Here is a 94,144-nt window from a genome sequence, read left to right on the forward strand (position 1 = left end):
AATGCAATAGCTTTGTTCGGCGCCTCGGCCAACACGCCCGCGCAATTGGTGCAATTGCGATAGGCCAAAGCGTTCGGCGCTTTCAATAATCATTACCGACGCGTTCGGCACGTTAACACCCACTTCAATAACCGTAGTGGCTATCATAATTTGGGTTTCTCCCTTTATGAAGCGTTGCATTTCGTAATCTTTATCAGCAGGTTTCATTTTTCCATGAACAATGGAAATTTGGTAGTCAGGCATTGGGAAATCCCTTGAAATACTTTCATAACCATCCATTAAATCTTTATAGTCCAAAGCCTCGCTTTCTTGAATCAACGGATAAACGATATAAACCTGTCGCCCTTTGGCTATTTCATCTTTAATGAATCGGAATACATTCAAACGGTTTTTGTCAAACCGGTGAACCGTTTTTACGGGTTTTCTTCCTACGGGTAATTCATCTATAATGGAAATATCCAAATCGCCATAAACCGACATAGCCAATGTGCGTGGAATAGGTGTTGCGGTCATCACTAAAATGTGTGGTGGATTCAAATTTTTATGCCACAATTTACTTCTTTGAGCTACACCAAAACGATGTTGTTCATCAATAATGGCGAGTCCTAAATTTTTAAATTTTACCTTGTCTTCAAGTAGGGCATGGGTGCCAATTAAGATCTGTAAATCGCCATTTTCCAAAGATTCATGAATTTCTTTTCGTTCTGAAGTTTTAGTTGAACCAGTTAATATTGAAATACTGATATTCAATTTATTACATAATTCAGATAAACCGTTATAGTGTTGGACTGACAAAATTTCAGTCGGAGCCATCAAACAAGCTTGGAAACCGTTGTCAAGTGCGATTAACATTGACATGAACGCCACTATGGTCTTTCCAGAACCCACATCGCCCTGCAAGAGTCGGTTCATTTGGGCATTGCTCCCTAAGTCGGCTCTAATTTCCTTTAAAACTCGTTTTTGTGCACTGGTCAATTCAAAGGATAAATGTTCGTTGAAGAAGGTATTAAAATAGTGTCCAACTTTTTCAAAAACAAACCCTTTGATTTTGGTTTTATGAATCAAGTTTTTGACAATCAGTTGCAATTGGATATAGAAGAATTCTTCAAATTTTAATCGAAATTGCGCTCTGGAAAGTAGCTCTTGGTTCTTGGGGAAATGCACATTAAAAAGAGCTTCACTTTTTGACAATAGTTTTAATTCCGAAAGTAAATTTGCGGAGAGTGATTCGCTAAACCTTCCTTTGGTTTCGATAAATAATTGCTCAACAATCTTACATAGCACACGATTCGTGATGCCTTTATTCGAAAGTTTTTCTGTGGAAGGGTAAATAGGTTGCATGGCCGAGCGCAAGTTTTTTTGATGCTCTTCCAACAATTCCAATTCAGGATGTGCCATTGAAAACTTGCCGTTAAACCAGTTGGTTTTGCCAAATGCCACATAAGGTTTGTTTATTTTCAGGCTTTCCCTAATCCACTTTTGCCCGCGAAACCAAACCAGTTCCATCGTTCCCGTTTCATCTTGAAAGGTGGCCACCAAACGTTTGCCTCGCTTTTGGGCTATTTCTTTGAACTCAATGATTTTGCCAATAACCTGCACATCTGCATTGTTTCGTTGCAAGGTGTTAATGGTGTAATAGTCCGTGCGGTCTATATATCTGTTGGGAAATAAATTGATTAAATCTTGGTAGGTGTGTATGCCCAATTCCTTACGAAGTAAATCGGCTCGGTTTGGGCCAACGCCTTTTAAGTAGTCTATGGGAGTTTGAAGGTTTACGGACATGAAGGCGAATTTAAGCAATTCAGTTAAAAAAATAATGACTTATTAAATTCATAAAAATGGGTTCGCTTTAAAAGCTTTTTTCTTGAATAGCTTATTTCATGTTGAAAATTATTGAAAACAATCATTTTTTAATTGAAAATTCTCCTCCAATGGTTAAATTTGGCACATTTAAAGGATAAAGCATTATTAGATTGATGAGAAAGCTGAACGATTTTATTTGGGAAACACACGGTATTCATGCAGGAACGGAACAAGATCATGTGAAGCATGGAATTGATAAGTTGGAGGACATTATTGATAAGGCCATTGAAGCCGGCAACCCTAGTATTACCTTCATCATTCATTCGCCGCGATTGACCAATTTTAGGTATATCGCCGAGCGCGATACGAATGTGAAATTTATTCGTGGCAACAGGTCCTATTTAAATTACCCAAAGCGTATTGCCAATCTTCGTGAAAAATATGAAGGACAAATCAATATAAAATACGGAGTTGAGTTGGAATGGATGGGGCCCGATTTAGGATTGCAATGGAGCCGTTCAAAGATTTTTCAAGCTGAAGATGCCGATTATGTGATTGGTTCTGTTCATTTTGCTCCTGAAGGATTACCTTATGATGGCTCTAAAGAAGAGGCCTTGGAACTATTGAAAATTCGAGGAAGTTTAGAAGCTTACTGGGATGGGTATTTCAACGAGATGATTCAAATGATTGAATGTTTTGGCGACATGATTCAAATTATAGGGCATATTGATTTGCCAAAGTTGAATGTTGATATGCCAGAGTCTTTGGTGAATTTTGAGACCAGTGCGCATCCTTTGGCCAATAAATTTAGAACGCTTTTAGAACTCATCGCCGACCGTAATTTGGCCTTGGATGTTAATATGGCTGGAAAATTTAAAGGCGTTGGCGTGTATCCAACACAAAACATATTGCGTCGTGCCAACGAGCTTCAAATCCCTGTTTGTGTGGGTACAGATACCCACCATGTGCGTTATTATGGTTTAAATTACAGGGAAAGCTTGGAATATATTCAGGAGGCAGGTTATGAAAGCTATGTCAGTTATTCAAAGCTAATTCCTGAAAACCGTACCATTTTTGATGACCATGAACTCAAGGTAAAATACACGGTCTTAAATAAAGGTATCGAATTGTTAAATCAACGATTGGATAGTGCCCACAGAAGAATAATTCCAGATTTTTCGTTTGGCGGTTCTTTTTTAGAGTTTGTTGATATTTACAAAAACTCCACGGGAATGGGCGATTATAACGCCATAAGAATCCGTAAATGGGGCAAATCCATCACTGTTACAAACGAAAACCCTAAACCATCTGGCAGAAAGGTCAACGGGTTGTTTTCAGAGCATTTGGATAAACCAGGGGTGATTTCTTCATTGTTTAACACTTTGGCTTCCGAGGGCATCAATGTGGAAACGGCTCGGCTAAAATCAAACAACGATGGTACTGCCGTTGCATTTTTGTCCATCGACAATAAAAATGGAAATGTGCAAAGCGCTATAGACTTTATCAATGGCACAGATACAGGTACGTTTACCAATTTAACTTATAAGGAAAATGCCGAACTGCCCAATTACACCCATGAAGGCGTGCATTTGCTTGAAATGGATGGTGTGCGCTTAAACTTGGGTTTAAGCGAAAAAGTGATTCTTACCAAACACAATAATGCGCCTGGGGTATTGTTGATTTTGTTGTCGGCTTTGGCCTCTAAACAAATCAACATCATAGATTTACGTCTTGGTAAATTAAACGAAGTCGGCTATTCAGCATTGGCTGTGGATGGCGATAGTAATGTGATTAGAAACTTGTTGACTAAATTAGGCGACCAATATTATGAAGCCAATTTAATTGAGTTCCATAGTTTCTAATTTATTGTTTTCGTTTTTGGACTAATCTTTGCTATCTTGAAACGCATGAAACGTTTCACATTTCTTCTATGCTTTTTTGTGGCCATTTCTTGGGGGCAACAAACTGATTATGTCGATTTTAAAACAGCTAAAATAATGGTTGCTTTTAAGCCAGATTCCTCATATGTTTTTGGTGTAGCCATCTATAAGTTTGATGTTTTAAAGCCTATAGATTCCTTGTATTTAGATGCCGTTTCGATGGAATTTGACAATGTGTTAATTAACGAGAAAGTTGTTGATTATAGAAATAGCCAAAAGAAAATTTGGGTTAAAAATCATTTTGAAGCCAATACAACTTATGAGCTCAGTTTTAATTTTAGTGCAAAGCCGAAAAAAGCACTTTATTTTATCGATTGGGATTACGAAGATGGCAATAAGCAAATCTGGACCCAAGGTCAAGGCAAATACACCAGCAATTGGTTGCCGTCTATTGACGATATGAACGATAAAATTGAATTCGATTTATCCATTACTTTTGATAAAGGCTACGAAGTCATTTCCAATGGAAAACTAAAAAAGAAGCTTGAGCCAGAATATTTCACAACTTGGATTTACGATATGATCCAGCCCATGAGCAGCTATTTAGTAGCTTTGGTGATTGGTAAATACCATAAAAAGGCTGAATATTCAAAAAGCGGCATTCCTCTGGAAATGTATTATTATCCCGAAGATTCGCTCAAAGTGGAGCCCACGTATCGTTACACCAAACAAATGTTCGATTTCCTTGAAGAAGAAATCGGCGTACCGTATCCTTGGCAAAACTACAAACAAGTTCCGGTAAAAGACTTTTTGTATGCCGGTATGGAAAATACCAGTTGCACCATTTTTTCTGATAGCTACATGATAGATTCCGTTGCATTTGTAGATAAAAATTATGTAAACGTCAATGCGCACGAACTGGCACACCAATGGTTTGGCAATTTGGTAACCGAAACTTCAGGAACGCACCATTGGCTTCAAGAAGGTTTTGCAACCTATTATGCGTTGTTGGCAGAAAAAGACATTTTTGGTGAAGATTATTACTATTGGCGCTTATACGAATACGCCCAAGAACTGTTGGAGCAGGACAAAGCAGGTGGAAGCACCTCGCTGTTAGACCCAAAATCGAGTAGTACGACATTCTATAAAAAAGGTGCTTGGGTATTGCATATATTACGTGAAAAAGTGGGCGATAAGGCTTTTAAATTGGCGGTAAAAAATTATTTGGAAAAGCATCAATTTAAGAATGCGGAAACGGATGATTTTATAATTGAGGTTGAGAAGGTTAGTGGTGGTGATTTAACGTATTTCAAAAATATTCTTAAGGATTCGAATGATGATATCTTTCAAGATATATGCTCACTTATGAAATTTGATATAACTCGTAAATATATTAATGTTGAAAACTTAGATTGCCCAGATGGGATTGAATATTATTTCGATGCATGTAAACAAAAGCGAGACAGGGTAAAACTTAGTAAATTTTCAGCAGAAATCAATAGTCGGACAAAAGTTGAGTTTTTGAATGATTTGTTGAATGACTCACTCATGAATATAGAAAAAATATATAAAAAAGCGTTTGAATCAAAAGACATTAAACTTCGTCAAACCATAGCCCAAAATTTAACCGAAACCCCTTCCGAATTAAAAACAGATTACGAAACCCTTTTGGATGATGGATCTTATATAACCGTTGAAGCAGCACTGTTCAATCTGTGGAAAAACTTTCCGCAAGAGCGACAAAGATATTTAAATAAAACAAAGGGCATCGTTGGGTTTAATGACAAAAATGTTAGGATGCTTTGGTTAACTCTGGCCTTGCTTACAGACGATTTTGAGCCTGAAAACAAATCGATTTACTACAACGAACTTGTGGATTACACAAGTCCCAAATATGGTTTTGAAATCAGGATGGGTGCTTTTCAGTACCTAACACAAATTCAAGCCTGCAATGATGCTTGCAAAGAAAATTTAAAACAGGCCACCAAGCACCATAATTGGCAAATGGTTAAGTTTGCTAAAAGTGCATTGAAAAATTTAGAAGAAAATTAAACTATTTTCTACGCTCCAACCTCGCCGGATTTCTACAGACCAAACAACCTGCTAAATAAGTTATAGATAGTTCGTAAACACCATCAGTTCTACCTATTTCGGTGGTATTGAGGTCGTATGAAAACCCAAAACGTAATTGCTCAAATTCCAGTCCAACAAAGGCATTAACTGATGTCAACAAATGACTGTTTTCATCGTTTTTGGCTGGATTTGTAACAGCCATAGCGCCCAACAATAATTTTTCCAGTTGCATTGTGGCGCCAAAATCGAATCGGTTGTATGGGCCTTGTTGCATATAGTTGGCAGAAAGTAGAATATCATTGTAATCATAGTAAGGAAACTTGTAGTTGGCATGAAATGAATAAAAAATATCCAATGGAACATTTCCATTTTCTACAAATGAGATGTTGGGTTTGTTTAAATGTTTTATGCTGGCGCCCAACCATATCTCGGTATCGTTATTGATGTTTTTTTTGTCGAATACAAATCCTGTTGAAAAATCTATAAAATTAACCTTTCGGTTTGCATTCATAGCATACGGGTCTGAAGTTGACCCACTAATGGTGCCCGAATTGATGTTAATTTGATCTGCCAAAACCAAATTACTGAAGTTAAATGATTTTGCCCCAAAACCAACTTCTATGGCGGGCCTAAAGTACCATTCGTTGGCCAGCTTTACGTGGTAGGCAAAATTCACATTTCCTTGCAGGTGGTTGTAGTTGGTATTGTTTTCGTGCTGGTTTAAGATGCTTACGCCAAGTCCACCAAGGTTTTCAACCCATGTATTGAAAAATGCATATTCTGTATCTACCCTTAAATCTAAGCTTGGCCATTGTGTGCGGTGAATTAAGCCAAAGTACGATGCTTCCTCAAATCCCGAAAAGCCCGGGTTTAGTGTTTCCGGCACCAAAAAATATTGCGAAAAAATAGGGTCTTGGGCCTTTGCCTTGATAAAAAAACAAAAAACTATAGCAAAAAGGGTCAGTTTAAATTTCATAGTTATTTGGGTTATTTAATGGCTACAAATGCCCCTTTTTGGGTAATGGTTTTTCCGTAAAATGTTTGTCCACTGAAGGTGAAATAATAATTTCCGTTTTCGGCTTCATTGTCGTTTATTTTGCCATCCCATCCTTTTATGCTGTCGCCCTTTTCAGAATAGATTAAACTTCCCCATGTATCATAAATATTGAATTCCATGTTGGATAAGGCGATGGATTCTGGTGCAAAATAAGCGTTAAAATTATCGTTATTCGGCGTAAAGGCATTGGGCATAATTAGGTTGTATCCTTTTTCAACAATAATGGTGCTTTGCTTTGTGTACAGACATCCAAAAGGATAGGTAACGGTTTGGATGATTACATAACTTCCTTCTTTTATGTAGGTGTGTGTGGCATTTTCGTCGCTTGAAAAAGTTCCGTCGCCAAAATCCCAAGTGACCGAAATATAATCTCCTTCAGCTAGATTGTTGAATTCAATCGGATCCTCAATAGAATAAAATCCGTATGTGCTCAACGCACTTGAGGTGATATTGAAATTGGCATCACCGAGTTCTGGAATGTCTACATTATATGAGAAATTGGAAGTACAGCCAATGCTGTCATCAACCGTAATAGATACTAAGCCGTTTATAGTGGTAGTCATAATTTCATTGTTTGGGCCACTAACAGTGCCGCTTGACCAGCCAATCGTATAAGGAGGAACGCCACCCGAAACTTGAGCGATAAAGGACTGGCTGACTTCGCGGGTTTCGCAGTTAAAATCGGTTTGTGTGTTTACATCCAAGGCCAATGGAGCAAAACGATTGATGGTATAGCTTTCAACGGACTGGCAATCGTTGGCGTCTATTACGGTAACCGTATAATCACCTGGCGGAATATTGTTCAAATCTTCGGTTGTAGCACCATTGCTCCAATAATAGGTGAGTGGTAGTGTGCCACCAGTAACAATTAAATTGATACTTCCGGAGTTGGCATCATCGCAATTTAAGGCATCAACAGTATTTGCTGAAAGCGACAATTCCGCTGGCTCCGTTATTGTAAATGTTTCAGAGATAATACAGGGTTTTGCGTCGGTTATCGTAACTGTGTAAGTTCCTGGACCAATATTGTTACGCTCAACGCCAGCAGAAGTGTCATCATCCCATGTTAAAGAAACCGGTTCAATTCCTCCTTCTAAATTTAGAATAATTCGTCCGTCGTTGGCACCAAAGCACGATACATTTTCAATGATTGGATTTATTCTAAAAACAGGGGCTTCATCAATGGTTATAATGGCTTGTTTTTCACAATTTGTATTATCGGTAACCGTAATAGTGTAAGTGCCTGCTGATAAATTGGTTTGAGACATGCCAGAACCAAGGTTGCTCCATGATACTTGGTAAGGTGGATTTCCACCAGAAATATTGTTTATGGTAATAGAAGCATTGTTGTCTCCATAGCATTCAATTTCAGTTGTGGTGTAATCAATAATAATTTCTGGTGTTTGATTTAAAATAACCTCCAACGTGGCTATACAACCAGATTTGTCGGTTACGGTCAAATTATAAGCTCCTGCAAACAGACCTGTTAAATTTTGAAGGTTGCTAATAAAACCATTTGGCCCTGTCCATGCATATGAATAGTCGAAATTACCGGGGCTGGTTTCAATTAATCTTCCGCCAGATGCGGTTATGTTGATTTCTCCAGTAGATTCTCCAAAACAAATGATATCCACTTGACTGCTTAAGCTAACATTTAATTCTGGTGGTTCAACAATGGAAAAACTTTCCGTAATAGGGGTACAGTTATTGGCGTCGGTTACTGTAATTTCATAGATTCCAGGTTCTAGATTTTGTAAGTCTTCGAAAGTTGAAAAGGCGCTACCGTTTCTCGTCCAATTGTAAGTATATGGTGTGGTTCCGCCTGAAACATCTATCCCTATTGAACCGTCATTAGCGCCAAAGCAAGAAATGGTTTCAGCATCAAAAATGATGTTGCTAAAAATAAGTTCATCGGGTTCGGTAATAGTGAAGGTTTCTCTGTACGGACAACCACCGTTATCAAAAATGTCTAATGTATAATTTCCAGGCGCCAAATTGAAAATATCTTCACTAGTACTTAAATAGCCGTTTGGCCCATTCCAATAAATTTGATACGGAATTCCTATAAAGGGAACTCCTCCAGTAATTTCGATTTCTAGGGAGCCCGTACTTGCTAAATAACAATCACTATTGGTTTGGGAAGACATTATGCTAATGGATGGGTTAACGGTTATCGTAACTTCAAAATCGTTGCCAACACAATTTCCTGTGGTTGGTGTAACGGTATAAACAACTGTTGAAGGACTTGTTGTGGTGTTTGCTAACGTTTGGCTGATATTATTTTGGGGTGAGCTCTGTGCCGAGGCACCATTTATTGTGCCTGCGGGTGAAACGATGGGGTTTGCCCATGTATAGGTTGTTCCAACAGGTGCCGTGTCTCCTCCAGTGCCATCAGGCGATATGGTGAAAGCGTTTCCACTGCAAATAGTTTCGGATTTTGCACTGATATTTGGCGTTTCGTTAATCGTTATGGCGGCAACGTTTGAGATAATTTCTGTACATCCTCCAGAAGAAAAAGTTACTACAGCATAATAGTAAACCGTGTCAACGGTGCCCGATAGCGGATTGAACGTTGAAGAAGTTTCTCCTGAAATGGCTGTGCCAGTGTTTGTGTCGTTTACCGTATTTGAAAACCATTGGATGTTTGGTATGCCAACACCATTAGCATAAGCAATTGATAGCGGATTTAACATATCACCAAGGCAATAAGTTTGGGAAATGGGCTGCGACGTAAAATTTGGCGCAGCATTAATATTCACTTCGGCTACGTTGCTGGTGACGCTACATCCAGCACTAGGTTGCGCAATTTCGACATAATAGTAAAAGCTTCCAATAGTATTTGTAGGTGGTGTAAATGTGTTGGTTGTTTCTCCAGAAATTAAGTTTCCGCCTGTATTGCTATTTGTCGTGTTGCTATACCACTGGTAGGTGTAGCTACTTCCAATTCCACCAGATACGTCAACTTCTAGATCTAGAGGTGCGGTGTTTTGACATAGCGTTTGACTTGGTAAGGGCTGACTGGTTATAATGGGGTCGTCTACTACTATGACTTCGGCCGTTTCACTAGTAATAGGGGCGCATCCACTACCATCTGATGAAATTTCCACATAGTAATAGTACGTTCCAGATGTTGTAAAGGTTGGAGGTATGTAAGTTATACTATTAGCACCTGAAATTGCTGTGCCACCTGAATTAGTATTCGTTGTATTGATAAACCATTGATAAGAAACGGTTCCTGTGCCTCCCGAATGAACAACAGATAATGGGTTTTCTAAATCGCCTCCAACACAAATGCTTTGCGATGGCGTTGGATTTGTATCTGTTTTGATGCCTTCAACAATTTCAATTTGTGCAACGCTCGATGTTATTTCATTGCAACCTGAACCGGCACTAAATGATACAACGCAATAATAATAGATTATACCAACAGGATTGTTTGGTGGCGTAAACGTTGCATTTGTCTCACCAGTTAGTAAAGTGCCACCAGTGGTGGAGTTTGTCGTGTTGCTGTACCATTGATAAGTTGGGGCTCCGGGGCCATTTACAGTAACCGAAAGGGGTGTTAATGGGCCATTTAGGCAGACGGTTTCAGATTGTGGTTGACTGGTGAATTCGGGTGCGGGGTCAACGGTAATTATAAAGTTTTCGGCAGTTCCATCACATCCATTTAATGTTGGGGTTACCGTAAAAACAACATCTTGTGAAACAGAGTTAGCGTTGAAAATCGTTTGAATGGGGATAACATCTGTAGTTCCAGATGCTATAAAACCTGTAACACCTACAGGAGCAGAGGCTGTCCAAGTAAATGTTGTTCCGGAAATATCTGCGCTTAAATTAATTTCGGCTGTACTCGTGCCCGAACAAATAGTTTGGGTTAAATCGGTATTGGTAATTGCAGGTATTGGAAAAATAGTAAAATCTCCTGTTTCGGTTGTTGTACCACAGCTTGTTGTAATACTTAGGGAAATTTGGTAATCTCCGGGAGTGGCATAAGTTATGGTTCCGGGATCCAAAGTGCTGGCTGAGGAAGGTACTCCTCCAGGAAAACTCCATAAATAAATAGGTATTTCACTGCTTGGCGCACAAATATTTACATTTGCGGAATGTGTTATGGTTGCATAACCACAACCATTTGAAATGCTGGCCAAAGAAATAGTTGGCGGCTGTTTTACCTCAATGGTTTCAGAAATACTGTTGCTTCCGCATGAATTGGAAACGGTTTGGGTGATGGTATACGTTCCTGCTGTAACAAAATTAAAACTTGGGTTGGCTGAATTTTCGTCAGTTCCATTGGTGAAGTTCCATTGTGCAGGCGCTGTTCCGCAAAACTCAGGGGTATAACTAACTTCCCAGAGATATTGTTCGTTTCCGCAGCTATTGCTTAAGTTAACCGTGTTCGTGGTTTCTACCGAAAGTGGAGAACAGTCATTATTGGTATTTGTGTTGAAGGCTGCCAATAAAGGGCTCTCAATGCATATGTCTTTCGTAATGGTGTCCGTAATGCCACATGAATTTTGAGCATATAATGAAATGGTATATGTGCCGGGTGATGTGTAACTGTGTACCGGATTTCTAATGGTTGAGGTGTTTCCGTCTCCAAAATCCCAAAAATAACCGTCGTTAATACTGCAGTTATTGCTGTAACCATCTAAAGAGGTGTTAACAAATGAAATGGCAGTATTAACGCAACTGGTTTCAGGGTCGTCAAAATCAACTTCAGGTTTTCTTAAAATAACAATTGGTCCAGCCGTTAAATTGGTTTGTCCGCAAGAGGTATAGATGTATAGAAAAACAGTATAACTAAAGGGGCAGCTGGTTTCTGTATAAGTGTGTGGTATTGGAAAATCTTGGGAATTTATGGGGTCGGCCGAGTTATAATAGGTTGAGGCTTCCAATTGGCCTTGGGTATAATTAATCAAAGTGCCATCTCCAAAGTCTACTGTGTATTGGGTGTCAGGCGGATTTGTAGCCCACGAGCCTATGGCAAATTCAATAGGGTTTACTGGAGTACATAAATTAACAGTATTTCCGGGGTTAACTATGGCGCCTGTAGGGTTGCTCGAGTTTTTTATCAAATAAGTAACAGTATTATCACAATTGGTTCCATTACCAGTTATAACCATGCTAAACGAGCCCAACTGTGTATAAGTATGGGTAGCCGGAAAGGATACATTGGTTTCTATTGGGCTTCCATCACCCCAGTTTACATTATAAGAGTTTATGCATGTTGCCGAAACATTGCCAAGGCCAACGTTAATAGTATAAGTAGGATCGGTTGTGTTGTTCCCACAGTTATTAAAGGCATTAAAAGGTTGATCTAAATCTGTAAACTCTAAACGGGGTTTCTGTTGCACTGAGACAGCTTTTGTAACCGAATTAGAGCATCCATTGGCATCAGTCACTGTTAGGGTAACATTTACATTTTGAAAACCGCAACCCAATGACGTAAAAGTGTGTGTTGGGCTAATGGCAGTACTCGTGCTGCCGTCATCAAAAAATGTCCAATTATACGTAAAGGGTGCGTCTCCACTAACATTCGGTGTGAAATTAACAGGTGTTCCAGAACATGCTCCGTCATTGTTAAAAGTGAAATCAACAGAAGGTTCGCTTACGGTAACCGTTGCGGAGCCGCTTGCATTAGATGTTTCAGAACTATCTTCAACGGAAATCAACTGATAGGTATAAGTTCCTGCATTATTTGTGCCGACACTAACCGTAACGCTATCATTATTTCCATTTGTACTGACGGTTAAATTTGCTCCTCCATTGATGGTGTATGTAAACGTGTAGGGTGCATTTCCTCCAGATCCTGTAAAGGTTATATTGGGTTCAGCATCGTTTCGGCAAACTTTTGTAGTTCCAGAAATTGTGGCGGTGGGTGGAAGTTTTCTGCTATTGAAATTGTTATTGAAATTGTTGTATGTTTCAATTTTGTTCCAGGCAAAAATAGAAACACTTAAAATGGAAAACAATAAAACTGTAAGAAAGGTAGGTTTTCCCATGCAAAAAATTAGGTGTTAATAGCTGACACTAAAATAAATATTCTTTTCAATGGTGCACTAAAATTCAATGTTTTATAGTTAAAAGTGCAAAAAAAATCCATGTATCGAGTATTCAATTTATCGACTGAAGGAAGTTGGGAGTAATTTCATTAATATTCGGCAGAAAATAATATATTTATATAACAATTAAACGAGCTTAACTAAATTTGAAAGCATTAGTGATATCTGGAGGGGGAAGTAAAGGCGCTTTTGCCGGTGGTGTTGCCCAGTATCTTACTCAGGATTTAAAACGGGAATATCAATTGTTTATTGGGACTTCCACAGGTAGTTTGCTTGTATCCCACCTTGCTCTGAATAAAATCGAGAAAATTAAATCGATTTACACTAGCGTTAATAACGACAGTATTTTTAATGTTTGTCCATTTATTGTTAAAAAAAGGCACGGCACCCAAAATATTGCTATCAATCATTTAAATGTAATCCGGAATTTTTTAAGAGGAAGCAAAACATTTGGCGAAAGTTTCAGTTTACGGCATCTAATTGAAAGCACTTTGCTTGAAGAAGAGTTTCTTAAGTTGAAAGCCTCACCATTGGATATTGTTGTAACAGTTTCGAACTTATCGCTCAACCATGTGGAATATAAATCCATTAAAGATTTTAGTTATCATGAATTTTGTGATTGGATCTGGGTATCTTGCAACTATACACCATTTATGACTTTGGTGAAAAAAGATGGGTGCGAATATGCAGATGGAGGTATGGGGAATATGGTGCCCATTGAAGAGGCCATTAATCGTGGAGCTAAGGAAGTTGACGCCATTATTTTGCAAACTGAAGTCACTCAATTAAATAGAATGCCCTCTAAAAATCCCTTTTCTTTAATTACCAATATGTTCGGTTTTATGTTGGATCGTATAGAATCACAAAACATAAAAATTGGGAAATTTGTTGCTTCCCATAATGATGCGATTATTAATTTCTATTACGCACCTACCATTTTAACAACAAATTCCCTGATATTTGATGAGCAGCAAATGACGGAATGGTGGCAGGATGGTTATAATTTTGCAAAATTTAAAAACAAAGGACTAAGTCAGTTAGAAAATTAATATGAGGGCATTGGTAATTTCCGGAGGGGGAAGCAAAGGGGCTTATGCAGGAGGTGTTGCCCAATATTTAATACAGGAAGAAGGTAGGGATTACGATTTGTTTTTGGGGACTTCAACAGGAAGCTTGCTTGTGCCGCATTTGGCTGCTGGAAAAATAGATAAAATCCACAGCGTTTTTACCAATGTCAACCAAAGCAATATTTTTAGTGTCAATCCTTTTATAGTACGAAAAAAAGGGAATAGGGAATTCGTTTCCATAGATTTTTTGAATTCACTTTGGCAATTTATCAAAATGAAACGAACCTTTGGCGAAAGTAGGGCTTTGAGACGCTACATCAGAAGGCATTTTACCTATGATGAATACCAATTCATCAAAGAAACAAAGGAAGATGTTGTGGTAACCGTTTCCAATTTATCCAAAAATGGAGTGGAATACAAATCCATCAAAGATTTTAGTTATGATGAGTTTTGCGATTGGATTTGGATTTCGTGCAATTATATTCCGTTTATGTCTTTGGTAAAGAGAGATGGTTATGAGTATGCCGATGGCGGTTTGGGTTGTGTGGTGCCCATACGAGAGGCTATTTTGCGTGGTGCCACAGAAGTTGACGCCATTGTTCTGGAATCTGAAAATATGGAATATAACAAAGTTTTAGGCAAAAACCCGTATTCTTTAATGATTAATCTGTTTGGACATTTATTGGATCAAGTGGAGCGTAGTGATATTATTATTGGTAAACTTGCCGCGAAGAACAACAATGTTAATTTAAATCTCTATTATACACCTTCCAAACTAACAGAGAACTCGCTTATTTTTAATAAAAAACTAATGACTTCTTGGTGGCAGCAAGGATATTTCAATGCGAAGAAAAAATGTCAAGAAGCGCGCTCCAATGAACTTCGTATGGAGTAAAACTACCACAATTCTGAAACCTCTTCCTTTATAAAAGACAATGCAGCATCACTAGGTGAACGGCGTTCCATCATTTCGGTTAAAACCACTTCCCTAAGTTTGTTGGCTGTATCTGTTTTTTCAAGCATGCTTGCTTTTCTTATGAGTTGGATTGTGGCGTTTTTAGCGGTAGTAACAATGTTCCAGCATTTATCGCTGATGTAAATTTGCTGCGATAAATTATGTTCAAATTCTTGTTCAATATTTTGTATAAGTAAGGATTCGTAATCTTCTTTATTTGAAGATACTGGTGTTATTCTCACTAATAACTTTGAAGGTGATATGCGTTCAAGAAAAAGAGCCATGCGTTCATAGGCTTGAAGGCGCAAAGGCATAGCATTTACTTGTAGGTCTTTCTTCAGTAAAAATCGTCTTCTGCCATCTTCATTTTTTGTATGTTCCCGAAAAAAATAGTAAGCAATTACGCCAACAATTATTGAAGGAACAGCGAATAAAAAAAGATCTAATATTCTATCAATTTCCATAAGCAAATATGTGTTTCAGTTAGGTTGTATTTGGTTTGCCCCCCAAATATACACATTCTTTTAAATTTTGCATGCCGTTAAATGGAACGGGCGTTTTCTCATATCTGTAGGTGCGGCTAAGTTCTTTTGAGAGGTTATGGTCGTCAACATTTATATCCACATCACTCATTTTAAATTGGCAAGGGTGTTCATAACCGGCTGCATGGGTTATCTCGATGAATTCTTTCCTGAATGTTTTGAAATATTGTGCCAATCGTGCAGATTTTAAGGTTGGGTCGATGCCGTTTTGGAGCCATTTGCTCTGTGTAGCTACACCACTGGGGCAGCGATTGGTATGACAAACCTGCGCCTGTATACAGCCAATGCTCATCATGGCTTCCCTTGCTACATTAATGCAATCTGCACCCATGGCAAAGGCCATGGCAGCTTTCGCTGGGAAACCTAGTTTTCCGCTACCTATGAAAACAATGCGCTCTGTCAGGCCATGGTCTTGGAAAAGTTTGTACAAATCACTGAATCCATAAACCCAAGGTAAGGAAACATGGTCTGCAAAGCTTGGAGGCGCTGCACCTGTTCCTCCTTCTCCACCATCAACCGTTATAAAATCTGGGCCTTTGCCTGATTTTTTCATAATCTCTGCTAATTCTTCCCACTGATCTAGTTTTCCAATAGCCGCTTTTATACCAACGGGCAATCCAGTGGCTTTGGCTATATCTTCAATAAAATCAACCATTTCAGCTACATTCGAAAAGGCCGAATGGTTTGGTGGTGATAACACATCTTTGCCAAGCTCTACATGTCTGATTTCGGCGATTTCTTTAGTTATTTTGGCTCCTGGGAGTACACCACCTTTACCAGGTTTGGCACCTTGTGATAATTTAACTTCAATGGCACGAACAAAAGGATTGTCTTCAACCAACTTTACCAATTTCTCCATAGAAAATTTTCCATTTTTATCGCGAACACCAAAATAACCTGTTCCAAAATGGAAGATGACATCACCGCCGTTACAATGGTATGGCGATAAGCCTCCTTCTCCGGTATTATGGTAAGCATTCGCCATTTTCACACCTTTATTTAAAGATTCGATGGCTTTTGCTGAAAGCGAGCCAAAGCTCATGGCCGAAACGTTAATCACAGATGCTGGGCGATATGGTTTCTTTCTTTTGTTGAATTCACCCATTATTTTCGCGCAGGGCAAAAAGGTTTTATCGAGGTGATTGGGATGGTTTTCAGGAATTTTGAAAGGCATCATGGCATTATTAATGAATATATGCTGATGGGCATAAATGTCCCTGTCCGTGCCGAATCCCTCATAATTGTTTTCCTTTTTTGCCGAAGCATAAATCCAGCTGCGTTCAATGCGATTAAAAGGTAGTTCCTCTCTGTTATTGGCCACAAAATATTGGCGCATTTCTGGGCCAATGCTTTCCAACCAATAGCGTAAATGACCAACAATAGGGTAGTTGTGACTTATGGTATGTGCCCTTTGGAAAAATATATCGCGAATGGCAACTAGAGCCAAGGCAATCAAAACCCAGCCCCACCAAGGAATATTTGAAAGGAAATTTAAAATTGTATCCATTTTAATTGTTTAAATAGTCAAAAGTTATTTGGGTGAAGGCTTTTACGCCCAAAAGCATCCCACTTTCATCAATTTTAAAATCTGGTGTGTGGTGTGGGAATGATTCTGTATTTCCTTTGGTCATTCCACCTAAATAAAAATAAAATCCAGGTACCAGTTCTTGAAAATATGAGAAGTCTTCCCCAATAGTTTCTGCCTTTATTTGTTTCACATGGTCATCGCCGGCTACTTTTTTAAGTGACGGCAACATTTTTGACACCAATTTATGGTCATTATATGTAATAGCTGTTTCGTTTGTGGATGAAAAGGTGGCACTTCCACCATAAGCTTTGGCTATGGTTTCCGTCATTTCGGCCATACGTTTTAAAATATGAGCTTTCATGTTAGGGTCTAAGGTTCTAATAGTGCCAATCATTTCGGCTGATTCAGGAATGATATTAAATCGCACACCACTGGTGATTTTGCCAACACTAATTACTGCCGCCTCATTGGTTAATTCACTTTCGCGACTAATGATAGTTTGCAAACCATCTATTATTTTCGCGGAAATCAAAATGGGGTCAACACCATTCCAAGGCTCTGAGCCATGGGTTTGCTTGCCCTTAACGTTAATAACAAAGCGTTCCACTGCGGCCATGGCACCGCCTGGCTTAAAGTGGATTTCACCAACAGGAACACCCGAACGTATGTGTAGCCCAAAAATGGCATCCACTTTAGGGTTTTCTAAAACACCTTCTTTAATCATTAATCGAGAGCCTCCTTCTTCTCCCGGTGGCGGACTTTCCTCGGCAGGTTGAAAGATAAATTTAACCGTTCCATTAATCTTATCCTTGTTTTTTGAGAGGATTTCTGCAACACCCATCAAAATAGCCGTATGTGCGTCATGTCCGCAGGCATGCATCACGCCGGTTTCCGTATTTAAAAATGTGGTTTTAACTTCACTTTTAAAAGGCAAATCGTTTCTTTCTGAAACAGGCAGGGCATCAATATCCGCTCGAAGCGCGATAACCTTACCGGGTCGGTTTCCTTTTAAAATTCCAACTACTCCTGTGTGTGCTACTCCCGTTTGCACTTCAAGCCCTAAAGATTCTAAATGTTTTGCAATTTTTTCAGCAGTTTTAAACTCTCTGTTGGACAGTTCGGGGTTTTGATGGAAATGGCGTCGCCATTCAATGATTTTAGGCTCAATGTCTTTAAATTGATTTTCTAAGCTGTTTTGTCCGTGAAAGTTAAATGTTCCTAGGAAAATTGAAAATATTAGTAGAAATCTCATGCTTGTATTTGAAATTGGATGTTTAAAGATATTCAAAAATTAACAAAGCCAAAGCCATCGGTTAATTGTTTATAATTATTAATAAATCTGCCAAGCTAAACGTGCAACAATGGTTATTTTTATGCTTTTAAAATTGCAAAGACCTTGGAAAAATATTTAAGCCAGTTAAATGATGCACAATTGGAGCCTACTACCCAAATTGATGGCCCAATGATTGTAATTGCAGGTGCTGGTTCGGGAAAAACGCGCGTGCTTACTTATAGAATTGCTTATATGATGAGCAAAGGCATAGACCCTTTTAACATTTTGGCGTTAACCTTTACCAACAAGGCTGCCCGAGAAATGAAAGAGCGTATTGCAACCATTGTAGGCGCTAGCGAAGCCAAAAATTTGTGGATGGGTACATTTCACTCCGTGTTCGCCAGAATTTTGCGTAGTGAAGCCGACAAGTTGGGCTATCCGAGTAATTTTACCATTTATGACACCCAAGATTCTGATAGATTGATTGCCTCAATCATTAAAGAAATGAATCTTGACAAGGATGTTTACAAATACAAGCAAATTCGTTCGAGAATTTCATCTTATAAAAACAGTTTAATAACTGTTCGTGCTTATTTTCAAAATCCGGAACTAATTGAAGCCGATGCCATGGCACGCCGACCCCGAATGGGTGATATTTACAAGGAATATGTAGAGCGTTGCTTTAAGGCTGGAGCCATGGATTTTGATGATTTATTATTGAAAACCAATGAACTGCTTACCCGTTTTCCTGATGTTTTAATGAAATACCAAAATCGATTTAAGTACATTTTGGTTGATGAGTACCAAGACACCAACCATTCACAATATTTAATCGTTAGGGCGCTTTCCGATAGGTTTCAAAACATATGTGTGGTAGGTGATGATGCCCAAAGTATCTATGCGTTTCGTGGGGCAAACATTAATAACATTTTGAATTTTCAAAAGGATTATGATGATGTGAAGGTATTTAGATTGGAACAGAATTACCGTTCCACCAAAAACATTGTAAATGCCGCAAATTCAATCATCGATAAAAACCAAACCAAACTTGAAAAAATAGTTTGGACCGCCAATGATGAAGGCTCGAAAATAAAGGTAAACCGTTCTTTAACCGATGCTGATGAAGGGCGCTACGTGGCCAGTACCATTTTTGATAATAAAATGAATCATCAGCTAAAAAATAGCGATTTTGCCATTTTATATCGAACCAATGCGCAGTCGCGTTCCATAGAAGATGCCTTGCGTAAACGTGATATTCCATATAGAATTTATGGTGGCTTATCATTTTACCAACGAAAAGAAATAAAAGATGTACTGTCGTATTTGCGATTGGTCATCAATCCTGCCGATGAGGAAGCTTTAAAGCGTGTCATTAATTTTCCACCACGTGGTATTGGTCAGACCACTGTTGACAAACTGATTGTTGCCGCAAATGGCTATAAAAAAACCATTTTTGAGGTGATGAAAAGCATTGACAAAACCGAAGTTAATGTTAATTCTGGTACAAAAACCAAGCTTCAGAATTTCGTCACGCTTATTGAAAGTTATCAGGTTTTAAACCAAACTGCCGATGTTTTTGAACTGGCTGAACACGTTGCACGAACCAGTGGTTTAATTCGGGAATTCAATAAAGATGGAACGCCAGAGGGCGTAACCCGAATGGAAAATATCGAGGAACTTTTAAATGGTATGAAGGATTTTGTTGAAGGACAAAAAGAAGTGGCCGATGCCACGGGTTCTTTGGCTGAATTTTTAGAGGATGTGGCGCTAGCAACCGATTTGGACAATGATAAAGACGATATTGATAGGGTAGCGTTAATGACCATTCATTTGGCAAAAGGGTTGGAATTTCCATATGTGTACATTGTTGGGTTGGAGGAAGATTTGTTCCCCAGTGCCATGAGTATGAACACGCGCAGTGAATTAGAGGAGGAGCGAAGGCTGTTTTATGTGGCTTTAACTCGCGCCGAAAAACAGGCCTATTTAACATATGCTTTGTCGCGTTACCGTTGGGGAAAATTGGTGGATTCTGAGCCTAGCCGTTTTATTGAAGAAATTGATGATGAATATTTAGACATTGTAACGCCCATTGAAGAACGTCGATTTAACCCAATGTTGGATGCCGATATTTTTGGTGATGTAGAGCCAAACAAGATTAGATACAAGCCAGCAAAACAACCGGTTTTTAATAAAGGCAAAACAAAAAGTGAGCCCGAAAAATTTCAGGTTTCTACCCCTAAAAAACTAAAACCTTTGACCCAAACCAACGGAAACACCAATTTGTTTGACAGTAAATTGGCCGTGGGCAATACCGTAAAGCACATTAGGTTTGGCACGGGCGAAGTCTTAAAAATAGAAGGCACTGGTGCCGACACGAAAGCCGAAATTAAATTTCAGCATGGTGGGGTTAAAAAACTGTTGTTGCGTTTTGCGAAGTTGGAAGTTGTTGGGTGATGAGTTGATAATTTAGAAGAAAATAAAATTAGCTGTAATTGTGGTTACATAATGTTGTTATAGTGTTTTATTCTTCTTTAAATTCCGATTTGTATAATTCCAAATACTTTGAAGTTAGAAGACTGATTTCCTTTTTCTTTTTTAATTTAAAGTCAGTATATGTAATTAGAAATGGTACAATGAAAAATGGAATAGGTAAAATCCAATTTTCATAAGCCAATGAAATAAGAGAGCAAACTATTCCAATTCCGATTGCAATTTTTATTAATATGTTCATTGGAAACTTAAAGTCAAAAAATAATTCAAATTTGTTGTCATTATTCAAAATTCCGATTATTCTATAATTTCCTCCTGAATTGAAGATGCCCCGCTTTCTATATAATTCAATTCTATTCGGACTGATATTCCCGTGGTAAAATCCGTTAAGAATTAATTTGTTTAGAATGTGAAATGATTTTTCGTTATTAGAAATGGTTTCAGTCATTTTTTAAATGATACAACAAAATCAGAGCGACCAAATACGCACTAACTTTGAGTTTTGCAATAAACTACAAATTATTTTTATGTGATGTAGCTATAGTTTTTTTAATGTTATTTTCGGTTTGAATATGATCCCCTTGCAAGCATTCAGACTTTCATTGAATTTACTATTTTCCTCAGCATTAAAATCGGTTTTATAGGTTTCGAATCCTTTTTTTGAAACCTCAAAATTTGCATAACAGTAAACAAATGGTAAATCAAGAGGTGTGAGAAACCAGTCAATTTTAGATTTTTCGGTAAGTTCGAAATTCCCATTTAAGTCAGTCATGACAGTTTGTGATTTATATTGGACATATTCATTATGTCCATATTCTTCGTTTTTTATCTCATTTTCTTCAATTCGAGAGACTGTCGCATTTTGAATCGGTTTTCCATTTTGGTCAACTACCTGTCCAGTTATTTTGGGTACATATATGACTTTTTCAGGACGAAAAAACATTCCAATCAAAAATAATAGAACGCAAATCAAAATAATATCTCCGATCTTTTTCATAAATTTTAGCTAACGGTTTAACTTTGGTTTCGTTACGTGAAAATCTGCAAGGATTTTCCGCTGTAAACCGAAGATAGCAAATTTGCGAGGACTTTCCGAAAGGAAAGTTAGAAGCAATAAGCTATAGCTGTTATTGACTGTAGTTGTTTTACTCAACTTATAGTTATAATTCCAATGGAACCAATAGATTCCCATTTTCCATTTTTAAATTCATAAACATCAATTCCGTCGTAAGCACATAGCAAACCACAATAAAAACTTGTGTCGAAAAAAGCATATTTTTTATTTCTCGAAAACAATGGAATTGTCAAATCATAAATTCCGTAATAGTCGTACTTTTTTTCATTTGTTCTAATGTCGCTTTGAAGATAGTCAGAGACATCTTTTATTATATTATCGGAAACATTGTCAAGTTTTAGTTTATTAAAATCTAAAATCAATTTTTTTTTCGTTGAATGTTGACTAAAAATATAATCTATATCAGATTTGGTTAAAATTTCAGACATCTTTTCGTCTGTACTTTGTTCAGTAAGAGGTGTTAGGATTTCTATCCAATAATCCGAATTATTTTTTAAATCTGGGTATTCTAATATTTTACTTTCGATAATTGTCTTGTCTTCTAAAACATCGTTCAAAAAATTGTAATAGTCAGATTCCGTTATTTCAATTATAGGTTCTTCTATTAATTTGTTCGTGGAAGTTAAATCCTTTTCTTTTTCAATTTCGCCTTTTTGCTTGCACGAAACTAAAATTAAAAGACAAAGTATTAAAGGAAGCAGATTTTTCATAATTACAGGCAACCGAAGGATAAGAATAATTCTAAGTTAACAATAAAATTTAATTATACTTTTATAGCAATCTACTTCACCATACAAACCGAATTGATATGCCCCTCACCATCATATTCCTTTACGCTATTGTTAGGATCTACCATCCATTCACCATCTACAATAAATTTGTAATGGTGTTTACCACCAGAAAGCGGGATGACATATTTCCAGCCGTAATCCATTTTGCGCATCACTAGCTCGTGTTCATCCCAATTGTTAAACGAGCCTGCAAGTACCACTTTTTGGGCATTTGTATAACCTCTTAACTTAAAGGTGGTGTATTCCTTGATGTTTATAACAGAGTTGAATTCATCAAACTCGTTTCTTGTTTTGTAGGGGTTGTCGGGGTCTTCCATCCATTGCCCATCAACAATATAGCGGTATTGGTAAATGTCGGGTTTCATTTGTAAGGTCAGTTCCCAGCCATATTCTGTTTTGTTCATTTTAAACAGGTTTTCATCCCATTTATTAAATGAACCGGCCAAGATTACCTTTTTGGCATTTTTAAAGCCCTTAAGTTTAAAACTGGCGTTACCATTTTCGCTAGGGTAGGCCGTGTACATTTTCAGGTTGTAAACCCCATGCATGCGCATGCCATTTTTGGTGGCCTTGGCAATATTAGGGTCTTTTTTTGAAGGCTCTGCCCAATAGGCATTGTTGATGACGTACTTGAATTCCCATGAGAATTCATCGGTGAAATCATGTATGCTTTTTCGTAGTTGATAGGTGTGGTTGCCTATCTTTTTCATTCTCCAATTGTCTCTAGACCATAAATTGAACTCACCCGAAACCACAACGTTTTCAATATCCAAATCATTAAAATCTACCACTTGCCCTGTGTATTCTTGGGTGAATTTTGAATATTCGAGAGCATCAAAAGTAAACACCACGGTATCGCCTTCAATTTTATAGCCTTTTAGCTCGTCGTTTTGCCCGAAAGCATAAAAACCAATAAAGGTGAGGATTATAGTGGCCGTATATAAAATAAGCTTTTTCACTGATGGTTTAACGGATAATCTATAAAGTACAATTTTTCTTTTTGATAATTTATGATGGTTCGTTTTTGGGCAAAAAATTCATAGCCTAAAATGCCGTCCAAATTGGTGCCGAAAGCTTCGTTCATTCTGTTTAAATTGGTCAAAACGGTTAGCATTGGGCCAAAATATATTTTTTTGTTTAGTTTTACTCGGTGCAATTTTCCTGCCAAAACTTCAACTTTTCTGTTGTTTATTCCAGAAAGCCGCATACGTTTTTTTGGAATAAAATACTTCAATACCGTTTTGGGCACACTTTTGTTTATTTGGTTAAACTCGGCTGCCGAGTCGATACCCAATCTAACGTTTTGGTTGTTGATTTGCCCGTTCACCACAATGGTATGGTTAACCAACTTAAAATCCACACTGTCAACTATCCGTTCCAAATATACATGATTATTGAATTTGTTGCCTGCTTTATCAACTTTGTTAAGCGTAATTTGGTTGAGGTGCATATCTATAAAGACTTCGTAATCTTTCAGGATGTTATAGCCAATAACACCTAAAAGTTTTATTTTTTTACTTTTTTCTATATGTGACAAATCAATGACATCCGAATTCTTATTTTCCAATTTGAAATTCTGTAAAACAAATTCCTTGATGTGTTTTTCATAGGAATCCTCAACGGAATGCATAATTCCAGATGATGAGGCATTCTTTTTTTGATGTTCGTATAAATTGGAAAAATGGACTTTGTTGAGTATCATGGTTTCCGAACCGGTATCGATGATAAAATTACCTTCTTGGTCAAAAATTTCAGCTTTTACAACAATCAGGTGGTCTACCAACTTAAACGGAATACGGGTGGTATAGGGATTTAAAACCTCAGCATTTGAAAAATGAATGGGTGGATTGACTCCATTAAAAGCCCAGGAACATTGAAATCCAAGGAAAAGAAAAAATATAAAGGTCAGTTGTCTTAGCATAAATTAAAGACTAGCTAGAAGACAAATTGTTACAGGTCAATTTGTTAAAATTGAGTTATAAAAAATGTATGCAGGGGATTGTTATAACTGGGAATTAAAACATTATTAATTAAAATGTATTTACTTTGTAAGCTGAAAAGAAGTTATGCTGTATGTCTGAATTTATCAGGATTTACGAAGAAAATCCAAACCCGAAGGAAATTGAAAAGGTAGTTCGTGTTTTAAAACGGGGTGGATTGGTCATATACCCAACCGACACGGTTTATGGTTTGGGTTGCGATATTACCAATATTAAAGCCTTGGAGCGTGTGGCCAGAATTAAGGGTGTTAAACTTGAGAAATCCAATTTTTCATTCGTATGCCACGATTTAAGCAATTTAAGTGATTATGTGAAGCAGATTGACACGTCAGTTTTTAAAATATTAAAACGGGCGCTTCCTGGTCCTTATACGTTTATTCTTCCGGGGTCTAATTCTCTGCCAAACCCATTTAAGAAAAAAAAGACTGTTGGTATTCGCATCCCGGCAAACAACATTGCTTTAGAAATTGTAAAGCAGTTGGGAAACCCCATAATATCTACTTCAATTTATGATGAGGATGAAGTTTTGGAATATACCACAGACCCAGAGTTGATTCTTGAAAAATGGGATAATTTGGTCGATTTGGTCATAGATGGTGGTTACGGGGGCAACGAGCCTTCAACAATTATTGATTTATCTGAAAATGAGCCCATTATTGTTAGAGAGGGTAAAGGTAGCTTGGAGATTTTCTAATTCTCTGAAGGCTGGTGTTCTAATTTTTAACTCCATTGGCTTTCAAAAATATATTATTATACTCTTAAATTTATTGGCAAAAACACGATATTTGCTTTTACACTAACCAAAAATAAAAGAGAATATGGCAATGAATAAAAACACAATATTGGCTTGGGCAACAGTCTTAATGATAATCATGGGTGTTGTATTGATTCTTATGGGGGCGTATAGATATGACGATGTTGCCGGATGGGGTTTTGCTACAGTTGGTATAGGTTTTTTCGCCATTGCATGGGTGTTTAATGCCCTAAAGGGAAGGGTTTAGCCATCTGAATTTAATCATGATAACTTACCCTTTTATTGCCTTAAAATCTCTGTTAATCTAAAAATCTAATTCGCTAATTATCTGATAAATGAGTGACGACAAGAAAATAATTTTCTCAATGTCTGGTGTTACCAAGACATTTCAAAGCGCCAATACACCAGTTTTAAAAAATATATATCTAAGCTTTTTCTATGGAGCCAAAATTGGTATTTTGGGGCTTAATGGTTCGGGTAAATCCACGCTATTAAAAATTATTGCTGGCGTTGATAAAAATTATCAAGGCGATGTGATTTTTCAACCAGGTTACAGTGTGGGGTATTTAGAGCAAGAACCGAAGTTGGACGATGAAAAAACCGTGATAGAAGTTGTTCGCGAAGGTGCTGCTGAAACAGTTACCATTCTTGACGAATACAACAAAATCAACGATATGTTTGGGTTGGAAGAAGTGTATTCCAATCCAGATAAAATGGAAAAGTTGATGAACCGTCAGGCAGAGCTTCAAGATCAAATTGATGCTGCCAACGCCTGGGAACTTGATACCAAATTGGAAATTGCCATGGATGCCTTGCGCACCCCTGAAGGTGATAAAAAAATTGGTGTGCTTTCTGGAGGAGAACGTCGTCGTGTGGCCTTGTGTAGATTATTGTTGCAAGAGCCAGATGTATTATTGTTGGATGAGCCGACCAACCATTTAGATGCCGAATCTGTACATTGGTTGGAACATCATTTGGCGCAGTACAAAGGAACAGTAATAGCCGTTACCCACGATAGGTATTTCTTGGACAATGTGGCAGGCTGGATTCTAGAATTGGATAGAGGTGAAGGCATTCCATGGAAAGGTAATTATTCATCTTGGTTGGACCAAAAATCCAAACGTATGGCTCAAGAAGGTAAAGCTGCTTCAAAACGTCAAAAAACATTGGAACGTGAGTTGGAATGGGTTCGCCAAGGTGCCAAAGGACGGCAAACTAAACAAAAAGCACGTTTGAAAAACTACGACAAACTATTGAGCCAAGACCAAAGGCAGCTTGATGAAAAATTGGAGATATACATTCCTAATGGCCCACGGTTGGGAACCAATGTGATTGAAGCCAAAGGTGTTAGCAAAGGTTATGGCGATAAGTTGTTGTATGAAGATTTAAACTTCAACTTACCGCAAGCTGGAATAGTTGGTGTTATTGGACCTAATGGTGCCGGTAAAACTACAATTTTCAGGATGATTATGGGTGAGGAAATACCTGATAAAGGTGAATTCATTGTTGGTGAGACAGCCAAAATTGCCTATGTGGACCAAAGCCATTCCAACATAGATTCAGAAAAAACCATTTGGCAAAACTTTAGCGATGGGCAAGAACTTATTTTGATGGGTGGTAAACAAGTGAATTCCAGAGCTTATTTAAGTCGTTTTAATTTCAGCGGAAGCGAACAAAACAAAAAAGTAAATTTACTTTCAGGCGGTGAGCGTAACCGACTCCATTTGGCCATGACGCTAAAAGAAGAAGGTAACGTGCTGCTCTTAGATGAGCCTACTAACGACCTTGATGTAAACACGTTACGTGCATTAGAGGAAGGTTTGGAAAACTTTGCGGGCTGTGCAGTGGTGATATCGCACGATAGGTGGTTTTTAGATAGAATTTGTACCCATATCTTGGCTTTTGAAGGCAATAGCCAAGTTTATTTCTTTGAAGGCAGTTTTTCTGATTATGAGGAGAATAAGAAAAAACGTTTGGGCGGCGATTTGATGCCAAAACGCATTAAGTATAAAAAATTGGTGCGTTAGTTAAAAAAAATAAAAAGCCTGCATTGCAGGCTTTTTTTATGATTTATTTGAAGGTATTATTTCTTGTTGTAAATATGCCCTGAGCCTATTTCAATTTCAGAACGTTCTAATTGGTTAATTCTTTCTATGTTGGAATTGAACTCTCTTAACAGCTTTTTTCTTTCTTTAATAGTACGAGCAATAAAAAATAGCAGTATAAAAATAGGAGCAATAATAAGTAGTAATGCGGTCATGGAGGTTAAGTTTTTTAGTTATCGCCATACATGTGGCCTTCAGTAAAATCTCGGTATGGCTTTTCCTTTTTTTCTTCTTCTTCAAATTTTTTGTTTAGGGCGTCTAATTTTTCATTTTCCTTTTTAAGCTTGTATGATTTTCTAACACCTAGTAGCAGCAAAACCGCAAAAAATACGACAACAACAACAAGCATTGTTAAAATGTTAGACTCATCCACTAAAGCTAGGCTTAATGAAAAAACAGAAAAGATTTGGTTGGCAAACATTGAGGTTTAAAGTTGATTAATTTACTTATCAAATATAGTATAATTTCTCAGCTATACATTTCTGTTGTGAGAAATGTTATTCACAGTGTTATCAAAAAAGTCAAACATCGATGTAACAATTAAATGTGAAAAGATACCAATATTTAGAGCGGTTAAAATTTTGATTTAAATATTTTTTAACGAAATTGCTTGTCCGTAAAATTGTTCAACTTTAAATACAAACCATAACATGTCAGACGATTTTGATTTATTAGAAACCTCTTCAAACGAAAAAAGCGAAAAAGTAGATGTTAACTGGGGAAAAGCCATTGACACTATGAAATCTAAATTGTCGCAAGAAGACGACCCTGAAGTTCGACAAAAAATACTAAATGCCACTTTAGATGATGTAGTGCATATGGCCGAAAAGGACCGTACAACGCTTTTGGATGCCATTAAAGACTTAACTGATTATCAAGACGAAGTTGGAATTATTTTCGAAAAATTCTCCTCGCTAAATGCTACCGAGCAAAAAGTAATCGACGATGCCCAAAAAGCTTTAGAGCGCGCCAGAATTGAGTTGGAAGATGCAGAAGCCAAACCAGATACTTGGTGGAACAACCTTTGGGGGCGTAAAAGCAAAATTAAAAAAGCACAAGAAGAACTTAAAGCTGCTGAAAAAACAAGAGCTGCTGCCGATAATAAAGCAAAAGCTATGTTTCAAGAACGTATAGAGAGCGCTGATGTTCAAACTTTGTTAAGTGAGCTTTCATACAAGTCTCAAGCTGCAGTTGGACGCTTAAAAAATCGTGAGGTTGAAATTAAAGAGGTAGAAGACAAGTTACAAGACGCCATTGTTGAAGCCACAAAAAACCATACCAAGGCTTTAGAAAAGAAAAAAGAAGTCGAAGCTAAACTTGAAGAGCAATATGCTTTGTTAAAGCAAGCTAGACAAGAGCTTGAGGATATTGTGGATAAACAATCGGCTGAATATGCCCAAGCAGTTGGTAAAGTTACTGAACTTGAACAAAAAGTTGAAGAGTTGGAAGGCCTTAAAAATGCGTACACAACACTTGCTGCAAGTAAAGATAGTTTTGTGCACAAGCACAACTTAACCATAAAGGTATTGACATCGCTTCGTAGCAATTTGCAAACGCATCGTGCTAAATTAAAGAGTGATACCGAAGAGCGTTTAAAATATTATGATGGTTACGTGGTGGCATTAAAGGCGAGAACTGACCAGGAATTCGCCGCTATTTTAGAGCATTTAGGTGTAAAAACCGATGAGCATATTGGAGAAACTTTAGCATCCATGCATACGGCCAGTGCCAAAGCCCGTCAAGATATGATGGATAACATCCCTGTTCATGAAAAAGTGATGCAAGGTGTTTACAGCAGTTACGCGGAGGCTTTACAGGAAATCCGTGCCAAAGATGGTGAAATACAAAAGAATTTTGCTGAACGCTATGGCATTGATATGAAAGAGATTTTTGAGGATTATTATAAAGCTGATGCCAACAAACCTTCAGGTGAAGATGGTGAGCCCGCCGGAAAACCAAAAGCTTCAGAAGACGATTTGTTATCTTAAAATTTTGTATCAAAAGCGCTTCTGGACAAGAAGCGCTTCTTTTCTAAATCAATTTCTAATTGAACTATTAGTTTAAAAAGACATGTCCATAAATCACATAGTAACACCCTTAGATTCTGCAATTCTTGATTCTAAAGAGCAATATGTGTTTTACCATCAAATGGTAGATTTTGCTTTAAAGGAATTGATTGTCGCAGTACAAAGGCAAAAGATTTGTAACGAACAAGAAGTGTTGCTTTTTAAACAATACTGCGATTTGTTGTTGTACTCCGTTGAAGCCATGCGAATAAAATATATGTATGACGAGGAGGATAATATGAAGGTGGATTTAACCGAGTCTGGTTTTCCAAACTATTTGGAATTTCGGTATTTGTTCAATGATTTAGAATTGCGCGACGAATATGTAAGCAAATTAACGCCTATTACTGCGCTAAAAGAAGAATTTTTAGATACGCTTTTACGAAAGAAAGAACCTATTAAGAAAAGTAAACTCTTTCAGGCGGCATCGATTGTTTATTATACCTCGGTTAATAAGCAGTACATTTTTAATCGGTTTGTTCAAGGGAAAATTTTGGAAGCTCCAAAGGATTCAAAAAGTGATTTAATGACTAGTTGGAGTTTTTATGATGTGTCACACAATCGGCCATTTATCTGCTTCATGTATTTCAATTATGATGGTAACCGAATTGAAGACCATAAAGAAGAAATTTATGATGTTTTAAAAACAGTTGCGGATAGGGATATGGCTTTAGATATGATGGCACATGCCATTGATAGAAAATTACCAAAAGTATTTCCAAAGCTTATAAAACGTATTGATTTAGGCCCGTTACATAATGTTTTTGCAAAAGATGAAAATATGGTCACCCACGCCATTTTAAAAAGCATAGCTAAGAAAGAAGTGCCTTTAGAGGCTTACGCCTTATCATTAAAAACCGAAGAAGTATTGTCAAAAAGTGAATTTAAGGAAGGAGGGTTTTTCAATAAGCAGATTTTACAGCATTGGGATGATGTTTTTAAACAGAACTATGTTTTAGCACCGCATCGGGTCATCCAATTGTTATACAACAAAACGCCTGAGATTATGAACAGTTTAGCAAAACCACCAATTGAAATTGCTGAATTAAAAATTAAAAAAATATGAGGTTAAATTTCTTTTTATTGTTATCGGTATTTGCTATGATATCTTGCGATGGTAATGTTGATGAGGAGCCTAAAACTTTTACACCAAAAGGAAGTACAGATATAAACCTCGTAACGGGCATGGAAGCCCAGGCGTCTGAGTATGACTCGCCAATTATTTTAGGGAACCCTAATGTTTTTAAAAGTCAAATGGTGTTTTTTCCAAATCCGGCAATTAATTTATTGTCAATTAAATCTAATTATGTAATAACCGATATTTGGTTTGTGAAGGCAAAGACAGATAAAAAATATAAGGGCACGGATTTTTCTAAAATATTATCAAGCGATTTATACACCGAATCTGATATATCCTCAAGTGCAGAATTAAAAATTTCTGATATATCTGGAAACAATACGAACATCAATATCGAAAACCTAAGTTTTGGATATTACAGGGTTTTTGTTAAAGCCGATGGAGCTTTATTTTGGAGTAACATCTATGTTGGAAACGATATTGACATTGATGGATTAATTAGTTTTTGGAACTGATAACTATTACAATAAAAGACTTTAAAAACAAACATGGAACACAACTCAACATTCCCAATAAAACTAACCGAGCTCGATATGCTTCGAGATGAGGCAACATCATACTTAAAAAGCGTACAATGGGAGCAGGGTGCTCGAGCAAAAAACAGGGATAAAGATGGCAAGGATGAGTCAATTTTATTGTATTTGTCACGTGCCAATAACGGTACTAACGCAGCCGAAATAACATCGGTTTCAAAAACTATTTTGGCTTTAAAAAAGCGTTTATTGCCAGATTCTGTTGCCATTCCCATTTATTTAAACCAAACCCTTTTTGCCGTTCAGGAAGGCATTACGTTGGGCATTTGGATTAAAGACAGTTACTACGATGCCTCTGGGTTATCCGGTTTAAACGAAAACAAATCTGCGTTAGATACCAATGGAAAAAGGGAATACGAAAGTAAAATGCATACTGCCACGGCGTTTATGTTATTTTCCTTGGCCTATAAAATTTTAAGTGATTTAAAACCGCATGCTTCAGATGATTTAAGCGTTATGAAGCAAAAGTTTGCTGGCATTCCTGAGGTATCCTTAATGTCGCCCATTAAAGGAATTTCATGTGCTTTATTTTATTACGACAAGTATTTGGGACATCCTGAAATTATTAAGTCCGATAAGGATGTTATTAATTTTACGGTGGTATATTTTGAATCATTGATTGATGAAATTCAACTTCGAAAAAGTTCTTTAGAATATACCGAAACCATTGAAGACAGAACGTATAAACTGGAAAATTCTGAGTTTGCTATTTCTGGATGGAACAATGTTTTTGAAGGAACAGCCAAAAGCGTGGAGTTCAATAAAGTGCAGTTCGAGCAAATTGTTGGTAATCGCGATGCGAAACATTTTGCCCGGCGATTGACCGAGCGTTTATTGAGTTACGATTTTATTGCGAAGAAAAATCCGTTTCAAGAATTGGGAGGTTTTATGCCCGTTTTCATGGGTTATGGTATTCCGGGAACCGGAAAAAGTATGCTTATTGCTGCTATTGCCACTCGTTTAAAAGAGCATTGCGATACTTTGGAGATACCGTTTTTGTTTCACCCTATGCCTGATACCCTGATTTCAACCTTTCAAGGTGGTTCTGCCGAAAAAATGGTGGAGTGGATGAAACCCATGCAAGACCCAACCAAACTTATTTTCGCGCCCATTGATGATGCTGAAAATAACTTGCAAGAGCGAACTGCACAGGGTGTTTCAGCAGGTGTAAAGGAAGTTATTGGGGTGTTTTTGCGTTATACCGAAGGTGCTTATGCGGTTAATTATGGCAACAGTTCCATAGGCTTATTCACCAATTTGCCTGAAATGTTGGATAAAGCAGTGATTTCGCGTGTGCAAGGTCGATTTAAAATTGATGGGGCCAGAACGGAACACGACTTTTTAGATCAAGACCATTTATGGTGGCGGAAACTGGAAGATACCATGCCCGATTTTGTAAACATGCAAGGTCCAGAAAACTACAGTTATCTGCAAGACCAAGGTTTGGCAAAAAATATGGGGGAAATTTTGAATACCGTTGAAAAGCCAACTGAAGAACGTGTTAATGAGATTTACGATAGGGTGGAAAAGCAATTTAAGGCGAATCAGCATTTGTTTTATGCTAATTTGTATAAGGACATGCAAAAGACATTTCCGTTTTTCTCGTCGCGAGATGTTCGTAATATTCAATCGGCGATTTCTTTGCGCTTAACCGATTTTGACTTGGAAGAAGACTGGTTTGAAAACCCTGAAATCTATTTCAAGAAAGATTACGATACCAAATTCAACATGCTTCAGGAACTGATGCGCGCCAATATGAAAGGATTGGATTTTTCAGAAATTCGTCGTCAAGAAGTGGTGCGTTATTTAGACAATGTGGCCACCATTGCCGATACCGATTTTAAACGAAAAGTAGATGCTCGGATGAATCAATTAAACATAGAGACTGAAGCCAGAAAGCAATTCGAAAATGAGCAGTAAACAAATTAAAAATATTAAGAAGAAGTTACTTTCGGATAATTACTATATTCTAAACCGGGTAACTTTCGATTATTTGATGCCCAATGGAAAATGGGTAAACCAAATGCGTGAGGTGTACGATAGGGGTGATGGCGCGGGTATTTTGCTCTATAACAAGAAAAAGAAAACGGTTATTTTAACAAAGCAATTTAGGATGCCAACCTTTATGAATGATAATAAAGATGGTGTATTGGTTGAAATTGCCGCAGGAATGCTAGACAAAGATAATCCTGAAGCCTGCATTATTCGTGAAACCGAAGAAGAAGTAGGCTACCGATTAAAAGAAGTTAGAAAGGTTTATGAAGCCTATTCGTCACCTGGAGTGATGACGGAAAAAATGCACTTTTTTGTTGGAGAATACACTGATGACATGAAAGTTAATGAGGGTGGCGGATTGGATAGCGAACATGAGGATATTGAAGTTTTAGAACTGCCATTTGAAAAAGCGATTGAAATGCTAAATGCCGGACAAATTGAAGATACCCGAACTATTGTGCTGTTGCAGTATGCACAAATTCATAAGTTGTTGTAATAATGGACAAACTTAAAACAGCCAATTTATATAGAAGTGAACTCATTCCCGTTAGTGGAAAACTTGTTGAGCGGTACAACAAATGCTTGACAAAACTTGGTTTTAGCGAAACAAAACTTGATAGTTTTCATATTGACGGTGTAGGTTGGAGTCCTGAAGTTGCTGATGAAAAAAAAAACAACCACTATTTAAACAATGGTGAGGCTAATCCATGTGGCATTCTTATCACGCCTTTGCAAAAAGGAAAACCGGTTTATATGCCTACGCATACTTTTGATAGAGATATCATGAAGTTTGTGTTTAAAGTCCATGGTGAAAAAATAAAAGATGTCACCAGAGATTGTGCCATTTGTTTGGATTTCGACCAAGGTATAGATGCCTTTTACGAACCTTTAGATGTTTTAAAGTACGACAAAGTTAACGTCCACTTTCATTTAATAAATGACTTGGATAAAATCCAAAAACAGCAATTGGAATTGGTTGATACTTTTAGTCAGGGTAATAACTTTATTGATGAAGCCATCCACGAACAATTGTTGGAATCCGCCAAACAATATGGTGATTTACGATACCGCGATTTAGAATTACATGAATTGCAATACACTACAGATTCTTTTTATACAGAGTCATTTGGAGGTGTTTATGTGTTGCGTGATTTTATTACGCCTATAGTAATTTTTGAGGATGAAAAATGGTATAAAGAAGCCATAAAAGACACCAATTATGAGGTATTGATTTACCATATAGAACAGCCCGAACTTATGGACAAATTACGTGATCACATTATTATTGAATGTGATTTGGAAAAGGTTGTGAAAACAGAACGCTACGAGCGAATCAAAAAGTTTGAACTGGCAAAGTGCTTAGAAAAAACACAGCATCCTATAAAAGACATTTTAACGGATCCTATGCTTTATAAAAGCTACTTGAACAAACTTGATATGGCATCCCGTAAAAAAGTGATGAGTGTAGAGCGGTATTTGGAAAAACTTGAAGTGAGCAACGAATTTAAAATTGCTGATATAGTTGATGAAGATTTGTTTAAAGCGTTGCATCAGCCACATTCCTCTTTAAGTGCACAGCATCAAGACTTAATTTGGAAACTGTTGGTTAATATTTCACCTAAAGACGTGTTGTTTTGGTATTGGTACGATAAAAAAGGGTTTTACAAAAGTTTTCAGACTTGGGATGAATCACTTAAAGACTGGGCCATTGAAACCATTAGTAACAATATTTAAAAATTATAGACTAATTTTATAAGAGACAACTTCAAACTCAAAAAACATGACACTAGAACTCATTATTTTCATCGGCTCAATTTTATTCGGAGCATTGTTGTATTGGAGAGAGTCCCACGGAAACAAACTATACCGTTTTTTCAATAAACTTATGTACTCCAAAGAATTGCAAATGAAAGCAACCGACAAAACAGGTTTTGTGTACCAGCAAAAATTCATTGTCCGTTTGGTTTTTATTGGATTCTTATTTTTAATAGGTATTGTAGTTACGCGCTTTTTGATTCCCATTGATTTGGCAACTATTTCAATTTTTGCCTCCATGATTGTGGGAACTTTATTGGGTACCTATTTAGCAAATGTCATATTTAAATCTAGCGAGGTTATTGAACAAAAAAGTCATTCGTTGGAAGATGTAGTTCACGACACCATTGAAAAGGGAAAAGATTTTATTGAAGATTTAAAAACAAAAGATGCAAAGGAAATTGAGGAAGTAAAGCCAGATAAGCCAAAAGCCGAAGAGAAAAGTGCTCGAGAGCGTTTAAAAGATAAAGGATTGTTATGATAAAAAACTATTGGAACAAAGGCAAGAAACAAAAAACAATAACCATTATTGTTTCCATAATTTTACTTATTGCATTGTTTGTACTGCGCGATGATTATCAGCCAGCATTGCTTTTTCTACGCAAGTATATTTTTGTTATCCTGTTAAGCGGTATCGTTTTATTTTTTGGTTTACGAAAGTTTAGACGTTCTGCGAGTACAGGTGGCAGACTTGGTATTTTGGCACTTTTGGTTGTTTTTTTCGGAATATTATATGTTGTCGGTTGGCATTTTAAAATGTATGATTACATGAAAACATACAACGTTTTCAACCATTTAAATAAAATTGAAATCAACGAATTGCCCTTAACCCAAAACGAGCGCATTCAACCACTTCGAAATATTTTCTCAATGGCCAATGAAAGTGTTGGAGAAACCAAAGACGTTTCATTGCCTCATTTGGTTAGAATTGACAATGAAAACAAATGGACCATGGCTATTCAACCCACCGAAAAATATGTTTGGCAGGGTATGACCGATAATACCGAAGAAGTTTTCGCCGTGTCTAGCACAACGCCTTTCCCGAGGTTTTCAAGTGAGAATAGAATTCCAGTAACGTTCTCCATCGGTGAATCTTTAAAATTTAGCAGAAACACCTACAATGCTGTGGTGCAACGTTTCAATTTTTTTCAGTTGTTTATGCTTGAACCGAGCGATACCTATTATATGAAAAATGATTCAGGTCAATGGGTAGAAGTCGTGAGTTTGATCAAATGGAAAGGCTTCTTGTTCCCTTATCCAACTTTTGGGGGCGTTATGGTTATTGACAATGGTGAACACGATTTTAAAGATTACATGGAGCGTATTTTAATAGGAAAAGGTACTTACATAAGTCCTGAAGAGATGAAAAACCATCCGTATTTAACACGCCAAAATACGCTTGCTGAAAAAGTATCTCAGCTACAGGCAGAATCATTAAAATTTTTGGGCGGATTTAATGACCCATTGCCATGGAATATGGAAACTGCAGTGAAAATTCCACAAATGCCAAAAGACCAAAACCAACAGCCGTATGTCACGGATTTTGATTTTTCAGATACCGATGTGGATGCCTACAGCGGACTTTACCATTGGTTTGGTTTAGAACCCGTAGGCGATGAGCGAACCAGTTTAAGTTTTAGCGTATTTATTCCTGCTGACGGTACTGACAAGTTATATTACTACAACCACGCTGCCAAAAAACAAGGATATGCTGGTGTTTCGGCCATGCCTTTAAAAGTGAAGGAATCACGAAAAGAATACGATTGGTCGGCTAACACGCCGGTGGAGTTTAGACCGTACATTAAAAATATTGCAGGTAAAAAACGCATGTTTTTTATGGGTACCGTATCGTCAATTAGCGATAGGAATGCGAAACAATTTGATGGTTCTGCAACACCAGATTTGGTATTGATTGACAGCGAATACCGCGATGTGGTTTGGATTGACGTAAAACACCCGAGCCAATGGGATAAAACGGTTTACGACCAATTAAACGAAGCATGGCGCGCCAGTGAGGGTATAGGTTATTATTTTGTTGAAGAAACTAAAAACATTGATTTAGCAGATTCGGCAAAGGACACAATAAATATCGTGCCTGTTGTTGATGAAAAAGCCCTAGCTATTGAAAAACTACAAAAGCAGATTGATTCTTTAAAGGCTGTTGGTAATTAAAACAGAATAGTGTTCAATTTTTATTCACTTTGTGCCCTCATAAAATCAGTAATTAGATAAGTAATAAGCTTTCCAACTTTGTTTGCTGTTTTTTTTGTTGGTGCCGCTTCACAAATGTGTAAATAAATGGCATTTTTATGTAGGCCGAAATGATGGACAAATGTCCGTGCTTGGCTAGCAGAAAAGCCACTTGGTGTCATGGCACTGCTAGGTGTATTTTCAATGGCATCACAGTCTATTTCAATACCAAAATAATTATCACAAACATGCTCCAATGCTACTTTTAATTCGTTCTTGAATTTCAATTCGTTTCTAATTTCAAGCGCTTCAAAGGTGTTATAGCTTGTATTCTTTGATTTATCTAGGATTTTAAAAATCTTGTCGGAAGTATAATTTTCGTGAAGACCAAAAATAAAATAATTTTCCAAAAAACCTTCCGCGAAAGCGTAACTGAATCCATTTCCGCTATGTCGACCTTCTTCAGCCCTAAAATCGGAATGTGCATCAAAATTCACAACATTTATCGGTGAATTAAGCGCTAAACTACTGCCTTTAATGTTTCCGTAGGCGTTGTTGTGCCCGCCACCAATAACAATGGGTTTTTTACCAGCCGCTACAATTTGGTAAATAATATGTGACACATAGGCATCAATATTTTCGACCAATTTTCTGGCCTTCAAAATATCTTTTTTTCTGGTTGGTTTTAATTTTGACATTTCAGATAGTTCTTCTGAAAAATCTAAGTGCCCTAATATCAGTACTTTTTCAGGATGGGTAAATTCATTACTTTGGATGTTTAACAACAATTTAATGGTGGCCTCCCAAGCTTTTGAGGTGCCAATATTTCCATGGTTTGCAAATACGCCAACATCTTCTGGCAAACCTAAAATTACATGTGTAACATCCAAATTATTAAGTTGTTCGTATATATGTGAAATGCTGGTTAATATTTGAACGTGTTGACCAAATTTGGATTCACCTGAGCGTTTGTTTAATAATTTGTTACGCGTATTATTGTTAAATAAAACTAGTTTATCCATTAGAAAGCAAATGAGTTTTGATAATTAAAAATACATCATTATTTGTTTGTAGCATTATAAAATAATAGATTAAACAAAAATTAAGAAATTTAACCTTAACACACATTAAAACAACAATTATGGAAAATAACAAAAGTAACACTGGGCTTAAAGTTGCATTGGGTATTGCACTGGTTTTATTTTTAGGTACTGGTTTTTATACCATGAATTTGTACAAAAAAAGTAATGAGACACAACAAGAGCTAACTGAAGAAAAGCAGTTGGTTATGAACGATTTGAACGCTATGGCAAAACAATATGATGAAGCTATAGGTGAAAATGAAATTGCTAACTCAAACTTGGTTGAGGCCAGAGCTAGAATACAAGGTCTTATAGATTCTTTAAAAATTTCTGAAACAAACGTGAAAAGTTTGTGGAGATACAAGAAAAAATACATGTCACTTCAAAAAGAAATGGACGTACTATTGGCTCAAAACGATTCTTTAAGAGTAGAAAACTCTTATTTGGCGACTTCTTTGGATAGTACTCGTGTACGTTTGGAAGAGCGCACCATTTTTACAGATTCATTATTGGTTCAAAACAATGCTTTGGCTGAAGTTGTTGAAAACGCTTCAATTTTAGGAGCAGTAGGCCTTAAAGGTTTTGGTGTAATTGAAAGAACTTCAGGTAAATTAATCCCAACTGAAAGAGCAAGCAGAACAGATAAAATTAGAGTTTGCTTTACTGTTGCTAAAAACCCATTGGTTCCAGCTGGCGATGAAGAACTTTATGTTCAAGTTATTGACCCTAAAAACAACACCTTAGGTTTAAATGAGCAAATTCAATTTGGTGAAAAAATGTTGAATTACAGTATCATTAGTAAATTCAATTACGAAAATGCTAGCCTTAACGTTTGCGAATTTGTTACTGGAAATGGTGAGTTTGAAAAAGGACGTTATGTAGTAAACGTATTTAATGAAAAAGATCTGGTGTCTACTTCAGAGTTTACTTTAAAATAAGAACAATTTTAAAAATAAGGGTTTTGCCCGGAAGCTCCAAACAGATGTTTGGAGCTTTTTTTTTGCATTAACTTTTATGTCGAAATAATTGTTGTATGTACAACTAAACTGTTTTTTATGCAAATTGCGGATAATTTGTAAAAGGAAAGAAAAAAGATATTATTTTCGATTGCCTAAAGTATTCCATTATTATTTTTATTGGAAAAGTTTGTTATGATCAACAATTCTATAATTTTGTGATGCTTTTATCAATCCATCCAATCCGATTTTGTGAATGAATAGTAATTTCAACTTTTTAAATTCCATTGGAGAAGTTTCTGAAGAACTTTTTAAAGAACTCCAAAACATCAGTGATTTTAAAAGAATTCCCTCAAATTCACAAATAGTTAAATTACACGAAGTACCCACTAAAGTATACCTCATTGTTTCTGGTGTTGTTCGGTGTTATATATGCACGGAATCAGGCAAGGAGTTCAACAAAAGTTTTTATATGCCTACTTCTTTTATGGGGTCGTTAACGGCTTTGGTGAAAAGAGCACCTTCGGCCTTTGTTTTTGAATCTATTACCGATGTTGAAGCGTTTGAGGTAGATTACTATAGACTCATGGAATTGCACAAAAGAAGCAATGCTCTAAAATCCTTGTATAGTAGAATTTTAGAAAAGGTTTATATGGAATATGAAAAGCGCTTGGTAGATTTGATTTCTCTGGATGCTACGGGGCGCTATTTAGAATTGAGGAAGCAAAATCCTGAGATTGATGATTTGATTTCGCAGTATCATATTGCTTCTTATCTTGGCATTACACCTGTGCAATTAAGTAGGATACGAAAAAAATTAGGAGTTCATTAACATTTGTTATTTAATTATAATAAGCTAAACTATATCTTTGACTTGATTTCCTTTAACACACTAAACACGTAGAAGGATTGATAGCTAACCAACCAAGAAAACAGATGAAAGTATTTTTCATCTGTTTTTTTTTATTGGTTTTCTTGGCCTTAAATGCCATCAGGTTTTTTCTGATTGCTTTGGAGCTAGGCTATTAACTGTCAATAGAGCCTAAAACCCGTGACATAAAGCTATTCAAAGCTTCCTTTTTTGGTGTACCATCTTTGGTCATTTTATTGACCTCTAATGCACCGTACATATTTGAAATCAGTTCGCCAATAATATCCAATTCTTCATCTTTTAGCGATGGTATTTCTGTAATAGCTTCTAAGGTTTCAATAGTTTCAATTAAGAAATCTTCATCATTATCTTCAATGAATTGGGTTAAGTGTTTAATTACTGGTAATTTCATCTACTAATTCCTTTAAAACGTCAAACTTGTTGGTCTGAACTTGGTTAACAAATGCACCATTTTTAAATGTTGCAAAGGTTGGCAAATTATCTACTGTAGCCAATTTTCTTGAGTTTGGAAATTTTTCAGCATCAGCCACAACAAAGGAAATGCCTTCATTTTCAGAAGCTAGTTTTTTGAACTTGGGTTTCATTATCCTGCAATTTCCACACCATGTGGCAGAATATTGTACCACAACATTACTGTTGTTGGCAATGATTTCTTCCAAGCTATCTTGTTCTAATTCTTGAACCATATTTTTGATTTTTGGGATACTGAACACAGCAAATAATTTAAGAATATTCTCTGCATTCAGAATATAATTTATAATTAGTGAGTAGCCAAATAAGCGGCAGTTTCCTTGGCATTGGCGTTCATCGCATCTTTGCCTTCTTCCCAGTTGGCTGGACAAACTTCACCTTTTTCTTGAACATGTGTTAAAGCGTCAACCAATCGAAGGTACTCGTTTACGTTTCTCCCCAAGGGCATGTTATTAATGCTTTCGTGTTGTACAATGCCTTTTTCGTCAATAATATAGGTAGCTCTGTACGTTACGTTATCTCCCTCTAATAATACGGTACCCGTTGCCTCATCAAAAGATTCATTTGTGATGTCTAAAATGCCAAGAATTTTAGAAAGGTTTCTGTTGCTATCCGCAAGAATTGGGTAGGTTACACCTTCAATGCCTCCATTTTGTTTTGAGGTGCTTAGCCATGCAAAATGCACTTCTGGAGTATCACAAGAAGCGCCAATTACAACAGTATTACGTCTTTCAAATTCTGGTAAAGCCGCTTGAAATGCGTGTAATTCGGTTGGACAAACAAAAGTGAAATCTTTTGGATACCAAAACAATACCACTTTTTTCTTGTTATCTATTGCTGTTTCTAGAACGTTTATTTTAAAGGTGTCACCCATTTCGTTCATTGCGTCAACATTTAAATCTGGAAATTTTTTTCCTACTAATGCCATATAATTCTGTTTTTAAAGTTTGATTATTAAATTAATTCTGAGACAAAACTATGACTATAAAAAACCTAGGAAAATAGAACGCAATTATAAAATCTTATGAAGCAATAGCGTTTAAATATCGGTTGAAAAAACTATGCTTTATTTTATGAATTGCTCAAAATATTGTGTCGGAAATTATCGACTTCACAACATTGTAAAGCAAATGGCAATAATCTTGTTTAAGAGATTTTATTTTTCATTGATTAAAAGCAGCGAATTTCAATCAAGCGTTGAGATCAAAGAGTTGTGTACATTTGTATTTCAAATTTTTATTCGTAAATGGATTCATTAACACAGATAGTTTTGGGTGCTGCCTGCGGTGAAGTGGCTTTGGGAAAAAAGATTGGCAATAAAGCTCTGCTTTTTGGCGCCATTGGTGGAACCATCCCTGATTTGGATGTTTTTGTTGGAAGATGGTTGTTTCAAAACGAAATAGATTCTATGGCGTTCCATAGAGGGTTTATGCATTCGTTGGTATTTGCGGTTTTGGCGGCCTTTGTTTTGGGATATTTGGTTTATTGGCTATACAATACCCGGAAACGAAAGGGAAGCACATCTAGGAAAGATTGGATTTGGCTGTTCTTTTTGTCCATTTTCACCCATCCACTTTTAGATAGCTTTACACCTTACGGCACACAATTGTTTCTGCCTTTTTCCAATTACCGTGTTGCCATTAATAATATTGCTGTTGTAGACCCTATTTACACTTTGCCTTTTTTGTTGTGTTTGGTAGTTGTTATGTTTTTTAGACGAACAAGTGCAAAGCGAAAATTTTGGAATAAAATGGGGATTGCCATAAGTTCGATTTACATGCTTTTAACCTTGGTTAATAAGGTTTATGTGAATCATGTTTTTAAAAAATCTTTGGAAGAAAATAAGATTTCCTTTAGTCGATTCCAGACCCAGCCATCCATTTTCAACAATATATTATGGTATGGCATAGCCGAAGGAGAAGATGCCTATCATGTTGCTTTTTACTCGTTATTGGATAAAAGCAATCAATTTTCAGATTGGCAGCAATTACCAAAAAATCATGAACTCGTACCGATGGAAAACAAGGATATAAAAACTTTGTCCTGGTTCAGCAATGGGTATTACAATATTATTCCTTTGGATACAGTTGGTCAATTTCGGTACAACGATTTGCGATATCCGTTGCTTAATGCTGAGGACCCTAATTCTTCGATATTTAGTTTTACCATCTACAAAGATGAAGACCGCTGGAATATCCTTCCATTTGAAGGAAAACCACCATCTAGTGAAGATTTGTCAGTCTTTTGGCGACGAATAAAAGGAAAACAAGATTAAGCCATTACTTTTTCGAAAATGTTTAGCTCAACCATGCATTCATGCATCATTTGGTAAGTACGTTCAATATCTGCGTCCAATCCAATAGAAAAACGAATCAGTCCATCGCTTAAACCCATTTCCTTTTGCTCTTCTTCTGGGATTTCAGAAGAGGTAGATGTTCCTGGAGCGCTGAACAGAGTTTTGTAAAACCCAAGGCTAACGGCCAAATAACCCAGATTTCTGTTTTGCATGAGTTCCATGAGTTCATTAGCCTTTTCCAAAGAGCCAACATCAATGGTTAGCATGCCACCAAAGCCGTATTCGGGGTTCATCATTTTTTTGAACAGATTGTGCGAAGGATGTGATTTTAACCCGGGGTAAACCGTTTTCAAACCATCGGCTTCAAACTTTTCAGCCAAAAACAGGGCATTTTTACTGTGCTGCTGCATTCTAACATGCAAGGTTCTCAGGTTTTTTAAAATGGATGCCGCTCTCAAGCTGTCCATTGTTGAGCCTAAAAGCATTGAAGCACCATCATTTACATTGCGTAACTCGTCAATAAAATCTTGGCTGCCACAAACCACACCGCCAACCGTGTCGCTAGAGCCATTTATGAATTTTGTTAGACTATGGATAACAATATCAGCCCCTAACACAGCTGGTGATATAGATAATGGTGAAAACGTGTTATCAACTACCAATTTTAATTGATGTTTTTTGGCAATCTTGGCCAAAGCTTTAATATCGGCAACTTCCAAAAGGGGATTGCTAACGGATTCACAATACAAAATTTTGGTCTTTTTTGTAATGGCGGCTTCAACTCGTTTTAAATCTGTGATATCGACAAACGTTGTTTTAATGTTGAAACGGGGCGTGAAATTCTTAAAGAAGGCATAAGTACCACCATAAATGGTTCGGCTAGAAATAATATGGTCGTTCGCACCGCACAATTGCAATATTACAGCTGTAATGGCACCCATACCAGAGGCTGAAACATTAGCTGTTTCGGTGCTTTCCATGGCCGCTAAGGCTTGTCCCAAATATAGGTTGGAAGGTGAGGAGTGACGGGAGTACAGGTAGCACCCGTCTGCATTGCCTTCAAAAGTGTCGAACATGGTTTTAGCAGACAAAAATGTGTATGTTGAAGAGTCTGAAATAGAAGGATTAACACCTCCAAATTCGCCAAAATATTGTAAATCTTGAATGTTGTTTGCAGGTTTAAAGGGCATAATTGTTTTATTTTAAGTTTTAGTAAATTTAATCACTTATAGAATTATTTGCAATCATTATTAAAAATTGTAGAATATAAAACTATATAAAATAATAAATTAAGAATATTTTTCTATATTTATAAAAATAAACAGTTTGGCAATGAAAATTTTTCATCTATGATATTTGATGCAACAGATAAAAAGTTACTAGATTATTTACAATCAGATAGTAAGCAAACGAACAAAGAATTGGCCAATAAATTGGACCTTTCTGTTACAGCGGTTTATGAAAGGATTAAAAAGCTTGAAAAGGAAGGCTATATTGATGGCTATACCGTTTTGTTGAACAAGGAAAAAATCGATAAAAACTTCATGGTTTTTTGCCATGTGAAACTATTGCAACACAGCCAAGAATATGTAGTTAGTTTTGAGAAAGAAGTAAAAAGCTTAAAGGAAGTGCTTGAATGTTATCATATTAGTGGCGATTACGATTACCTATTGAAAGTATTGGTTAAAGATATGGCTGCTTTTAGGGAATTTATGGTAAAAAAATTGACCACAATCAATCATATCGGGAGTACCCACAGCATGTTTGTAATCAATGCTGTTAAAAATACCACTGTTATTGATTTTTAAATGCAGTCAAACGGTTTTAAAATATTAGAGTTTCTGGTTGCCTTTATTTTAGTTCCGGTTAGCTTCGTTTTTGATTATCCACATTATTTGAAATTAGCTGTTGGGTTTTTAGGGTTTCTTTATGTTTTATTTGTTTTGCTGAAAGTTGAAAACGAGAAATTTGAAATTTCAAAAGCCATTGATTGGCCAGGATTTTGGAAAGAAACATGTTCAAAATTAATTTTAGTTGGAGTTGTTACGACATTATTTGTTTGGCTAACACATCCAAATGCTCTTTTTTCTGTCCTAGTTCACAAGCCTTTCTTATGGTTTTTGTTGCTATTTGTTTACAGCATCTTTTCAGTTTATCCTCAAGAATTGATTTACAGAACATTTTTCTTTAGACGGTACAGTCATTTTTTTAAAAACGAAAAGGTATTGGTTTTTATAAATGCCATAATGTTTTCTTTAGGACATCTGTTTTTTTGGAATGTTTTAGTGATTGTTTTAACATTTTTAGGGGGAGTGCTTTTCGCCTTTACGTTCTATAGAACAAAATCAACGCTTTTAGTATCAATTGAGCACACTTTATATGGATGTTGGTTGTTTACGGTTGGGATGGGTGCTATGTTGGGATTTCCAACATGATGTTTATATAAATCGTACAGTATGAAATCTTTTTATTATTTTAGACCAGCTATTATTAACCACTAAACTAACCAACATGAAAAAACTCAGTTACATTATTTTAGGATTTATTATCGGAGCAGTTTTGACCTATTATTTTTGTCCAAGAAATTGCGAATTGCCACCTCTTGAAACCAAAATTGTTAAACCCAAAGGAGTTATATCTGTCGCTGAGGCTAAATCACTAAATGATAATTGGACAAGATATAGAAAGGCTGCGGTTGATTCGGCTGCACAAAAGCAAGGCAGGGATAAAGACGATCGTTCAGTTTATTGGGACTTAAAAGATGTTGAAGATTATTTGGGCTACGCAAAGCATTATTCAGATAGCATAGGGTATGACATGACTGGAATAAGGGTTTATCTTGGAGTTTATGGTCAAAATGCTGGACAGAGTAAAAAAGATTTAACCACTATGTTTATAGTGCCTACAGGCAAGAAAAACAATTCAACAGCCAATAGCTTAAACTTTAACTTAGTGCAAGGCAATGGCAATATTCCAACACCACCACTAAACCAGGGAACAGGTGGAGAAAATGGTTATGATTAATAGTCTTCTGTGATAGAGTTTCTTTTAAAGCATTATTCATTTTCAACCTACACGTTAGAGTTTTTAGCTGCTATAACGGGTCTTTTGTGTTATAAAAAATATAGAAACTCTGTTGCAAAATATTTTATATGGTTTCTGTTGCTTGTTGCCATTTCAGACACACTATGTTTCTATACATTTTTCGTAAACCCTAATAGGGCGCTGTACTTTTTAATTGGCACCAAGGTTGAAAAAAATCACTGGTGGTCTACGTTGTATTGGGATGTTGGGGCAATTGTATTCCTTTGTTTTTTTTATTATAAAATTTTAAAAACTGTCTTATTCCAAAACATTGTAAAAGTAGCGGGTTACTCATTTCTGTTTTTCTCTGCGCTATATATTGGGTTAAATTGGGAGCAATTCTTTTTTCAATTTTTTGAAGTTTTTGATTTGTTGGGAGCTGCAATTGTTTTTATGTGTTCTATGTTTTATTTTATGGAAATTTTAACCAGTGATAAAATCTTGGTATTCTATAAATCAATATATTTTTATATTACTGTCACAATTTTTATTTGGTGGTTGATTATTACACCATTAACATTTTACGATGTATATAATACCTACGAAGTTGGCAAACCGCCTAACGATTTAAACTTTCGTAAATTGCGAAGATTGGTATATTTATCGGCCAACATCTTTATGTATTTAACTTATACTTTTTCCTTTTTATGGTGCAGACCAGAGAACGATTAGCCAGCACGGCTTCAGAGCGTTATTTGTTGATTTATATGATTGCCGTTTTGGTGATTGTAACAGCTTTGGTGGTCATTTTTTTTATTGTCTTTTTAAAGCGAAAGAACAAATTACTACAAGAAAAAATGGAGCAACAAAGGGCATTCGAAGCAGAAATTGCTCTCGCACAAACCGAAACCCAAGAACAAACCTTAAAAAATATTGGTTGGGAGTTGCATGATAACATAGGGCAATTATTGTCGTTTGCCAACATGCAATTAAGTATTTTAAAAATGCAAATGGCTGAGGATATCAAAGAGAAATTTAAAGATACCTCAGACGCCTTAAAGGAAGGTTTAGCTGAAGTTAGGGCGCTTTCAAAAACCTTGAACAATGAAGTGGTTTTAAACAATGGTTTTGAAAAATCAATAACAAATGAGTTGAATCGGCTTAAAAAGATGAAATTTGAATCAGCCGAACTTAAGATTATTGGAGAGAAAGTTGATTTTTCACAAAGGAATCATGAAATTATACTTTTTAGGATTCTTCAGGAGTTTTTGTCAAATTCGGTTAAATATTCCGAAGCAAAAAATATTGAGGTCACTTTAGATTACCAACCTAATTTATTGTTGATTAAGGCAAAAGATGATGGCAAAGGCTTTGATGTTAATGATATAGAAAAAGGTTCGGGACTTATTAACATGAAAAGCAGGTCATCATTGATCAATGCTGAATTGGACTTAACTTCACAACCCAATGAAGGTGTAATGCTATTGCTTAGATATCCTTTGTTCAATTCATAATTTCAATAAAACATAAAACCATTTTCTTTTGGGTTTTTAAGTTGGTTTTATTTGCGTTTTGTAATTTTACACACTTTTAATTTACAAAGCTCATGCAAATAACAAAGGAAGAATTTTTAGCAAGAACAAAGGTCATCAGTAAAAATACCTTATTGGAAACTTTACAGATTGAGTTTGTGGATTTTGGTGATGATTTCCTTATTGCTAAAATGCCCGTAAACTCGAGAGTGCATCAGCCCGATGGCGTGCTTCATGGTGGCGCTACCGTTGCCTTAGCAGAAACTGTTGGTAGTTTTGCCGCCGAACTACTTTTTAATTTAAATGATGTTTTTGTTCGTGGTATAGAAATTTCCGCCAATCATGTAAAAAGTGTTAAAGCTGGTTTTGTATTTGCAAAGGCTAAGATTGTCCACAAGGGAAGAACGACCCAAATTTTTGATATACGCGTTACCGACGAAGCCGATAACCTAATATCACTATGTAAATTAACCACCATAGCCCTTCCAAAATCGAAATAAGCATTGATGACTTCTAAGGATTTTTTCGAGTTTGTTTCAACTCAATACAAAAAGCAATTGCCATTTGTCGTTTACAGAAAGCCCAACAGGGAAGACGTTAAGGCGATGCTTCAAAAAACGGATGATTTATATTTGATTGAAGATTTTACGCAAAGAGGATTTGTTTTTTCGCCCTTTGATGATATCGAACCTTCAATTTTAATCCCGAAAGAACATTCAGAAATTATTGCTGTTTCATCCGTCCCAACAGTGGACGTTGAGGCACGGGAACTAAAACCATCTTCTGAAGAAAATGGAAAAGAAAACCATGTCAACCTTGTAAAAAAGGGCATTGAAGCCATTTCTGAAGACAAATTCAAAAAAGTGGTGCTTTCAAGAAAAGAAACCGTTCAACTTAAAGAAAACAATCCCATTGAAATTTTCAAAAGACTCTTAAGCAGCTATAAATCGGCTTTTGTGTATTGTTGGTACCACCCAAAAATAGGTATTTGGTTGGGCGCAACACCAGAAACATTGATTAAAATTGAAGGTAGCCAATTCTCCATCATGGCATTGGCCGGAACCCAAAAATATGAAGGTTCGTTGAATGTGCTTTGGCAGGAAAAGGAAAAACAGGAACAGCAATATGTAACCGATTTTATTTTAGAGAACCTAAAACCTTCTGTTGAAAGTCTTAAGGTTTCTGATGTTGAGACCGTAAAGGCTGGAAACCTGGTGCATTTGCGCACAATGATTAGCGCACAGTTGAAAAAAGGCATTCCGCTAAAAGAAGTAATTGATGCACTCCATCCAACACCAGCAGTTTGTGGTTTGCCAAAGGATGTTGCAAAGCAATTCATTTTAAAGCACGAAAATTACCACCGTGGTTTTTATACAGGTTATTTGGGCGAACTTAATCTGGATAAATCAATTAAACCGCGTTCTGGAAGAAGAAATATTGAAAACAGAGCCTATGCCTTTTCAAAACAAAGTACCCAGCTTTATGTTAATTTGCGTTGCATGCAAATTCAAGACAATCATGCTATAATTTATGTCGGGGGAGGCATAACTAAAAGTTCAAACCCTGAAAAGGAATGGGATGAGACTGAAGCAAAATCATTGGTGATTAAAAACGTTTTATAAGCCTTTCATTTACCCACCTATTTCTTATTTTTGATGAATCAAAGTAACTAAATGATTTATCCAAAAATCCCACTTGCCCAAACCATTGTGCAATTATGCAAATTGAAGGGCATCAAGCATATTGTAATTTCTCCAGGAAGCAGAAATGCACCTTTAACCTTAGGTTTTACAAACGAAGATTTTTTTAAGTGCTACAGTATTGTTGATGAGCGAAGTGCAGCATTTTTTGCATTGGGCATAGCCCAAAAAACGCAAACGCCAACCGCTGTGGTTTGTACATCGGGAAGCGCACTGTTAAACTATTATCCTGCTGTGGCCGAGGCTTATTATAGCAACATTCCACTTGTTGTGCTTTCCGCCGATAGGCCAAAACATTTAGTTGGTATTGGAGATGGACAAACCATCAACCAGAAAAACGTTTTTGATAACCATATTTTATATTCAGCAAATTTAAAGCTCGATTTAAAAGATGAAAAGAATGTGCCGGGACATGAAGAATTGCCTATTTTAAAGAATCTTGAGGATAAATTTGAACGACTTTTGGGACTGCAAAAGGACATACAAACCCATAATGAGGAAGAAATAAACAATGCTATAAATGTTTCGATAAACCAAAAGGGACCCGTACATATCAACATTCCGTTGGATGAACCATTATATGAAACAGTTGAAAAGTTAAGCGTTTCCCCGAAAGCAATTGAAAGTCCGCAAAAACAAACCGAGATTGAAGACTACCAACTTCAATCATGTTTTGAGGATTGGAATTCTGCAACAAAAAAAATGATTTTGGTAGGCGTTAATTATCCAGACCAAATTGAAAAAAAGTGGTTGGATGAATTGGCCGAGGACGATAGTGTGATTGTACTTACCGAAACCACTTCAAATTTACACCACCCAAGTTTTTTCCCTAGTATTGACCAATTGATAGCTCCTTTAACGGACGAGGATAAAAAAGAACTCCAGCCAGACATATTGGTTACTTTTGGTGGCTTGATTGTTTCAAAAAAGATAAAACAGTTATTGCGCAGATTTCAACCAAAACACCACTGGCATATCGATAAAAAAATGGCCTATGACACTTTTTTTTGTTTAGAGAACCATATTGAGGCTACCCCGAACCAATTTTTCGAAGCGTTTTTGCCAAAAGTTACCCATTACGTAAAAAGCGCTTATAAAAGCAAATGGAACGATGTCAAGCAAAATAGATTAAAAAAACATAAGGAGTATTTGGAACAAATACCGTTTTCAGACTTTAGCATATTCAGTAAAGTGCTAAAATCAATTCCTAGTAATTCCATACTGCAAGTGGGCAATAGTTCGGCGATTCGTTACACACAGCTATTCAAACTTGATAAAAGCCTTGAGGTGTATTGTAACAGAGGAACGAGTGGGATAGAGGGAAGTACGTCTACCGCAATTGGCTGTTCAGTGGTCAGCGAGAAACCGGTTGTTTTCATCACAGGTGATTTAAGCTTTCTTTATGACAGTAATGCGCTATGGAATAATTATATTCCAAAGAATTTTAGAATGATTGTGGTGAATAATCAAGGTGGAGGTATTTTCAGAATCTTGCCAGGCCATAAAAACACGGAGAATTTTGACACCTATTTTGAGACTACCCATAAACATTCAGCCAAACCGCTTTGTGAGATGTATGGTTTAAACTATGAATCTGCTTCGGATGAAGAAACTCTAAAGTCAGCTTTAAAATCCTTTTACCAAAAAAGCAATAATCCAAAATTGTTGGAAATTTTCACGCCAAAAAATTTAAATGACGACATACTGTTAAACTATTTTGATTTCATCAAGTAAAAGTGACTTGTAAACATTTTCTGTGTCTAAAAAAATGGTTACCTTTAAATCGGTTATCAATTATATACTAAAATTAAAAATGAAATCATTATGAGTAAAAGAGACGAACTAATTGCGAAGTACGCTGAAGATTTAAAAGAAAAATGTGGTGTTAATGCAGACATGGATTTATTAACCAAAGTAACTATTGGTTGTGGGCCATCGATTTATAATGCCGATTCTGCTACCGTATCAGGTTCAGATGAATCTGAATTATCAACGGTAAAAAACAACTTTTTAATTAAAAAATTGGGCTTAAAGAATGGACCGGATTTAGATAAAGGTATTGATGCAGTAATGGAAAAGTACGGTAAGTCTAATAGAAATAAGTACAGAGCAGTCGTTTATTATCTTTTAACCAAGCACTTTGGAAAAGAGTCTGCTTATTAGGCTTTAGCGCATAAAATAATTAAAGCGTTGCATTTTTGTAACGCTTTTTTTTTATTGAAGTAGCAACAAGATTTATTTTAAGGTTCTTATGATTATAAAACAAGCTATTGCTACCTTTGCAGCATGATAAAATTAGGGGAAATAAATACAATGGAAATTCTTCGTGAGACAGACCACGGAGTTTATTTAATTGACAAGGATGATGAAGAAGTATTGCTTCCTAATCGCTATGTTCCAGAACGTTTTAAAATTTGGGACAAAATGGACGTTTTTGTTTATTTAGATAACGAAGAACGCCCAGTAGCCACTACTGAACAGCCTTATATTATGAAAGGTGATTTTGCATTGTTACGCTGTAATCAGGTAACAGATTATGGTGCTTTTTTAGATTGGGGTTTGGTAAAGGAACTGTTTTGCCCATTTAAGGAACAGGCCTTTAAAATGAAACCAGGTGGTTGGTATTTGGTGTATTGCTATCTAGACGAAAAAACCAACAGACTTGTGGCATCGAGCAAAACAAACCATTTTTTGGACAATAAAAACCTTACCGTTAAACCTTTTGAGGAAGTCGATTTAATTGTATCTCATCCATCAGAAATCGGCATGAATGTTATAGTCAACAAAAAACATTCTGGATTAATATACAAGGACAATATTTTTAGAGACCTTAGTGTGGGCGACAAACTAAAGGGCATCGTTAAAAAGATTCGTCCGGGCAACAAATTGGATATTTCCATAGGGCAAGTTGGTTACAGAAACATAGAGCCAAATGCTGAACGTATATTGAAAGCGCTTCATGATAATGGCGGACAAATTGCGTTGACCGATAAATCTTCACCAGAAGAAATTAAGGAAGAGCTTCAAATGAGCAAAAAGAACTTTAAAAAGGCCATAGGAACCTTGTACAAGCAACGTAAAGTTGAGCTTAAGCCCGATGGTATTTATTTAATTTAAAGAAAAGTACCCCTTGCTTGTTACTTTTTTATAAACATCTGCAATGGCCTCGTAAATATTGTCGTAATCTACTTTTTCTGAAGTACAAAAATCATTTTCCATTTCAGCATTCATTTTACCGGCAAGGTCATGACCAACAACAGCATAGGCACAAATATTTTTTGCTTGTGTCCTGAAAAATGGAGCATCCATTAAATTTACGGAGTACGAATTAATTCTGTTAGCAATAACACCGTAAGGCTCTTTATCACCAAAAAATGAAACAATTTCATCTATAATGGATGAAGAATTGGTCATATCAAAATGCACGCCTTCATTAAGTTCTACTACAGCAATATGGTTGAAAAAGAAGATGTTGCCAATTTGGTTTTCAACAAATTTCAAAATTTGATTTGCATAATCAGATTCTGCTATTTTCATTTTATCGCAAATCTATACCTCGGTTGCACTAGGGGATTAAATTCATGTGGACTTAGCGGTAGAATTAGCATGTGAGAGATGCAGCAATCGCTCAAGTCATATTCAATGTGTTTACCTGTTTAAATATTTAGAAACAAGCGTGCAAATATACTATGTAAGCATAGTATATTAAAGTTAAATATTTGTTAATATGTGGATTATTGTATACTATGTAAAACTTCGGAATTTATTAATAAAGTTTTTGTGAAGAACGTTATGACGGTTAACCTTTCAAATTTAGTATTTTAGCCGAATGATAAATCAAGACACCATAGTAGCTTTGGCAACACCATCGGGTGCTGGTGCCATAGCTGTAATTCGTTTGTCTGGAAGCGAGGCTATCTCCATTGCAGATTCATGTTTTAAATCTGTCAAGAGCACTAAAAAATTGTCTTCCCAAAAAACCCATACCATTCATTTGGGGCATATTATTGATGCAGATAAGACCATTGATGAAGTTTTGGTTTCCATTTTTAAAAATCCAAATTCATATACAGGTGAAGATGTTGTTGAGATTTCGTGCCACGGCTCCAATTACATCCAACAGGAAATCATACAATTGTTTTTAAGAAAGGGCTGCAGAATGGCAACTGCCGGAGAATTTACCCTGAGGGCCTTTTTAAAAGGCAAATTGGATTTAAGCCAGGCTGAAGCCGTGGCCGATTTAATTGCCAGCGATAACGAGGCCTCGCATAAAATAGCCATGCAGCAAATGCGTGGAGGCTTTTCATCTGAAATTGCCAAACTGCGCGAACAACTTCTGAATTTTGCTTCACTCATTGAATTGGAATTGGATTTTGCAGAGGAAGATGTTGAGTTTGCTGATAGAACCGAATTTAAGGCGTTGATTGAGCGTATCAGTTTTGTTTTAAAGCGTTTGATTGATTCGTTTGCTGTTGGTAACGTTATTAAGAACGGTATTCCAGTGGCTATTGTGGGTGAGCCCAATGTTGGGAAATCTACGCTCTTAAATGCACTTTTAAATGAGGAACGTGCCATTGTTTCTGAAATTGCGGGTACAACCCGCGATACTATTGAAGATGAGATTTCCATTGGCGGTATTGGTTTTCGGTTTATAGATACAGCTGGAATCAGGGAAACTAAAGATGTTGTGGAAAGCATAGGCATAAAAAAAACATTTGAAAAAATAGATCAAGCCCAAGTGGTCATTTATTTGTTTGATTCCGATGTCATTTCGAACAACAGTGAGAAATCACATAACGTTGTGGTAGAGATTCAAAAAATAAAAAACAAATACCCCCAAAAACCTTTAATCATTTTAGGAAACAAGGTGGATAAAATTAATGATTCGGAAGTTGCAAATCTTAAATCCCAAATACCAGACATTCAATTTCTTTCAGCAAAAACAGGAAAGGGTGTGGAAGAATTGACACATTCACTTTTGGATTTAATCAATACAGGAGCACTTCGTAACAACGAAACCATTGTAACCAATACGCGTCATTACGATGCCCTGTTGAAGGCTTTTGAAGAAATACAAAAAGTAAAAGAAGGATTGAAAACAGGTTTGTCGGGCGATTTACTGGCCATTGATATTCGTCAGGCATTATACCATTTTGGGGAAATAACAGGAGAGATTACCAATGATGATCTATTGGGAAATATCTTTGCTAATTTTTGTATCGGGAAGTAGTTATCTTTCTCTTATTTGCTAACTGCCTACTATTGTTAGGTTTATAGGTTCACTTTCTTCCCTTATTTGTTGCCCAATTGCACTTTATTGCTTATTTTTGTTGCCAAGTTGTTGTTCAAACAACAAATTTGTTGCCCAAAAGCACAAATTAGTAGGTACTGGTGAAATGATGCACCAATCAGCACCACCGAGCAACATCAGGCACTAATAAGCACCAAATGAGTAGTAATATTAAAATTCCGAAATTCTGTCAATATTGTGGTCAGGCATTTGTTGCCCAAACCACAACAACACGGTATTGCTCAAAAACTTGTAATTCCCGACACTACAAGCAAATTAAGCGAGAGGAAAAAGTACAGGCTACCCTAAAGGAGCAAATCAAATCCGTTACTTCTGCAAATTCCGAAAGCCTGCAAAGTCTGCAAAGCCTGCCAATTCAAACAGGAAATTTTATCAATCTTAGAGATAAGGAGTTTTTAAGTATTCAAGAAGCTGCCATTTTATTAGGTGCAAGCAGATGGACAATTCAACGAATGATTCAAAGAGAAGACATAAAAGCAGGTAAGCTGGGCAGAAGAACCATTATACCACGTTCCGAAATTGATAATCTTTTTAACTGATGAGCAATGAAAATAACATTAAGACAACGCAAAAAGGGTAACAAGATTACTCTCTACCTTGATTACTACGACCAAGGTAAGCGAGAGTATGAGCATTTAGGTTTATACCTCACACCCGAACCCGACAAAGGAAGTTTGACTAAAGCCCAAAAGGACGAGAACAAAAAAATCCTTGAATTGGCGGAGAGCATCCGAAGCAAAAGACATTTAGAAGTTCAAAACAGTATCTACGGTTTCCGAGATAAAGAGAAATTGAAAGGTAGTTTCTTTGAGTTTTTTGATGCACTCACCGAAAAAAAGAAAGCCAGTTTAGGTAATTATGGCAATTGGAATGCAGTCCGTATTCTGATAAAAGCCTATAATCCTAAAGATGTAACCTTTGAGCGATTAGATAAAGAATGGGTTGAAGGCTTTAAAGATTACCTGGACTATGAAGCGAAAACCAAAACAGGTGACGGCATTTCATTAAATACCAAGTACAGTTATTTTAATAAATTAAGAGCTGCACTAAAACAAGCATTAAAAGAAGGCTTAATCAAATTCAATCCTGCGGAGCAAGTAGAACCATTTCCACAGGATGATGTAGAACGTGAATTTTTAACCCTTGAAGAATTACAGAAATTAGCCAATACCCATTGCCGAAATGAAATGCTAAAGCGTATGTTCATTTTTTCTTGTTTGACTGGTTTAAGATGGTCGGATATTGAGAAACTAAAATGGTCAGAAATTCAGCACTCTGATAATTTAGGCTACTTCATTCGTTTTCGTCAGCAAAAAACCAACGGGGCAGAAACCTTACCCATTGCCGAAGAAGCAAGAGAATTATTAGGCGAACAGAAAGAACCAAAAGAAAAGGTATTTACAGGGCTTAAATATGGCAACTGGAACAAAACCTACTTAAAGGATTGGTTAATTGATGCAGGCATCAATAAGCACATCACATTCCACTGTGCTCGTCATACTTACGCTACGCTTCAGTTGACTTTAGGCACAGACATTTACACCGTTTCAAAATTATTAGGGCATAAAAACCTTTCTACTACCGAGATATACGCAAAGGTTATCAACGAGAAAAAGGTGGAAGCTGCCAACAAAATCAAAATCAAATTATAAGTATGGAAGCACCGCAAATATTTTTAGTAGAAGAATTGGAATTGCGAATTTCAATTGAAGCTGTTGAGTACAAACATAAGTTTGACAACTTTTGGGAAGAGTACAAATTCGACCCTGAATATTTCAACCGATTTATGGAAGGTCCTTTGTTGAGTGAATTTGTTCAGACCATTTACAAAAGAACGCAACACCTCAATAACAACGAAATCAATAAATACCTTACGGTATCATTGAGCCAGTTCAAAACCCATAGCCCAAAGCTACGCTTTGAAGCTATGAAAGAACAGTATTATAAAGATTACTGGTATCCTAATCCTGAACCAGATCATTACTCTAAAATGTCAGAGTACGAAAACAAGTATTTCGGTCACGTTTTTAAATGGTATGAGAAACATTTCCACCTATTCCAAGAAGCCACAGAACAAGCCCTACAAGACTTCAAAAAAGGCTATTTAGGTTCATTTGCCGACTTCTCTATTCAAGCCCAACAAGAGCCTAAAAACAAGCTAAAAACCAATCTAACTGTCAAAGAAATAGCCTATTTATTCAGAGCCTTATATGAGGAAGGCATCATTGAAGCTAAACACAAAACAGATATATGCAATTTCATTGCCGAGAGTTTTTCATCCAAACAAAAAGAAGATGTGAGTGCCAACTCTTTGAGAAACGCTTTTGAATCTCCAGACTTCAATGCAGTAGATTTTTGGCAGGAAAAATTCTATCATTTAGGGCATCGAGCAAAAAAAGATAAAGAAAAATAAAGACCTTAACTAACTGATAATAAACATAATAACATAGGGTTGCACAACCCTATGCAACTACCATAGCACTGATTTAGTGCCTTGTTTTGCTTCCGTAATCATAAAAATATACAATGATGGAAGTAAATCAAATTCTCGAAAAGCTAAGTCAATTAGAACTAAAAATTGACGAGCAAAACAGACTTCAAAAAGAAGTACTCAATTTTAATGATGCCTGCAAGTATCTTGACATCAGTGCATCACATCTCTACAAGCTAACCTCTTCAAAGCAAATCCCACACTTCTGTCCACAGGGCAAGAAACTCTATTTCAACAGACAAGAAATAGACGAATGGTTAATGCGTAATAAGCAGGAAACTTCGGAAGACATCGAAACGGCAGCAGCTAATTATTTAATCAGAAACAAACGTAAATAATTATGGGCTTTTATAGATTTTCCGAAGAAGAGGTACAAGACATCAAACAGCGTTTAGATGAAATTTCTTTGACTTTAAAACAAAAGCAAAGAACTGAACCCGACCAAATTTGGTACGACAATCAGGAGTTCCTCCAGATTATGAACATAAGCAAGCGGACCGCAGCTTATTGGCGTACCGCAAATGTAATTGCCTATTCACAAGTAGGCAATAAAATCTACTACCGTCTTTCCGACATTATGGATCTACTCCATAAAAGTACCATTCCTGCAAATACTATCAATAACCTTAAAATTTCCACTGATGACAACAATAACGACTTATAAAAATTTCAATATACCTATTGAGGACGTTTCACTTTCCTCAATCATTTCTAATATCATATCTGGCACTTACCACGATAGCATAAAATCTATTCGTATGGCTAAAGGTATGGGCAAACCCGAAAGAGCCGACCAACTCAAAAAAGAGCTTTTGGCGTTCACGCCTTCAGCTACTTTTAAAGACGGCAGAAAAAAAGAGTTACTCACCACTTACAGCGGTTGCGTTCATCTTGATTTTGATAAACTCACACCCGAAGAATTGCAACAGGCTTTTGACCTTGCGGTCAAAATTCCTTTCACTTTTGCTTGTTTCACAAGCCCAAGTGGTGATGGCTTAAAAATCTTTATCAAAGTAAACACCGACCAAGACAACCACGAGCAAGCATATAAGCAAGTACAAGCCTTTTATGAAAAGGAAATTGGTATTGAAGCCGACCCAAAATGTAAAGACATTACAAGGCTTTGTTTTGTGTCTGACGACCCAAACGCCTTTTTAAATGAAAGTGCAAGCATTTTTGAAATTGCTTTGCAGGAGCAAGCTCCTTTAAGCGAAACTCTTTTTGAGCCAGCTCAAAATTCGTTCAATTCCATATTTGATGAATGTGTTAGTTTCACTAATAGGATAATGACCTACAATAATGGCAACCGAAACAACTATTTATATCAGTTGGCTTGTAATTGCAATCGTAGAGGTATTCCACACCCAGAGGCAGAACATTTGATTACATCAAATTTCAACCACGAAAACCAAACCGAAATTCGCAAATCAATCGAAAGTGCCTATCAAAATAATGCAGCAGAGTTTGGCAAGTTTGCAAACCTTGCAGGTTCGCAAAAAAAGGAAATCACAAACGACACCACAGAAGACTACCTCAAAACTACGCCTACCATTCCAATAGAAGCCATCAATTTGATGCCTAATTTATTCCAAGATGGTGCAAGAGCATTTGACAATGACCCACGTAAAAGAGATGTTTTTCTAACCAGTGCCTTGTGTATTATTAGTGGTTGTTTGCCTGATGTTCAAGGCGTATATCATCAAGAAAGAGTTTATCCGCATTTGTTTTCTTTTATCATCGCTCCAGCAGCAAGTGGTAAAGGGGTTTTGAAAAATGCCAAAAGATTAGGCGATAAAATCCACGAAAGAATGGTGGAAAGTAGCAAACAAGCTAAAGAACAGCACGAAAATGAAATGATTGAGTACAAAGCCCAATTAAGTAAACGGAAGAAAGACGACCCAATACCTGAAAAACCAAAAGAACCAGTTTTTAAACTACTCTTTATTCCTGCCGATTGTAGTCAAGCAATGATGATGCAGATACTACAAGACAATGACGGCAAAGGCATTATTTGCGAAACAGAAGCAGATGCAATGAGTGGAGCGAACAAACAAGATTGGGGCAACTATTCTCATATAATGAGAGCTGCATTTCATCACGAAAAAATATCAGCAGCAAGAAAAATCAACCGTGAACTTTTAGAAATAAAACACCCTCAATTGGCGGTGGCCTTGTCAGGCACACCTGCCCAAGTGCCTAAGCTAATCGCTTCGGCAGAAGATGGTTTGTTTAGTCGCTTTATATTCTACGCCTTCAAAAACGAAATCATTTGGCAAGACCCATCACCAAGACCAGGCGGAATAGTTTACAACGACCACTTTGAAGCATTATCAATCGAAGTACTCAAGATTGTTGATTTTTTAAACCAGTACCCAACCGAAGTATTTTTAACACAGAACCAATGGAATAAACTCAATCAAGTTTTTTTCGACAAGCTCAAAAACGTAGTGATTTTTACAGGCGAAGATGCAGCAAGTGTGGTATTTCGCTTGGGCTTAATCCTTTACCGCTTTTGTATGATTTTCACTTCCTTACGGAAGTTTGAAAATGGCGATTGCTCAAAAGATGTAACCTGTACTGATGATGACTTTGAAGCATCTTTAATGCTTTCAGAAGTCTATTTGCAACACAGTCTTTTAATGTTCAACAATCTGGAAGAAAACAAAGACCCTATTCTGTACAAGATGCCCAACAACAAAAAACAGCTATTAGACCAGTTACCACAAGAATTTCAACGCAAAGAAGCAGTTGCCATTGGTAAAAAGTTGGGCTTATCAGAAAGGTCAGTTGATGATTTTCTAAACAACTCTGTACCAATGCTTTTGGAGAAACCAAAGACAGGGCATTATCGAAAAGTTATTTAATGTTGAAAACTCCGCAATAGTTTTTGGTTCGTTTTTCTTTTGTTTGTTGTACATTTGTCAATAATCAACAAATTGATTTCAAACAAACATAAGTGATGAACAAATTCGGGGATTTAATTAGAAGTACAAGAGAAGAAAGGGAAATGTTACTTCGGCACATTGCGGCTGAATTAGACGTTGACACAGCTCTTGTAAGTAAAATTGAAAGAGGAGAAAAAACCGCAAAACGAGAACACGTTTTGGCTCTTGCTCAATTATTCAACATCAACCCAGAAGAATTAATTGCCTTATGGTTAGCAGACCAAGTTGCTCATTTAGTAGAAAATGAGCCACAAGCAGAAAAAGCAATAAGAATAGCATTAAACAATATTATAGGTGAATAAACTATCAGCATACCACGCTAAATATTTTGCCTATGATTTAACAAGGCAATTACCAGCCAATGATATTGGCAAATTAACAGCATCCTTACAGGATGCTCAGGTGGACTTAAACCCTCATCAAGTAGATGCAGCACTTTTTGCTTTTAAATCACCATTATCTAAAGGTGCTGTTTTGGCTGATGAAGTAGGTTTAGGAAAAACCATTGAAGCCGGAATCATTCTATCGCAGCAATGGGCTGAAAGAAAAAGGAAATTGTTGATTATTGGTCCTTCCAACTTGCGTAAGCAATGGAACAGAGAGTTGGCAGATAAATTCTATTTGCCTTCCGTTATTCTGGAAGCAAAGTCATTTAACAACTTAATTAAAGAAGGAAATCTAAACCCTTTCAACCAAGAAGATACCATAATTATTTGTTCTTATCATTTTGCTAAAAACAAAGCACCTTATCTTAAACATATCAATTGGGATTTAGTAATTATTGACGAAGCACATCGCTTACGCAATGTTTATAAACCCTCAAATAAAATAGGCAACGGCATCAAAGATGCCTTAGACCATTGCAAAAAAGTATTGCTTACCGCAACACCTTTGCAAAACTCTATTTTAGAGTTGTACGGTTTAGTTAGTCTAATTGACCCCTACATTTTTGGCGACTTAAAAAGCTTCAAAAGTCAGTTTAGTAGGAATATAGATGAAGAAAACTATACAGATTTAAGAAACCGTTTACAGCCTATTTGCAAACGTACTTTAAGAAGACAAGTTTTAGAATACATCAAATACACCGAGCGTAAGCCTTTAGTACAGGAGTATTTCCCTAATGAGGATGAAACAACCCTTTATAATTGGGTAACGGACTATTTACAAAGACCAAAATTATATGCTTTGCCTTTCAGTCAAAGGCAATTAATGACCTTAATACTTCGTAAACTTTTAGCATCTTCTACTTATGCTATTTATGGCACTTTAGATGCCTTAGTCAAGCGTTTGGAAAACATCATTACCAACCATAATGCGATTGAGGAAGAAGATGAAATGACCATTGATTTTGAAACCTATGATGAAATTCAAGACGAATGGGAAAGCGAAGAGGAAGATGAAAGTGAAGCCGAAGATAATTTTGAGGAAGTAGTTTATACAGAAGAAGAAATTGAAGAAGTTAAAAGTGAATTAGCCGACTTAGAAAAGTTTAGAGCATTAGCTCAACGCATTAGAAAAAACTCGAAAGCGGAGCAACTTTTTACAGCCTTAGAAAGAGGGTTCACCGCCTTAGAGTCATTAGGTGCTAATCAAAAAGCCTTAATCTTTACAGAGTCCAGAAGAACACAAGATTTTATTTGCAACCTTTTAGAAGCAAGAGGATATGCCGATAAGGTGGTTAAATTCAACGGTAGCAATGCAGACGCAAAATCAAAAGAGATTTATGCAGCTTACCTAAAAAAGCATAAGGGTACTGATATTTTAACAGGATCATTAACTGCCGATAAAAGAGCTGCCATTGTTGATTATTTCAAAGATGAAGCTACAATAATGGTGGCAACCGAAGCAGCTGCAGAAGGTATCAACTTACAGTTTTGTTCTTTAGTAATAAACTTCGACCTGCCTTGGAATCCCCAACGTATTGAGCAACGTATTGGTAGATGCCATCGTTACGGTCAAAAATATGATGTTGTAGTTATCAATTTCCTCAACAAAGCCAATGCAGCAGACCAGCGTGTTTATGAATTATTAGACCAAAAATTCCGCTTATTTGATGGCGTTTTTGGGGCTTCTGATGAAGTTTTAGGAAGTATTGGTAATGGTGTAGATTTTGAAAAAAGAATCGCTACAATCTATCAGCAATGCCGAACCACAGAAGAAATACAAACGGCTTTTGATGATTTACAACAAGAATTAAAGCCTGACATTTCCGAAAAAGTACAGGAAACAAGAAAAGTGCTTATTGAAAATTTTGATGAAGAAGTAAGAGAAAAACTCAAAACCAATCTTTTTGAAAGTACCGAAAACCTGAACCGTTTTGAAGAACGATTATGGGATACCACAAAATTCTATCTAAACAGCTCAGCCCAGTTTGATGATGACAACTACACGTTTACCTTAAAGAAAAATCCATTTCCTAATGTATCTATTCATCAAGGACCTTATATGATTTTGAAGCCCAAACAAGGGCAGCGAAAATCAGATATTGATGTGCCTGATGATACCAATATTTATAGAGTTGGTCATAAGTTAGCCAAAGAAATTTTAGGAGCTTGTAAGCAACTCAATACAGCACCAAAAGAATTGACCTTTGATTATTCCAACACGCCTACCAAAGTAACAGCACTTGAAAACTACATAGGTCAATCGGGTTGGTTGCAGGTAAGTCATTTAGAAATCAATTCTTTTGAGTTTGAAGATTTTTTAATCACGGCTTGCATTACCGATAATGGCGAAACCATTGATAACGAAATAGCCCAACGCTTCTTTTCTATTCAAGCTACAGAAGGGCAAACGCTTTATGCTCCAGATGATATTAAGAAGACCTTAGAAGAAGTATTGTACAGCGAAACGCAAAGCGTTATTTCAGATAATGCCAACCGTAACAAAGACTTTTTTGATACCGAAATGGATAAGCTCGACCAATGGGCAGACGATATGAAGTTGAGTTTGGATAAGGAAATCAAAGACTTAGATGCAGAAATAAAACTGCGTAAATCAGAAGCTAAAAAAATGTTGAATCTGGAAGCCAAAGTAAAAGCCCAAAGGGCCATTAAGGATTTAGAGAAGAAACGAAGTGAAAAACGTCAACACCTTTTTGAAGCCCAAGATACCATAGACGACCGCAAGGAAAACCTATTAGACGAGATTGAAAGGCGTTTAAAGCAAGAAGTTAATACCACAGAATTATTCACCATTAAATGGAAGATGATATAATATGAAAGACTTAACAAAATCTGCAATAGACAGGCAAAATATTCTCAACAATACAGAGGCGATTGAGAAAATACAAGTTCATATCGGATTAGTAGGACTTTTATATGAAGGCGAATATCTTTTTACATCCAAAATGGTTGCTGATTTTTTTGATGTTACTACTCGTACTTTAACAAATATTCTTAACGAAAACGAAGATGAAGTAAAACATAATGGTTATCAAGTGATTAAGGGTCAAAAATTGAAAGAGTTTAAGGACTTATTCGGTCCATTACTTACTTCTGCTGACGACCTTTCACAGAAGGAAACTGATTTCCCTCTGTCAAAACAAGATACTGATAATCAATCATTTAAGCGTCTTAAAAGTTTGGCGGTATTCAATTTCAGGGCTTTTTTAAATATTGCAATGTTGCTTTCAGAAAGTGAAAATGCTAAGAGATTAAGAAGTAAGATTTTAGATATTGTAATTGATACACTTAACCAAAAAATTGGCGGTTCAACAAAATTCATAAACCAACGTGATGAAGAGTTTTTGGTAGCCATTACCCGAGAACCCATATATAGAAAAGAGTTTACCAGTGCTCTTAATCTCTACTTAGAAATGGGCACTTATAAATATGCCGTTTATACAGATGCCATTTACCAAGCCATTTTTAAAGAAAACGCAAAAGAATACAAGGCGATATTAAATCTTGAAGAAAAGGACAATCCAAGAGATACAATGTATGCCGAAGTATTAAAGCTAATAGCTTCTTTTGAGGTTGGTATTGCTGATGAAATGAAGGAAAAATCAGAGCAGCTGGGTAGAAAACTTACACCCTCTGAATTGAATGTCTTAATAATGCGATTTTCAAAGAAAAGGCATTGGATACCACTAATTGAAGATGCTTGTACCAAAATGGCTTCTCGTGATTATGGTTTGCGTAATGTCATTCACAAAAGACTTGAAAATTATATTGGTGCTTTAAGCAAAGAAGATTACAGCCGTTTCCTTGGAGATAAGAGCAAATCTTTAATAGACAGGGTAATTGAAAACCCTGAATTGTTAGAAGTTTTTAAACGCTTAAAAGATAGATAAAGATGGCGTTTCAATACTTTACAGTTGAATTTACTATTGAGGTACACGATAATATCATTCGTGGATCGGGTGGCTTTATGGGTATTAGAGATAGTGGCTTAATAGATAGTACTCTTGACCACGTTCAAAACGACTTTTATTACCCTGAACTGGAAGATAAAGTAACACATCTCATTTTTTCATTTAATAAAAATCACTGTTTCAATGATGGCAATAAAAGGTCATCAATTGCAGTAGCAGCTTATTTTCTTACTGTAAACAACCTTCAAGGCTTAGTAGATAAATTCATTTTAGAAATGGAAAATATTGTGGTAGATGTAGCAGATAATATTATAGACCGAGATTTATTAAAGGAAATAGTTACTTCTATTTTATATGAGTATGACTATTCAGAAGAATTAAAAATGAAGATAATACAGGCTAAAATGAATCATTTAGCTAATCAAAATATAAACGACAATGAGCAATAAAAAACAACTCCAAAAACTCGAACTCACTTGGATAGGCAAAGGCGAAGAACCAAAGCTCGAACCTCGTATTCTCATAGAAAACCCAGAGTACAGCTATGGCGACCCCAATAGCCCCAATATGCTCATACACGGAGACAACCTACTTGCACTAAAAGCCCTTGAACAAGACTATGCGGGCAAAGTAAAGTGTATTTATATAGACCCTCCTTATAATACTGGCAACGCCTTTGAGCATTATGATGATGGCGTAGAACATTCGCTTTGGTTGAGTTTGATGCATTCTCGTCTTACCCATCTTCAAAAGTTGTTAGCAAATGATGGTACTATTTTAGTTCAATTAGATGACAATGAAATAGCGTATTGTAGAGTAATGATGGATGAAATATTCGGAAGACAAAATTTCATTAATCAAGTATCTGTTAAAATGAAACAGACTGCTGGTGCAAGTGGTGGTGGTGAAGATAAAAAACTAAAAAAGAATATAGAGTATATTCTTATCTATGCTAAAAACATAACAAAATTCGAATCTTTTAACCCTGTTTATGATGAAACAGATTTGTTTGAAGTCATAAATGAAATGCGAGATGCAGGTAAAAGCTGGAAATACACAAGAGTTTTAAATGGTATTAATGAACGTGAATTTCTAAAAGACACAGTTGATGGCTCAGGTGAAGTAATTAAAATATACCGTCATAATAACATTACCTATCAAACCATTCCTGAACTAATGAAAAAGGACAATTTAACAGAGGAAGAATGTTACGTAAAGTATTTTGATAAAATTTTCAGAGATACTAATGCACAAAGTTCAATTAGAACAAGGGTTATGGAAGCTACAGAAGGGTTAGGTGATTTCTTTTCAATTGACTATGTGCCTCGTTCAGGTAGAAATAAGAATAAAATGACAACTGTCTATTACAAAGGTAATAACAGAGACCAAATTGCTTGGCTTAGTGATATTTGTGTAAAAAAGAGAAATAGGTTAGTAAAATTAGAAAAGGCAGGCACTTACTGGGACGGTTTTCCATTAAACAACTTAACTAAAGAGGGTGGTGTAAAATTTCCAAATGGAAAAAAGCCTGAATTGCTAATAAAGAAAGTGCTTGACTTAACTACAAATGAAAATGATTTGGTTTTAGATTCATTCGCAGGTTCTGGAACAACAGCGGCAGTAGCTCACAAGATGAACAGGAATTGGATTACGGTAGAATTAGGAGAACACGCCAAAACACATTGTTATCCACGATTTAAAAAAATAATCAAAAACGAAGACAAGGCGGGTATTACCAAAGATGTAAATTGGCAAGGTGGTGGCGGTTTCAAATTCTATACCCTTGCACCCAGTTTATTAAAGCAAGATAAGTTTGGCAATTGGGTCATAAGCCAAGAGTACAATGCTGATATGTTGGCAGCAGCAATGGCAAAGCAAGAGGGTTTTAAATACCAACCCCACGAAAGCAGCTATTGGAAACAAGGGCAAAGCAGTGAGCAAGATTTTATTTTTACTACTACCCAATTTCTAACCTTAGAAGCCTTAGACAGCATCAAAGACGAAATGCAACCAGGCGAAACATTGCTCATTTGTTGTAAGTCTTTCCAAAAAGAATGCAAAGGCAAGTTTGGCAACATCACCATCAAGAAAATTCCTTTAATGCTTTTAGGCAGATGCGAATATGGTAAAGAAGATTATAGCTTAAATATTATCAATATGCCTGAAGAAGATAACAACGAAGATGCAGACGATAGTATAGAAGAAATCAGCGTACAAGCCATTAGAGATAAAAATAAGTCAGACGACCAAACCTCATTATTTTAAAATTAGGATATGAATACAATTGCCAATAATATAAAACAACGCTTATCACTTCGTGAACCGCTTCAAGATTCACTCGATATTGTGGCTCAACTTTGTCAAGAATTAGAGCTAAAAAAAGAAGTTGATTTAGCAGCAGAATTAGAAAAAGTAAAAGCTCATTTTCCTACTTGTACCGATTTTGAAAGGGACTTTGTTTCCATTGCTTTTTCTATTGCCACAGGTGTAGGTAAAACCCGATTAATGGGTGCTATTGTAGCCTATTTATACTTGCAAAAAGGTGTTAAGAACTTTTTTATTTTAGCTCCCAACCTTACCATTTACGACAAACTCATAGAAGATTTTGGCAATCCTGCCTGTCACAAATATGTGTTTAATGGCATATCTGAATTTGTACACAACAGACCCGTAGTAATTACAGGCGACAACTATGCACAACAAGGTGCATTATTTTCAGATTCCGAAATTCGCATCAATATTTTCAATATTGCCAAGTTCAATTCCGATAATAGAGGTACACGAAAAGGTGGCGTTTCTTTAGCTCCAAAAATCAAAAGACTATCAGAATATTTAGGGCAGTCCTATTGGGAATATTTATCAGGTTTGGAAGATTTAGTCATTCTAATGGACGAAGCACACCGCTACCACGCAGATGCTTCTAAAAATGCCATCAATGAGCTAAAGCCCATTTTAGGTATAGAAATGACAGCAACCCCATTTGACGAAAAAGGCAAGCAGTTTAAAAATATAGTGTTTGAATATTCCTTAGCCCAAGCCTTGTCAGATGGCAAGTATGTAAAGAACCCGGCTATTGCCACTCGTAAGAATTTCCAAAAAGGCTCTTTAAGTGATCGTGAAGTTGAAATCATCAAATTAGAAGATGCCATAAGCATACACCAAGACACGAAAAACGAACTGGAAATCTATTCCATAAACAACGAAGTGAAATTGGTAAAACCTTTCATTTTAGTAGTTTGTAAAGACATATCCCACGCCAAAGAAATATACGAACTCATCAATACAGACGGGTTTTATGATGGCCAATACAAAGGCAAAGTGTTACAAATAGATTCATCAACTAAGAAAGAAGAGGATATAGAGCAACAGTTTATTTCATTAGAAAGTCCAGATAATGAAATAGAAATTGTTATCCACGTAAATATGCTCAAAGAAGGTTGGGATGTAACCAATCTCTATACCATTGTGCCACTTCGTGCCGCCAATGCAGGTGTTTTAGTAGAACAAACCATTGGTAGAGGGTTAAGATTACCTTATGAGGGCAAACGAACGGGAGTAGATAAAATTGATAAATTAACAGTAGTAGCTCACGAAAACTTCAATGCCGTTATTGAAGCAGCCCAAGACCCTAATTCGGTACTTAACAAAATGAGTTTTGTAGAAATAGCCGAAGAAGATTTATCTACCAAAACCGTAGTAATTACTTCTCAACCCGTAATGGAGCAAACCTTTGTAAAGGAGCAAGAGAAAATCAATGTCATTGTCAACCCACAAGATAAACAAAAGGCACAAAACAACTTAGATGCTAAAAAAGCAATAATCAATGTACTTCCTGATTTTGGAAGTTTACCCGAAGTTAGAAGAGTAGAAGATTTAAGCAAAGAAGAAGTTAAGCGTAAAGTAATAAGGCAAGTAGAAAAAAACCTATCCGAAGGACAAGGGAATCTATTTGCAGCTCAAATTGTAGAAGAAGCCAAAGTGATTTATGACACAATGGTAACAGAATACAAAAAGAATATCATTGAAATACCACGTATGGACTTGGTGCAAGGCGAAACAAGAGCCGAGTTCAAACAATTTGATTTAGACATTACAGGGTTCAATTTCCAAGCCTTAGAGCAAGAGATTATCCGAATGGGTTTAAAAGATAAGCAAGTAGAAACACTCAAAGCAAAATCAAGCGGTTCGTATGGCAATCCTATCAAACTCATCATTGCAGAATTGATTGATTACCCAGAAATTGATTATGATGAAAATGCAGACTTATTGTATCATTTAGCCACCCAAGCCTACGAAGCTATCAAAGCCAATATAAGCAACGAAGAAGAATTGCCTTCGGCAATCTTCCAATTCAAAGCAGCCATAGCGGAAAAGGTTTATAATCAAATGAAACAGCACTTTCAGTTGCATTCAGCAGATTATGTTGCCCCAAGAGTATTTCCATTTATACGCATAGAGCAATGGAGTTTTTCTTCATTGGTAAATGCAGGCTACAAAGACTATCGAGACATTGTGAGCCCTACGAATATGATACCTAAATATGTATTTAGAGGATTTGAAAAAGCCTGTCATTTCGAATACAAGTTTGATAGTAAAGCCGAACAAGATTTAGCCTTTGTATTAGAAAATGATGCAACAGTTATCAAGTGGTTAAGACCAGCACCCAACCAATTCAGGATTTATTGGGATAACAACTCAAAAAGGTATGAGCCTGACTTCATTGTAGAAACTGAAAGCACCATTTATATGCTTGAAGTAAAGCGTTCAGACCAAACCGAAGACGAAACCGTATTAGCCAAAAAAGTAGCAGCAGACCGCTTCTGCAAATACGCTTCTGAATACACAGCAGCCAATGAAGGAAAAAAGTGGGTGTATTTAATATTACCGCATAACGAAGTAAGCAGAACAGTAAGTATGAATTATTTGGCAACGAAGTTTAAAGGGTAAAGTATGATTATAAAAAAGGGAGTCTTTCGACTCCCTTAAATTTTATGCAGCTTTTACCTTGCAAGACCAATGAGGCCAATTATCAGATTTACTTCTGTTATTCTCCCATTGCAAAGGTTGCAAATTATACAAAGCATCAGAACCTCCTAAACTGGAAGGTTTAATATGGTCAATCTCCCATCCATATTCAGAATTTGTATTTCCATACTGTGACCTTGTCATCCAAGCTCCGCAAGAATCTTTTCTGTATAGATTAGAATCATAACCCACTACAATTTGTCCTTTTTGCCATACGGCATTTACTGTACTTTCGTCAAATGATCCGCCACTTGACTTTCTGTTAAAAAAATAATTCATTTTTTATAAAATTTTATATTACTAAAATCCTATTCAGGTATAGGTTAACCTGGTACGAATTATTTAGCATAAATAAAAAAATATGTTTATCTTTGCTAAACAATAAAAGGGAAATAATCAGGGTGAAGTAGCCCGATTTGATTGCCGACACAGCATAAAATATTCCCATAGAAAAGCGAGACTGGTACCAACAATCTCGTTTTTTTTTTGTTATTTTCTTTCCTTCTTCTTTATCACTCTTTTTATTAGTTTGTACATTTTTTCTCCTTCGTATTCAAAATCTACAATATCGTAGATAATTTTTTCATTCCTATAGTCAATACCGAAGCTATCAAAAAGTGCTTTCGTATTAATATAAAAATAATTACCAGCCTTACTTAGCTTAAATGCACTCTCTTGTGCATTTTCATTAACGACTACATAAAGATTTTCATCCTCTTTATCTTCTTCATTAATTGCTATACTTACTGTCTTATCTGTACTTAAAGATAATTTGTCAATTGCATTACTACTAAAACCAAGTTTACCTGTTTTATGTATTGCACATTTTACATTCTTATCAATATCCTCTGATTTTATAAACTTCAATTTCATTTTACAAATATATATCTTTTCTTTTAATTATCATACAACTTCTTTTTATCAATTTATAAACAGTTATTAACATTTAAAAATTGCTCTCTTGTATGTTTATTTAATTTTTCACTTCGCAAATATATTGATATATTTTTAAATATTCACTCTCTTGTATGCTTCCTTAACACTCAAATTAGATATTTATACGGAAAAAAGACCCACCCAGCCACCGCACAAAACACGGCTTATGCACTGCCAACCGCACAAATGCGTAAGCATTCACGAACACCTTATAAAAAATAAAATTGTCGTGAGTAATGCCAACGCTTCAGTGCATACTATGGTACTGCCGCCATTTTTAAACTGTCATACTTTTTGTGTGGGCTGTTCTCCACGCTATACAGCACATTGCTTTTTTGTTTAAAGCATATTTTTTTTAGCGGTATAAACTAAAAAAGCAAAGAGCTGTTGCCAACCCTCCACAGCCCAAACAAAAAGCCGCTACATTCCAACCACCACCACCATTTCGCTTATGCCAGTATTAAAAATGTCGGAAGCTACATTAACATAATGTGGCATTATAGTACTGCCTTTTCCCCTGCTTATGCAAGCATCCAACCGCACAGTCAGTCCTATAATAACATTATGTTAAGTATCCAGCACCATAGCTGTCCTTGTCAGTCCAGAGCCGTGTTTTTACCAACCGCACCCACCCTAAGAACCACAATTCCCCACCACCCTTTCAGCGGTCAGAAAAAAAATAAACTATGATATTTAGTGTCGGCTTTTAGTAGGTACTATTCCGTTTCTCTACATAGCACCCACTACAGCCTAATACGCCAGCAAGAGTAGTGCCTTCTCTCCATTCCACGATACCCAACGCATTATTCCATTACGCAATCCGTATGCTTTCCCCAACGCAATAAAACTTTGCAGAAATGTAAAGATTGCAAAGTTTGCAACCCTGCAAAAGCATACAGTATTTCTCCATTCCATACCCAAGCAATCGTTCCATTTCGTTCAGTCACCACACTTGCCACACACCAGCCACCGCACAAATAAGGTATAGTTTATTTTTTTCTGGTCATTATACCCCCATTGGAATTGAAAAGAAGAAGTATCAACTAAGATTAGAATTATAAGAGATGTTTTAACAAAAAGAATAAAAAAGGAAGCAAAAATAGGTGGCTACAATTGGCCCTTCAAGTTCAAGCCCTACGGGTTTTTAAAAAAATCTCCATCCGCCTTTGGCAGGATAGTATTTTTTCAAAAAAACTTGCTTGTCCAATCTCCACCACCTGATGAGATGGCTTTCTTTTTTTTTCGTTTTTTTCTTTGTCAAAAAATTTTTTGTCAGAGGGGATTTCGGAGCAAACAAAATCATCTCAAAATGGCAAAATTCTCACTTAAAACGTACAGCCCAAAAGCTCTAATAAATGAGCCACATTTTTACATCCTATGCAAAGGAAACAACAGCGGAAAACCACTTTCCGAGCCTTGCCCAAATTGCTTTGTTTTAACAGCCAAAACCGAAGAAGAAAAGCAGTTTTTTTACTCGCTTTGTTTCGGCTTATGGAAGGCAAAATCCTTTGAATATTTCTTAAAAGGTTCTGTTATTCCATTTATTACCATTGGCGATTGCAAACAAGCCATAAATAATGGATTAGAGCAAGCCAAAAACGATTTAAAAGGCTTCAATAAGTCAGTAAAGGCATTAGAAATTTTAGAGCAGCAAGAGAAAAAATACAAAGAAACTTTGCTACTTATCAATGATGCCAAAAGGGCTATTTTTTACCGTTACATCAAAAGAAGGTAAAAAACCTTTCCTATGGTTGTCTTATGGTTTAGGTACACTTATTTAAACCTTATTTAACCATTATAGGAAAAAAGGTGCAAACGAAAAAAGCCCACTCAATATGAGCAGGCTTTCCCGATTTTCCGAAATCATCTAATCCACTGATGAAGAATTAGAATATCTTGGCTACTTTCATTGCGTTTCCTTGAGCAAATAAGTAGTAGTTTGAGTTTACTTCCTGATAAAATTCCACCGCCAACACATTAACAACCGACACATCCGCAGAAATAGTAGGAGAACCCGGTAAAGTACTTACAACACTAATCGCACCAGTTACAGCATTTACAGGGAGATACCCTGAATCTTGCACATCTGTTAAGCCGTTTGTAGTACCGTCTTTTGGCTCATAAACTCCAGTAGTACTGTTATATTCAAAATCCGACAATACAGCAATAGCATTGATGATTTTGAAATGAGTAGCACCAGCAGGAATATACATTCTATCCAAAGGATTAAACGAAGAAATATCTAAAGTTGAACTATCCCTCGCAGCAGTTGGAGTAATGGTATAAGGAGCGTTAAAAGCACCATTGAAAGCAGTGTACTTGTTAAACTCAAAACCATCTAAGTATTGAGGAGCAACCGTTACTAAAATGGCTCTTTGCCCTCTTGCCTCTGAACCATCTTCCAGATTGATTTTTTTCATTATTGCGGTTATCCTTCCTGTAACTTGGCTATCGCCATTGTTTCGGATTAAACCTGCAATACTTGTTCTTAGGGATTTACCTGCAATTGCACTTCCGCCAAATTCGTTCATATTCTCACGAGTTCTTTTGAAAGCTGGATCAGTTGCAATTTGTTCAGCAGATGGACCACCTGATAATCCTGCAAAGTCGCCTTGCAGTCCTTTAATTTTGAAATGGCGAACTCCGCCCATTGTTCCAGAGTATCGCATTAGACCTGTTTGTCGAGCCATAATATTATGCTTTTATACGTTAAAAATTTAGTGTAAATTTACGACATAAATAACTGTTAATCAATTACTTAAATGGTGCAATATGAAGCAATTAGATGTAAAGTGTCAGACCACAATCAAAACCAACTACGAAATAGTAAAAGTGGTAGATGGAGACGGCATAATCGCAAAGAATATTATCTCAAATAAAGAGGAAGAAATACGTTTTTATGGCATTGATGCACCAGAACTAACACCTTGCAAAAAACTAAAGCAAGACGAAAAAGAAACCCATTTATCAGGTCGTTTTTTGATGGAGCTTGCACAACAGTCTTATGAGTTTTTAAGAAAGAAAGCAAAAATTGGAAAGCGAATTACATTAATTCAAGAAGTAGGCAACGAGCAAGACCCATACGGCAGAACTTTGGCTTATGTGGTATTGCCTAACGGCAACACCTTAAACGAAATAATGGTCAAGAACGGCTTTGCAAAGCCTTATGACAAACTTTATTGCTCCGAACTACCAAAGTATCAAGAACTCAATTTGAGAGCTAAAACAAGGAAAAAAGGATTATATTTGCTCGTAGATAGGTTCTAATAAAACAAAGGCATTTTCTCTTATTTGCCACCAATTTTACAGTTTTCGTTGCCTATTTGTTGCCCAAACCTCATAACTCATTGATTATCAATTTAAGTTACTTTTTGTATAGGGAAGTAACCTCAATTACTTAACCGCAATCATGCTAATCTCAACATTAACGTTTTTAGGCAATTTAGCTACCTGAACGGTTTCTCTTGCTGGTGCGGTAGCCTCATTAAAAAAACTACCATAAACTTCGTTGATTGATGCAAAATCATCCATATTACTAATGAAAATGGAAGACTTAACAACGTTTTCAAAAGTCATTTGGGCAGCCTCCAAAACGGCTTTTAAGTTGTGCATCACTTGGGAGGTTTCTTTTTTAATGTCATCTAAAACAAGATTTCCAGTTTCAGGGTTTATTGCAATTTGCCCAGAGGTGTAAAGCGTATTACCCACTAGAACAGCCTGGTTATATGGGCCAATGGGAGCGGGGGCATTGGTTGTATTGATAATGGTTTTCATCTGATTATTTTTATTTGTTTTGCCTAAAGTCTAATATCTGGTTGTCGACGTTTTTCGTATTTAAGATCTTTAAGCAAGTTGGATTTAATGCCAATAAAGAAATTCCAAGATTTGTAGGCACCAAACGGTGTCCAGCTAAAATTCATACGCCAACTCAACAAATCACGTTCAAAACGGAGCTGGGTTGTCGTAAATCCAAGGTTTTTGAGGTCATAACCTGAAGATGCACCAACCGACCATTTTGTAGACAATTGGATATCTCCAGAAAACATAAGCGAATGTGATGATATTTCATTTTGGCGCCTTTGGTTAGAGTAATTTACGGCATAGGCCAACCTTAAACTCCATGGTATGCTGAAGTTGTAAAATTCACTTGGCGTCTCATCATTTCCACTATTTCTGTCATCCTCATTATATTGCTGATCGGAAAAATCTTCTGATACACCAAACATGTCATCATCACGGCCACCACCTCTCAGATTTTCTTCAATATTTTTGTCTTTGTCTTTTGCACCACCACCTTTACTTGAAAATGACCAACTGGCGTTAATGTTTCCACCGGTTAATCGAAACAAGCTACCTCCATTATCAATATTAAATTTATCTATTTTGTTATTGTTGTTATCTAAGGCATAAGGATCTAGTGTCGCGCTGAAATTGATGCTCAATTTATTTTTGAACAATGAGGTGCCACCATTCATTCGTACGGGGCTCCATTGCAATGAGTCGCCTGCAAAATTATAGGATGTGCTAAAATTGAGGTTGTTAAGAATGATGATCTTTTTGGGTTCGGTTGCTGTACTGTCCTTGTCCCGAACCTTGGCTTCAAGGTTGTTGGAAACGGAGATTCCCATGGAACTTGAAAAATTCTTTCCGGGCGTGCCAAAAACACCTTGTTCAAACCGTGTATATTCTAAGAGTTCTCTTCTTGTAGTACCGTCCGCATCAATAACTTCATCGCCTTCATAGGTGTCGTAATATTGGTCGAAAGCTGGGTTTATATTGTAACTTACAGAGGGCCTAATGATATGACGAATAGCCTTGAATTTCCTATCCTCTCCTTCCTTTTCAAAATTTTTGGTACCGTAAATAGTGGTCCCCAAACTTGTGCTAAAATTGTATGTTCTATAGGAATCAAACCCGTTAACGGTTTCAGTTACCGTTCTATTTTCATCTAAATCATATGATTTATTGATGGTTTTAAAGGTCCAAACCTCATTAAAATTTGTGCTGGCACTCACGCTGAAATATTTGAATATTTTGAAGTTGGTGTTAAGTGGTATGGTGTGTTGAAGTCCTGTTTTAGCATCATCAAACATTTCTTTTTTGAAGAACAATGAATCTGTTGTTGCAATTCTATTTTCCCCTCTTAAATTATACTGAAAGTTTATATTTTGAAAAATGCCTTTTTTAGAGCCTGTACTGGAGGCAAACGGATACATTCTACCTACACTGCCTTGAAGTGTCGGTAATGTCATGTTGATGGACTGTGTTTGGGTGTTTTGCGAGTGTGTGGCCGTTAAACTGAGGTTCACTTGGGGTTCCCCTTGAAATGTTTTTGAATATGAAACGGAGGACGCCAAAGTATTGTTTAATCGGTTTGCAACGTTAACCTGGTTGTTTGATGACTGATAATAGTTGCTACTACCCAAGTTAACGGAGGCAGAAAAGCGGGAACTTGGGTTGGATTTAGAATCTTGACTATGCGACCACCTTAAGTTGTAGATGGTGCTTTTAGCATAATCAGGAAAACCGCGCTCACTTCTAATTAAACTTTCATACCTAAAGCTAACATTTCCATTAAATTTGTAACGTTTTTTATAGGAGCTTTCCCATCGCGTTCCATAACTTCCATTGGTATAATAATCACCTAAAACGGCCAAATCAACATAATCACTTATGGCAAAATAATAACCACCATTTTGTAAAAAATAGCCTCGGTCGTTTTGCTCACCAAAAGAGGGTATAATGACTCCCGAGGTGTGTTTTTCGCTTTGAGGGAAAAATCCAAAAGGCAAGCCCAATGGAGTTGGTACGTCATAAATAAACAAGTTTGCCACCCCGGTTACAATTTTTTTCCCCGGAACAATTTTGGCTTTGTAAAGTTTAATGTAATATTCAGGGTCGTCAATATTTTCCGAAGTTGTGTACTTGGCATTCTTTAAAAAGTACACCGAATCATTTTCCTTTTTCGTAACCGACGCTATTACTGTGCCTTCACCTTGTTCCGTTTTAGAATTGTATATAAGTGCCTTTTTGGTCTTGGTATTAAAAACCAAAGAATCTGGTTCAACAACATCGCTGCCCTCGGTTAAAACGGGTTTTTGGTCGTAGTTGCCAATACTATCTTTGATACCTTTGGCATAAACGATGTTTTTGTTGTAATCTATGGTGATGTCGCCGGCCGTTATGTTCATGTCGCCATAGTCAATTCTGGCTTGATTGTACAAATAAAGCTTTTGTTGTTTTTGGTTGAATCGAGTGTAATCTTCAGCGTGATATACTACCGTATGCTCAAGCAGTTCCTTTTTTTTAGGTTTTATGGAGTCGGTTAGTGTAGAGTCTTGTTCTTTTTCTAGCGGAGTTGGATTAATTAAGCTGTCTACTTTTACTATGGCTCTGTCCCGAACTACAGGCTTGATAGAATCCTGTGGTTTTTTGATGTCTTGGGCGAAGCTTAACATGTTGATAAACACTGTAAAACTTAATGCAAAAAGTATTTTAAAGTTGTTTGTACGCAACGCTTTTAAATGTATTTTTGTAAAAGTATGGCTCGGTTTTTGAAATGCCAAAATTACATATATTTTTCTGGGATTGATTTAATATTCAATTAAAAATTTCAAATTAAAACCCTGCCCAAATGGGTTGGGTAATAAACCGAGTTTGTTGGTCGTTTTAAGCACATAATTAAAGATTCGTTATGGTTTTTAGGCTGATAGAAAAAATTATAATACACCACATGAAAACGCATAGAGTATTACTTTTCGTATCTTTTATATTTGTATTAACACTTTCTTCTTTTATACCTGTTAATCAAAATAAGGGTTCCAAAAAATTTGTTGTGGTTTTGGATGCCGGTCATGGAGGGCATGATCCAGGTAATATTGGAAATGGTTTTAAAGAAAAGGATATTGCATTGAAAATTGTTTTGGAAGTAGGTGAGCAGCTTGAGAAAAATCCCAATATAGAAGTGGTTTATACGCGTAAGAAAGACAAGTTTATCGACTTGTTTGTTCGTGGGCAAATTGCGAACAAGGCTAATGCCGATTTATTTGTCTCTGTACATTGCAATTCCCATCATTCACAAGCCCATGGCACGGAGACTTTTGTGTTGGGTACCCATAGAAACCAAACTAATTTTGAAGTGGCAAAAAAGGAGAACTCAGTTATTTTTCTAGAGGATGATTATGAAAAAAACTACGGTGGTTTTGATCCAAATTCCCCAGAATCTGTTATGAGTATCCTTTTGAGTCAAGAGGAGTATTTAGATCAGAGCATCATGTTGGCTTCGTTGATTCAAAACAAATTCACAAACATATTAAAACGTAACAATAGAGGGGTTAAGCAAGCTGGTTTTATTGTTTTGCATCAAACCGTAATGCCAAGTGTTTTGGTTGAAACAGGTTTTTTAACCTATAAAAGCGAAGGAAGTTATCTCAATTCAAAAAGGGGGCAAACCCAAATGTCAACAGCTATTGCTGATGCAGTTTTGGAATATAAATCCAGTTTGGATGAAAATGTCGGTGATTTTGAGTTGGTTAAAAACACGGAGAATATTCAGGAAGCGGCTTCAGAAGATGTTGTGTTTAAGGTGCAAATTGCTGCCAGCTCAAAATCTCTTGATCCAAAACCTTACAACTTTAAGGGGCTGAATTCTATTTCAAAGTTAAAGGAAGGAAGCCTTTATAAATATTTTTACGGTGTTTCTTCAAGCTATTGTCAGGCACAAGCGTTTGAGGCTGAGGCTAGAAAAAAAGGATATGCTTCAAGTTTTATTGTGGCTTTTAAAAATGGTGAAAAGATAGCCTTGGCCGATGCTTTAAAATCAACTTCAAATTAAAGCCGTTCTTTTTAAATTTATATTAAATTTGTTTTTCGAATATGTATTTTGAAATGAGCCATATATTACATGATTTATGTTCATTTAAAATAACGAACACAACCAGATGAAAATAAACAAAGAAGTAAAAACAGGCGTATTAGTAATATTAGGAATTATACTTTTTATTTTTGGATTCAACTATTTAAAAGGCATAAACTTACTGGAATCCAATAATGTTTATTTTACTGAGTTCGATTATAACGCGCTTACCAAATCTTCACCGGTTACTATTAAAGGTAATAGCGTTGGTAAGGTTCAAGACATTATCTACGATTTTAATACAGGTAAAACACGAGTGGCATTCTCGGTGGATGAAAAGCTTAAATTTTCAAAAAACTCCGTGGTTCGTCTTTATGAAACCGGTTTGATGGGTGGTAATGGATTGGCCATTGTGGTTAGGGAAGATGGCGAATTGGCCAAACCGGGTGATGTTTTAAAATCAGAAGTTGAAGTAGGTCTGGTTACCAGTCTTTCCAAGAATTTTTCAGGGTTAAGTACTGATTTAAATTCAACATTAAAATCGGCAGATTCGCTTATTGTAAGTTTGAATAAAGTAATAAACGACCAGTCTGAAAAAGGTTTAAAACGAACGGTGGAGCAATTAAACGAAACCTTAAAGTCGTTTGAAATTACTTCAAGCAGCGTCAACGGACTCATTGCCAAGAATGAAGAAAATATTACCACAACCTTAAAGAGTTTTAAGAAAACTAGCGAGGATTTATCAACCCTAGCGGCGGATTTAAAAGATGCCGATATCGGAGCTACTATTGAAACTTTGAAAAAGACCTTAGCAAGTTTAAACGGGGTACTGGACAAAGTTGAAAAAGGTGATGGCTCAATCGGAAAACTTCTAAAAGATGAAACGCTTTACAATAATATTGAAGGTGCTACCAAAGAACTGGAAGAGCTGCTTCGGGATATAAAATTGCACCCAAAACGCTACTTTAGGATTTTATCAAAAAAAGAAATACCTTACCAAGAAGAACCTAGCAACTAATCTATGGAATACTTGCCGAATATACTTTTTGCGGTCATACTGCTTATTGGCATAGGCTACTTTGCAAAAAATGTAAAAAAGCTCATCCGTAACATTAAGCTTGGTCATGATGTTAACGTTAGCGATAATAAATCCGAACGTTTGCGCAACATGACACTTATTGCCTTTGGGCAAAGCAAAATGGTGCGTCGCCCAATAGCTGGCTTGCTTCATGTTGTTGTTTATATAGGCTTTATTGTTATAAACTTAGAGGTTTTAGAAATTATCATTGACGGTCTTTTTGGCACACACAGAATAGGCCTTAGTGTATTTCCGCCTTCTGTTTATGGTGTTTTTATTGGAATTTTTGAACTATTGGCAGTCTTGGTTTTTATTGCTGTGATTGTTTTTTGGATTAGAAGAAATGTGATTAAGTTGGCTCGTTTCTGGAAAAGTGAAATGACTAGTTGGCCTAAAAACGATGCTAATTTCATTTTATATTTTGAAATGATTTTGATGCTGTTTTTTTTGGTTATGAATGCCACCGACGTCCATTTTCAAAGCTTAAATTCAGGAAATGTTGTTAGTCAGCATATAGCAGGATGGTTTGAAGGAACGTCAGAATCCGCTTTGCATACTATAGAACGTGCTGCTTGGTGGTTACATATCGTTGGAATTTTCATTTTCTTGAATTATCTATATTTTTCAAAGCACCTGCACATTTTGTTGGCATTTCCGAATACCTATTTTGGGAAATTGACCCCAAAAGGTCAATTCAATAATTTGGAAGCCGTAACAAAGGAGGTTAAAATGATGATGGATCCAAACCTTGATCCATTTGCTGCACCAGCAGACGGTTCGGAAACCGACGTTCCAGCAAAATTTGGCGCAAGCGATGTTCAGGACTTAAGTTGGGTTCAGTTACTCAATGCTTACACGTGCACCGAATGCGGACGTTGTACCAGCGAGTGCCCAGCAAATCAAACAGGAAAAAAACTGTCGCCCAGAAAAATTATGATGGATACTCGTGATCGTTTGGAGGAAGTGGGTAAAAACATTGATGCAAATAATGGCGAATTCAAAGATGACGGTAAGCAGTTGTTGGACGATTACATTACCCGTGAAGAATTATGGGCCTGTACGTCTTGTAATGCCTGCGTTGAGGCTTGTCCTGTAAGTATTGATCCACTTTCAATCATTATGGATATGCGCCGTTATTTGGTTATGGAACAATCTGCTGCGCCTATGGAATTGAACAACATGATGACCAATATTGAAAACAACGGTGCGCCTTGGCCTTATAACCAAATGGATCGATTGAATTGGAAGAATGAATAAAATTAATGTAATATGAGCGAAACAATCAAAGTACCAACCATGGCAGAATTCATGGAACAAGGTAAGCAACCCGAGGTTTTGTTTTGGGTAGGCTGTGCAGGTAGTTTTGATGATAGAGCCAAAAAAATAACCAAGGCCTTTGTTAAATTGTTGAACAAGGCAAATGTGGAATTCGCGGTTTTGGGCACTGAAGAAAGTTGCACTGGTGACCCCGCAAAACGTGCCGGTAATGAGTTTTTGTTTCAAATGCAAGCAGTAACCAATATTGAGGTACTTAACACTTATGAAGTAAAAAAGATAGTAACTGCTTGCCCACATTGTTTTAACACTATTAAAAACGAGTATCCAGGATTGGGTGGAAATTATGAGGTAATGCACCACACCCAATTTTTAAAAACTTTATTGGATGATGGCAGATTGACCGTAGAAAGCGGGAAATTTAAAGGTAAGCGTATTACATTTCACGATCCTTGTTATTTAGGGCGAGCCAATAATGTTTACGAAGCTCCACGTGATTTAATTGAAAAACTAGAGGCCGAATTGGTAGAGATGAAAAACTGTCGACGTACTGGTTTGTGTTGTGGAGCAGGAGGGGCGCAAATGTTTAAAGAGCCTGAAAAAGGCGATAAGGATATAAACGTAGAGCGTACTGAACAAGCTTTGGATACAAAACCAGAAATAATTGCAGCAGGTTGTCCGTTTTGTAATACCATGATGACCGATGGCGTTAAAGCCAAGGAAAAGGAAGGAGATGTTTCTGTTATGGATGTCGCAGAGTTAATTGCTAATGCCCAAGATCTATAATCCCTATAAAAATTTAAAATCGTTATCCGTAATTTATAAATCAGTTTAATGCTAGTAGATTTTAATACATTGCCAGAAGAATCGCGTGTTTGGATATACCAAGCCAATCGCTCTTTTGCCGAAGAAGAGATTGGTGAAATTCAGTCGAAGCTGGATGTGTTTATAGAAAATTGGACAGCACATGGGAGTGGTTTAGAATCTGGTTACTTAATTAAATATAAGCGATTTATAGTTATAGGTTTAAATCAAAACTTAAATAAAGCGACAGGTTGTTCTATAGATTCCTCGGTGCATTTTATTCAACAATTGGAAAAAGATTACAATGTAGATTTAATGGATAAAATGAATGTCTCTTACAAACAAGGTGAGTTTATTGCATATAAGCCACTTACTGACTTCAAAAAAATGGCCAAGGAAAAGGCGGTGTCCAAAAATACTATTGTTTTCAATAATTTAGTGACCAATATTGCCGAGTTCAATGAAAATTGGGAAGTACCCGCAAGTGATAGTTGGCACAGCCGTTTTTTAAAGTAGTTACGGTTGATAGTTTCTTTATAAATCTATCTTAAAGTCTTTTTATCTTCCTTTTAAAAGTATTATTTTGGCACGATTATTAGTGATACTGATAATGTCCCCTTAATCAATATTTTATGCGTCAAATCTCGTTTATATTTCTCTCTCTTTTTTTAGTATCCATAACTTACGGGCAAAGTGCAGAAAACCCATTATTGACTTCAGATAGTGTAGCGCAAAAAAAGTGGGTTGATAGTGTTTACTCTTCCCTTTCACTTAAAGAGAAAGTAGGCCAATTGTATATGTTACAAGTCATGTCCAATCAAGATGAGGAAACGAAGAATAAGGTCATAAATCTTATAAAGGAAGATCATATTGGCGGCATTATTTATTCCAATGGTGGGCCATATAGGCAAGCAAAATTAAATAATGAATTGCAGGCAAGTTCAAAAACACCCTTGCTCATTGGCATGGATGCCGAATGGGGTTTGAGCATGCGTTTAGATTCTACCTATGCTTTTCCTTGGAATATGACTTTGGGAGCCATAAAAGATAACAAACTTGTCGAACAAGCTGGCCGACAGATAGGGGAGCATTGCAAGCGTTTAGGTGTGCATTTTAATTTTGCTCCTGTTGTGGATATAAATACCAATCCTCAAAACCCAATTATTGGCAACCGTTCTTTTGGCGAAGATAGAGATAATGTTACCGAAAAGGCATTGGCTTTCATGAAAGGGATGCAAAGAGGCGGAGTTTTGGCCAATGCCAAGCATTTTCCAGGTCATGGCGATACCGACCAAGATTCACATAAAACCCTTCCAACCATCAGTTTCAATGAAAAACGCATAGATTCCATAGAATTATATCCCTATAAAACGTTAATCAAGGAAGGGCTTTCAAGCGTTATGGTTGCCCACTTAAATGTGCCAAGTTTAGAATCTCGGGAGGGGTATCCGTCATCACTGTCAAAACATATTGTAACAGATATTTTAAAAGAAAGATTAGGGTTTCAAGGACTCGTTTTTACCGATGCATTGACCATGAAAGGTGCGGCCGATTTCAGTGAAACGGGAGATATTGATTTAGCTGCTTTTGCGGCAGGAAATGATGTTATGCTTATGTCTGAAGACGTTGGGGTTGGCATTTCAAAAATAGTGGAAGCCATTAACAGCGGAGGCATTTCCGAAGCACGTTTGGCGCACTCGGTTAAAAAAATATTGATGGCAAAATATAAAGTGGGGTTGAATAAGTACAAACCTGTTGGACTTTATAATTTGTCTAAAGATTTAAATAGGATTAAAGACGACGTTCTTTATGAAGAGCTTCTTGAAAACGCCATAACGGTTGTAAAGAATGAGCGGGATTTAATTCCTTTGAGAAGATTGGAAACCAAATCGATAGCCTATGTTAAGCTTGGCGATGACGATGGTTCTCTATTTTATGATGAGCTTAAAAAATACGGAAAGATTCATTTAATCGAGGCAGATAACCTTTTCAGTTTAATAGGAAAATTAAAATCTTATAACACGGTTATAATTGGGTTTCATCGTTCTAATGAAAATCCTTGGAAGGGTTATGAATTTTCCAATCAGGATGTAGCTTGGATTGAAGAAATTGCAAAAACCAACACGGTCATTTTAGATGCTTTTGTAAAACCCTATGCACTTTCAGATTTAAAGAGTGTTGATAACATTGCTAGCATTATTGTTAGCTATCAAAACAGTGTGATAGCCCAAAAAAAATCTGCTCAGCTCATTTTTGGAGCAATTGAAGCCAAAGGAGAATTGCCCGTTTCCATAGAACCTTATTTTGAGGTTGGAAAGGGTATTAGGCTCAATGCCATTGAAAGACTTGGTTATACATTGCCTGAGCGTGTGGGTATGAGTTCCGAAAAGTTAAAACGTGTAGATTCTGTGGCTCAAATTGCGGTAGATTCAATGATGACCCCCGGAATTCAATTATTGGTTGCTAGAAAGGGGAAGGTAATTTACAATAAGAATTTTGGAAAACACACGTACAAAGGAAAAGAGGAAGTGATTTTCGATGATATATATGATGTAGCTTCACTTACGAAAATTTTGGCCACATTACCTTTGCTTATGGAACTTGAAGAACAAGGCATTGTTTCCCTTGATACGAAACTTTCGGAGATTTTGCCTGAATATATCGGGTCTAACAAGGAAGACATCACATTAAAAAGCATGTTGTCCCATTATGCTCGGTTACGGCCATGGGAACCTTTTTATTACCATACTTTAGATTCAGTTACCAAACACCCAAGTCCAAAATACTACAGAACTGAGAGAAGTGATGAGTTCAATATTGAAGTGGCCAAAAACCTGTATTTAAGAACGGATTATCAAGATTCTATCCCAAAGATTATAAAAGATTCAGAACTGTTGGAAACTTTGCGCTACAGGTACAGCGATTTTCCATATTACATTCTGAAGAAATTTATTGAGCATCATTACGACAGAACATTGGAGCAATTAGCCCAAAGTCATTTTTATGAGCCTTTGGGTGCAAATTATACCATGTATAATCCATATCATAAAATAAGTGACAAAAGAATTGTGCCGACAGAAGTTGATGATTATTATCGGTATCAAGAAGTTCATGGCTATGTTCATGACATGGGTGCTGCCATGCAAAATGGAATTGGAGGGCACGCGGGAGTTTTCAGTAATGCCAATGATGTGGCAAAAATTATGCAGATGTATTTGCAAAGGGGTTTTTACGGCGGAAAGCGTTATTTGAAGCCCGAAACCATCGACAAGTTTAACCAATGTTACTATTGCAGTAAGAACAATAGGAGAGGAGTGGGTTTTGATAAACCCCAATTGGGTGATGAAGGTCCAACATGCGGCTGTATTTCCATGACTAGTTTTGGGCATTCAGGATTTACTGGAACCTATGCGTGGGCAGATCCAGATGAAGAAATTGTTTACGTATTTTTGGCCAACAGAACCTATCCGAAAGCTGGAAAAAACTTGTTGCTTCGAAAAAATATTAGAACAGAAATACAGCGCTTGATTTATGAAGCGATAATTGATTAACTTGATTGCGATTTTGGAATTATAACTTTGCAATGAAATAATCAGAAAAATTGAAATTTATGAAAATAGGAATTGTTTGTTACCCAACATTTGGAGGTAGTGGCGTAGTGGCTACAGAACTAGGTTTAGAGCTATCTAAACGTGGACACGAAATACATTTTATTACCTACAATCAGCCCGTAAGATTGGAGCTTTTAAGTAATAATGTGCACTATCATGAGGTAACTGTTCCAGAATATCCGTTGTTTCACTACCAGCCATATGAATTGGCATTGTCGAGCAAATTGGTGGATATGGTTAAACTTCATAAAATAGAAATTGTTCATGTACATTATGCGATTCCACATGCGTATGCGGCTTATATGGCTAAGAAAATGCTTAATGAAGAAGGCATTTATTTGCCCATTGTAACAACTTTGCATGGCACAGATATAACCCTTGTAGGCAACCATCCTTTTTACAAACCAGCGGTGACGTTCAGCATTAATAAATCCGATGCGGTTACGGCAGTCTCAAAAAGTTTAAAAGAGGACACGCTTAGGTTATTTGATGTAAAAAATGAGATTCATGTCGTCCCTAATTTTATTGATTTGGAAAAATACAATCATGAAAGCTATACAGATTGCCAAAGAGCCATAATGGCAAAAGATGATGAAAAAATTATTGCGCACATCAGTAATTTAAGACCAGTAAAACGGGTTCAAGACGTTATTAGTGTCTTTTACAATATCCAAAAGGAAATGCCAGCCAAACTCATGTTTATTGGTGAAGGCCCCGAAAAAGAACGTGTAGAAATGCGTTGCCAAGAACTTGGAATTTTAGACCAAGTGGTGTTCTTCGGTAAAAGTAACGAGATAGATAAAATACTTCGCTTCAGTGATTTGTTTTTGTTGCCATCGGAAACTGAAAGTTTTGGTTTAGCTGCCTTAGAAGCCATGGCATCAGGTGTTCCTGTTATTTCGAGCAACACTGGTGGTATTCCTGAGGTGAATGTTCAAGGTGTTTCCGGGTTTTTAAGCAATGTTGGTGATGTTGCTGACATGACCAAGAATGCATTATATATTTTAAGTGATAAAAATAGATTAAACCAATTCAAAGCTAACGCTAGGAAAGAAGCTTTGAAATTTGATTTACACAAAATTGTACCACAATACGAAGCTATTTATGAAGACACTTTAGCCAAGTGTCTTGTGCTATAGTTGGTTAAGGTGTTATGCTTCCTTTCTGTATTATTTTACCTTAACAACTATAAAATTTGTTCTTCTGTTTAGGGCATGGTCGGCCTCAGAGCAACGAATCGTGCCATCACATCCATTTACCAAGTTTTGTTCGCCAAAACCTTTTTGCGCGACAATTCTATCTGGATTAATTCCTTTTGAAATAAGGTAATTGTAAGTCGATTTAGCTCGTTTTTCAGACAATATTAGATTATAGGAAGCCGGACCTCTGGAATCAGAATGCGATTGTATTTCAATCGTCATACTTGGGTAAGTGTTTTGCATCAGGTCCACAATTCTAACCAGTTCTGAAGTTTCTTGATTGCGAATAGCCGCACTATCAAAATTGAAATATATTGGCCCAAGATCGGTAATGACTACCTCTTCTTCGATAGGAGCAATGGGTTCTAACGAGAAATCAACGCTAATGCTAGAAACAGTTGCGTCAATGCCTTTTGAGGTTACAGGTGTATTTGTGTTTAAAAAGCCATCTTTTTTAACCTGAACACTGTAATCCGTATCCCTGTCTATATTCATCTCATACCTTCCGTTTTCATCGGCTTCAAACGAAGCTACTTCATTTCCATCGACGTCTATTAAAGTTACAATGGCATTTGGCACCGGAATATTCTTTATGGCGTCATAAATTGTTCCTTCAAGTTTTATTCGTGAAATTCTGCTGAAGCCATAAATATCATCACTACCTAAGCCACCTGCTCGGTTTGAAGCAAAATATCCATTTAAGCCATCATCATTCATAAAGAATGAGAAATCATCTTTACTTGAATTTATGGGCACACCAAGATTTACAACATTAATCATATTATTGCTTTCATCTCGAACTGCTGCAAAAACGTCCAACAAACCTAAACCTTGATGGCCGTCTGAAGAAAAGAAAAGGGTTCCTTCGTTATTTATAAACGGGAAACGCTCATTTTTTCTGGTGTTTATGGGCATTCCAAGATTTTGTGGTTTTCCGTAGGAACCATCTTCATTAATTTCAACATAATAAAGGTCAGTTCCACCAATTCCGCCTGGCATATTGGAGGCAAAATATAATTTGCCGCTGTCTTCATTTAAAGCTGGATGACCATTTGAATAGGTATTGCTGTTAAATGGCAGCTCTTCAATATTGGTCCATTCATTATCAATTAATGAAGCCTTATAAATTTTTAGGTTTGAAACGCCAGAGTCATCTCTACTCAATGTATTTTTAATGAAGTTTGTTCTCGAAAAATACATGGTTTTGCCATCATTACTTATGGTTATAGGACCATCATGGTAAACAGAATTTACTTGACCCTCTAGCTTAAAACTATAATCGGCGTTAACAGTATCTAAAGCCTTTTCATCTGAAACGTAAACATCCAGAAAAGGCTCTTTGTCCCAACCGTATAGACGTTTAATGGCGACACCCTCATCTCTTGAGGAAACGAAATATAATTTCCCATCTTTTTCGTAGGCCCCAAAATCACTAAACTTAGAATTGAATTTAATATCCTTAAGGAAATACTGATGCCTTGCATTAAAAATTGAATTTAGAAACTCACCATCTTTGCTAAATTTGGTTTCTTCAATTTTGCCACCAGCGTTGTAGAATTTTTCTAGCCAAACTCTGGATTCTTTATAGTTTTTGACTCCTCTTAATGCCTGTGCATAATTATAGTAATATTCAATAGGCACGTTTTCTTGCTGAACTACTTTTTCATAGTATACCACAGCACTTTCTGGTTTCCGCATATAGGCATAACAATCTGCCAGCCTTCGTGTAGCATAATCTGCATAGTTTCCTTTTGCAATAAGTTCTTTATATGCTTCTGCCGCATCTACAAAGGCATATTTATTGAAAAGGTTATCGGCCTTTTTTAAAGTACCATCTTGTGCATGGCCAATAAAGGCAATGATTGATAAGAGGCAGGCTAGTATGTGGTTTTTTAATTTCATGGGGTCTTTATTAATTAAAAAATCTTGTTTAGACACTGTGTCTTTAAAGAGGGCAATGATTAACTTATTCCATTTGAACCACTATAAATTGTGTACGTCTATTAAGTTGATGTTGTTCTTCTTCACAATTTACACCGTCTTCACAGCCGTTTGTCAATCTTCGTTCACCAAAACCTTGATGTTCGGTAATTCTGGCTGGATCAATGCCTTTTGATATTAAATAGTCGTAAGTGGCATTGGCTCTATCGATGGATAATTTATCATTATATGAAAGATTACCTCTGGAGTCTGTATGTGATTCAATACGAATGACCATTTCTGGGTAATCATTTTGCATCAAATTCACGATTTTATTCAACTCTACTTTGGCATCTTCCCTAATGTTGAATTTATTGAAATCGAAATAAATGGTGTTCAAATCCAATTTAGCCAACTTAACCACATTTTGAACCGGATTTAAAAGTAAATTGGCATTAATGGTAATAAGCTCTGTTTGAATATTTTTGGACGTAAAATTGCGGTAATCGTCAATATATTTCTCCTGACTTGCCACAATTTTATAGTCTCTATTTCTATCTATGTTAATTTGATAATACCCGTTTTCGTCCGTTAGCATATAGGCTACTTCTTCACCATTTTCATCATAAAGCGTAATTTTTGCATCTTGAACAGGGTTGGAGTTAATGGCATCGGTCACTACGCCTTCAACATGTAAAACAGGTTCTCTATGAAAGGCATAAATATCGTCACTGCCACGACCACCTCTTCTGTTGGAAGCAAAATAACCGGTAATGCCATCTGCATTCATGGTGAAGGCAAAATCATCGTTATTGGAGTTGACGGGAATCCCCAAATTGATGACATCGGCAATAGAACCATTATCCTCATCTTTTATGGTTGCAAAAATGTCAAGCATTCCTAACCCTGTATGTCCGTCTGATGAAAAGAACAAAACCCCTTCATTATTGATAAAAGGAAAACCTTCAGCACCAGCTGTATTAACGATATCTCCAACATTCTGTAAATTTCTTAACGTTCCATCTGGATAAATATCCACAACCCAAATATCAGATCCTCCTTTTGTGCCAGGTCTGTCCGAAGAAAAATACAACTTTGTGTCATCAATATTTAAAGCCGCATGTTGTGTTGAAAAATTATCTCCATTAATGGGTAAATCTTCAATACTTGTCCAAATACTATCAACTAAAGTTGCCCTATATATTTTCATATTGGTCAACCCTTTATTGTCCTTAATTTCAATATCCTCGTTAAAATTGTTTCGGGAGAAATACATGGTTTTACCATCTTTGGTAATAGTTACCGGGCCATCATGATAAATGGAGTTAACATCACCCTTTAATTTTGCAGTATGGTCAACATTTCTTCGGCTATTGGCATCTGTTACGTAAACATCCAAAAAGGGTTGTTCGTTCCAACCATAAAGCCGCTTAATGGCAACACCTTCGTCTCGGGCAGAGGCAAAGTACACTTTACCGTCATGCTCAAAAGCACCAAAATCGCTATATTTTGAATTGAACCTTACACGGTCAAGGAAATACTGTTGTTTGGCACCAAAAACACTTGTGATGAAGTTAATGTCTTTTGAAAAATCATCAGCATTTACAACACCTCCAGAGTCTTTAAATCGTTGAAGCCATATTTGGGATTCATCGTATTTTTTCATGCCACGCAACGACTGTGCATATTTATAGTAATAATCAACAGGCACATTTTTTTGCTTCACAACACTTTTATAATATCTCGATGCATTTATAGGATCTCTTAAAAGTGCATAGCAATCTGCCAGCTGCCGTGTAGCATAATCTCTGTTGTAATTGTTTTGAACGAGTTCTTTGTAGACCTCTGCGGCCTTGACAAATGAAAATTTATTGAATAATGTATCAGCCCTTTTTTGTTTTCCTTGTTGAGGGAACACAGAAAAACTCAGCATTAATGTAATACAAACTAATATGTAATTTTTGGTATTCATAGAAAAATTAGTATTAGAAATATCTTGGGGACTTTAATTTAGAACTTATGAACTTAAATTCATAAATAAGTAAAATCTCGTGGGTGCCTGTGGTATAATCCGCTATATCTGAAATAGGTTTTTCATATGCATAACCAACACGCAATTGTCTTGAAACTTGAAAATCAGCAATACCACCAATAGCTGCGGTTTGTTCGTTTATTCTGTATGAACCGCCTAACCAAAACTTTTCATTAAATAAGAAATTTGCAGTTAGGTCGTAGGATACAGGGGCACCATTTGTTGCTTTTATTAATCCAGCAGGTTTAAATTTGATCGTTTTGCTTAAATCAATAACACCGCCTACTGTAAAATAGTAACTAATACGCTCTAAAGCTTCAAAATCATTGTTTTTGTTAGTAAAATCATTGTTCAATATTCTTGGGGCAGACAAACCAGCATAAACGCGATTGGTACTCCAATAAATACCAGCTCCAACATTTGGCGTCCACCTATCCTCAGTTCCATAAATTAATGGATCTGATTGATTGGCTTGATCCAAACGAAAATCGGTATCAAAACTAAATTGGGTGAATCCACCTTTTAAACCAAATGCGAGTTTTCCTGTATCTCCTGTTGGAATACTATATGAAAAATCAGCGTATAGGTATGAAAAGTTTTGAGGGCCCAAATCATCTTCAATAAAAGACAATCCTAATCCAACCCTATCGTTACGCAGTGGCGTGTGAATGGAAAGGGTTTGAGTTATTGGTCCACCTTTAAAACCAACCCATTGACTTCTATGCAGTGCAACAATGCTCAATGCTTCTCGGCTACCTGCATAAGCAGGGTTGATTGAAATTGTATTGTACATGTACTGGGTGAATTGCGGTAACTGTTGCGCAACTCCAACCGTACAGCTAAACAATGCAATAGCGATTATATTACTTTTTATAAATTTCATAGGTTAAAGTTTATTTGGTTCCTAGGTATATGGGGCCTGTTAAAGGACTCAATCCACTATCTCGTAAATTAATAATATAATAATATGTTCCGTTCGGTAATTTACCTGCGCTTCCTACGGATGATTTAGGGGATGTTCCATCCCAGTCACCTTTAGACCCAGAAGTTTTGATACTGCCTAAAGTATAGTTATCAGATTCGTACACTAATGCACCCCATCTGTTAAATATCTTTATTTCGGCTGTAAATCCACAAAGGTCAATTCCTGCAATGTCAAAAGTATCATTATATCCGTCTCCATTTGGTGTAATGGCTTTCGAAATTATAATATCACTTTCACCACAAGGCAATACCTTACATTTAGCATCAACAACCATAGTTACATCTGTGATGTTGATACATCCATTTTCAAAACCTCTATATCTTAACACATAGGTAATTCCTTCCGTATTCGGGTTAAATTCCTCTGTATATGCAGATTCAAGATCTGTTGGGTCAAAAATATCACCAGTAATGGTTGCAAGTGGATTACCCTCAATAATTTCCCAACTTCCGGTAGAAGCATCATCAGAAAGGAAGTTTCTCAAGTTCACAAGGCCATCATCAAAACATCTGTCATTTTCATTAATTTGATAATAATTCTCATCCAATGTTACATTTACCGTTTGGGTATATGCTGCCTCGTTGTTACAAGCATCACGCACCGTCCAAGTTCTTATGATTTGATAATCTTCAAACACATCTACCTCATAAGTATTCGTTTCTTCAAACTCAACAATAACATTTGACGAGCAATTATCAGTGAATTCCAATTCTGGAGCATCTTCTAAATCAAGACAACTTACGTTAATCACTTGGTCATAGTTTGTAACAGGAACAGGAGCTGTTGTGTCTTCAACAGTTATTATTTGGGTGTGGGTTGTGTTTAAACCACATTCATCAGTTGCTGTCCAAGTACGGGCAATGAAATAACTATTTGGGCAGCTTCCATCAGTTCTATTGTCACTTACAGTAACATCGGCGGTGCCACAATTATCGGTGGCTGTTAACGTAATTACATCAGGTATAGCATCACATTCCACTGTTATATCTACTGGCAATGATTCCACAAAAACAGGAGGTGTTGTATCCTGAACGGTTATAATCTGCGTGAAGGTTGTTGTTAATCCACATTCATCTGTTGCAGTCCAAGTACGCGCCAAAGTATAGTTGTTCGGGCAATCTCCATTAGTTCTGGTATCACTTACTGAAACCGTTGCAGACCCACAGCTATCTGTAGCCGTTAGTGTTTCTGGTACTGGAATAGCGTCGCATTCTACAACCAATCTTGCAATAGGCAAATCCTCAACAAAAACAGGGGGTGTAGTGTCTTGAACCGTTATGGTTTGAACATGGGTATTTGTAAGACCACATTCATCTGTAGCGGTATAGGTTCTAGTAACCACGTAATTTCCAGGACAATTGCCATTAGTTCTAACATCTTCTACAGTTACTACTGCTGAGCCACAGTTATCTGTAGCTGTTAAGACTACTGCATCTGGAATTGTTGTACATTCAACTACCACATCAGCAGGCAGATTTGTTTGGTCAAATACAGGAGCTGTTGTATCAGAAGTTGAAATGGTTTGGTCTGCCGATGCCACATTTCCACAGGCGTCTGTTGCAGTCCAAGTTCTGGTTATTGTATTGTCTCCAGGACATGCGCCATTGGTAATAACGTCTACAAATGTTATAACAGGATTGGCATCACAATTATCTGTAGCTGTAGCTTCGCCAAAAGCAATAGGTGTTAAGTCATCACTACATTCAGCAGTAACATTTGCTGGTAAATCTAATACAGGTGGTGTAGTATCTTGAACATTTATAGTTTGAACATGCACTGTTGTAACTCCACAAATATTAGTTGCACTCCAAGTTCTTTCTAAAATATAAGTACTTAAGCAATCACCATCTGTTCTGGTTTCATTATAACTTACACTTATGTTTCCACAAGAATTGGATGCTGTTAATGCAGCTGCATCTGGTATGGCATCACATTCAACAGTTATGTCCGCTGGCAAAGTGTTTTGGTCAAAAACTGCAGCATCAGGTTGTGTGAAGGTATAAGTTGCACTTACATTAATTGTATCACATAAATCTGTAACTGTCCATGTAACAGTAATTGAACCTCCAGTACAAAAATCAATCGTTTGGTTCGTGAAGTCGTTACTTACCACTGGATTACAACCATCAGCAAAACTAGAACTAATGTTTGTAGTTTGGGCATTTACCCAAGCTGAGATATCAGCGTCCAAATTCTGCTGTGCTGAAACTAAATCATCGGTTCCAAACTCACATGCTTCTGATGTATCATTCACAGGGTTTGTGAATGTTGTTGTAACAGGCGCTGTCAGGTTGAAGTCCGCCGATAGGTTTATGGTCTCACAAAGGTCGGTTATGGTCCATGTCACCGTTGCCGTACCACCTGTACAAAGCTCGGGGATGGAAACCGATGCACTGTCGTTAGACAGGACAGGGGAACATCCACCGGTCTGCCCAATGGCGGTCGATTGGGCCGCTACCCAGTTGTTGAACGCGGTGTCCACTTCCGCTTGGTCTGCAAAGTCGCATGACTGTGCGTCCAGGTTTGTAGGAGCTATGTATGCAATCGGGTCAGAAGGCGTAACGGTATATGTCGCTGTCGTGTTTATGGTCTCGCAGATGTCGTCAATGGTCCATGTAACGGTTATGTTTCCACCGGCACACAGGTCAATGGACTGTCCCACAAAATCATGGGCCACGTCAGGGGAGCCACCTGTAAGACTGTTTGTGATAACGTCCGTTTGTGCGGCAACCCAAGCAGCAATGTCAGCATCCAGGGCGTTTTGGCCTGCAATCGGGTCGTTTACGCTGAAATCACAGGAGTTCACGACCTTTCCCGTTGGGTTTGTAAAGCTTATGCCGTCAGGCTGTGTAAAGGTATAGGTGGCCGTAGGATTTGTGGTCTCGCACAGGTCCTGAACGGTCCATGTTATCGTTAGGCTTGCAGTGGTACAGAATGAAATGGACTGTCCCACAAAATCATTGGTTATTTTTGGGCTACATCCACCTGCGATGCTATTTGTAATGGCATCCGTTTGGGCAGCAACCCAAGCAGCAATATCGGCATCTAGGTTGGCCTGTGCCACATTGGCATCAGGGTCGTCAAATTCTGCAGCTGTCGAGGCATCATTCACGGGTGCATCATAGGTCACTGCCGTAGGAGCGGTCAGGTTAAAGTCCGCCGACACGTTTATGGTCTCGCAAAGGTCGGTTATGGTCCAGGTCACGGTCGCCGTTCC

79 protein-coding genes (1 of these 79 running past the window's edge) are annotated in these 94,144 nt (G+C 36.7%); 51 read left to right on the top strand and 28 right to left on the bottom strand.

What is annotated here, in order from left to right:
• Positions 1–1,782, bottom strand: the 5' portion of a protein-coding gene (recG, locus tag WJN01_RS07945; protein ID WP_445196616.1) for an ATP-dependent DNA helicase RecG. Its footprint begins 321 nt before the window's first position; only the first 1,782 of its 2,103 coding nucleotides appear in the window; it begins with the start codon at positions 1,780–1,782; its stop codon lies beyond the left edge, outside the window.
• Between the two features lie 194 nt (positions 1,783–1,976).
• Between recG and WJN01_RS07950 the strand changes: the two genes are divergently transcribed.
• Together WJN01_RS07950 and WJN01_RS07955 are read left to right on the top strand one after the other, a co-directional pair.
• Positions 1,977–3,665, top strand: coding sequence for a histidinol-phosphatase HisJ family protein (locus WJN01_RS07950; protein ID WP_445196617.1), 1,689 nt, complete (start codon positions 1,977–1,979; stop codon positions 3,663–3,665).
• 45 nt (positions 3,666–3,710) lie between these two features.
• On the top strand, positions 3,711–5,735 hold the full coding sequence (locus WJN01_RS07955) for a M1 family metallopeptidase (protein ID WP_445196618.1): 2,025 nt from the start codon (positions 3,711–3,713) through the stop codon (positions 5,733–5,735).
• Position 5,736: 1 nt separating this feature from the next.
• On the opposite strand, the gene WJN01_RS07960 is transcribed toward WJN01_RS07955, so the two are convergent.
• Both WJN01_RS07960 and WJN01_RS07965 read right to left on the bottom strand, forming a co-directional pair.
• Positions 5,737–6,732: a PorP/SprF family type IX secretion system membrane protein gene (locus WJN01_RS07960; RefSeq protein WP_445196619.1), complete on the bottom strand. Its 996-nt coding sequence runs from the start codon at positions 6,730–6,732 to the stop codon at positions 5,737–5,739.
• Positions 6,733–6,743: 11 nt separating this feature from the next.
• Positions 6,744–12,815 (bottom strand): PKD domain-containing protein, encoded by a 6,072-nt coding sequence (locus tag WJN01_RS07965; protein WP_445196620.1) that lies wholly within the window; start codon positions 12,813–12,815, stop codon positions 6,744–6,746.
• A 206-nt stretch (positions 12,816–13,021) separates the two neighbouring features.
• On the opposite strand from WJN01_RS07965, the gene WJN01_RS07970 reads away from it, so the two are divergent.
• Together WJN01_RS07970 and WJN01_RS07975 are read left to right on the top strand one after the other, a co-directional pair.
• Positions 13,022–13,924 (top strand): patatin-like phospholipase family protein, encoded by a 903-nt coding sequence (locus WJN01_RS07970; protein ID WP_445196621.1) that lies wholly within the window; start codon positions 13,022–13,024, stop codon positions 13,922–13,924.
• Between the two features lies 1 nt (position 13,925).
• Complete coding sequence (locus WJN01_RS07975) at positions 13,926–14,837, top strand: patatin-like phospholipase family protein (protein WP_445196622.1); 912 nt, start codon at positions 13,926–13,928, stop codon at positions 14,835–14,837.
• A 2-nt stretch (positions 14,838–14,839) separates the two neighbouring features.
• Here the strand turns inward: WJN01_RS07975 and WJN01_RS07980 are convergent, their stop codons facing one another.
• From WJN01_RS07980 to WJN01_RS07990, 3 genes are read right to left on the bottom strand one after another with little or no spacing between them, the layout of a single operon-like run.
• Complete coding sequence (locus tag WJN01_RS07980; protein ID WP_445196623.1) at positions 14,840–15,361, bottom strand: DUF7935 family protein; 522 nt, start codon at positions 15,359–15,361, stop codon at positions 14,840–14,842.
• 19 nt (positions 15,362–15,380) lie between these two features.
• Positions 15,381–16,946: an FMN-binding glutamate synthase family protein gene (locus tag WJN01_RS07985; RefSeq protein ID WP_445196624.1), complete on the bottom strand. Its 1,566-nt coding sequence runs from the start codon at positions 16,944–16,946 to the stop codon at positions 15,381–15,383.
• 1 nt (position 16,947) lies between these two features.
• Positions 16,948–18,219: an amidohydrolase gene (locus WJN01_RS07990; protein WP_445196625.1), complete on the bottom strand. Its 1,272-nt coding sequence runs from the start codon at positions 18,217–18,219 to the stop codon at positions 16,948–16,950.
• Positions 18,220–18,363: 144 nt separating this feature from the next.
• On the opposite strand from WJN01_RS07990, the gene WJN01_RS07995 reads away from it, so the two are divergent.
• Entirely contained in the window at positions 18,364–20,694 is a 2,331-nt protein-coding gene (locus WJN01_RS07995) for an ATP-dependent helicase (RefSeq protein WP_445196626.1), read from the top strand.
• Between the two features lie 67 nt (positions 20,695–20,761).
• Here WJN01_RS07995 and WJN01_RS08000 read toward each other — a convergent pair whose 3' ends face one another.
• The 5 genes from WJN01_RS08000 to WJN01_RS08020 all read right to left on the bottom strand — a co-directional run bounded on the left by WJN01_RS08000 (position 20,762) and on the right by WJN01_RS08020 (position 24,517).
• Positions 20,762–21,178 carry a hypothetical protein gene (locus WJN01_RS08000; protein WP_445196627.1) on the bottom strand — a complete coding sequence of 139 codons (417 nt, stop codon included), beginning with the start codon at positions 21,176–21,178 and terminating at the stop codon, positions 20,762–20,764.
• A 90-nt stretch (positions 21,179–21,268) separates the two neighbouring features.
• Entirely contained in the window at positions 21,269–21,727 is a 459-nt protein-coding gene (locus WJN01_RS08005; protein ID WP_445196628.1) for a carboxypeptidase-like regulatory domain-containing protein, read from the bottom strand.
• Between the two features lie 152 nt (positions 21,728–21,879).
• Positions 21,880–22,515, bottom strand: a complete 636-nt coding sequence (locus WJN01_RS08010) for a hypothetical protein (RefSeq protein ID WP_445196629.1) — start codon at positions 22,513–22,515, stop codon at positions 21,880–21,882.
• A 71-nt stretch (positions 22,516–22,586) separates the two neighbouring features.
• Positions 22,587–23,555, bottom strand: coding sequence for an early set domain-containing protein (locus tag WJN01_RS08015; RefSeq protein WP_445196630.1), 969 nt, complete (start codon positions 23,553–23,555; stop codon positions 22,587–22,589).
• Positions 23,552–24,517: a hypothetical protein gene (locus tag WJN01_RS08020; RefSeq protein WP_445196631.1), complete on the bottom strand. Its 966-nt coding sequence runs from the start codon at positions 24,515–24,517 to the stop codon at positions 23,552–23,554. Before WJN01_RS08020 ends, WJN01_RS08015 begins: the two co-directional genes overlap by 4 nt.
• A 152-nt stretch (positions 24,518–24,669) precedes the next feature.
• On the opposite strand from WJN01_RS08020, the gene WJN01_RS08025 reads away from it, so the two are divergent.
• The 3 genes from WJN01_RS08025 to ettA all read left to right on the top strand — a co-directional run bounded on the left by WJN01_RS08025 (position 24,670) and on the right by ettA (position 27,377).
• Complete coding sequence (locus WJN01_RS08025) at positions 24,670–25,290, top strand: L-threonylcarbamoyladenylate synthase (RefSeq protein ID WP_445196632.1); 621 nt, start codon at positions 24,670–24,672, stop codon at positions 25,288–25,290.
• A 124-nt stretch (positions 25,291–25,414) separates the two neighbouring features.
• Positions 25,415–25,597, top strand: a complete 183-nt coding sequence (locus WJN01_RS08030) for a CAL67264 family membrane protein (protein WP_370479689.1) — start codon at positions 25,415–25,417, stop codon at positions 25,595–25,597.
• A gap of 88 nt (positions 25,598–25,685) precedes the next feature.
• Entirely contained in the window at positions 25,686–27,377 is a 1,692-nt protein-coding gene (gene ettA / locus WJN01_RS08035) for an energy-dependent translational throttle protein EttA (RefSeq protein WP_445196633.1), read from the top strand.
• A 56-nt stretch (positions 27,378–27,433) separates the two neighbouring features.
• Here the strand turns inward: ettA and WJN01_RS08040 are convergent, their stop codons facing one another.
• Both WJN01_RS08040 and WJN01_RS08045 read right to left on the bottom strand, forming a co-directional pair.
• On the bottom strand, positions 27,434–27,610 hold the full coding sequence (locus tag WJN01_RS08040; protein ID WP_445196634.1) for a hypothetical protein: 177 nt from the start codon (positions 27,608–27,610) through the stop codon (positions 27,434–27,436).
• A gap of 14 nt (positions 27,611–27,624) precedes the next feature.
• Positions 27,625–27,876: a hypothetical protein gene (locus WJN01_RS08045; protein ID WP_445196635.1), complete on the bottom strand. Its 252-nt coding sequence runs from the start codon at positions 27,874–27,876 to the stop codon at positions 27,625–27,627.
• 229 nt (positions 27,877–28,105) lie between these two features.
• Between WJN01_RS08045 and WJN01_RS08050 the strand changes: the two genes are divergently transcribed.
• From WJN01_RS08050 to WJN01_RS08085, 8 genes are all read left to right on the top strand, one after another.
• On the top strand, positions 28,106–29,443 hold the full coding sequence (locus tag WJN01_RS08050; RefSeq protein ID WP_445196636.1) for a coiled-coil domain-containing protein: 1,338 nt from the start codon (positions 28,106–28,108) through the stop codon (positions 29,441–29,443).
• Positions 29,444–29,525: 82 nt separating this feature from the next.
• Positions 29,526–30,587 carry a hypothetical protein gene (locus WJN01_RS08055; protein ID WP_445196637.1) on the top strand — a complete coding sequence of 354 codons (1,062 nt, stop codon included), beginning with the start codon at positions 29,526–29,528 and terminating at the stop codon, positions 30,585–30,587.
• A complete protein-coding gene (locus WJN01_RS08060) occupies positions 30,584–31,114 on the top strand; it encodes a PH domain-containing protein (RefSeq protein ID WP_445196638.1) in 531 nt (176 codons plus the stop codon). The genes WJN01_RS08055 and WJN01_RS08060 overlap by 4 nt, the downstream gene beginning before the upstream one ends.
• A gap of 33 nt (positions 31,115–31,147) precedes the next feature.
• Positions 31,148–33,112, top strand: coding sequence for an AAA family ATPase (locus WJN01_RS08065; RefSeq protein WP_445196639.1), 1,965 nt, complete (start codon positions 31,148–31,150; stop codon positions 33,110–33,112).
• A complete protein-coding gene (gene nudK, locus WJN01_RS08070) occupies positions 33,102–33,683 on the top strand; it encodes a GDP-mannose pyrophosphatase NudK (RefSeq protein ID WP_445196640.1) in 582 nt (193 codons plus the stop codon). The genes WJN01_RS08065 and nudK overlap by 11 nt, the downstream gene beginning before the upstream one ends.
• A 2-nt stretch (positions 33,684–33,685) precedes the next feature.
• Entirely contained in the window at positions 33,686–34,921 is a 1,236-nt protein-coding gene (locus WJN01_RS08075) for a DUF6638 family protein (protein ID WP_445196641.1), read from the top strand.
• Between the two features lie 46 nt (positions 34,922–34,967).
• A complete protein-coding gene (locus WJN01_RS08080; RefSeq protein WP_445196642.1) occupies positions 34,968–35,483 on the top strand; it encodes a hypothetical protein in 516 nt (171 codons plus the stop codon).
• Complete coding sequence (locus tag WJN01_RS08085; RefSeq protein ID WP_445196643.1) at positions 35,480–37,174, top strand: energy-coupling factor transporter transmembrane component T family protein; 1,695 nt, start codon at positions 35,480–35,482, stop codon at positions 37,172–37,174. Before WJN01_RS08080 ends, WJN01_RS08085 begins: the two co-directional genes overlap by 4 nt.
• Before the next feature lie 20 nt (positions 37,175–37,194).
• Here the strand turns inward: WJN01_RS08085 and WJN01_RS08090 are convergent, their stop codons facing one another.
• A complete protein-coding gene (locus tag WJN01_RS08090) occupies positions 37,195–38,214 on the bottom strand; it encodes a formimidoylglutamase (RefSeq protein ID WP_445196644.1) in 1,020 nt (339 codons plus the stop codon).
• Between the two features lie 119 nt (positions 38,215–38,333).
• On the opposite strand from WJN01_RS08090, the gene WJN01_RS08095 reads away from it, so the two are divergent.
• Both WJN01_RS08095 and WJN01_RS08100 read left to right on the top strand, forming a co-directional pair.
• The gene (locus WJN01_RS08095; protein ID WP_445196645.1) at positions 38,334–39,212 is read left to right on the top strand and encodes a DUF8428 domain-containing protein; all 879 of its coding nucleotides are present in this window, start codon (positions 38,334–38,336) and stop codon (positions 39,210–39,212) included.
• Between the two features lie 274 nt (positions 39,213–39,486).
• Positions 39,487–40,062 carry a Crp/Fnr family transcriptional regulator gene (locus WJN01_RS08100; RefSeq protein ID WP_445196646.1) on the top strand — a complete coding sequence of 192 codons (576 nt, stop codon included), beginning with the start codon at positions 39,487–39,489 and terminating at the stop codon, positions 40,060–40,062.
• 193 nt (positions 40,063–40,255) lie between these two features.
• Here the strand turns inward: WJN01_RS08100 and WJN01_RS08105 are convergent, their stop codons facing one another.
• The 3 genes from WJN01_RS08105 to WJN01_RS08115 form a co-directional block, all read right to left on the bottom strand.
• Complete coding sequence (locus WJN01_RS08105; protein WP_445196647.1) at positions 40,256–40,513, bottom strand: DUF6952 family protein; 258 nt, start codon at positions 40,511–40,513, stop codon at positions 40,256–40,258.
• Positions 40,494–40,808: a thioredoxin family protein gene (locus WJN01_RS08110; protein WP_445196648.1), complete on the bottom strand. Its 315-nt coding sequence runs from the start codon at positions 40,806–40,808 to the stop codon at positions 40,494–40,496. Before WJN01_RS08110 ends, WJN01_RS08105 begins: the two co-directional genes overlap by 20 nt.
• Before the next feature lie 74 nt (positions 40,809–40,882).
• Entirely contained in the window at positions 40,883–41,521 is a 639-nt protein-coding gene (locus WJN01_RS08115) for a peroxiredoxin (protein WP_445196649.1), read from the bottom strand.
• A gap of 318 nt (positions 41,522–41,839) precedes the next feature.
• Here WJN01_RS08115 and WJN01_RS08120 point away from each other — a divergent pair, with 318 nt between their 5' ends.
• A complete protein-coding gene (locus WJN01_RS08120) occupies positions 41,840–42,868 on the top strand; it encodes a metal-dependent hydrolase (RefSeq protein ID WP_445196650.1) in 1,029 nt (342 codons plus the stop codon).
• Here WJN01_RS08120 and WJN01_RS08125 read toward each other — a convergent pair.
• On the bottom strand, positions 42,865–44,079 hold the full coding sequence (locus WJN01_RS08125) for an aminotransferase class I/II-fold pyridoxal phosphate-dependent enzyme (RefSeq protein ID WP_445196651.1): 1,215 nt from the start codon (positions 44,077–44,079) through the stop codon (positions 42,865–42,867). The two genes, WJN01_RS08120 and WJN01_RS08125, sit on opposite strands and share 4 nt — an antisense overlap.
• Before the next feature lie 159 nt (positions 44,080–44,238).
• Here WJN01_RS08125 and WJN01_RS08130 point away from each other — a divergent pair, with 159 nt between their 5' ends.
• The 10 genes from WJN01_RS08130 to WJN01_RS08175 all read left to right on the top strand — a co-directional run bounded on the left by WJN01_RS08130 (position 44,239) and on the right by WJN01_RS08175 (position 52,262).
• Positions 44,239–44,697: an Lrp/AsnC family transcriptional regulator gene (locus WJN01_RS08130; RefSeq protein ID WP_445196652.1), complete on the top strand. Its 459-nt coding sequence runs from the start codon at positions 44,239–44,241 to the stop codon at positions 44,695–44,697.
• Entirely contained in the window at positions 44,698–45,324 is a 627-nt protein-coding gene (locus WJN01_RS08135) for a CPBP family glutamic-type intramembrane protease (protein WP_445196653.1), read from the top strand.
• A gap of 76 nt (positions 45,325–45,400) precedes the next feature.
• The gene (locus WJN01_RS08140) at positions 45,401–45,913 is read left to right on the top strand and encodes a hypothetical protein (protein ID WP_445196654.1); all 513 of its coding nucleotides are present in this window, start codon (positions 45,401–45,403) and stop codon (positions 45,911–45,913) included.
• A gap of 9 nt (positions 45,914–45,922) precedes the next feature.
• Positions 45,923–46,645 carry a hypothetical protein gene (locus tag WJN01_RS08145; protein ID WP_445196655.1) on the top strand — a complete coding sequence of 241 codons (723 nt, stop codon included), beginning with the start codon at positions 45,923–45,925 and terminating at the stop codon, positions 46,643–46,645.
• Positions 46,621–47,427, top strand: coding sequence for a sensor histidine kinase (locus tag WJN01_RS08150; protein ID WP_445196656.1), 807 nt, complete (start codon positions 46,621–46,623; stop codon positions 47,425–47,427). The genes WJN01_RS08145 and WJN01_RS08150 overlap by 25 nt, the downstream gene beginning before the upstream one ends.
• 92 nt (positions 47,428–47,519) lie before the next feature.
• Entirely contained in the window at positions 47,520–47,945 is a 426-nt protein-coding gene (locus tag WJN01_RS08155; RefSeq protein WP_445196657.1) for a PaaI family thioesterase, read from the top strand.
• Positions 47,946–47,951: 6 nt separating this feature from the next.
• Positions 47,952–49,067, top strand: a complete 1,116-nt coding sequence (locus tag WJN01_RS08160; RefSeq protein WP_445196658.1) for a chorismate-binding protein — start codon at positions 47,952–47,954, stop codon at positions 49,065–49,067.
• A gap of 51 nt (positions 49,068–49,118) precedes the next feature.
• Positions 49,119–50,879 (top strand): 2-succinyl-5-enolpyruvyl-6-hydroxy-3-cyclohexene-1-carboxylate synthase, encoded by a 1,761-nt coding sequence (gene menD / locus WJN01_RS08165; protein ID WP_445196659.1) that lies wholly within the window; start codon positions 49,119–49,121, stop codon positions 50,877–50,879.
• 90 nt (positions 50,880–50,969) lie between these two features.
• Positions 50,970–51,308 (top strand): DUF2853 family protein, encoded by a 339-nt coding sequence (locus WJN01_RS08170; RefSeq protein ID WP_445196660.1) that lies wholly within the window; start codon positions 50,970–50,972, stop codon positions 51,306–51,308.
• Between the two features lie 123 nt (positions 51,309–51,431).
• Positions 51,432–52,262: a CvfB family protein gene (locus WJN01_RS08175; RefSeq protein ID WP_445196661.1), complete on the top strand. Its 831-nt coding sequence runs from the start codon at positions 51,432–51,434 to the stop codon at positions 52,260–52,262.
• On the opposite strand, the gene WJN01_RS08180 is transcribed toward WJN01_RS08175, so the two are convergent.
• The gene (locus WJN01_RS08180; RefSeq protein ID WP_445196662.1) at positions 52,254–52,682 is read right to left on the bottom strand and encodes a hypothetical protein; all 429 of its coding nucleotides are present in this window, start codon (positions 52,680–52,682) and stop codon (positions 52,254–52,256) included. The genes WJN01_RS08175 and WJN01_RS08180 overlap by 9 nt on opposite strands.
• Positions 52,683–52,974: 292 nt before the next feature.
• On the opposite strand from WJN01_RS08180, the gene mnmE reads away from it, so the two are divergent.
• The 13 genes from mnmE (at position 52,975) to WJN01_RS08245 (ending at position 69,154) form a co-directional block, all read left to right on the top strand.
• Complete coding sequence (gene mnmE, locus WJN01_RS08185) at positions 52,975–54,375, top strand: tRNA uridine-5-carboxymethylaminomethyl(34) synthesis GTPase MnmE (RefSeq protein ID WP_445196663.1); 1,401 nt, start codon at positions 52,975–52,977, stop codon at positions 54,373–54,375.
• 218 nt (positions 54,376–54,593) lie between these two features.
• On the top strand, positions 54,594–54,995 hold the full coding sequence (locus WJN01_RS08190) for a helix-turn-helix domain-containing protein (RefSeq protein ID WP_445196664.1): 402 nt from the start codon (positions 54,594–54,596) through the stop codon (positions 54,993–54,995).
• 6 nt (positions 54,996–55,001) lie between these two features.
• On the top strand, positions 55,002–56,108 hold the full coding sequence (locus WJN01_RS08195; RefSeq protein ID WP_445196665.1) for a site-specific integrase: 1,107 nt from the start codon (positions 55,002–55,004) through the stop codon (positions 56,106–56,108).
• A 2-nt stretch (positions 56,109–56,110) separates the two neighbouring features.
• Entirely contained in the window at positions 56,111–56,869 is a 759-nt protein-coding gene (locus WJN01_RS08200; RefSeq protein ID WP_445196666.1) for a hypothetical protein, read from the top strand.
• Between the two features lie 113 nt (positions 56,870–56,982).
• Positions 56,983–57,285 carry a helix-turn-helix domain-containing protein gene (locus WJN01_RS08205; protein WP_445196667.1) on the top strand — a complete coding sequence of 101 codons (303 nt, stop codon included), beginning with the start codon at positions 56,983–56,985 and terminating at the stop codon, positions 57,283–57,285.
• Between the two features lie 2 nt (positions 57,286–57,287).
• A complete protein-coding gene (locus WJN01_RS08210) occupies positions 57,288–57,611 on the top strand; it encodes a helix-turn-helix domain-containing protein (protein ID WP_445196668.1) in 324 nt (107 codons plus the stop codon).
• Complete coding sequence (locus WJN01_RS08215; protein WP_445196669.1) at positions 57,589–59,811, top strand: DUF3987 domain-containing protein; 2,223 nt, start codon at positions 57,589–57,591, stop codon at positions 59,809–59,811. Before WJN01_RS08210 ends, WJN01_RS08215 begins: the two co-directional genes overlap by 23 nt.
• 95 nt (positions 59,812–59,906) lie before the next feature.
• The gene (locus tag WJN01_RS08220; RefSeq protein WP_445196670.1) at positions 59,907–60,194 is read left to right on the top strand and encodes a helix-turn-helix domain-containing protein; all 288 of its coding nucleotides are present in this window, start codon (positions 59,907–59,909) and stop codon (positions 60,192–60,194) included.
• Positions 60,187–63,108, top strand: a complete 2,922-nt coding sequence (locus WJN01_RS08225) for an SNF2-related protein (protein WP_445196671.1) — start codon at positions 60,187–60,189, stop codon at positions 63,106–63,108. Before WJN01_RS08220 ends, WJN01_RS08225 begins: the two co-directional genes overlap by 8 nt.
• A gap of 1 nt (position 63,109) precedes the next feature.
• Positions 63,110–64,186, top strand: a complete 1,077-nt coding sequence (locus WJN01_RS08230; protein WP_445196672.1) for a DNA-binding protein — start codon at positions 63,110–63,112, stop codon at positions 64,184–64,186.
• A gap of 2 nt (positions 64,187–64,188) precedes the next feature.
• On the top strand, positions 64,189–64,656 hold the full coding sequence (locus tag WJN01_RS08235; protein WP_445196673.1) for a type II toxin-antitoxin system death-on-curing family toxin: 468 nt from the start codon (positions 64,189–64,191) through the stop codon (positions 64,654–64,656).
• The gene (locus WJN01_RS08240; protein ID WP_445196674.1) at positions 64,646–66,472 is read left to right on the top strand and encodes a site-specific DNA-methyltransferase; all 1,827 of its coding nucleotides are present in this window, start codon (positions 64,646–64,648) and stop codon (positions 66,470–66,472) included. Before WJN01_RS08235 ends, WJN01_RS08240 begins: the two co-directional genes overlap by 11 nt.
• A 9-nt stretch (positions 66,473–66,481) precedes the next feature.
• Complete coding sequence (locus WJN01_RS08245) at positions 66,482–69,154, top strand: DEAD/DEAH box helicase (RefSeq protein ID WP_445196675.1); 2,673 nt, start codon at positions 66,482–66,484, stop codon at positions 69,152–69,154.
• 42 nt (positions 69,155–69,196) lie between these two features.
• Here WJN01_RS08245 and WJN01_RS08250 read toward each other — a convergent pair whose 3' ends face one another.
• Entirely contained in the window at positions 69,197–69,511 is a 315-nt protein-coding gene (locus tag WJN01_RS08250; protein ID WP_445196676.1) for an HNH endonuclease signature motif containing protein, read from the bottom strand.
• A 210-nt stretch (positions 69,512–69,721) separates the two neighbouring features.
• Positions 69,722–70,105 (bottom strand): hypothetical protein, encoded by a 384-nt coding sequence (locus tag WJN01_RS08255; protein WP_445196677.1) that lies wholly within the window; start codon positions 70,103–70,105, stop codon positions 69,722–69,724.
• A gap of 1,372 nt (positions 70,106–71,477) precedes the next feature.
• Here WJN01_RS08255 and WJN01_RS08260 point away from each other — a divergent pair.
• Complete coding sequence (locus tag WJN01_RS08260; RefSeq protein WP_445196678.1) at positions 71,478–71,903, top strand: DUF6943 family protein; 426 nt, start codon at positions 71,478–71,480, stop codon at positions 71,901–71,903.
• Positions 71,904–72,054: 151 nt separating this feature from the next.
• On the opposite strand, the gene WJN01_RS08265 is transcribed toward WJN01_RS08260, so the two are convergent.
• The gene (locus WJN01_RS08265) at positions 72,055–72,858 is read right to left on the bottom strand and encodes a hypothetical protein (protein ID WP_445196679.1); all 804 of its coding nucleotides are present in this window, start codon (positions 72,856–72,858) and stop codon (positions 72,055–72,057) included.
• An 82-nt stretch (positions 72,859–72,940) separates the two neighbouring features.
• Between WJN01_RS08265 and WJN01_RS08270 the strand changes: the two genes are divergently transcribed.
• Positions 72,941–73,435, top strand: coding sequence for a thermonuclease family protein (locus tag WJN01_RS08270; protein ID WP_445196680.1), 495 nt, complete (start codon positions 72,941–72,943; stop codon positions 73,433–73,435).
• A 126-nt stretch (positions 73,436–73,561) separates the two neighbouring features.
• Here the strand turns inward: WJN01_RS08270 and WJN01_RS08275 are convergent, their stop codons facing one another.
• Together WJN01_RS08275 and WJN01_RS08280 are read right to left on the bottom strand one after the other, a co-directional pair.
• Positions 73,562–73,942 (bottom strand): RidA family protein, encoded by a 381-nt coding sequence (locus tag WJN01_RS08275; protein WP_445196681.1) that lies wholly within the window; start codon positions 73,940–73,942, stop codon positions 73,562–73,564.
• 23 nt (positions 73,943–73,965) lie between these two features.
• The gene (locus WJN01_RS08280; protein ID WP_445196682.1) at positions 73,966–76,734 is read right to left on the bottom strand and encodes a putative LPS assembly protein LptD; all 2,769 of its coding nucleotides are present in this window, start codon (positions 76,732–76,734) and stop codon (positions 73,966–73,968) included.
• A 167-nt stretch (positions 76,735–76,901) separates the two neighbouring features.
• Here WJN01_RS08280 and WJN01_RS08285 point away from each other — a divergent pair, with 167 nt between their 5' ends.
• The 7 genes from WJN01_RS08285 (at position 76,902) to bshA (ending at position 85,930) form a co-directional block, all read left to right on the top strand.
• Positions 76,902–78,002 carry an N-acetylmuramoyl-L-alanine amidase family protein gene (locus WJN01_RS08285; protein ID WP_445196683.1) on the top strand — a complete coding sequence of 367 codons (1,101 nt, stop codon included), beginning with the start codon at positions 76,902–76,904 and terminating at the stop codon, positions 78,000–78,002.
• Between the two features lie 106 nt (positions 78,003–78,108).
• The gene (locus tag WJN01_RS08290; RefSeq protein ID WP_445196684.1) at positions 78,109–79,041 is read left to right on the top strand and encodes an MlaD family protein; all 933 of its coding nucleotides are present in this window, start codon (positions 78,109–78,111) and stop codon (positions 79,039–79,041) included.
• Between the two features lie 3 nt (positions 79,042–79,044).
• The gene (locus WJN01_RS08295) at positions 79,045–80,358 is read left to right on the top strand and encodes a 4Fe-4S dicluster domain-containing protein (RefSeq protein WP_445196685.1); all 1,314 of its coding nucleotides are present in this window, start codon (positions 79,045–79,047) and stop codon (positions 80,356–80,358) included.
• 12 nt (positions 80,359–80,370) lie between these two features.
• On the top strand, positions 80,371–81,162 hold the full coding sequence (locus tag WJN01_RS08300) for a (Fe-S)-binding protein (RefSeq protein ID WP_445196686.1): 792 nt from the start codon (positions 80,371–80,373) through the stop codon (positions 81,160–81,162).
• Positions 81,163–81,210: 48 nt separating this feature from the next.
• Positions 81,211–81,696, top strand: coding sequence for an ABC transporter ATPase (locus WJN01_RS08305; RefSeq protein ID WP_445196687.1), 486 nt, complete (start codon positions 81,211–81,213; stop codon positions 81,694–81,696).
• A 116-nt stretch (positions 81,697–81,812) separates the two neighbouring features.
• Positions 81,813–84,731 (top strand): serine hydrolase domain-containing protein, encoded by a 2,919-nt coding sequence (locus tag WJN01_RS08310; protein WP_445196688.1) that lies wholly within the window; start codon positions 81,813–81,815, stop codon positions 84,729–84,731.
• A 59-nt stretch (positions 84,732–84,790) separates the two neighbouring features.
• The gene (bshA, locus tag WJN01_RS08315) at positions 84,791–85,930 is read left to right on the top strand and encodes an N-acetyl-alpha-D-glucosaminyl L-malate synthase BshA (protein WP_445196689.1); all 1,140 of its coding nucleotides are present in this window, start codon (positions 84,791–84,793) and stop codon (positions 85,928–85,930) included.
• A 30-nt stretch (positions 85,931–85,960) separates the two neighbouring features.
• Here the strand turns inward: bshA and WJN01_RS08320 are convergent, their stop codons facing one another.
• From WJN01_RS08320 to WJN01_RS08335, 4 genes are all read right to left on the bottom strand, one after another.
• Positions 85,961–87,892 (bottom strand): OmpA family protein, encoded by a 1,932-nt coding sequence (locus tag WJN01_RS08320; RefSeq protein WP_445196690.1) that lies wholly within the window; start codon positions 87,890–87,892, stop codon positions 85,961–85,963.
• Between the two features lie 64 nt (positions 87,893–87,956).
• On the bottom strand, positions 87,957–89,882 hold the full coding sequence (locus WJN01_RS08325) for an OmpA family protein (RefSeq protein WP_445196691.1): 1,926 nt from the start codon (positions 89,880–89,882) through the stop codon (positions 87,957–87,959).
• A gap of 13 nt (positions 89,883–89,895) precedes the next feature.
• Positions 89,896–90,825 (bottom strand): PorP/SprF family type IX secretion system membrane protein, encoded by a 930-nt coding sequence (locus WJN01_RS08330; RefSeq protein ID WP_445196692.1) that lies wholly within the window; start codon positions 90,823–90,825, stop codon positions 89,896–89,898.
• A gap of 10 nt (positions 90,826–90,835) precedes the next feature.
• Positions 90,836–94,144 (bottom strand): T9SS type B sorting domain-containing protein (locus WJN01_RS08335; protein ID WP_445196693.1); only part of this gene is annotated, 3,309 nt, incomplete at its 5' end.

The organism is Tamlana sedimenti, assembly GCF_038148895.1.
Classification (GTDB): domain Bacteria; phylum Bacteroidota; class Bacteroidia; order Flavobacteriales; family Flavobacteriaceae; genus Tamlana.

Coding starts and splice junctions, on each gene's coding strand:
- WJN01_RS07950 (WP_445196617.1), top strand. CDS start 1,977: ATGAGAAAGCTGAACGATTTTATTTGGGAAACACACGGTATTCATGCA.
- WJN01_RS07955 (WP_445196618.1), top strand. CDS start 3,711: ATGAAACGTTTCACATTTCTTCTATGCTTTTTTGTGGCCATTTCTTGG.
- WJN01_RS07960 (WP_445196619.1), bottom strand. CDS start 6,732: ATGAAATTTAAACTGACCCTTTTTGCTATAGTTTTTTGTTTTTTTATC.
- WJN01_RS07965 (WP_445196620.1), bottom strand. CDS start 12,815: ATGGGAAAACCTACCTTTCTTACAGTTTTATTGTTTTCCATTTTAAGT.
- WJN01_RS07975 (WP_445196622.1), top strand. CDS start 13,926: ATGAGGGCATTGGTAATTTCCGGAGGGGGAAGCAAAGGGGCTTATGCA.
- WJN01_RS07980 (WP_445196623.1), bottom strand. CDS start 15,361: ATGGAAATTGATAGAATATTAGATCTTTTTTTATTCGCTGTTCCTTCA.
- WJN01_RS07985 (WP_445196624.1), bottom strand. CDS start 16,946: ATGGATACAATTTTAAATTTCCTTTCAAATATTCCTTGGTGGGGCTGG.
- WJN01_RS07990 (WP_445196625.1), bottom strand. CDS start 18,219: ATGAGATTTCTACTAATATTTTCAATTTTCCTAGGAACATTTAACTTT.
- WJN01_RS08000 (WP_445196627.1), bottom strand. CDS start 21,178: ATGACTGAAACCATTTCTAATAACGAAAAATCATTTCACATTCTAAAC.
- WJN01_RS08005 (WP_445196628.1), bottom strand. CDS start 21,727: ATGAAAAAGATCGGAGATATTATTTTGATTTGCGTTCTATTATTTTTG.
- WJN01_RS08010 (WP_445196629.1), bottom strand. CDS start 22,515: ATGAAAAATCTGCTTCCTTTAATACTTTGTCTTTTAATTTTAGTTTCG.
- WJN01_RS08020 (WP_445196631.1), bottom strand. CDS start 24,517: ATGCTAAGACAACTGACCTTTATATTTTTTCTTTTCCTTGGATTTCAA.
- WJN01_RS08025 (WP_445196632.1), top strand. CDS start 24,670: ATGTCTGAATTTATCAGGATTTACGAAGAAAATCCAAACCCGAAGGAA.
- WJN01_RS08030 (WP_370479689.1), top strand. CDS start 25,415: ATGGCAATGAATAAAAACACAATATTGGCTTGGGCAACAGTCTTAATG.
- ettA (WP_445196633.1), top strand. CDS start 25,686: ATGAGTGACGACAAGAAAATAATTTTCTCAATGTCTGGTGTTACCAAG.
- WJN01_RS08040 (WP_445196634.1), bottom strand. CDS start 27,610: ATGACCGCATTACTACTTATTATTGCTCCTATTTTTATACTGCTATTT.
- WJN01_RS08045 (WP_445196635.1), bottom strand. CDS start 27,876: ATGTTTGCCAACCAAATCTTTTCTGTTTTTTCATTAAGCCTAGCTTTA.
- WJN01_RS08050 (WP_445196636.1), top strand. CDS start 28,106: ATGTCAGACGATTTTGATTTATTAGAAACCTCTTCAAACGAAAAAAGC.
- WJN01_RS08055 (WP_445196637.1), top strand. CDS start 29,526: ATGTCCATAAATCACATAGTAACACCCTTAGATTCTGCAATTCTTGAT.
- WJN01_RS08060 (WP_445196638.1), top strand. CDS start 30,584: ATGAGGTTAAATTTCTTTTTATTGTTATCGGTATTTGCTATGATATCT.
- WJN01_RS08065 (WP_445196639.1), top strand. CDS start 31,148: ATGGAACACAACTCAACATTCCCAATAAAACTAACCGAGCTCGATATG.
- nudK (WP_445196640.1), top strand. CDS start 33,102: ATGAGCAGTAAACAAATTAAAAATATTAAGAAGAAGTTACTTTCGGAT.
- WJN01_RS08075 (WP_445196641.1), top strand. CDS start 33,686: ATGGACAAACTTAAAACAGCCAATTTATATAGAAGTGAACTCATTCCC.
- WJN01_RS08080 (WP_445196642.1), top strand. CDS start 34,968: ATGACACTAGAACTCATTATTTTCATCGGCTCAATTTTATTCGGAGCA.
- WJN01_RS08085 (WP_445196643.1), top strand. CDS start 35,480: ATGATAAAAAACTATTGGAACAAAGGCAAGAAACAAAAAACAATAACC.
- WJN01_RS08090 (WP_445196644.1), bottom strand. CDS start 38,214: ATGGATAAACTAGTTTTATTTAACAATAATACGCGTAACAAATTATTA.
- WJN01_RS08095 (WP_445196645.1), top strand. CDS start 38,334: ATGGAAAATAACAAAAGTAACACTGGGCTTAAAGTTGCATTGGGTATT.
- WJN01_RS08100 (WP_445196646.1), top strand. CDS start 39,487: ATGAATAGTAATTTCAACTTTTTAAATTCCATTGGAGAAGTTTCTGAA.
- WJN01_RS08105 (WP_445196647.1), bottom strand. CDS start 40,513: ATGAAATTACCAGTAATTAAACACTTAACCCAATTCATTGAAGATAAT.
- WJN01_RS08110 (WP_445196648.1), bottom strand. CDS start 40,808: ATGGTTCAAGAATTAGAACAAGATAGCTTGGAAGAAATCATTGCCAAC.
- WJN01_RS08115 (WP_445196649.1), bottom strand. CDS start 41,521: ATGGCATTAGTAGGAAAAAAATTTCCAGATTTAAATGTTGACGCAATG.
- WJN01_RS08120 (WP_445196650.1), top strand. CDS start 41,840: ATGGATTCATTAACACAGATAGTTTTGGGTGCTGCCTGCGGTGAAGTG.
- WJN01_RS08125 (WP_445196651.1), bottom strand. CDS start 44,079: ATGCCCTTTAAACCTGCAAACAACATTCAAGATTTACAATATTTTGGC.
- WJN01_RS08130 (WP_445196652.1), top strand. CDS start 44,239: ATGATATTTGATGCAACAGATAAAAAGTTACTAGATTATTTACAATCA.
- WJN01_RS08135 (WP_445196653.1), top strand. CDS start 44,698: ATGCAGTCAAACGGTTTTAAAATATTAGAGTTTCTGGTTGCCTTTATT.
- WJN01_RS08140 (WP_445196654.1), top strand. CDS start 45,401: ATGAAAAAACTCAGTTACATTATTTTAGGATTTATTATCGGAGCAGTT.
- WJN01_RS08150 (WP_445196656.1), top strand. CDS start 46,621: ATGGTGCAGACCAGAGAACGATTAGCCAGCACGGCTTCAGAGCGTTAT.
- WJN01_RS08155 (WP_445196657.1), top strand. CDS start 47,520: ATGCAAATAACAAAGGAAGAATTTTTAGCAAGAACAAAGGTCATCAGT.
- WJN01_RS08160 (WP_445196658.1), top strand. CDS start 47,952: ATGACTTCTAAGGATTTTTTCGAGTTTGTTTCAACTCAATACAAAAAG.
- menD (WP_445196659.1), top strand. CDS start 49,119: ATGATTTATCCAAAAATCCCACTTGCCCAAACCATTGTGCAATTATGC.
- WJN01_RS08170 (WP_445196660.1), top strand. CDS start 50,970: ATGAGTAAAAGAGACGAACTAATTGCGAAGTACGCTGAAGATTTAAAA.
- WJN01_RS08175 (WP_445196661.1), top strand. CDS start 51,432: ATGATAAAATTAGGGGAAATAAATACAATGGAAATTCTTCGTGAGACA.
- WJN01_RS08180 (WP_445196662.1), bottom strand. CDS start 52,682: ATGAAAATAGCAGAATCTGATTATGCAAATCAAATTTTGAAATTTGTT.
- mnmE (WP_445196663.1), top strand. CDS start 52,975: ATGATAAATCAAGACACCATAGTAGCTTTGGCAACACCATCGGGTGCT.
- WJN01_RS08190 (WP_445196664.1), top strand. CDS start 54,594: ATGAGTAGTAATATTAAAATTCCGAAATTCTGTCAATATTGTGGTCAG.
- WJN01_RS08195 (WP_445196665.1), top strand. CDS start 55,002: ATGAAAATAACATTAAGACAACGCAAAAAGGGTAACAAGATTACTCTC.
- WJN01_RS08200 (WP_445196666.1), top strand. CDS start 56,111: ATGGAAGCACCGCAAATATTTTTAGTAGAAGAATTGGAATTGCGAATT.
- WJN01_RS08205 (WP_445196667.1), top strand. CDS start 56,983: ATGATGGAAGTAAATCAAATTCTCGAAAAGCTAAGTCAATTAGAACTA.
- WJN01_RS08210 (WP_445196668.1), top strand. CDS start 57,288: ATGGGCTTTTATAGATTTTCCGAAGAAGAGGTACAAGACATCAAACAG.
- WJN01_RS08215 (WP_445196669.1), top strand. CDS start 57,589: ATGACAACAATAACGACTTATAAAAATTTCAATATACCTATTGAGGAC.
- WJN01_RS08220 (WP_445196670.1), top strand. CDS start 59,907: ATGAACAAATTCGGGGATTTAATTAGAAGTACAAGAGAAGAAAGGGAA.
- WJN01_RS08230 (WP_445196672.1), top strand. CDS start 63,110: ATGAAAGACTTAACAAAATCTGCAATAGACAGGCAAAATATTCTCAAC.
- WJN01_RS08235 (WP_445196673.1), top strand. CDS start 64,189: ATGGCGTTTCAATACTTTACAGTTGAATTTACTATTGAGGTACACGAT.
- WJN01_RS08240 (WP_445196674.1), top strand. CDS start 64,646: ATGAGCAATAAAAAACAACTCCAAAAACTCGAACTCACTTGGATAGGC.
- WJN01_RS08245 (WP_445196675.1), top strand. CDS start 66,482: ATGAATACAATTGCCAATAATATAAAACAACGCTTATCACTTCGTGAA.
- WJN01_RS08250 (WP_445196676.1), bottom strand. CDS start 69,511: ATGAATTATTTTTTTAACAGAAAGTCAAGTGGCGGATCATTTGACGAA.
- WJN01_RS08255 (WP_445196677.1), bottom strand. CDS start 70,105: ATGAAATTGAAGTTTATAAAATCAGAGGATATTGATAAGAATGTAAAA.
- WJN01_RS08260 (WP_445196678.1), top strand. CDS start 71,478: ATGGCAAAATTCTCACTTAAAACGTACAGCCCAAAAGCTCTAATAAAT.
- WJN01_RS08265 (WP_445196679.1), bottom strand. CDS start 72,858: ATGGCTCGACAAACAGGTCTAATGCGATACTCTGGAACAATGGGCGGA.
- WJN01_RS08270 (WP_445196680.1), top strand. CDS start 72,941: ATGAAGCAATTAGATGTAAAGTGTCAGACCACAATCAAAACCAACTAC.
- WJN01_RS08275 (WP_445196681.1), bottom strand. CDS start 73,942: ATGAAAACCATTATCAATACAACCAATGCCCCCGCTCCCATTGGCCCA.
- WJN01_RS08285 (WP_445196683.1), top strand. CDS start 76,902: ATGAAAACGCATAGAGTATTACTTTTCGTATCTTTTATATTTGTATTA.
- WJN01_RS08290 (WP_445196684.1), top strand. CDS start 78,109: ATGAAAATAAACAAAGAAGTAAAAACAGGCGTATTAGTAATATTAGGA.
- WJN01_RS08295 (WP_445196685.1), top strand. CDS start 79,045: ATGGAATACTTGCCGAATATACTTTTTGCGGTCATACTGCTTATTGGC.
- WJN01_RS08300 (WP_445196686.1), top strand. CDS start 80,371: ATGAGCGAAACAATCAAAGTACCAACCATGGCAGAATTCATGGAACAA.
- WJN01_RS08305 (WP_445196687.1), top strand. CDS start 81,211: ATGCTAGTAGATTTTAATACATTGCCAGAAGAATCGCGTGTTTGGATA.
- WJN01_RS08310 (WP_445196688.1), top strand. CDS start 81,813: ATGCGTCAAATCTCGTTTATATTTCTCTCTCTTTTTTTAGTATCCATA.
- bshA (WP_445196689.1), top strand. CDS start 84,791: ATGAAAATAGGAATTGTTTGTTACCCAACATTTGGAGGTAGTGGCGTA.
- WJN01_RS08320 (WP_445196690.1), bottom strand. CDS start 87,892: ATGAAATTAAAAAACCACATACTAGCCTGCCTCTTATCAATCATTGCC.
- WJN01_RS08325 (WP_445196691.1), bottom strand. CDS start 89,882: ATGAATACCAAAAATTACATATTAGTTTGTATTACATTAATGCTGAGT.
- WJN01_RS08330 (WP_445196692.1), bottom strand. CDS start 90,825: ATGAAATTTATAAAAAGTAATATAATCGCTATTGCATTGTTTAGCTGT.